Source organism: Enterobacter cloacae complex sp. IR5458 (genome assembly GCF_049238025.1).
GTDB lineage: Bacteria > Pseudomonadota > Gammaproteobacteria > Enterobacterales > Enterobacteriaceae > Enterobacter > Enterobacter kobei.
The window spans coordinates 1-93,451 of the sequence record NZ_JBMKIF010000023.1 but is presented as its reverse complement, the minus strand read 5'-3'; the positions used below and the strand labels follow the sequence as shown (position 1 = coordinate 93,451).

General features: G+C 53.5%; 93 protein-coding genes, 2 tRNA genes and 2 pseudogenes. 47 read left to right on the top strand and 50 right to left on the bottom strand.

The genetic code is table 11. The features are described from left to right. Positions 1-708 (top strand): RHS repeat-associated core domain-containing protein (locus tag ACOTYN_RS18355; protein ID WP_421634769.1); only part of this gene is annotated, 708 nt, incomplete at its 5' end. Positions 709-721: 13 nt separating this feature from the next. Continuing rightward, positions 722-1,168 carry an SMI1/KNR4 family protein gene (locus tag ACOTYN_RS18350; protein WP_023330592.1) on the top strand — a complete coding sequence of 149 codons (447 nt, stop codon included), beginning with the start codon at positions 722-724 and terminating at the stop codon, positions 1,166-1,168. A 302-nt stretch (positions 1,169-1,470) separates the two neighbouring features. Here the strand turns inward: ACOTYN_RS18350 and ychF are convergent, their stop codons facing one another. Together ychF and pth are read right to left on the bottom strand one after the other, a co-directional pair. Beyond that, positions 1,471-2,565, bottom strand: coding sequence for a redox-regulated ATPase YchF (ychF, locus tag ACOTYN_RS18345; protein ID WP_010432886.1), 1,095 nt, complete (start codon positions 2,563-2,565; stop codon positions 1,471-1,473). Between the two features lie 126 nt (positions 2,566-2,691). Then, positions 2,692-3,276: an aminoacyl-tRNA hydrolase gene (gene pth, locus ACOTYN_RS18340; protein WP_014884200.1), complete on the bottom strand. Its 585-nt coding sequence runs from the start codon at positions 3,274-3,276 to the stop codon at positions 2,692-2,694. Positions 3,277-3,550: 274 nt separating this feature from the next. Here pth and ychH point away from each other — a divergent pair, with 274 nt between their 5' ends. Continuing rightward, entirely contained in the window at positions 3,551-3,826 is a 276-nt protein-coding gene (gene ychH, locus ACOTYN_RS18335; RefSeq protein WP_008499505.1) for a stress-induced protein YchH, read from the top strand. A 120-nt stretch (positions 3,827-3,946) separates the two neighbouring features. After that, entirely contained in the window at positions 3,947-5,005 is a 1,059-nt protein-coding gene (locus tag ACOTYN_RS18330) for a MerR family transcriptional regulator (RefSeq protein ID WP_332958395.1), read from the top strand. On the opposite strand, the gene dauA is transcribed toward ACOTYN_RS18330, so the two are convergent. From dauA to lolB, 4 genes are all read right to left on the bottom strand, one after another. Beyond that, positions 4,991-6,670, bottom strand: a complete 1,680-nt coding sequence (gene dauA / locus ACOTYN_RS18325) for a C4-dicarboxylic acid transporter DauA (RefSeq protein WP_014884198.1) — start codon at positions 6,668-6,670, stop codon at positions 4,991-4,993. The genes ACOTYN_RS18330 and dauA overlap by 15 nt on opposite strands. A 124-nt stretch (positions 6,671-6,794) precedes the next feature. Then, complete coding sequence (prs, locus tag ACOTYN_RS18320) at positions 6,795-7,742, bottom strand: ribose-phosphate diphosphokinase (protein ID WP_003856663.1); 948 nt, start codon at positions 7,740-7,742, stop codon at positions 6,795-6,797. Positions 7,743-7,867: 125 nt separating this feature from the next. Then, positions 7,868-8,737 carry a 4-(cytidine 5'-diphospho)-2-C-methyl-D-erythritol kinase gene (gene ispE, locus ACOTYN_RS18315; protein WP_117580392.1) on the bottom strand — a complete coding sequence of 290 codons (870 nt, stop codon included), beginning with the start codon at positions 8,735-8,737 and terminating at the stop codon, positions 7,868-7,870. After that, positions 8,734-9,345 (bottom strand): lipoprotein insertase outer membrane protein LolB, encoded by a 612-nt coding sequence (gene lolB / locus ACOTYN_RS18310; protein WP_023330589.1) that lies wholly within the window; start codon positions 9,343-9,345, stop codon positions 8,734-8,736. Before lolB ends, ispE begins: the two co-directional genes overlap by 4 nt. A 201-nt stretch (positions 9,346-9,546) precedes the next feature. On the opposite strand from lolB, the gene hemA reads away from it, so the two are divergent. From hemA to kdsA, 6 genes and pseudogenes are all read left to right on the top strand, one after another. Beyond that, on the top strand, positions 9,547-10,803 hold the full coding sequence (gene hemA / locus ACOTYN_RS18305) for a glutamyl-tRNA reductase (RefSeq protein WP_008499512.1): 1,257 nt from the start codon (positions 9,547-9,549) through the stop codon (positions 10,801-10,803). Positions 10,804-10,844: 41 nt separating this feature from the next. After that, positions 10,845-11,927, top strand: coding sequence for a peptide chain release factor 1 (gene prfA / locus ACOTYN_RS18300; protein WP_071922150.1), 1,083 nt, complete (start codon positions 10,845-10,847; stop codon positions 11,925-11,927). Further along, complete coding sequence (gene prmC, locus ACOTYN_RS18295; protein WP_014884194.1) at positions 11,927-12,757, top strand: peptide chain release factor N(5)-glutamine methyltransferase; 831 nt, start codon at positions 11,927-11,929, stop codon at positions 12,755-12,757. Before prfA ends, prmC begins: the two co-directional genes overlap by 1 nt. Positions 12,758-12,765: 8 nt before the next feature. Continuing rightward, positions 12,766-12,855: pseudogene (locus ACOTYN_RS18290) on the top strand (siroheme synthase); the annotation flags it as partial. Between the two features lie 35 nt (positions 12,856-12,890). Further along, the gene (sirB1, locus tag ACOTYN_RS18285) at positions 12,891-13,700 is read left to right on the top strand and encodes an invasion regulator SirB1 (protein ID WP_008499515.1); all 810 of its coding nucleotides are present in this window, start codon (positions 12,891-12,893) and stop codon (positions 13,698-13,700) included. Positions 13,701-13,736: 36 nt separating this feature from the next. Next, positions 13,737-14,591 carry a 3-deoxy-8-phosphooctulonate synthase gene (kdsA, locus tag ACOTYN_RS18280; protein ID WP_014884193.1) on the top strand — a complete coding sequence of 285 codons (855 nt, stop codon included), beginning with the start codon at positions 13,737-13,739 and terminating at the stop codon, positions 14,589-14,591. 113 nt (positions 14,592-14,704) lie between these two features. On the opposite strand, the gene chaA is transcribed toward kdsA, so the two are convergent. Next, positions 14,705-15,805, bottom strand: a complete 1,101-nt coding sequence (gene chaA / locus ACOTYN_RS18275; protein ID WP_201405219.1) for a sodium-potassium/proton antiporter ChaA — start codon at positions 15,803-15,805, stop codon at positions 14,705-14,707. A 269-nt stretch (positions 15,806-16,074) separates the two neighbouring features. Between chaA and chaB the strand changes: the two genes are divergently transcribed. Both chaB and ACOTYN_RS18265 read left to right on the top strand, forming a co-directional pair. Beyond that, positions 16,075-16,305 carry a putative cation transport regulator ChaB gene (gene chaB, locus ACOTYN_RS18270; protein WP_014884191.1) on the top strand — a complete coding sequence of 77 codons (231 nt, stop codon included), beginning with the start codon at positions 16,075-16,077 and terminating at the stop codon, positions 16,303-16,305. Positions 16,306-16,482: 177 nt separating this feature from the next. Further along, positions 16,483-17,178 (top strand): gamma-glutamylcyclotransferase, encoded by a 696-nt coding sequence (locus ACOTYN_RS18265; RefSeq protein ID WP_023330588.1) that lies wholly within the window; start codon positions 16,483-16,485, stop codon positions 17,176-17,178. A 30-nt stretch (positions 17,179-17,208) separates the two neighbouring features. Here the strand turns inward: ACOTYN_RS18265 and ACOTYN_RS18260 are convergent, their stop codons facing one another. The 3 genes from ACOTYN_RS18260 to ACOTYN_RS18250 all read right to left on the bottom strand — a co-directional run bounded on the left by ACOTYN_RS18260 (position 17,209) and on the right by ACOTYN_RS18250 (position 19,904). Then, entirely contained in the window at positions 17,209-17,448 is a 240-nt protein-coding gene (locus tag ACOTYN_RS18260; protein ID WP_010432930.1) for a DUF1883 domain-containing protein, read from the bottom strand. Between the two features lie 211 nt (positions 17,449-17,659). Beyond that, positions 17,660-19,444 carry a methyl-accepting chemotaxis protein gene (locus tag ACOTYN_RS18255; RefSeq protein ID WP_332958388.1) on the bottom strand — a complete coding sequence of 595 codons (1,785 nt, stop codon included), beginning with the start codon at positions 19,442-19,444 and terminating at the stop codon, positions 17,660-17,662. A gap of 106 nt (positions 19,445-19,550) precedes the next feature. Then, a complete protein-coding gene (locus ACOTYN_RS18250; protein WP_014884187.1) occupies positions 19,551-19,904 on the bottom strand; it encodes a DsrE/DsrF/TusD sulfur relay family protein in 354 nt (117 codons plus the stop codon). A gap of 72 nt (positions 19,905-19,976) precedes the next feature. Between ACOTYN_RS18250 and nasR the strand changes: the two genes are divergently transcribed. Next, positions 19,977-21,161 (top strand): nitrate regulatory protein NasR, encoded by a 1,185-nt coding sequence (gene nasR / locus ACOTYN_RS18245; protein WP_063861449.1) that lies wholly within the window; start codon positions 19,977-19,979, stop codon positions 21,159-21,161. Between the two features lie 105 nt (positions 21,162-21,266). Here the strand turns inward: nasR and ACOTYN_RS18240 are convergent, their stop codons facing one another. After that, entirely contained in the window at positions 21,267-21,389 is a 123-nt protein-coding gene (locus ACOTYN_RS18240; protein ID WP_332958387.1) for a hypothetical protein, read from the bottom strand. Here ACOTYN_RS18240 and ACOTYN_RS18235 point away from each other — a divergent pair. From ACOTYN_RS18235 to ACOTYN_RS18210, 6 genes are all read left to right on the top strand, one after another. Further along, positions 21,388-22,635 (top strand): CmpA/NrtA family ABC transporter substrate-binding protein, encoded by a 1,248-nt coding sequence (locus ACOTYN_RS18235; RefSeq protein WP_059373518.1) that lies wholly within the window; start codon positions 21,388-21,390, stop codon positions 22,633-22,635. The genes ACOTYN_RS18240 and ACOTYN_RS18235 overlap by 2 nt on opposite strands. A 2-nt stretch (positions 22,636-22,637) precedes the next feature. Next, entirely contained in the window at positions 22,638-23,516 is an 879-nt protein-coding gene (ntrB, locus tag ACOTYN_RS18230; RefSeq protein ID WP_014884183.1) for a nitrate ABC transporter permease, read from the top strand. A gap of 9 nt (positions 23,517-23,525) precedes the next feature. Continuing rightward, entirely contained in the window at positions 23,526-24,314 is a 789-nt protein-coding gene (locus ACOTYN_RS18225; RefSeq protein WP_045135483.1) for an ABC transporter ATP-binding protein, read from the top strand. A 13-nt stretch (positions 24,315-24,327) separates the two neighbouring features. Continuing rightward, positions 24,328-28,314 carry a nitrite reductase large subunit NirB gene (nirB, locus tag ACOTYN_RS18220; RefSeq protein ID WP_332958383.1) on the top strand — a complete coding sequence of 1,329 codons (3,987 nt, stop codon included), beginning with the start codon at positions 24,328-24,330 and terminating at the stop codon, positions 28,312-28,314. Then, on the top strand, positions 28,311-30,788 hold the full coding sequence (locus ACOTYN_RS18215) for a nitrate reductase (protein ID WP_071922154.1): 2,478 nt from the start codon (positions 28,311-28,313) through the stop codon (positions 30,786-30,788). Before nirB ends, ACOTYN_RS18215 begins: the two co-directional genes overlap by 4 nt. Before the next feature lie 148 nt (positions 30,789-30,936). After that, positions 30,937-32,343, top strand: coding sequence for a YchO/YchP family invasin (locus ACOTYN_RS18210; RefSeq protein WP_071922155.1), 1,407 nt, complete (start codon positions 30,937-30,939; stop codon positions 32,341-32,343). 3 nt (positions 32,344-32,346) lie between these two features. Here the strand turns inward: ACOTYN_RS18210 and narL are convergent, their stop codons facing one another. Together narL and narX are read right to left on the bottom strand one after the other, a co-directional pair. Further along, positions 32,347-32,997 carry a two-component system response regulator NarL gene (gene narL / locus ACOTYN_RS18205; RefSeq protein WP_071922156.1) on the bottom strand — a complete coding sequence of 217 codons (651 nt, stop codon included), beginning with the start codon at positions 32,995-32,997 and terminating at the stop codon, positions 32,347-32,349. Next, positions 32,990-34,786: a nitrate/nitrite two-component system sensor histidine kinase NarX gene (gene narX / locus ACOTYN_RS18200; RefSeq protein WP_047345104.1), complete on the bottom strand. Its 1,797-nt coding sequence runs from the start codon at positions 34,784-34,786 to the stop codon at positions 32,990-32,992. The genes narL and narX overlap by 8 nt, the downstream gene beginning before the upstream one ends. Positions 34,787-35,095: 309 nt before the next feature. On the opposite strand from narX, the gene ACOTYN_RS18195 reads away from it, so the two are divergent. The 5 genes from ACOTYN_RS18195 (at position 35,096) to narI (ending at position 43,532) form a co-directional block, all read left to right on the top strand. Continuing rightward, entirely contained in the window at positions 35,096-36,493 is a 1,398-nt protein-coding gene (locus ACOTYN_RS18195; RefSeq protein WP_071922157.1) for a NarK family nitrate/nitrite MFS transporter, read from the top strand. 379 nt (positions 36,494-36,872) lie between these two features. After that, complete coding sequence (locus ACOTYN_RS18190) at positions 36,873-40,616, top strand: nitrate reductase subunit alpha (RefSeq protein ID WP_045135481.1); 3,744 nt, start codon at positions 36,873-36,875, stop codon at positions 40,614-40,616. Continuing rightward, on the top strand, positions 40,613-42,148 hold the full coding sequence (gene narH, locus ACOTYN_RS18185) for a nitrate reductase subunit beta (RefSeq protein ID WP_332958377.1): 1,536 nt from the start codon (positions 40,613-40,615) through the stop codon (positions 42,146-42,148). The genes ACOTYN_RS18190 and narH overlap by 4 nt, the downstream gene beginning before the upstream one ends. Beyond that, the gene (gene narJ, locus ACOTYN_RS18180; RefSeq protein ID WP_023338399.1) at positions 42,145-42,855 is read left to right on the top strand and encodes a nitrate reductase molybdenum cofactor assembly chaperone; all 711 of its coding nucleotides are present in this window, start codon (positions 42,145-42,147) and stop codon (positions 42,853-42,855) included. Before narH ends, narJ begins: the two co-directional genes overlap by 4 nt. After that, entirely contained in the window at positions 42,855-43,532 is a 678-nt protein-coding gene (gene narI, locus ACOTYN_RS18175; protein WP_023330579.1) for a respiratory nitrate reductase subunit gamma, read from the top strand. Before narJ ends, narI begins: the two co-directional genes overlap by 1 nt. Here narI and ACOTYN_RS18170 read toward each other — a convergent pair. Next, complete coding sequence (locus tag ACOTYN_RS18170) at positions 43,529-44,425, bottom strand: DMT family transporter (RefSeq protein WP_063433948.1); 897 nt, start codon at positions 44,423-44,425, stop codon at positions 43,529-43,531. The genes narI and ACOTYN_RS18170 overlap by 4 nt on opposite strands. A gap of 108 nt (positions 44,426-44,533) precedes the next feature. Here ACOTYN_RS18170 and ACOTYN_RS18165 point away from each other — a divergent pair, with 108 nt between their 5' ends. After that, on the top strand, positions 44,534-44,977 hold the full coding sequence (locus ACOTYN_RS18165) for an Lrp/AsnC family transcriptional regulator (protein ID WP_032636269.1): 444 nt from the start codon (positions 44,534-44,536) through the stop codon (positions 44,975-44,977). Between the two features lie 131 nt (positions 44,978-45,108). Here ACOTYN_RS18165 and ACOTYN_RS18160 read toward each other — a convergent pair. From ACOTYN_RS18160 to ACOTYN_RS18145, 4 genes are all read right to left on the bottom strand, one after another. Further along, positions 45,109-45,193: transfer RNA gene (locus tag ACOTYN_RS18160), tRNA-Tyr, on the bottom strand. Positions 45,194-45,228: 35 nt separating this feature from the next. Further along, a tRNA-Tyr gene (locus ACOTYN_RS18155) sits at positions 45,229-45,313 on the bottom strand. Positions 45,314-45,470: 157 nt separating this feature from the next. Next, complete coding sequence (gene purU / locus ACOTYN_RS18150; RefSeq protein WP_014884171.1) at positions 45,471-46,313, bottom strand: formyltetrahydrofolate deformylase; 843 nt, start codon at positions 46,311-46,313, stop codon at positions 45,471-45,473. Positions 46,314-46,359: 46 nt separating this feature from the next. Further along, positions 46,360-46,818 (bottom strand): YchJ family protein, encoded by a 459-nt coding sequence (locus ACOTYN_RS18145; RefSeq protein WP_023330576.1) that lies wholly within the window; start codon positions 46,816-46,818, stop codon positions 46,360-46,362. 114 nt (positions 46,819-46,932) lie between these two features. Between ACOTYN_RS18145 and rssA the strand changes: the two genes are divergently transcribed. From rssA to galU, 3 genes are all read left to right on the top strand, one after another. Next, the gene (gene rssA / locus ACOTYN_RS18140; protein WP_318586926.1) at positions 46,933-47,835 is read left to right on the top strand and encodes a patatin-like phospholipase RssA; all 903 of its coding nucleotides are present in this window, start codon (positions 46,933-46,935) and stop codon (positions 47,833-47,835) included. A gap of 91 nt (positions 47,836-47,926) precedes the next feature. Beyond that, on the top strand, positions 47,927-48,940 hold the full coding sequence (gene rssB / locus ACOTYN_RS18135; protein ID WP_332958370.1) for a two-component system response regulator RssB: 1,014 nt from the start codon (positions 47,927-47,929) through the stop codon (positions 48,938-48,940). A 200-nt stretch (positions 48,941-49,140) separates the two neighbouring features. Next, positions 49,141-50,049, top strand: coding sequence for a UTP--glucose-1-phosphate uridylyltransferase GalU (gene galU / locus ACOTYN_RS18130; RefSeq protein WP_014884167.1), 909 nt, complete (start codon positions 49,141-49,143; stop codon positions 50,047-50,049). A gap of 200 nt (positions 50,050-50,249) precedes the next feature. On the opposite strand, the gene hns is transcribed toward galU, so the two are convergent. Continuing rightward, positions 50,250-50,663: a histone-like nucleoid-structuring protein H-NS gene (gene hns, locus ACOTYN_RS18125; protein ID WP_008502781.1), complete on the bottom strand. Its 414-nt coding sequence runs from the start codon at positions 50,661-50,663 to the stop codon at positions 50,250-50,252. 550 nt (positions 50,664-51,213) lie between these two features. On the opposite strand from hns, the gene tdk reads away from it, so the two are divergent. Then, on the top strand, positions 51,214-51,828 hold the full coding sequence (gene tdk, locus ACOTYN_RS18120; RefSeq protein WP_023330574.1) for a thymidine kinase: 615 nt from the start codon (positions 51,214-51,216) through the stop codon (positions 51,826-51,828). 65 nt (positions 51,829-51,893) lie between these two features. On the opposite strand, the gene adhE is transcribed toward tdk, so the two are convergent. Beyond that, the gene (adhE, locus tag ACOTYN_RS18115; protein WP_023330573.1) at positions 51,894-54,572 is read right to left on the bottom strand and encodes a bifunctional acetaldehyde-CoA/alcohol dehydrogenase; all 2,679 of its coding nucleotides are present in this window, start codon (positions 54,570-54,572) and stop codon (positions 51,894-51,896) included. Positions 54,573-55,052: 480 nt separating this feature from the next. Between adhE and ACOTYN_RS18110 the strand changes: the two genes are divergently transcribed. From ACOTYN_RS18110 to ACOTYN_RS18080, 7 genes are all read left to right on the top strand, one after another. Continuing rightward, positions 55,053-55,700 carry a YchE family NAAT transporter gene (locus tag ACOTYN_RS18110; protein ID WP_014884164.1) on the top strand — a complete coding sequence of 216 codons (648 nt, stop codon included), beginning with the start codon at positions 55,053-55,055 and terminating at the stop codon, positions 55,698-55,700. Between the two features lie 771 nt (positions 55,701-56,471). Continuing rightward, a complete protein-coding gene (oppA, locus tag ACOTYN_RS18105) occupies positions 56,472-58,103 on the top strand; it encodes an oligopeptide ABC transporter substrate-binding protein OppA (protein ID WP_332958367.1) in 1,632 nt (543 codons plus the stop codon). An 83-nt stretch (positions 58,104-58,186) separates the two neighbouring features. Continuing rightward, positions 58,187-59,107, top strand: coding sequence for an oligopeptide ABC transporter permease OppB (gene oppB, locus ACOTYN_RS18100; RefSeq protein ID WP_014884162.1), 921 nt, complete (start codon positions 58,187-58,189; stop codon positions 59,105-59,107). A gap of 12 nt (positions 59,108-59,119) precedes the next feature. Next, entirely contained in the window at positions 59,120-60,028 is a 909-nt protein-coding gene (oppC, locus tag ACOTYN_RS18095) for an oligopeptide ABC transporter permease OppC (RefSeq protein WP_014884161.1), read from the top strand. A gap of 11 nt (positions 60,029-60,039) precedes the next feature. Continuing rightward, positions 60,040-61,053 carry an ABC transporter ATP-binding protein gene (locus tag ACOTYN_RS18090; protein WP_014884160.1) on the top strand — a complete coding sequence of 338 codons (1,014 nt, stop codon included), beginning with the start codon at positions 60,040-60,042 and terminating at the stop codon, positions 61,051-61,053. After that, complete coding sequence (gene oppF, locus ACOTYN_RS18085) at positions 61,050-62,054, top strand: murein tripeptide/oligopeptide ABC transporter ATP-binding protein OppF (protein WP_014884159.1); 1,005 nt, start codon at positions 61,050-61,052, stop codon at positions 62,052-62,054. Before ACOTYN_RS18090 ends, oppF begins: the two co-directional genes overlap by 4 nt. Positions 62,055-62,068: 14 nt before the next feature. After that, on the top strand, positions 62,069-62,938 hold the full coding sequence (locus ACOTYN_RS18080) for an ion transporter (protein WP_416173946.1): 870 nt from the start codon (positions 62,069-62,071) through the stop codon (positions 62,936-62,938). Between the two features lie 31 nt (positions 62,939-62,969). On the opposite strand, the gene ACOTYN_RS18075 is transcribed toward ACOTYN_RS18080, so the two are convergent. Both ACOTYN_RS18075 and cls read right to left on the bottom strand, forming a co-directional pair. Beyond that, on the bottom strand, positions 62,970-63,299 hold the full coding sequence (locus ACOTYN_RS18075) for an HI1450 family dsDNA-mimic protein (protein ID WP_003856748.1): 330 nt from the start codon (positions 63,297-63,299) through the stop codon (positions 62,970-62,972). A gap of 33 nt (positions 63,300-63,332) precedes the next feature. After that, positions 63,333-64,793, bottom strand: coding sequence for a cardiolipin synthase (cls, locus tag ACOTYN_RS18070; RefSeq protein WP_008502791.1), 1,461 nt, complete (start codon positions 64,791-64,793; stop codon positions 63,333-63,335). A gap of 143 nt (positions 64,794-64,936) precedes the next feature. Between cls and ACOTYN_RS18065 the strand changes: the two genes are divergently transcribed. Beyond that, positions 64,937-65,110: a YciY family protein gene (locus ACOTYN_RS18065; protein ID WP_017384232.1), complete on the top strand. Its 174-nt coding sequence runs from the start codon at positions 64,937-64,939 to the stop codon at positions 65,108-65,110. A gap of 106 nt (positions 65,111-65,216) precedes the next feature. Beyond that, the gene (gene leuE, locus ACOTYN_RS18060; RefSeq protein WP_014884157.1) at positions 65,217-65,852 is read left to right on the top strand and encodes a leucine efflux protein LeuE; all 636 of its coding nucleotides are present in this window, start codon (positions 65,217-65,219) and stop codon (positions 65,850-65,852) included. Positions 65,853-65,887: 35 nt separating this feature from the next. Here the strand turns inward: leuE and ACOTYN_RS18055 are convergent, their stop codons facing one another. Further along, positions 65,888-66,184: a YciI family protein gene (locus tag ACOTYN_RS18055; protein WP_045281228.1), complete on the bottom strand. Its 297-nt coding sequence runs from the start codon at positions 66,182-66,184 to the stop codon at positions 65,888-65,890. A gap of 222 nt (positions 66,185-66,406) precedes the next feature. On the opposite strand from ACOTYN_RS18055, the gene tonB reads away from it, so the two are divergent. After that, positions 66,407-67,135 carry a TonB system transport protein TonB gene (tonB, locus tag ACOTYN_RS18050; protein ID WP_014884119.1) on the top strand — a complete coding sequence of 243 codons (729 nt, stop codon included), beginning with the start codon at positions 66,407-66,409 and terminating at the stop codon, positions 67,133-67,135. A 36-nt stretch (positions 67,136-67,171) separates the two neighbouring features. Here the strand turns inward: tonB and yciA are convergent, their stop codons facing one another. From yciA to ACOTYN_RS18030, 4 genes are all read right to left on the bottom strand, one after another. Beyond that, positions 67,172-67,567 carry an acyl-CoA thioester hydrolase YciA gene (gene yciA, locus ACOTYN_RS18045; RefSeq protein WP_008502796.1) on the bottom strand — a complete coding sequence of 132 codons (396 nt, stop codon included), beginning with the start codon at positions 67,565-67,567 and terminating at the stop codon, positions 67,172-67,174. A 104-nt stretch (positions 67,568-67,671) separates the two neighbouring features. Further along, positions 67,672-68,211 (bottom strand): septation protein A, encoded by a 540-nt coding sequence (locus ACOTYN_RS18040; RefSeq protein ID WP_014884118.1) that lies wholly within the window; start codon positions 68,209-68,211, stop codon positions 67,672-67,674. A 58-nt stretch (positions 68,212-68,269) separates the two neighbouring features. Further along, entirely contained in the window at positions 68,270-69,013 is a 744-nt protein-coding gene (locus tag ACOTYN_RS18035) for a YciC family protein (protein ID WP_045269024.1), read from the bottom strand. A gap of 25 nt (positions 69,014-69,038) precedes the next feature. After that, positions 69,039-69,443, bottom strand: a complete 405-nt coding sequence (locus ACOTYN_RS18030) for a YkgJ family cysteine cluster protein (protein WP_032636276.1) — start codon at positions 69,441-69,443, stop codon at positions 69,039-69,041. Between the two features lie 281 nt (positions 69,444-69,724). Here ACOTYN_RS18030 and ompW point away from each other — a divergent pair, with 281 nt between their 5' ends. Both ompW and ACOTYN_RS18020 read left to right on the top strand, forming a co-directional pair. Further along, positions 69,725-70,357, top strand: coding sequence for an outer membrane protein OmpW (ompW, locus tag ACOTYN_RS18025; protein WP_045269025.1), 633 nt, complete (start codon positions 69,725-69,727; stop codon positions 70,355-70,357). A gap of 146 nt (positions 70,358-70,503) precedes the next feature. Further along, a complete protein-coding gene (locus ACOTYN_RS18020; RefSeq protein ID WP_165766462.1) occupies positions 70,504-70,674 on the top strand; it encodes a hypothetical protein in 171 nt (56 codons plus the stop codon). 194 nt (positions 70,675-70,868) lie between these two features. On the opposite strand, the gene yedF is transcribed toward ACOTYN_RS18020, so the two are convergent. The 3 genes from yedF to ACOTYN_RS18005 all read right to left on the bottom strand — a co-directional run bounded on the left by yedF (position 70,869) and on the right by ACOTYN_RS18005 (position 73,036). Continuing rightward, on the bottom strand, positions 70,869-71,102 hold the full coding sequence (yedF, locus tag ACOTYN_RS18015) for a sulfurtransferase-like selenium metabolism protein YedF (protein WP_014884113.1): 234 nt from the start codon (positions 71,100-71,102) through the stop codon (positions 70,869-70,871). Beyond that, positions 71,099-72,310, bottom strand: a complete 1,212-nt coding sequence (gene yedE / locus ACOTYN_RS18010; RefSeq protein WP_023338394.1) for a selenium metabolism membrane protein YedE/FdhT — start codon at positions 72,308-72,310, stop codon at positions 71,099-71,101. The genes yedF and yedE overlap by 4 nt, the downstream gene beginning before the upstream one ends. Before the next feature lie 177 nt (positions 72,311-72,487). After that, a complete protein-coding gene (locus ACOTYN_RS18005; protein WP_071922164.1) occupies positions 72,488-73,036 on the bottom strand; it encodes a TetR/AcrR family transcriptional regulator in 549 nt (182 codons plus the stop codon). Between the two features lie 237 nt (positions 73,037-73,273). Between ACOTYN_RS18005 and ACOTYN_RS18000 the strand changes: the two genes are divergently transcribed. Continuing rightward, on the top strand, positions 73,274-74,053 hold the full coding sequence (locus tag ACOTYN_RS18000) for an SDR family NAD(P)-dependent oxidoreductase (RefSeq protein WP_023330562.1): 780 nt from the start codon (positions 73,274-73,276) through the stop codon (positions 74,051-74,053). A 99-nt stretch (positions 74,054-74,152) separates the two neighbouring features. After that, positions 74,153-75,172: an NADP-dependent oxidoreductase gene (locus ACOTYN_RS17995; RefSeq protein ID WP_071922165.1), complete on the top strand. Its 1,020-nt coding sequence runs from the start codon at positions 74,153-74,155 to the stop codon at positions 75,170-75,172. Positions 75,173-75,427: 255 nt separating this feature from the next. Here ACOTYN_RS17995 and ACOTYN_RS17990 read toward each other — a convergent pair whose 3' ends face one another. Next, entirely contained in the window at positions 75,428-76,195 is a 768-nt protein-coding gene (locus tag ACOTYN_RS17990; RefSeq protein WP_071922166.1) for an alpha/beta fold hydrolase, read from the bottom strand. 76 nt (positions 76,196-76,271) lie between these two features. Continuing rightward, positions 76,272-77,093 (bottom strand): alpha/beta fold hydrolase, encoded by an 822-nt coding sequence (locus ACOTYN_RS17985; protein WP_047625822.1) that lies wholly within the window; start codon positions 77,091-77,093, stop codon positions 76,272-76,274. 140 nt (positions 77,094-77,233) lie between these two features. On the opposite strand from ACOTYN_RS17985, the gene ACOTYN_RS17980 reads away from it, so the two are divergent. Then, on the top strand, positions 77,234-77,713 hold the full coding sequence (locus tag ACOTYN_RS17980; RefSeq protein ID WP_014884107.1) for a MarR family winged helix-turn-helix transcriptional regulator: 480 nt from the start codon (positions 77,234-77,236) through the stop codon (positions 77,711-77,713). Positions 77,714-77,842: 129 nt separating this feature from the next. Continuing rightward, positions 77,843-78,502: a DsbA family protein gene (locus tag ACOTYN_RS17975; protein WP_047625823.1), complete on the top strand. Its 660-nt coding sequence runs from the start codon at positions 77,843-77,845 to the stop codon at positions 78,500-78,502. A 63-nt stretch (positions 78,503-78,565) separates the two neighbouring features. On the opposite strand, the gene ACOTYN_RS17970 is transcribed toward ACOTYN_RS17975, so the two are convergent. From ACOTYN_RS17970 to ACOTYN_RS17885, 18 genes and pseudogenes are all read right to left on the bottom strand, one after another. Continuing rightward, entirely contained in the window at positions 78,566-79,171 is a 606-nt protein-coding gene (locus ACOTYN_RS17970; protein WP_047625825.1) for a hypothetical protein, read from the bottom strand. Between the two features lie 321 nt (positions 79,172-79,492). Further along, positions 79,493-79,861, bottom strand: coding sequence for a TA system toxin CbtA family protein (locus ACOTYN_RS17965; RefSeq protein WP_071996064.1), 369 nt, complete (start codon positions 79,859-79,861; stop codon positions 79,493-79,495). Between the two features lie 20 nt (positions 79,862-79,881). Beyond that, positions 79,882-80,199 (bottom strand): type IV toxin-antitoxin system YeeU family antitoxin, encoded by a 318-nt coding sequence (locus ACOTYN_RS17960; RefSeq protein ID WP_054622944.1) that lies wholly within the window; start codon positions 80,197-80,199, stop codon positions 79,882-79,884. Between the two features lie 18 nt (positions 80,200-80,217). Beyond that, the gene (locus tag ACOTYN_RS17955; protein ID WP_054622945.1) at positions 80,218-80,439 is read right to left on the bottom strand and encodes a DUF987 domain-containing protein; all 222 of its coding nucleotides are present in this window, start codon (positions 80,437-80,439) and stop codon (positions 80,218-80,220) included. An 8-nt stretch (positions 80,440-80,447) separates the two neighbouring features. Further along, complete coding sequence (locus tag ACOTYN_RS17950) at positions 80,448-80,924, bottom strand: JAB domain-containing protein (RefSeq protein WP_001548163.1); 477 nt, start codon at positions 80,922-80,924, stop codon at positions 80,448-80,450. Positions 80,925-80,939: 15 nt separating this feature from the next. Continuing rightward, on the bottom strand, positions 80,940-81,401 hold the full coding sequence (locus ACOTYN_RS17945; protein ID WP_054622946.1) for an antirestriction protein: 462 nt from the start codon (positions 81,399-81,401) through the stop codon (positions 80,940-80,942). A gap of 112 nt (positions 81,402-81,513) precedes the next feature. Next, positions 81,514-81,606: pseudogene (locus ACOTYN_RS17940) on the bottom strand (DUF905 family protein); the annotation flags it as partial. Positions 81,607-81,908: 302 nt separating this feature from the next. After that, complete coding sequence (locus ACOTYN_RS17935; RefSeq protein WP_054622947.1) at positions 81,909-82,790, bottom strand: LysR family transcriptional regulator; 882 nt, start codon at positions 82,788-82,790, stop codon at positions 81,909-81,911. Further along, a complete protein-coding gene (locus ACOTYN_RS17930; protein ID WP_032230813.1) occupies positions 82,787-83,479 on the bottom strand; it encodes a gamma-glutamylcyclotransferase in 693 nt (230 codons plus the stop codon). Before ACOTYN_RS17930 ends, ACOTYN_RS17935 begins: the two co-directional genes overlap by 4 nt. 26 nt (positions 83,480-83,505) lie before the next feature. After that, positions 83,506-84,690 carry an MFS transporter gene (locus ACOTYN_RS17925; RefSeq protein WP_032230812.1) on the bottom strand — a complete coding sequence of 395 codons (1,185 nt, stop codon included), beginning with the start codon at positions 84,688-84,690 and terminating at the stop codon, positions 83,506-83,508. A gap of 318 nt (positions 84,691-85,008) precedes the next feature. Continuing rightward, positions 85,009-85,953, bottom strand: a complete 945-nt coding sequence (locus ACOTYN_RS17920; protein WP_332958343.1) for a GIY-YIG nuclease family protein — start codon at positions 85,951-85,953, stop codon at positions 85,009-85,011. Between the two features lie 723 nt (positions 85,954-86,676). Continuing rightward, positions 86,677-87,144 carry a protein YfjT gene (yfjT, locus tag ACOTYN_RS17915; protein ID WP_032230809.1) on the bottom strand — a complete coding sequence of 156 codons (468 nt, stop codon included), beginning with the start codon at positions 87,142-87,144 and terminating at the stop codon, positions 86,677-86,679. Between the two features lie 23 nt (positions 87,145-87,167). Beyond that, positions 87,168-87,608, bottom strand: a complete 441-nt coding sequence (locus ACOTYN_RS17910) for a YfjS/YafY family lipoprotein (RefSeq protein WP_032230808.1) — start codon at positions 87,606-87,608, stop codon at positions 87,168-87,170. Continuing rightward, positions 87,608-87,844, bottom strand: coding sequence for a protein YpjK (ypjK, locus tag ACOTYN_RS17905; protein WP_032230807.1), 237 nt, complete (start codon positions 87,842-87,844; stop codon positions 87,608-87,610). Before ypjK ends, ACOTYN_RS17910 begins: the two co-directional genes overlap by 1 nt. 40 nt (positions 87,845-87,884) lie before the next feature. After that, positions 87,885-88,586: a WYL domain-containing protein gene (locus tag ACOTYN_RS17900; protein WP_032230805.1), complete on the bottom strand. Its 702-nt coding sequence runs from the start codon at positions 88,584-88,586 to the stop codon at positions 87,885-87,887. Between the two features lie 216 nt (positions 88,587-88,802). Beyond that, positions 88,803-89,624, bottom strand: coding sequence for a DUF932 domain-containing protein (locus ACOTYN_RS17895; protein ID WP_032230804.1), 822 nt, complete (start codon positions 89,622-89,624; stop codon positions 88,803-88,805). A 91-nt stretch (positions 89,625-89,715) separates the two neighbouring features. After that, complete coding sequence (locus ACOTYN_RS17890) at positions 89,716-90,579, bottom strand: GTPase family protein (protein WP_032230803.1); 864 nt, start codon at positions 90,577-90,579, stop codon at positions 89,716-89,718. A 97-nt stretch (positions 90,580-90,676) separates the two neighbouring features. Next, complete coding sequence (locus tag ACOTYN_RS17885; RefSeq protein ID WP_332958333.1) at positions 90,677-91,843, bottom strand: hypothetical protein; 1,167 nt, start codon at positions 91,841-91,843, stop codon at positions 90,677-90,679. A 494-nt stretch (positions 91,844-92,337) separates the two neighbouring features. Between ACOTYN_RS17885 and ACOTYN_RS17880 the strand changes: the two genes are divergently transcribed. Continuing rightward, positions 92,338-92,913 (top strand): rolling circle replication-associated protein, encoded by a 576-nt coding sequence (locus ACOTYN_RS17880; protein WP_032230800.1) that lies wholly within the window; start codon positions 92,338-92,340, stop codon positions 92,911-92,913. 142 nt (positions 92,914-93,055) lie between these two features. Further along, positions 93,056-93,262: a helix-turn-helix transcriptional regulator gene (locus ACOTYN_RS17875; RefSeq protein WP_000288254.1), complete on the top strand. Its 207-nt coding sequence runs from the start codon at positions 93,056-93,058 to the stop codon at positions 93,260-93,262. Positions 93,263-93,451 lie beyond the last annotated feature (189 nt).

Genomic DNA, 93,451 nt, shown 5'->3' with positions numbered 1-93,451 from the left:
TGTCAGCCCAACGGCACGCCGGAGCGGATGACGGATATCGAAGGGCAGGTGCGCTGGGACGCGGTGAACAGCGCCTGGGGCAAGCTGCTGCGGGAAAGCGAAACGCAGGTATCAGGATATTCTCAGAACCTGCGCATGCAGGGTCAATACCTGGATCGTGAGACAGGGCTGCACTACAATCTGTTCCGGTATTACGACCCGGACTGCGGACGGTTTACGCAGCAGGACCCGATAGGGCTGGCGGGGGGGATAAACCTTTACCAGTATGCGCCGAATGCGCTGGGGTGGGTGGATCCGTGGGGGTTGAGTAGGTGTTCATCCTCAGGTAAATATAAGCCTGGAACCATTCTGGGACGTACAGTCTATAAAAATACTGTTGATATACATCCAGGTGTCCCTAAGTCGGTTCATCCGTCAGTTCATCCTTCAATCAAAGCGAAAGTTAAGGATGGTTGGACAAATGTTGATTTGATGAAGAATGGCTATGCTCCGATTGGCACGGATGGAAAACAAGTTAACCTCCATCATGTTCTTGGACAAGAGCCTGGACCGATGGTGGAAATTCTTTCATCAACGCATAAGCTGTATCATAAGCAATTGCATGGATTAATTGAGAATGGTGGGAGTTTTAGAAATACTCCTGAACTTGATAGGCAGTACAACAGATTTAGAAGCGCGTATTGGAAGTTGAGATCATTGGATTTTTAATAGGGTGTAAAAGATGACTATCAAAACTGCAATTGAGCATTTAGATAAGAATGCTACAGACGAGGTGTTTTGGTTAGGCCCGGTTGATCTAGAGCAGATTGACATACTTGAAAATAATCTGGGTATTAAACTCCCACTTGATTTTAAAGAGTTCTTACATTTGGTTGGCGGCGGCGGTGTAATTGGAGAGGAGATCTCAGGAGTAGTTGATAACAATGCACTCGAAGAATCCGGAGGTGCTGTTTTTTATGATACAAATTATTGCCGGACTGAGTTCTCCCTTCCTGAAAACTATGCAGTTATCTATTTCAAAGATGACGAAGTTTGTTGGTGTATAGACTGTGGCGGCAAAACTTTTGGTCGAGTTATTAATTATGATCTGTTTTCCAGAAAAGAAACAAACACTTTAAACGCTTCGTTTTCTGAGTTTTTTGATAATTATGTGAAATTACGGACATGATTTTTTTTAAGTAAATTTTGATCTTTTCAATCAAGAGCTAACATTATAAGGTCTATGATGGAACTTGGGCCTTATAATGTAAATGGATCCCAAGAAACGGTGGCGTCATTCTTGCTAAATCTGAGTGTCTTGCCTCTCTTGAGGAGCGACTACGCGAGGATCCTTTTCAGAGGTTAAAGCTTGCGACTGTTGAGATCATTCCATTTGAACCCAGCATGAAAACAGAACTCCTGGAAAATGTGTTTTAACCCTCGAATAAAAAAATCCACGCCAAAGCGTGGATTTTCTTCATTCAAAACCAATCAAACGTTAAACAGGAAGTTCATCACATCGCCATCTTTAACAATGTAATCTTTCCCTTCCGCACGCATCTTGCCTGCTTCTTTCGCGCCTTGCTCACCCTTGTAGGTGATGAAGTCTTCAAACGCGATAGTCTGCGCGCGAATAAAACCTTTCTCGAAGTCGGTGTGGATCTTACCGGCTGCCTGAGGCGCAGTTGCACCCACAGGAATCGTCCAGGCACGGACTTCTTTCACGCCAGCGGTGAAGTAGGTCTGCAGGTTCAGCAGCTCATAACCCGCGCGAATTACGCGGTTCAGACCCGGCTCTTCCAGACCCAGCTCGGCCATGAACTCTTCACGGTCAGCGTCGTCCAGCTCGGCGATATCAGATTCAACGGCAGCGCATACAGCCACAACGACAGAACCTTCCGCCGCGGCGATTTCACGCACTTTGTCCAGATACGGGTTGTTCTCAAAACCGTCTTCGTTAACGTTGGCGATGTACATGGTTGGCTTCAGGGTCAGGAAGCTCAGGTATTTGATCGCCGCCTTGTCTTCTTCCGTCAGGTTTTTCAGCGCGCGCAGCATGCCCGCGTTTTCCAGCTGTGGCAGACATTTTTCCAGCGCAGCCAGTTCCGCTTTCGCGTCTTTATCGCCGCCTTTGGCTTTCTTCTGCACGCGGTGAATCGCGCGTTCGCAGGTGTCGAGGTCAGAGAGCGCCAGCTCGGTGTTGATGACGTCGATGTCGTCAGCCGGATCCACTTTGTTGTTGACGTGGATGATGTTGTCGTTCTCGAAGCAGCGCACAACGTGGCCGATCGCTTCGGTTTCACGAATGTTGGTCAGGAACTGGTTACCCAGACCTTCACCTTTGGAGGCGCCTTTTACCAGGCCCGCGATGTCAACGAACTCCATGGTGGTAGGCAGAATGCGCTGTGGCTTCACGATCTCCGCGAGCTGGTCCAGACGCGGGTCGGGCATTGGCACAACCCCGGTGTTCGGTTCGATGGTACAGAACGGGAAGTTCGCCGCTTCGATACCCGCTTTGGTAAGCGCGTTAAACAGGGTGGATTTGCCCACGTTTGGCAGACCGACGATACCGCATTTGAATCCCATTTCTAAATCACCTTAATATCTTGATAATCAATCCGTTAACGATAACCGATTGATGAAAAGTAAATAACTCTGCCTATTATACACGTAACCCGCATCACGCGCGGTAAAAAAGCCGTATCGGGCGGATTATTGCGCTTTGAAAGCGTGCAGGCGGTTTGTCGCTTTGGTTAAGCCATCTTTCAGCCAGATTTCAGTGCAGCGCACCGCTTCGTCTACCGCCTCGTCAATCAGTTTCTGCTCAGAAACCGGGGGTTTACCTAACACAAAACCAACAACTTTGTTTTTATCGCCCGGATGGCCGATTCCTACGCGCAAACGGTGGAAATTCGGGTTATTGCCCAGCTTGCTGATAATATCTTTCAGACCGTTATGGCCCCCGTGCCCGCCGCCCAGTTTGAATTTTGCCACGCCGGGTGGGAGGTCCAGTTCATCGTGAGCCACCAGAATTTCATCCGGATTGATGCGATAAAACGTTGCCATTGCCGCCACGGCTTTACCGCTCAGGTTCATAAAGGTGGTGGGTACCAGCAGGCGCACATCTGCGCCAGCAAGGTTGATACGTGAGGTATAGCCGAAGAATTTAGGTTCTTCGCGCAGGGGAGCACGCAACCGCTCGGCCAGAAGATCAACATACCATGCCCCGGCATTGTGGCGAGTGGCCGCATATTCTGCGCCCGGGTTGGCGAGGCCGACAATCAGTTTAATCGTCACGATTCAATTCCTAATGGATTCCAGATCTGGCGCGTAGTTTACTGTCTGGCGCGCCGCTTGACAAAATTCTGCAATCGTCACGGCGAAAGTCGAATAATTACTCATCTGAACAATTAGAATTTCAAGCTGTTCAACGCCTTATTTGTAAACTTTTGTTTGGGAGTTATCCGTAAATGTGATCATTCACGCAACTCATAAAAGGGGCGTTGTCTATACTTTACACACAAGGATTAGGGGCTTTTCCCCTGACAACCCAAAGTTCCGGAGGTGACACATGAAACGCAAAAACGCTTCGTTACTCGGTAACGTGCTGATGGGGTTGGGGCTGTTTGTGATGGTTGTCGGCGTAGGTTATTCAATTTTAAACCAATTGCCGCAGCTTGATCTCCCGCAATACTTCGCGCATGGCGCGGTACTGAGCATTTTCCTCGGTGCAGTATTGTGGCTTGCCGGGGCGCGCGTGAGCGGACATGAGGAAGTCTGCGATAAATACTGGTGGGTGCGCCATTATGATAAACGTTGTCGCAGGGATCAGCACAAGCACAGCTAGTACCTGATAAAGAACACCGAACGACTCCCGAGGGGGTCGTTTTTTTTTGCATGTAGTATTGACCCTCACGTAACGTAAGGCTCCAGAGTGTGTGCACTGGCAAAGTAAAAAGGAGCAATTATGTTGATTCAGGTGGGTGAGCTTGCGAAACGGGCCGGGATCACCGTGCGGACATTGCATCACTATGAGCAAACAGGGTTGTTGCTGCCTTCTGCCAGAAGTGCGGCAGGTTACCGGCTTTACAACCTGGCAGATGTCCAGCGTCTGCACATGATCCAGACGCTGGCAAAAGCGGGGCTGGAATTTGCTGAAATCAGGGATTTTCTGGAACAGGCGTCGCTGTCGTTAACCGAGTTACTCGATGCGCAAATCACGCTGTTGGATAAACAGCTTTGCAGCATACATACGCTGCGCGACCGGCTGGTGGAACTGCGCACCGGGCTTCGCGACGATGCGACGCCGGATCTGGAATCCTGGCTACAGACGCTGGAGTTAATGAATATGTACGATCGCTGGTTTAGCAAAGAGGAGTTACAGCAGCTGCCGTTTGCGGTGCAGAAGGAGGCACTGACGGCTATCTGGTCAGGGCTGGTTACAGAGGCCAACATACTTCTGGAGCAACATATCCCCGTTACGGATGCGCGAGCCATGGAGCTGGCGACGCGCTGGATGGAACGCCTGGAGCAGGACACGGCGGGCAAGCCGGAGTTTCTTACCCGGCTGAACGAAATGCACAGCGTTGAGCCGCAAATGCAGGCGCAGACTGGCATCACGCCGGAGATGACGGATTACATTACCCGGGCGTTTGCTGAATCTAAGCTCAACATATGGGAGAAGTATCTCACCGCCGAAGAGATGGCCTTTACCAGGGCACACTACTTTGACCGCATGATGGAGTGGCCGCCACTGGTGGCGAAACTGCATCAGGCGCAGCGGAAAAATATCGATCCTGCCTGTGAGGAGGCGCAAAAGCTGGCTGAAAACTGGCTGGCGTTATTCCAGTCGTATGCGGGAACAAACCCGGAAACCCAGCAAAAGTTTCGCGCGGCCATGCAGCAGGAGCCGCAGCTGATGAAAGGAACATGGATGTCGCCTGCTGTGCTTGCATGGCTCCAGCAGGCCATCGGGATAATGATGCAGAGACGTTTCTCCGCATCAGGTGAATCACAGATCCGCTAACGCCGCTTCCCGGTTAGGGTAGAAAGAGAGTCGGCCAGGGATCGGCTGTACGCCCGCGCGCGCCATGGTGCGCAGCGGCTGGAATTCCAGGTTACTCACCCGCAGCTCGCAGCCTTCCGGCAGACGTTGTACGAAGCGCTGGAAGGCGTCCAGGCCACCGGCATCCAGCACCGGTACGGCATCCCATTTCAATACCACAATCCGTTTGCCCGCGATGCGGGTTTCCAGTTCGCTGAACAGGCCTTCCGCTGCGGCGAAGAACAGCGGGCCAATTACGCGCAGCACCAGCACATCATCAGGCACCTCTACGTTGACCGGCGAAAGGCGCGTCATCTGCGCAATGCGGCGCATAAACAGCAGGGAAGCCAGCACGATCCCGACGCTGATGGCGATAACCATATCGAACAGCACCGTCAGCGACATACAGATCAACATTACGATGATGTCGTCTTTTGGTGCACGACGCAGCAGGTTGACCACCTTATGCGCCTCACTCATGTTCCAGGCCACCATCAGCAGCAGCGCGGCCATAGCGGAAAGCGGCAGCCAGGAGAGCAGCGGGGCAAGGATCAGCAGAGCGAGGATCACCAGCACGGAGTGGATAACCGCCGAAACGGGGGAGGTTGCTCCCGCGCGCACGTTCGCCGCTGAACGGGCGATGGCTGCCGTTGCGGTAATACCGCCAAAGAACGGGGCGATGAGATTGCCTAACCCCTGACCGACCAGTTCGCTGTTGGCTTTATGTTTGGTGCCGGTCATGCCGTCGAGCACGACGGCGCAGAGCAGCGATTCAATGGCCCCCAGCATTGCCATAGAGAATGCGGCGGGAAGCAAGGCGCGCAGGGAATCCCAGCTTAAGGTAAAGCTGGAGCCAGGCATGTCCCACGGCAGTACCAGTTGCGGTAATAGTTGCGGAATGCCGCTACCCTGAGAACCGTCCGCCAGCACATAGTGGAACTGCGAGCCGATTGTCGCGACATGACCACCGAACATATTGACGATAGCCATTACTGCGCAACCCAGCAGCAACGCGGGAAGGTGACCCGGCAGACGAATCCCTAAACGAGGCCAGACGATCAGCGTACCCAGCGTCACAATCCCGATGGCGGCGTCGCCCAGGTTGGCCGTAGGCAGTGCCATAAACAGCGCGCCCACTTTTTGCAGATAATGTTCCGGTACGTGAGGCATCTGCAGACCGAGAAAATCTTTGATCTGCATGGTTCCGATGGTGATCCCGATCCCTGAGGTGAACCCGAGCGTGACGGAAAGGGGAATGTACTCAATCAGGCGGCCAAAGCGGGCCAGGCCAAAGAGAATCAAAAACAGGCCTGACATCAGGGTGGCAACCAGCAGGCCTGCAAGACCAAACTGTTGCGAAACCGGGTAGAGGATCACCACAAAAGCGGCGGTCGGGCCGGAGACGCTGAAGCGTGAACCACCGGTCAGGGCGATGACAATCCCGGCAACGGCCGAGGTGTAGAGGCCGTACTGTGGTGCAACGCCGCTACCAATCGCCAGCGCCATCGCCAGCGGTATGGCGATAATGCCGACGGTGATCCCGGCAATCAGGTCACGGACAAAACGTGACGAGGTGTACTTCTCTTTCCAGCAAGCGTCGATGAGGGCGCGAAAGGGCAGAACATGTGAGGAGGCTACATTTTTCACAATTATCTATCATCCGAGTGCGCATCATCTGTCATATGAATGGCAGGTGAAGGAGGCATTAATCATACAAATAAAACCTAAAGACAAAAAAACCCGCCGCAGCGGGTTTTTCGGCCGTGTTCGATTAGTGTTCGAACATTGCAGAGATGGATTCTTCGTTGCTGATACGACGAATCGCTTCGGCCAGCATCCCGGACAGGGTCAAGGTACGCACGTTTGGCAGTGCCTTGATCTCGTCGCTCAGTGGAATGGTATCGCATACCACAACTTCGTCAATGACGGAGTTACGCAGGTTGTTTACCGCATTACCGGAGAAGATCGGGTGAGTTGCGTAAGCAAATACGCGTTTCGCACCACGTTCTTTCAGCGCTTCAGCGGCTTTACACAGCGTGCCACCGGTATCGATCATATCGTCAACCAGCACGCAGTCGCGGCCAGCAACGTCACCGATGATGTGCATCACCTGAGAAACGTTAGCGCGTGGACGACGTTTGTCGATGATCGCCATGTCGGTATCGTTCAGCAGCTTAGCGATAGCACGGGCACGTACCACGCCGCCGATGTCCGGAGAAACCACGATCGGGTTGTCCAGGTTCAGCTGCAGCATGTCTTCCAGCAGGATTGGGCTGCCGAATACGTTATCAACCGGGACGTCGAAGAAGCCCTGGATCTGCTCTGCGTGCAGGTCAACGGTCAGTACGCGGTCAACGCCGACGCTGGAGAGGAAATCAGCAACGACTTTAGCGGTAATTGGCACACGCGCGGAACGGACGCGACGGTCCTGACGGGCATAGCCGAAGTAAGGGATTACAGCAGTGATACGGCCTGCGGAAGCGCGACGCAGCGCGTCGACCATAACAACCAGTTCCATCAGGTTGTCATTCGTTGGAGCACAGGTGGACTGGATGATGAAAATATCACCACCGCGTACATTTTCGTTAATTTGTACGCTGACTTCGCCGTCGCTAAAGCGACCTACAGCGGCGTCGCCGAGGGAAGTGTACAGGCGGTTGGCAATACGTTGTGCTAGTTCCGGGGTGGCGTTACCAGCAAAAAGCTTCATATCAGGCACGAGAAGAACCTCAGGCATGCGTCCAGTGGTGGATAGCGTTCGCCGCAAACTGTGCGGGCCAGGCGAAGGCTATCCAGGCGGTGTATTAAAGAGCGCGATGCAACGTCTGGAACAGGGTGACGTTGTCACCGAAACTCAGTCTGCGCCAGAATGGCCTGCTGTAGAGGGGAGATGTTCATCCCACGCGCTACAAAACCATGCAGCCAATCCGGCGCTTGCTCAAGCACCTGACGAGCGGCGGATTCGGTGTCAAATTCAGCAAAGACACAGGCCCCTGTACCAGTCAGGCGCGACGGCGCGTATTCTAACAGCCAGGAAAGCACCGCATCAACCTCGCGAAAACGTTTTCTTGCGATATCCTCGCAATCGTTGCTGAATTCACAATTTAATAACGTTTCTATTGACCGAATCGGGGTATTTCTTTTCAGGTCAGGATCTTTAAAGATGACCGGGGTCGGAATGCTCACGCCGGGGTGAGCAACCAGATACCATTTTTCCGGCGGGTTGACCGGGGAGAGGATTTCCCCCACGCCCTCGGCAAAGGCCGCATGACCGCGAACAAACACCGGAACATCCGCGCCCAGTGTCAAGCCCAGGGCGGCCAGTTCGTCCTGCGACAGCCCGCTGCCCCAGAGGTGATTCAGGGCAACCAGCACCGTGGCGGCGTTAGATGAGCCGCCGCCCAGACCGCCGCCCATCGGCAGGCGCTTCTCTATACTGATGTCCGCACCGCTTCCCGCGGGCAGCCGCCCCGACTCCGCTGCCGCTTTCATCAGCAGGCGCGCGGCACGCACGATCAGGTTGTCTTCTTGCGCCACGCCTTCGACCGGTGTCAGGAGGCAAATCTGCCCGTCCTGACGCGGCTCAATGGCGATCGTGTCGCCATAGTCAATAAACTGAAACAGCGTTTGCAGAGTATGGTAGCCGTCAGCACGCTGACCGGTGATATATAAAAACAGGTTCAGTTTTGCCGGAGAAGGCCAGTGGGTCATCATTTAACGATCCAGTTATCCATTTTGAGCTTGATGCGCTGGCTGCCCTGTGTCAGCTCCATATTTGATGGCAGCGATGGTTTACTCTTGCTGTCATAGTCGTTGTATACCACTTTCCAGGTTTTGCCATTCTGGGTGTAGTTGGCCTGGCTCAGACGGTATTGATCGTCCAGGGTGTAGTCGGTGGCGTCACCCGGCAGGCCGAGGATCCACTGGCGCAGGCTGTTCAGCGGGATCGGCATCCCGGTCAGCTTGCCAATCATCTCTTCGGCATCGGTCGCGGTGTAGTGCTGGCCTTTATTGTCGGTGATCTGCGCTTCGCCCGGTTTGGCGATAAGCTCCAGTTCGGTGCTGCCGAGCGGGTTCAGCAGCAGCAGGCGATAGTTGTCCTGCCCGGTTTGCTGCCAGAAGAAACGCGCATACACTTTTTGTTCATCAGAGAGATAGGCGAAGGCGCCGCGGGTCTGATACTGGCTCAAATTGCGGACGTCCTGCTGGTGCTGACGCCACTGCGGTGAATCAGGGCTTTTGCCCGGGCCTTTTGGTTGGGTGACAGTACATGCGGTCAGAACCAGTGCCGCCAGAGGCAGCAGGCGAATCAGTCGGGTCATAATGAGGACAAATCCTTGAGATACGTTGCAGTTATAACTGTTAATGCTAGCGTCCCGCAGTCCCACCGTCTACGTTCAAATTATCTCAAAGCAATGCGTAAGCTATTACTCCGAAAGGAGGCGGTCTCTTTTATTGATCTCGCGCATCCTGTATGATGCGTCCTGCTAACCTTATTAACGCTGGTACTACTCCCGCTCAACATGACCCTATTAGCACTCGGTATTAACCACAAAACGGCCCCGGTTTCGCTGCGAGAACGCGTTACGTTTTCGCCGGATACGCTTGACCTGGCGCTGGACAGCCTGCTTGCCCAACCCATGGTGCAAGGGGGCGTGGTGCTCTCGACGTGCAACCGTACCGAGCTGTATTTAAGCGTGGAAGAACAGGATAACCTGCATGAAGCGCTGATCCGCTGGTTATGTGACTACCACAATCTCAACGAAGACGAGCTGCGTAACAGCCTGTACTGGCATCAGGACAATGATGCGGTCAGCCATCTGATGCGCGTCGCCAGCGGTCTGGATTCACTGGTTCTGGGCGAGCCGCAGATTCTCGGTCAGGTGAAAAAAGCCTTTGCGGATTCGCAAAAAGGGCATTTGAAGGCCAGTGAACTGGAGCGTATGTTCCAGAAGTCGTTCTCCGTGGCGAAGCGTGTGCGAACCGAAACCGACATTGGTGCCAGTGCGGTTTCTGTTGCTTTCGCAGCCTGCACCCTTGCACGTCAAATCTTTGAGTCCCTTTCCACCGTCACCGTGATGCTGGTGGGCGCGGGCGAAACCATCGAACTTGTGGCGCGCCATCTGCGCGAGCATAAAGTGAAAAAGATGATTATCGCGAACCGCACCCGCGAACGTGCGCAGGTTCTGGCGGATGAGGTGGGCGCAGAAGTGGTTGCGCTGAGCGACATCGATGAACGTCTGAAAGAGGCGGACATTATTATCAGTTCTACCGCCAGCCCCCTGCCAATCATCGGTAAAGGGATGGTGGAACGCGCGCTGAAGTCGCGTCGAAATCAGCCGATGCTGCTGGTGGATATCGCCGTCCCGCGTGATGTTGAACCGGAAGTCGGTAAACTGGCGAACGCCTATCTTTACAGCGTTGACGACCTGCAAAGCATCATTTCGCACAACCTCGCTCAGCGTAAAGCGGCGGCGGTACAGGCGGAAACCATTGTTGAGCAGGAAACCAGCGAGTTTATGGCCTGGCTGCGCGCGCAAAGCGTCAGCGAGACCATCCGCGAGTATCGCGGGCAGGCGGAGCAGGTGCGTGATGACCTGACTGCCAAAGCGTTAGCGGCCCTTGAACAGGGCGGCGACGCACAGGCCATTATGCAGGATCTGGCGTGGAAACTGACCAACCGCCTGATCCATGCACCAACCAAATCTCTTCAACAGGCAGCCCGTGACGGGGATGATGAACGCCTGACTATTCTGCGCAACAGCCTCGGGCTGGAATAGCGCCCTATACCCATTTTCTAAGACAAGGTGCACTTACGCCTATGAAGCCTTCTATCGTCGCTAAACTGGAAGCTCTGCACGAGCGCCATGAAGAAGTCCAGGCGCTGCTCGGGGATGCCGGGACCATTGCGGACCAGGAACGTTTTCGCGCACTCTCGCGTGAGTACGCGCAGTTAAGTGATGTTTCTAAATGCTTTACCGACTGGCGACAGGTTCAGGAAGACATCGAAACCGCGCAGATGATGCTCGACGATCCTGAAATGCGCGAGATGGCGCAGGAAGAGTTACAGGATGCGAAAGCGCGTTCTGAAGAGATGGAGCAACAGCTTCAGGTGCTGCTGCTGCCAAAAGATCCGGACGACGAGCGTAACGCGTTTGTGGAAGTCCGCGCCGGTACCGGCGGTGATGAAGCGGCGCTGTTTGTCGGGGATCTGTTCCGCATGTACAGCCGCTACGCTGAATCGCGTCGCTGGCGCGTGGAAATCATGAGCGCTAACGACGGCGAGCATGGTGGCTATAAAGAGGTTATCGCCAAGATCAGCGGCGACGGCGTGTATGGTCGTCTGAAGTTTGAATCTGGCGGTCATCGCGTGCAGCGCGTGCCTGCTACGGAATCTCAGGGGCGTATTCATACCTCTGCCTGTACAGTGGCGGTGATGCCAGAGCTGCCGGAAGCGGAATTGCCGGACATCAACCCGGCGGACCTGCGCATCGACACCTTCCGCTCCTCTGGTGCGGGCGGCCAGCACGTTAACACCACCGATTCCGCTATCCGTATTACTCACCTGCCAACAGGTATTGTGGTGGAGTGTCAGGACGAGCGTTCGCAGCATAAAAACAAAGCCAAAGCCTTGTCCGTGCTGGGTGCGCGTATCCACGCGGCCGAAATGGCGAAACGCCAGCAGGCGGAAGCATCGACGCGTCGTAACCTGCTGGGCAGCGGCGATCGCAGCGACCGTAACCGTACCTACAACTTCCCACAGGGCCGCGTGACCGACCACCGCATTAACCTGACGCTTTACCGTCTGGACGAGGTGATGGAAGGGAAGCTGGATATGCTGATTGAGCCTATCGTGCAGGAATACCAGGCCGACCAGCTGGCGGCGCTGTCCGAGCAGGAATAATGGATTTTCAGCGCTGGTTACGTGAGGCCGCCGGTGAGCTTTCCGCAAGCGAAAGCCCAAAACGCGACGCCGAAATTTTGCTGGAGCATGTAACGGGTAAAGCCCGTACGTATCTGCTGGCATTCGGTGAGACGCCACTGACCGCTGAGCAGCAAGCGCAGCTTGCTACGCTGCTTGCCCGCCGTAAAAACGGTGAGCCGGTGGCGCATCTTGTCGGTGAACGTGAGTTCTGGTCGCTCCCGCTTTATGTCTCAGCGGCAACGCTGATTCCACGCCCGGATACCGAATGTCTGGTGGAGCAGGCGCTGGCGCGTTTGCCGGCTGCGGCCAGCCGGATTCTCGATCTCGGAACAGGAACGGGTGCTATCGCGCTGGCGCTTGCCAGCGAGCGTCCGGATTGCGATGTGACGGCAGTGGATGTGATGCCTGACGCGGTGACCCTGGCGCAGCGTAACGTGGCGCGTCTTGGGCTGACTAACGTGACCGTGCTGCAAAGCAGCTGGTTTAGCGCGCTGGAGACTCGCTCGTTCGAGATGATCGTCAGTAACCCGCCGTATATTGACGAGCACGACCCGCACCTTGCGCAGGGCGATGTTCGTTTCGAACCGTTGACGGCGCTGGTTGCGGCTAACGCAGGGTTAGCCGATCTTGATCACATAGTGACAACGTCACGGCAACATTTACTTCCCGGCGGCTGGCTGCTGGTGGAACATGGCTGGACGCAGGGGGAAGCCGTACGTGCGCTGTTTACGCAAGCGGGTTATACCGCAGTGGAAACCTGCCGCGACTACGGCGGTAATGAACGGTTGACGCTAGGCCAGTGGGCGTGAAGCAAGGCTATCTGCCATTTACTGATAAAGGCGTAAGGCTGACTGAAAGGCGGTTTGGCGTTATCATCTACATTGTTTTGAGTTTTATCGCGCCCGGGGGTAGCTGTACGTTCGGGCGTTACTGGGGTAAGTCATGAAGTCCTTAGCCGATTTCGAATTTAATAAAGTGCCGCTTTGCGATGGCATGATCCTGATTTCGGAGATGATACGCGACGATTTTACGTCGCAGTACGTTTACGATGAACTGGAGAATCTGGTCAGCCTGGCGCGTGAAGAGATCAATCAGGCGCGCCCGCAGGACTGGCAATTAGAGAAGCTGCTTGAGCTTTTCTACGGCGAATGGGGTTTCTGCGACACGCGTGGCGTGTATCGCCTGTCTGACGCATTATGGCTGGACCAGGTCTTAAAAAACCGTCAGGGCAGCGCCGTTGCGCTGGGCTCTATTTTGCTGTGGGTCGCACACCGTCTGGATATTCCACTGGTGCCGGTCATTTTCCCGACGCAGATGATCCTGCGGGCGGAGTGGCTTGACGGCGAGATGTGGCTCATTAATCCGTTTAACGGCGATACGCTGGATGAGCATACGCTGGACGTCTGGCTGAAAGGCAACATCAGCCCGGTCGCCGAGCTCTTTAACGAAGATCTCGACGAGGCCGATAACGCCGAAGTGATCCGCAAGCTGCTGGATACGCTGAAATCAGCGCTGATGGAAGAGCGTCAGATGGAGCTTGCCTTGCGTGCCAGCGAAGTGCTGCTGCAGTTTAATCCGGAAGATCCCTACGAAATTCGCGACCGCGGGCTTATCTATGCCCAGCTCGACTGCGAACACGTTGCGCTGAACGATCTGAGCTATTTCGTTGAGCAGTGCCCGGAAGATCCGATTAGCGAAATGATTCGCGCGCAGATCAACGCGATCTCGCACAAACAAATTACACTGCATTAATCTTAATTCCGATTCACACCTGAATAAGGCGATCCTATGAAACAAAAAGTGGTTAGCATTGGTGATATCAAGGTAGCAAACGACCTGCCGTTCGTGCTGTTTGGCGGTATGAACGTGCTGGAATCCCGCGATCTCGCCATGCGTATCTGCGAGCACTACGTGACCGTGACCCAGAAGCTGGGCATCCCGTACGTGTTTAAGGCCTCTTTTGACAAAGCCAACCGCTCCTCCATTCACTCTTACCGTGGCCCGGGCCTGGAAGAGGGCATGAAGATTTTCCAGGAGCTGAAACAGACGTTTGGCGTGAAAGTGATCACCGACGTGCATGAGTCCTGGCAGGCACAGCCTGTAGCGGACGTGGTAGACGTGATCCAGCTTCCGGCATTCCTGGCCCGTCAGACGGACCTGGTGGAAGCGATGGCGAAAACCGGCGCGGTCATCAACGTGAAAAAACCACAGTTCGTGAGCCCTGGCCAGATGGGGAACATTGTCGACAAGTTTATCGAAGGCGGCAATGACAAGGTTATCCTGTGCGACCGTGGTGCAAACTTCGGTTATGACAACCTGGTCGTGGATATGCTGGGCTTCAGCGTGATGAAGAACGTCTCTAACCAGTCTCCGGTGATCTTCGACGTGACTCACGCCCTGCAGTGCCGTGACCCGTTTGGTGCCGCGTCTGGCGGTCGTCGTGCGCAGGTAACCGAGCTGGCGCGCGCCGGTATGGCAACGGGTCTGGCGGGTCTGTTCATTGAAGCGCATCCGGATCCGGCTAACGCGAAATGCGATGGTCCTTCCGCACTGCCGCTGGATAAGCTGGAGCCGTTCCTGAAGCAGATCAAAGCGATTGACGATCTGGTGAAGAACTTCGACGAGCTGGATACCAGCAACTAATAAAAAACCCGCTTCGGCGGGTTTTTTTATAGGACATATTGCCGGGTGGCGCTGCGCTTACCCGACCTACAAACCTGTAGGCACTGCAAGCGAAGCGCCGCTGGGCAAAGAGGCTAGGCAAATATCGTCATCAGGTACGCCACAAACAGCGCCATATGTGCCGCGCCGTTCAGCACGTTGGTGCGTCCGGTGGAGAAGGAGATCTGGCACAGCAGCAGCGAGGCCACCATCACAATCATCTCCGGCGCGCCCAGCGCAAACTGCAGTTCGTTCCCCGTCATAAAGGCAATCAGCGTCACCACCGGTACGGTGAGTGATATGGTCGCCAGCACGGAGCCGAAGAACAGGTTCATTGCACGCTGCACCTGATTGTTCAACACCGCTTTCAGCGCCCCCAGTCCTTCAGGGGACAGGATCAGCAGCGCCACCAGGAAACCGGTAAAGGCCACCGGGGCGTTCAGCTCGGTCAACAGCGTCTCCAGCGGGTTGGCATTCATTTTGGTGACCGCAATGACCGCAATCAGATGCACGATCAGCCAAACCGTGTGCCACACACTGCTGTGTGCTGACGGCTTACCGTGGTGCGGGTCATCGTCGTCGCCGTCATCTTCATGTTCGTATACAAACAGGCTCTGGTGCGTTTTGGTCTGAATCAGCAGGAACACGCCGTACATGGCTGCGGAAATCAGCGCGACCAGCAGCGCCTGACCGGTGGAGAAGTTTGCATCTGGCAGCGCCATCGGGAAGACCAGCACGATAATTGCCAGCGGGAAGAGGGCAATCAGGTACTGTTTAATGCCAAACAGGTTCATGTACTGGGTCGCAAATTTACGCCCGCCCAGTAACAGCGAGAAGCCCACCAGGCCGCCTGTCACAATCATAATGATGGAGTAGAGGGTATCGCGCATCAGCGTCGGGGCAGCATCGCCGGTCGCCATAAGCGCGGAAATCAGGCTGACTTCGAGAATAACAACGGAAAGACTCAGAATTAACGAACCGTACGGCTCGCCCAGACGGTGGGCTAATACGTCCGCATGGCGAACGACGCTAAATGCGCTGGTTAAAATACCGACCAGGGCAAGAATATTGATACCAACCACCACTGGCAGTGACTGACTGCTTCCCCAGAAGAGCAGCACAGCCAGTGCCAGAACCGGGAAAATGAGTGACGTCTCCTTGTGGCGGGTCTTTACCGCCTCGTGTGTTGCTGTCATGTGCTTCTCCATCAATGCAGGTGCTTGTAATTATAGATAGATTTTAAGGAGATTAAATTAACAGAAATCTGTTAAATACCTTATATTTTTTACTTAATTTTACCCTTTGTGATGTTTTTCTTCTTTGAAGTCTATAATGCCATATATCTCATAAATAAATATTAAATAACAAAGAATTATAATTTTAATTTACTCATTAATTATTGTTGGGTGGCACCATGGCATATCGTCGTCCACACTTATCTCTTTACCGAAAAGAGAGGTTAGTGATGCCCTACAAAACGAAACGCGAATTACCTGATAACGTGAAAAATGTCCTGCCTGAACACGCGCAGGATATCTACAAGGAAGCGTTTAACAGCGCCTGGGATCAGTACAAAGATAAAGACGATCGCCGGGATGATGCCAGCCGGGAAGAGACGGCGCATAAGGTCGCCTGGGCCGCAGTTAAACATGACTACGAGAAAGGAGACGATGATAAATGGCATAAAAAGAAATAGCCGTGAAATAATTCGCTGCCTTCATTTTGACTTTTCAGGCGGTTGAACTTCCGTTGTATTGCAACTGGTCCGCTAATTGCTTATCGTTATTTCACTGCTGGCGAAATGACCAGAAAAAAATGCCGGGAAGGCGCATTACAGATGTCGCAAGGAAGCATGCAGTGGCGGAGGTGTAAAGTGTTAACGCGTGATTTCTTAATGAAGGCAGATTGTAAGACGGCATTTGGTGCTATTGAGGAATCGCTTCTCTGGTCAGCTGAACAACGTGCGGCGTCGCTTGCTGCCACGCTTGCCTGCCGCCCGGATGATGGCCCGGTATGGATTTTTGGCTACGGTTCGCTGATGTGGAACCCGGCTCTGGAATTTGTCGAATCGGCAACGGGAACGCTGCCTGGCTGGCACCGCGCATTTTGTCTGCGCCTGACGGCCGGACGCGGCAGTGCGTGTCAGCCTGGTCGCATGCTTGCACTGAAAGAGGGCGGACGCACCACGGGCGTGGCGTATCGCCTCCCGGATGCCACGCTCGAAGAGGAGCTGACGCTGCTCTGGAAGCGCGAGATGATCACCGGCTGCTATATGCCGAGCTGGTGCAAGCTGGAGCTTGACGATGGACGTACCGTCAATGCGCTGGTGTTTATTATGGATCCACGCCATCCGCTGTATGAAGCGGATACCCGCACGCAGGTCATCGCCCCGTTGATTGCCGCCGCCAGCGGGCCGCTGGGCACCAACGCGCAGTATCTCTTCTCCCTCGATCAGGAGCTGACCCGCCTCGGCATGAAGGACGATTGTCTGAATGAGCTGGTGGTAAAGGTGAGGGCGCTGCTGGAAGGGAACCCTGTCAACAGCACGCTGCGACCGGGTTTTGCCTGATAATACGCCCGGCTGGCCGGGCGTTTACTCTTATGCTGCCACGTAGCTGACGGAATGCTCCAGCGACTGACTGTGGCTGTCGATCAGCACATCCCATGTGCCGGTATACGGCACGGTAAGCCACGCTTTATCATCCTGCACGGTCAGAATATCCGCCTGGGATTGCTTTTGCGCTTTTGAACTCATGAGATGTATGCGGCAGCGTTCTGAGCAACGCACCACTACCGTATCCCCGCCGAACAGTTTCAAACTTGTTTTTACCAGTGCCATTTTTTACCCCGTAGTCTTAAACAACGCTCTCCCTGCAGCCATATCCGAGCGTGATGTAGTTCACAATTCACTCGTTGCATAACACCAAAGGGGGAGAGTCGGGATGCTGATTTTGATCAAAAAATGGCATAACGATTAAACAAAAATGACAAAATTCCTCAAAAGTTAGGCTGGCGCGCGTTTTACCCGCGAAACGCGCGCCGGAGGAACATTAAATGCGGAAATGGCCGGCCGTTTCAGCAAGGTCGCCCGCCTGGCTCTGCAGGGCTCCTGCGGCGGCGGCGGACTGCACCACCAGCTCGGCGTTCTGCTGCACCATTCTGTCGAGATGGGTCACCGCATGGTTAATCTCATGGATGCCTTTCATCTGTTCGCTGGTGGCGATGGAGATTTCGCGCATGATGCCGGAGACGCTGCCGATGCTGGAGCGGATCTCATCCATGCTTTCACCGGCCAGATGCACATAGCGCGAACCGGTCGCCACGCTATCGGTGGTGGAATCAATCAGGGATTTGATCTCTTTCGCCGCCTGGGCGCTACGACTGGCGAGGTTACGCACTTCCCCGGCTACCACGGCAAATCCGCGGCCCTGCTCACCGGCACGCGCCGCCTCGACGGAGGCGTTCAGCGCCAGAATGTTGGTCTGGAAGGCGATACCGTCGATGACGCTGGTGATATCACCAATTTTTGCGGACGCCACTTCGATGGACTGCATCGTGCTGATGGCCTGAGAAACCACTTCACCACCGCGCGCGGCAGTCGCAGACGCTTTGCTTGCCTGATCGTTCGCTTCCGCTGCCGATTCATTCGATTGCGTGACGGAGGCGGTGATCTGCTCCACCGCGCTGGCGGTCTCGCGAAGGCTGGACGCCGCCTGCTCGGTACGCCCGGAAAGATCCTGGTTGCCAGCCGCAATTTCCTGCGCGGCATTTTTCACCGACGCGCTGGCGTCACGGAGTTGTACCATTACGACGGAAAGCTTATCGCTGAAGGCATTAAAGGCCTGCGCAATTTGCGCCACTTCATCATTGCCGCTGTCCGGCAAACGCTGGGACAGATCGTTGGTCCCGTTGGCAATGTTATGCATCGCATCACGAATGTCAGACAGGCGCTTCAGCAGACGGGCAATCAGGACGTGAACAATGGCGCCGCTCAGGAGTGCCAGGATCACCAGCGAAATCGCCGACGCTTTCAGCAGGGAACGCATGCCGGAGGTGGCATCGCTGTTGTCGAGCGCGACGACCAGCAGCCAGTTTGTGCCCGGCACGGCTGAGGCAATGAAGGTTTTGTCTACATCATTCAGGGTTCCGTCGACCGGATTACCGCGTTTCAGCGCCGCAAAGTCGATCCCTTTGATCGTCTCGGCAAACGGCTTCAGGGTCAAAGCCGGATCGTTGGTGGCAATCACGGTACCGTCACTGTTCAGGAGCAGCCCGCTGCTGGCGGGTGTTGGGTGGATGCCGCGCACGTTTGCCACGACGCTATCCATGGCGACATCGCCCGCCACCACCGCTTTCAGGACGCCATTTTCTTTCACCGGTACAGCAAACGTCACCACCAGCTTTCCGGTACCGGCATCAACATAGGGTGCGGTCACTACCGGGCCGTCCGTGCTCACCACCTGCTGATACCAGGGACGAATGGTCGGATCATAATCCGCCGGGACACCCGCAGGTTCAGAAAACTTCGCCGTCTTGCTCGCATAACCCACATAGACGTTAGTGAATCCCCCCGCCTGCGCCAGTTGTTTAAACACCGGAACCGGGTCGTCAGCCAGCGCGACGCTTTGTGCGGAGGTAATCACCGTCATTTTGCTTTTGGCCCAGTCGGCAATCGCCATGTTGTGGCTGGCGCTGGTACTGGTCAATATATCGCGCTGTGACTGCTGGTTATCCTGGCGCGTGACCTGGAAGTTAATAACGGTATTGAGAAGAAGGGCGACGACAAGGCAACCTGTCGTCGTAGCGATAATACGTGCGCGAATCGATCTGAACATAAGTGAAATACCTGCTGTGTTGTTTCCATGCCTATCGGCAACCCCGCAGGTAAACTTGATGCTGAAACCGCGTCCATAAGAAAATAATATTTTTACGGGATTATTATTAAAAAGTTAATACTTTATCTGCGGTCAGCGTCCATTCGGCCAGCTCAACCAGCGTCCCGATTTCTACGCCCTCTATCAGCGGCAGAGTGGTAATCCCGCGTCCGTCGGTACAGGTCTTGCACAGTTTCACCGGCACATTTTGCGCGGTCAGGATCTCCAGCATCTGCTGAATGTTATAGCCTTCTGCCGGCTTTTGGCCCTTCAGCCCGGCGGTGACGGCATCCGACATTAAAAAAATCTGTAATGCCAGGTCGCTCTCTTTTTCACGTAACGCAATGGCCAGACGCAGGCTGTTAAAAAGAGATTCGCTGCCGTAGGCCGCCCCGTTGGCGACGATCACAATCTTCTGCATGTTGACTCCTGTTCTTATAAAGGCACGAATATTGCTTAATTCTCCGGAGTTTCGCTGTCCGGGAGAGTAAGCATGACATTAATGGCTGGCATTTCGCCAGGTGCAACCGAATGGCTTCAGCGCGCGAGGCTGATGCGCCGGGAGCAGCTCAGCAAGCTGGCAGAGCTGAACGTGCTGGTGCACGGCATTAGCCAACTGGTACATATGCTACAGTGCGAGCGCGGGGCATCCAACGTCTGGCTCTGTTCACAGGGTAAGCTCTACGCGCCTGAATGCAAAGCCAGCCGGGCGCTGGTAGACGAAAATCTTGCTGCGCTGAATACGATACTTGGCAAGCAGTCCCTCCTCCCGGGGAGCGCCGTCTGCGAACGTATCGGTAATGCACTGCATACGCTGGACACACTTCCCGCGCTGCGTGACGGGGTGAGTCAACAAACCCTGACGGCCCCGCAGGCCATGGAACATTACTCCCGCATGCTTCGCCATCTGCTCAGTATCGTGCCGCAACTCAATGACAGCATTGACGATCCGCAAATCGCGGGCCGGTTTGTCGCCCTTTACAGCCTGATGCAGGGCAAAGAACTGGCGGGACAAGAGCGGGCCCTGGGGGCGATAGGCTTCACGCAGGGTTTTTTTGATGACGTTACCCGCCAGAGACTGGTAGATCGCATTGACGGGCAGCAAGCCTGCTTTGAGATCTTCCTCTCCCACAGTCAGGCTGACGTTCAGACCACTTTCTCCCTTAACTGCCAGCCCGACCGTGAGACGGAGCAACTCCGGCGCGTGGCCTGTACCCGCCAGCCTGCCGCGGATAATGGCCATACCGCGCTGGCGTGGTTTGCGCTGCAAACGGCGCGGCTGGAGCATCTGCGCGCGCTGGAGGAGACAATCATCGCCGATCTGATGGTCGCGGTGGATGAGCGGATTCAGCGTGACGAGGTTTATCCGCATTCCGCAGATGAACTGGAGGACCCGCTGGCGCATTACCCGGATAAACCCCTGCTGCCTCTGGTTCGCCAGCAGGCGCGCGAGATTGAGCAACTCTCCCGTCAGCTTGCGTCGCTGCGCGATACGCTTGAGGAGCGAAAAACCATTGATAAAGCAAAAAGCGTGCTGATGACCCACCAGAATATGAGTGAGGAGCAGGCCTGGACAACGCTGCGCAAAATGGCGATGGACAAGAATCAGCGCATGGTGGATATCGCCCGGGCGCTGCTTACGGTGAAAAGCGTGTGGCAGATAACCCCAAAGGAGTAGCTGCACAATCAGTGGGCATGTTGTGCCTGATTGGGGTGCGTAATGGCGAGCAAATCCGGCTTCCGGCCCTGAAACAGGGTGTTCAAACCTGGCATTGACTTTGCATTATTGAATTAACCATTTTTGACGGTGCGCCAACGACGGTGCATCAGTCTTCGGGATAAAGGCGTCCAGCGGTGCTTCGGCACTGTGGGCGCTTTTTTTTGGCTTTTTTTCAGGAGTGGTCATGGCGGATTTGTCGAGACGACGGTTTTTGCAGGCCAGCATGCTGGCGAGTGGCGCAGTGTTATTACCGGGTGTCATGCAGGCTGCCTGGGCGGCAGGCTCGGATAAACCGGAGCAGGAGACGGTACGTATCGGGTTTATCCCGCTGACCGACTGTGCGCCGGTGGTTATCGCAGCCCTGAAAGGCTTTGATAAAAAATACGGTATCACCATCGTCCCCACCAAAGAGGCGAGCTGGGCAGCGGTACGCGACAAGCTGGTGGCGGGGGAGCTGGACGCCGCGCACATTCTTTACGGTCTGCTGTACGGGCTTGAACTGGGTATTGCAGGCAAGCCGCAGCAGATGGCAAACCTGATGACGCTTAACCAGAACGGTCAGGCCATTACGCTCTCCAGCGATCTGGCGGAGAAGGGGGTTCGCGATCTTGACGGGCTGAAAACGCTGGTCGGGCAGCAGGCGCCTGGCACTTACACTTTCGCGCACACCTTCCCGACTGGAACGCACGCCATGTGGCTTTACTACTGGCTGGCGAGCGCAGGCATTAACCCCTTCGATGACGTGCGCACAGTGGTGGTGCCGCCGCCGCAGATGGTGATGAACATGCGCATTGGCAACATGGTGGGCTTTTGCGTCGGTGAGCCGTGGAACGCGAGGGCGATTAACGACCGCATTGGCTTCACCGCTGCCACGTCGCAGTCCATCTGGGCGGATCATCCTGAAAAAATTCTCGGCACGCGTCGCGACTGGGTGGAGAAAAATCCGCACACCGCCCGGGCGCTGGTGAGTGCCGTGATGGAAGCCGCGCGCTGGATTGAGGCGTCCCCGGAAAACAAACGTGAAACCGCGCAGATCCTCTCGCGCCGGGCGTGGCTCAACTGCAAAGAACAGTATCTCACCGGGCGAATGCTCGGGGAATACGACAACGGCCTGGGGCAGCGCTGGCAGGACGCACACCCGATCCGTTTCTTCAACGAGGGTGCCGTCAGTTATCCGTATCTCTCTGACGGCATGTGGTTCTTAACCCAGTTCCGCCGCTGGGGCTTGCTTAAAACCGCGCCGGATTACGTGGGTATTGCGCAGCGCATTAACCAGACCGCGGTCTGGCAGGATGCTGCCACCGCCGTCGGCGGACTCTCCACTCCCTCATCACCGTATCGCAGCAGCACGCTGATGGACGGTACCGTCTGGAGCGGAACCGATCCGGAAGGGTACGCCAACCGTTTTGCCATTCACCGTAAAGGGGCCTGATTATGCCGCATCTGCAAAACACAAAACCACAAGAGAAGCCTGAGAGCGGGGAGGTGATTGTCCTGCCACCGTTACAGGTTCGTCGTCGTACGCCTGCGTTGGCGCGTCGAATGAATGATGTTTTACAGCGCGTCATTCCGGCGTTTCTGGGGCTGGGGCTGCTGGTGGTGCTCTGGCAACTGGCGGCGATAAACAGCAAAGGCTTCCCGACGCCGCTCAGCACGCTCGACTCGGCCATAACCCTGTTCGCCGATCCGTTTTATCGCGACGGGCCAAACGATATGGGCATAGGCTGGAACGTGCTTGCGTCACTGCAGCGCGTCGCCATCGGCTTTGGTCTGGCAGCGCTGGCGGGGATTCCGCTGGGCTTTCTGATTGGCCGCTTCACCTTTTTCTCGCGCATGTTCAACCCGCTAATTGCCCTCCTGCGGCCGGTTAGCCCGCTGGCCTGGCTGCCCATCGGCCTGCTGCTGTTCCAGAAAGCGGAGCCAGCATCAAGCTGGACCATATTTATCTGCTCCATCTGGCCGATGGTCATCAACACCGCGGAAGGGGTGCGCCGTATTCCACAGGACTACCTCAACGTCGCCCGGGTACTGCAACTCTCTGAGTGGACCATTATGCGCCGCATTCTCTTTCCTGCCGTGCTGCCTGCGGTGCTGACCGGGGTACGCCTCTCCATCGGTATTGCCTGGCTGGTGATTGTCGCCGCCGAGATGCTCACCGGAGGCTTAGGCATCGGCTTCTGGATCTGGAACGAGTGGAACAACCTCAACGTCGAAAACATTCTCATCGCCATCGTCATTATTGGCGTGGTCGGGTTGCTGCTGGAGCAGGGGCTGATGCTGATTGCCCGTCGCTTTAGCTGGCAGGAAAAATAAGGAGCGAAGATGAAACCATTAATTCAGGTCCAGGGCGTGAGCCAGCGCTTTTCTACTGCCAGCGGCGAGTTTCTGGCGCTGCAAAACGTTTCGTTTGATATTCACGAGGGCGAAACCGTCAGTTTGATCGGCCACTCCGGCTGCGGCAAATCGACGCTGCTAAACCTTATTGCCGGCATTACGCTGCCGACGGAAGGTGGGCTTATCTGCGACAACCGCGAAATTGCCGGGCCGGGCCCCGAGCGCGCGGTGGTGTTTCAGAACCATTCCCTGCTGCCATGGCTCACCTGCTTTGACAACGTCGCCCTGGCGGTGGATCAGGTGTTCCGTCACACCATGAGCAAGGCTGAGCGTAAAGCGTGGATCGAGCACAACCTCGACCGCGTGCAGATGGGGCATGCCTTGCATAAGCGCCCGGGGGAGATCTCCGGCGGCATGAAGCAGCGCGTGGGCATCGCCCGCGCGCTGGCGATGAAGCCAAAAGTGCTGCTGATGGATGAACCGTTCGGCGCGCTGGATGCGCTGACGCGAGCCCATCTGCAGGACTCGGTGATGCAGATCCAGCAGGCATTGAACACCACTATCGTGCTGATTACCCACGACGTGGATGAGGCAGTGCTGCTTTCCGATCGCGTGCTGATGATGACCAACGGCCCGGCGGCGACCGTCGGAGAGATCCTGCGCGTTGATCTGCCGCGTCCGCGCAACCGGGTTCAGCTGGCGGACGACAGCCGCTACCACCACATGCGTCAGCAGATCCTCCATTTCCTCTACGAAAAACAGCCGAAAGCGGCGTAACGAGGGGGCTTTGATGCGACTGGTCATTATCGGGAATGGAATGGCGGCCACCCGGCTGATTGACGGGCTAACCGGGCGGGCCTCGGGTCGTTTTGCTATCACCGTAGTCGGTGATGAGCCTGAGCATGCCTATAACCGCATTCAGCTTTCGCCTGTGCTGGGGGGCGAGAAAGCGGCAGCGGATATCTGTCTTCAGGATGAGGACTGGTACCGGGAACGTGGCGTTACGGTGCTGCGGGGCGAAAGGGCGCTTGCCGTGGACGTGGCCTCACGAGAAGTGCGAACCGCCACCCGCACGCTGGGCTGGGATGCCCTGGTATTTGCCACCGGTTCAACGCCTTTTGTTCCGCCGATCCCCGGCGGTGATGCGCCGCAGGTGTTCACGTTCCGCACCCTGGAGGATACCTGCGCCATTCAGGCAATTTCCGGTCCGGCGGTGGTGCTGGGGGGCGGCGTGCTTGGGGTTGAGACTGCGGCAGCACTGGCACGCTCAGGTGACAACGTCACGCTCGTTCATCGCGGTCCGTGGCTGATGGAACAACAGCTGGATCAACAGGCTGGCGCGCTGCTGGAGGAGGCGCTGGCGGAACGGGGCGTGCGCTGTGAGCTTGCCTCCGGCATCTCGGCGATTAACGACAACACCGTGACGTTGCTCAATGGACGCAGTATTGCTGCGGCGCGCGTGGTGCTGGCGACCGGCGTGCAGCCCAACATTGACCTGGCAAAGGCCAGCGGCCTTCATTGCGCGCGCGGGATTGTGGTGAATCACCAGATGCAGACCTCCGCGCCGGACATCTATGCCATTGGCGAGTGCTGCGAAATTGATGGCCAGACGTTTGGCCTGGTCGCCCCCTGTCTGGCGCAGGCCGATATCCTCACCGCACGGCTGGCGGGCGACACCACTGCGCCGTTTACCCTCACCGACAACGGTGTGCGCCTCAAGGTGACCGGCGTGGAGCTGTTCAGCCTGGGTCGCGCGGCGGAGCAGGAGGGCGACGTGGTCTGGCGTTCATGGGATCCGCTGACGCGTCACTATCGTCGCTTACTGATCCATCAGGGGACGCTGGCTGGCGTGCTGCTGATGGGAGATTGCCGCAACGCGGCGACATTTACCGATTTACTGGCAACGGCTGCGCCCGCACACGCGGACTGGCTGTTCGATCGATTCACTACGCAACCGCAGGTTGCAGGACAGAACGCTATGACAAAACCTACTCTGGTGGTGGTTGGGCACGGTATGGTCGGCCATCATTTTCTCGAAGATTGCGTTAACCGCAACTTACATCAGCAGTATCAGATCGTGGTCTTTGGTGAAGAGCGCTATGCCGCCTATGACCGGGTGCATCTGTCCGAGTATTTTGGCGGCCGCAGTGCGGATTCGCTCTCGCTGGTGGCAGGGGATTTTTTTGCTGATAACGGCATTGAGCTGCGCCTGTCGCAGCAGATTGTCGCCATTGACCGCGACGCGCGCGTGGTGCGTACCGCCAGTGGGCATGAAACGCACTGGGATAAACTGGTGCTGGCGACCGGCTCATACCCGTTTGTCCCGCCGGTACCGGGTAACGATCTGCCGGGCTGTTTTGTCTACCGCACGCTCGACGATCTCGACAACATTGCGGCCCATGCGGCGGGTGCGCGTCGCGGGGTCGTCATCGGCGGCGGGCTGCTGGGGCTGGAGGCAGCAAACGCCCTGAAACAACTCGGGCTCGAGACTCACGTGGTGGAGTTTGCGCCCAATCTGATGGCGGTTCAGCTCGATAACGACGGCGCGTCGATGCTGCGCAAGAAAATCGAGGCGCTGGGCGTGGGCGTTCACACCGCTAAAGCCACCACGGAAATTGCGTCGACGGATGACGGGCTGGTGCTGCGCTTTGCCGATGGCGAAGCGCTGGAAACGGACCTGGTGGTCTTTTCTGCCGGTATCCGTCCGCAGGACGCGCTGGCGCGCAGCAGCGGGCTGGCTATCGGCGAGCGCGGCGGGATCTGCATTGACGATGGCTGCCAGACTTCCGACCGTGACGTGTTTGCCATTGGCGAATGCGCGTTGTGGGAAGGGAAAATCTTTGGACTGGTTGCCCCGGGCTACCAGATGGCACGCGTGGCCGCCGCCGTGCTGGCAGGGGAGGATAAAACCTTCACCGGCGCGGATATGAGCACCAAACTCAAGCTGCTGGGCGTGGATGTGGCGTCGTTTGGCGACGCTCACGGGCGCACGCCGGGGGCGCTGAGCTACCAGTGGACGCACGGCCCGCAGCAAATCTACAAGAAAATCGTGGTCAGCCACGACAGCAAAACGCTGCTCGGCGGCGTGCTGGTGGGTGATGCCAGCGAATACGCCACGCTGGTGCAGATGATGCTCAATGGAATCAGCCTGCCGAAAGCGCCGGAAACCCTGATATTACCCGCATCCTCAGGCAGCGCGCCAAAAGCGCTGGGCGTGGCGGCGCTGCTGGAAAGTGCGCAGATCTGTTCGTGTCATAACGTCAGCAAGGGCGATATTTGCCAGGCCGTGAGCGCGGGCGCAACGGATATCGGTGCCATCAAACAGTGCACCAAAGCGGCGACCGGTTGCGGGGGCTGTAGTGCGCTGGTGAAGCAGGTGATGGAGTTTCAGCTTGCTGAACAGGGCGTGGAGGTGAAAAAGGATATCTGTGAACACTTCCCCTGGTCACGCCAGGAAATTTATCACCTGGTGCGCGTCAACCATATCCGCACCTTTGACCAGCTCATCAGCCGCTACGGTCAGGGACACGGGTGCGAAATCTGTAAGCCGCTGGTCGGGTCCGTGCTGGCTTCCTGCTGGAACGAGTATCTGCTTAAACCGGCCCATCTGCCGCTGCAGGACACCAACGACCGTTACTTTGCCAATATTCAGAAGGACGGAACCTATTCCATCGTGCCGCGTATGCCCGCCGGGGAAGTGACCGCCGACGGGCTGATCGCCATCGGCCAGATTGCAAAGCGCTATAGCCTTTACAGCAAAATCACTGGCGGGCAGCGTATTGACCTCTTTGGCGCCACTCTGGAACAGCTACCGGAGATCTGGCAGGCGCTGGTGGAAGCCGGATTTGAGACCGGCCACGCTTACGGGAAATCTCTGCGCACGGTGAAATCCTGCGTTGGGTCGACCTGGTGCCGCTATGGCGTGCAGGACTCCACCGGCCTCGCGGTCAAACTGGAGCACCGTTACAAAGGCCTGCGCGCGCCGCACAAAATCAAAATGGCTGTTTCCGGCTGTACCCGCGAGTGTGCCGAGGCGCAGAGCAAAGACGTGGGCGTCATTGCCACCGATAAAGGCTGGAACCTCTACCTGTGCGGCAACGGCGGCATGAAGCCTCGCCATGCGGATCTTTTCGCCAGCGATCTGGACGATGAAACGCTGATCCGTACCGTTGACCGGTTCCTGATGTTCTACATCCGCACGGCGGATCGCCTGCAGCGCACCAGCACCTGGATGGACAACCTGGAAGGCGGCCTCGACTATCTGCGCGAGGTGATCCTCGAGGACAGTCTGGGCATTGCCGACGAACTGGAGCAGGAGATGGCCCGGGTGGTAGAAACCTACCAGTGCGAATGGCAGACCACGCTCAACGATCCCAATCGTCTGGCGCTGTTCCGCACCGCTGTGAACGACACTGCCGCAGAGCAAGACAAACGCTGGCAGGAAATCTGCGGTATCGAGGATATCCCCGAACAGGCGGGCATTGGCGCGCGTCTTGGTCACAACGCGATTGCGCTGTTCCGCTTTGGCAAAACCGTTTATGCCCTCGATGACCTGGAGCCAGGAAGCCGTGCGAACGTGCTTTCTCGCGGCATTCTTGGCGATGCGGCGGGGGAGCCGGTGGTGATCTCTCCGCTTTATAAACAGCGCATTCGTCTGCGCGATGGCTGTCAGGTTGAAAATGGTGAGCCTGCGGTACGCGCCTGGCCGGTGAAAATTGAAAACGGCAAAGTGTGGGTCGGTAACGATGCCCTGGTCATGCGTGCGGAGGCTTCATGACAGAAACCCGGACAACATGCCCCTACTGCGGGGTGGGCTGCGGTGTGGTCGCCCGCGTGGAAGGCGGTGTGGTCAGCGTTCGGGGAGATGAAACCCATCCGGCGAATTTTGGTCGCCTGTGCGTGAAAGGGGCCGCCCTGGGGGAGACAACCGATTTACAGGGGCGGCTTTTGCGCCCGGTCCTCGACGGTCATGAGGTGGACTGGACGCAGGCACTGGAGGCGGCAGGTGAACGGCTCCAGCACATTATCGACACATGGGGGCCGCAGGCGGTTGCGTTCTACGCGTCCGGCCAGCTGTTAACCGAGGATTACTACGCCGCTAACAAGCTGATGAAGGGGTTTATCGGGGCGGCGAACATTGATACCAACTCCCGGCTCTGCATGTCGTCAGCGGTGGTGGGTTATAAACGTGCCTTCGGTGAGGACGTGGTGCCGTGCAGTTACGAGGACGTGGAGAACAGCGATCTGGTGGTACTGGTGGGCTCGAATGCCGCCTGGACGCACCCTGTTCTGTACCAGCGGCTGGTGCAGGCAAAGCAAACTAATCCGCAGATGAAGGTGGTGGTGATTGACCCGCGTGAAACGGCTACCTGTGATATCGCTGACCTGCATCTGGCGCTAAAACCCGGCAGCGATGCGGGGCTGTTTGTAGGGTTGCTCAATGTGATCCAGGGAACCGACGCGTGGCCGATGGCCCGCGTGGCGGCGTTTTGCGACCTTCCTGTGCAGGATATTGGTGTGTTTTATGACTGGTTTGTCACCGCGCCACGCGCGATCACGCTCTACACCATGGGGATCAACCAGTCATCGAGCGGTAGCGACAAGTGTAACGCCATCATCAACGTCCATCTTGCCAGCGGAAAATTCAACCGCCCGGGCTGCGGTCCGTTTTCGCTGACCGGACAGCCAAACGCCATGGGCGGACGGGAAGTGGGCGGGCTGGCAAATCAGCTGGCGGCGCACATGAACTTTGAGCCGGACGATCTTTCGCGGGTGGCGCGTTTCTGGGGAACGGAAAGGCTGGCGCAGACGCCAGGCCTGATGGCGGTTGAACTGTTTGATGCCATTGCCCGTGGCGAAGTGAAGGCGGTGTGGATCATGGGCACCAACCCAGCGGTCTCGCTGCCGGACAGTCACGCCGTATGTCAGGCGCTGGCAGGCTGCCCGCTGGTGATTGTTTCTGAGGTCATGAACGATACCGACACCAGCCGGTTCGCCCATATCCGTTTTCCGGCGCTGGCCTGGGGGGAGAAGGACGGCACTGTGACCAATTCCGAGCGGCGTATTTCGCGCCAGCGCGCCTTTCTGCCTGCCCCGGGAGAGGCAAAACCGGACTGGTGGATCGTCGCGCAGATTGCAAAACGGCTGGGGCACGGCGACGCCTTTGCCTGGCAACATCCGCACGAGATTTTTTGCGAGCACGCGGCGCTGACGGCCTTTGAAAATGACGGCACGCGGGCATTGAACCTGCATGACCTGGCTGAACTTACCCGCGAAGCGTGGGAGCGGCTGGAGCCGTATCAGTGGTCAACGGGGGATTTTCCGCGCCGAAACCTGGTGCCGGTCGATCCGGTCCAGCACGGTGCGGCGGTCAGCACGCTGTACCCGGTGATCCTCAATACCGGACGCATCCGCGATCAATGGCACACCATGACCCGGACGGGGTATGTGTCCCGGTTGATGCAGCATATCGCGGAGCCGTTTGTTGAGGTCTGCGCCAGCGATGCCGTGCGGTTCTCGTTGTGTGATGGCCAGCTGGCGCGGATCAGTTCGCCGCGCGGCGTGATGGTCGCCAGAGTGCGAGTCAACCGCGGCATCCGGCAAGGCGAGGCGTTTGCCCCGATGCACTGGAACGCCGTGTTTGCCCGTCAGGGAAAGGTGAATGCGCTGGTGGAAGGGCGCTGCGATCCGGCGTCGGGCCAGCCGGAGAGCAAACAAACCGCCGTTCGGATCATGCCCTGGCTGCCCGCCTGGCAAGGGGTGCTCTATACCCACGAACAGCCGGCGTTACCATCCTGGGTTCACTGGTGGCGTAAAGCCTCGCATCTGACGGTATCAGGAGATAAACCGTTGCTTTCGTGGGTCATGAACTACGCCAGCAGCCGGGGCTGGCAGTTACAGGTTGCTCAAACCGGCGAACGCAGTAGCGTGCTGGCCTGGCATGAAGGTCAGCTGATGCTCGGCTTCTGGGAAGGCACCACGTTACCGGAGCTGGTACACCCGATCATTAACGCTGCTTTTCGCTCGCCCCCCACGACGCCTGCAGAGCGTCATGCGCTACTGAACGGGCAGGGTGTGGAGGAGACGGTGGATCCGGGACGCATTATCTGTAGCTGCTTCAGCGTCGGAGAAAATGCGATTCGGGAGGCGATAGCCGGAGGGTGCGAAAGCGTCGCCGCGCTGGGGGCAACGTTACGGTGCGGCACGAACTGTGGCTCCTGCGTTTCGGAGTTGAAAGGACTGTTTGGATGATGGTGTAAGGGCGTCGGGTGGCGGAGCCGCCACCCGACGATCAGTTTCAGGATAATCCTGAAATTTCCGCCAGAACTGCATTTCCAGGCTTATCGCGTTAACATAATAAGAGTTTATCCATAAACACAGGTTCTTTTTTACGACGTTGATGGTTGTATCGTCCCGCATTCGTTTTCTGCTCTTACTCCCCTTTCTTACGGTCGGAGCCGTTCACGGTGCGCCGCGTTCCTTTATCCAGCAGGCACAAAATCCCTTTGATAATAACGGGGATAATCTGCCCGACCTGGGTATGGCTGCTCCCTCAGGGGAAGGGGAAAAGCACCTGGCCGAAATGGCGAAAGCCTTTGGTGAAGCCAGTATGACCGACAACGGCCTGACAACGGGCGAGCAGGCGCGTCAGTTTGCCTTTGGTCAGGTGCGCGACGCGGTGAGCGGCGAAGTGAACCAGCAGATTGAGTCCTGGCTGTCGCCCTGGGGGAACGCCAGCGTCAATTTACTGGTGGATAACGAGGGCAAATTTAACGGCAGCAGCGGGAGCTGGTTTATCCCCTGGAACGATAACAACCGTTACCTGAGCTGGAGCCAGCTTGGCCTGACGCAGCAGACGGATGGCCTGGTCAGTAACGCCGGAATCGGCCAGCGCTGGGTCGCCGGAAAATGGCTGCTGGGCTATAACACCTTCTACGATAATCTGCTGGACGAAAACCTGCAGCGTGCCGGACTGGGCGCCGAGGTGTGGGGGGAGAATCTGCGCCTGTCAGCGAACTATTACCAGCCGTTTGCCGGATGGCGCGACAGATCTGATGTTCAGGAACAGCGAATGGCGCGGGGATATGATGTTACCGCCAAAGCCTGGCTGCCGTGGTTTCATCACCTGAACACCAGCGTCAGCGTCGAGCAGTATTTTGGCGACAACGTTGATCTCTTCAACAGCGGAACCGGCTATCACAACCCGGTGGCGGTCAATCTTGGGCTTAACTATACCCCGGTTCCGCTGGTCACGTTGACCGCCGCGCATAAGCAGGGTGAAAGCGGCGAAAGCCAGAATAACCTCGGCCTGAAGCTTAACTACCGCTTTGGCGTGCCGCTGGTAAAGCAACTCTCCGCCAGTGAAGTTGCGGCCACGCGTTCTCTGCGTGGCAGCCGCTATGATTCCCCCGAGCGCAACAGCCTTCCGATTATGGAGTTCCGCCAGCGTAAAACGCTGTCCGTCTGGCTGGCAACGCCGCCGTGGGATCTGAAAGGGGGTGAAACCGTCATGCTGAAGCTACAGATTCGTAGCACGCACGGCATCCGTCAGATCCACTGGCAGGGCGATACCCAGGCACTGAGCCTGACGTCGCCCGGGAAGGGTAACAGCAGCGACGGCTGGAGCGTGATTATGCCTGCCTGGAATGAGGCAGAAGGCGCGACAAACCGCTGGCATCTTTCGGCGGTAGTGGAAGATGAGAAGGGCCAGCGCGTCTCGTCCAATGAGATCACGCTTGCGGTGGTGCAGCCGCTGATCGCTATACCTGACGACGACCCGCGCTGGAAGCTGCTGCCGGATGAGTAATCCTTAAAAAATGCGTTCCTGATGTACCCACACGGCGGCCTCAACGCGGGATTTTAACTTCATTTTCTTCAGCATATGCTTCACATGCACTTTGACCGTGCTTTCGGTGATATCCAGACGGCGGGCGATCATTTTATTCGGCAGCCCCTGGGCGATTAGTTTGAGAATATCGCGTTCGCGCGGTGTTAACTGGCTGACGTCACGGTCAGACGTGGCGCGGTTGGCCCGCAGGCTGGCGGCCAGCACCGGCGTCAGGGCTTCACTCAGCACCATCTCGCCGGCCGCAGCCTGCTGCAGTGCTTTAAGCAGATCTTCCGGCTCCATATCTTTCAGCAGATAACCATCCGCGCCGCGCTTCAGCGCCGTGACTACATCTTCTTCATGGTTCGAGACGCTAAAGACGACGATGCGTCCGGAAAGCGATTTTTCCCGCAGGTTGTCGAGGGTCTCCAGGCCGTTCATCCCGGGCATGTTCAGATCGAGCAGGATCAGATCGGGATCGAGGGACTCGGCGAGCTCAATGCCCTGTTCCCCGTTGCTGGCTTCGCCAACCACGGTAATATCGGGTGCCATGCTGACCAGCTGTTTTACGCCAGTACGCAGCATCGGATGGTCGTCGATCAACAGGATGGATGCCGGTTCCTGATTAGTCATGGGTTTCTCCTTGAGAAGTTGTAAGCGGTTTTTCGGGAATAAAGGTGACCACGACTTCCGTGCCACCCGTCTCTCTCCGGCGAACCTGACAATCACCGCGCAGGCTTTGGGCGCGGTCTCGCATAATGATTAAACCATAGTGGTTCGTGCGCTCGGCATTTTCCGGCACGCCGCGGCCGTTGTCGTGAACCGTGAGTCTGACCTGGTTAGCGTGCTGGCTGACGGTGACCGTGACCGCTGTCGCTTCCGCGTGTTTAAGCACGTTGCTGAGTGCTTCACGGGCGATCTGCAGTAGATGAATAGCCTGATGTGACGGGACAAACCGCGGCGGCAGCTGGTAATCCAGCTTCACCGGGAACCCCAGCCGGGCGCTAAACTCCTGACAGCTGGCTTCCAGCGCCGGACGCAGGCCCGGCTCGGTCAGCTGCAGGCGGAAGGTGGTCAGCAGCTCACGCAGCTGTACCCAGGACGTATTCAGCTCGTTGCGTATCTGGCTGAGCAGCTGTTTATTACTGTCCGGCATCTGCGCATCCTGCATCTGCAGACAGCTTACCTGCATTTTCATACAGGAGAGCGATTGGGCGATTGAGTCATGCAGCTCGCGGGCGATGGTGGCGCGTTCTTCCATAACGATCAGCTGCTGCTGTTTTTCCTGATGCCTGTCGAGCGCCAGCGTGGCCGTTAGCTGTTCAACCAGCGTATCAACCAGCTGTTGCTGATCGTGGCTCAGGTGACGCCCGGCGGGCAGGGTCGCCAGCAGAATACCGTACTGGGTATGGCTGTCCGTTAGCCGCCATTTCAGCGTCGTGCCGCCAGTGGTCGACGGCGGCAGGCCGCGAGGGCATAAATGACAGCCTTTATCATCACAGGACATGTCGGACTGACAGGTAAACTCCTGATGATTATCTTCATCTTCCACGTCGTAAACGCGCAGTTCCAGGTCATGCAGCAGGGTCAGATTTTGCAGGCCATTCAGCACCGGGGAGAGGCGTTCACAGAGCGGCACCTGCATGTGCAGCCGGCGGTTGGCCTGCCACAGGAAAGAGAGGATTTCGTTTTTCTGCTCCAGCCCGGCCGTTTTTTCCTGTACGCGCTGCTCAAGCACCGCGTAGCTTTCGGACAGCTCTGCCGACATGGTGTTGAGCGCCTGGCCGAGCATCGCCATTTCGTTGCGTCCGCTGATGTGCGTGCGCTGGGTAAAATCCCGGGCGGTAACCGCCCGGGCCATGGCCAGCAGCTGTTTCCACGGATTCAGCAGCCGCGCGCGAAGCCAGATAATGGTGAAGATCAGCAGCAGGCCCATAAACAGCGCCATGGCACGGTGTACCATCACCACCCGATCGATGCGTAATTCAGTGGTTTGGTCAAAAGAGGAGACCAGGGCATCAATGCGTGAGACAAAACCCGCCACGTCCTGCGCGACCGTCTCCGGGCTTTGCGCCTGTTTCAGTCCGGGTTCCAGTTGGGTGTGCCAGTAGCCCTGAAGGGCTTTAAGCTGGGATTGCTGACCGGCGCGGATGGCTGCATTTTCCAGTTCAGGGCTGAAAGCCGTGCGCTCCATTTCATCAATGAGAGGCTGGTCGTCCTGCGTCAGAGGCACCGACGCCAGCAGACGGTAACTCTGCATGCGTAGCGAGCCTGCCCCATTGATGGCATGCGCATTACCCTGTACCCCTTGTACCAGCCAGCCGGAAATCGCCATGCCGGTTACGCCGAGTGCGGTGGACAGCAAAACGATCAGGGCTAACTGATTGACGAGTGTCAGCGGTGATAAACATCTTTTTAACATAGAGTTGCCGGGCTCCTGACGTGGCCTGCTTGCAGGAATGGCGCTATTCTGGTGCATACCCTGGAGTATACCCATACCTATAAATGATTACTCCTAAATTGCCAGTGGAGTATGCATCTGAGGGTAGGGGGAGCAGGGACGCGTCAGCGCCGTGAAAAACAACGTCTTTTTGACCTGATTTGCCTACTCACTAAGGATAAGACCTTTTTTCGTGCCGCAAATCCTCGCACTTTTCCTTTGATTTATATCAACTTACCGCCGCCCTAAAACCCTAATGTTTGCAGCATCATTCGAGAATCAGAGGTGTCTATGAGTCACTCATCCGCTCCCGAAAGGGAAAATGGTGCCGTTATTACAGACTGGCGTCCAGAGGACCCGGCGTTCTGGCAACAGCGCGGCCATCGTGTAGCAAGCCGGAATCTGTGGATTTCCGTTCCGTGTCTGTTATTAGCGTTTTGCGTATGGATGTTGTTTAGTGCAGTGGCGGTAAATCTGCCAAAAGTTGGGTTTACGTTCACAACCGATCAGCTGTTTATGCTGACCGCGTTGCCGTCACTGTCTGGCGCGCTGCTGCGCGTTCCTTACGCCTTTATGGTGCCGGTCTTTGGTGGCCGTCGCTGGACGGCATTCAGTACCGGGATCATGATCGTGCCTTGCGTGTGGCTCGGCTTCGCGGTGCAGGATACGTCCACGCCGTTTAGCGTGTTCGTGATCATCTCCCTGCTGTGCGGTTTTGCGGGTGCGAACTTCGCCTCCAGTATGGCGAACATCAGCTTCTTCTTCCCGAAAGCGAAACAGGGTGGCGCGCTGGGCATTAACGGTGGTCTGGGCAACATGGGCGTGAGCGTGATGCAGCTGATCGCGCCGCTGGCGATCTCGGTTTCCATTTTTGCTGCCTTTGGTGGCGGTGGCGTTGAACAGGCGGATGGTTCTTCCCTCTACCTGCAGAACGCCGCCTGGATTTGGGTGCCGCTCCTGGTGGTCTTCACCCTGGCAGCGTGGTTCTTTATGAACGATCTGTCTGCGTCGAAGGCGTCACTGAGTGAACAGCTGCCGGTGCTGAAACGTGGACACCTTTGGGTGATGGCGCTGCTGTATCTGGCCACCTTCGGGTCGTTTATCGGTTTCTCTGCCGGTTTCGCCATGCTGTCGAAAACCCAGTTCCCGGACGTGCAGATCCTGCAATTCGCCTTCTTTGGTCCATTTATTGGCGCGCTGGCTCGCTCACTGGGCGGCATGGTTTCTGACCGTCTGGGCGGTACCCGCGTGACGCTGGTGAACTTTGTCGTGATGGCGGTCTTCTGTGCGTTGCTGTTCCTGACGCTGCCAGCGGACGGACAGGGCGGAAACTTCATCGCCTTCTTCGCCGTGTTTATGGTGCTGTTCCTGACGGCCGGTTTGGGGAGTGCGTCCACCTTCCAGATGATCTCCGTGATCTTCCGTAAGCTGACGATGGATCGGGTGAAAGCGCAGGGTGGAAGCGAAGAGCAGGCGATGCGTGAAGCGGCGACGGATACCGCTGCTGCGCTGGGCTTTATCTCTGCCATCGGTGCCATTGGCGGCTTCTTTATCCCGAAAGCGTTCGGTATTTCGCTTGACCTGACCGGTTCCCCGGCGGGTGCGATGAAAGTGTTCCTTGTGTTCTATATCGCCTGCGTTGTGATTACGTGGCTGGTATATGGCCGTAATACCAAGAAAAATAAGTAAGTGTGATTATCCGTTTGCGCGGCCTTGGGGCCGCGTTTTTTTTGATCTGGAAGTAGTTACAACATACTGGTGGGTTTGCACAGAAGCGCGCCGGTAACACTGTGATCGCCGTCGCCTTGCAGGGAGGTCTACCCCTTAATACCTGAGATGTTAAATTTTGCCGGGGTTATTGTACGATGAAATGAAAATATCATTAAAAATCATATTATTATGAATTTTTAAAATCTACCGCTTTGGTGGTATTTGGCCTAACCCCACCCCTGAAAGTCCCTCGTCGCCTTGATCGTTATCAATTCTCCTCCTCTTTCAGAGCGTTACCTTCGCTGCAAATCAGCAATGTCGATTTAGAGAGCCACAGGCTCCACACAGGAGATACCCGATGAGCAAATTTTTGGACCGGTTTCGCTACTTCAAACAGAAGGGTGAAACTTTTGCCGATGGGCACGGCCAGGTTCTGGATACCAACCGGGACTGGGAGGACGGTTACCGTCAACGCTGGCAGCATGACAAAGTTGTCCGTTCTACCCACGGCGTAAACTGCACTGGCTCATGTAGCTGGAAGATTTTCGTTAAAAACGGTCTGGTGACCTGGGAAATGCAGCAGACCGACTATCCGCGCACCCGCCCGGATATGCCGAACCACGAACCGCGCGGCTGCCCGCGTGGCGCCAGCTACTCCTGGTATCTCTATAGCGCTAACCGTCTGAAATACCCGCTGATGCGTAAGCGTCTGATGAAAATGTGGCGTGAAGCGAAAGTGCAGCACAGCGATCCGGTTGATGCCTGGGCGTCCATCATCGAAGATGCGGATAAAGCGAAAAGCTTTAAGCAGGCTCGCGGCCGCGGTGGCTTTGTTCGTTCCTCCTGGAAAGAGGTAAACGAGCTGATTGCCGCCTCTAACGTCTACACTGTCAAAACCTACGGCCCTGACCGCGTGGCAGGCTTCTCGCCGATCCCGGCGATGTCGATGGTCTCTTACGCCTCCGGTGCGCGCTATCTGTCACTGATCGGCGGCACCTGTCTGAGCTTCTACGACTGGTACTGCGACCTGCCGCCTGCGTCTCCGCAGACATGGGGCGAGCAAACCGACGTGCCGGAATCTGCTGACTGGTACAACTCAAGCTACCTCATCGCCTGGGGCTCTAACGTTCCGCAGACCCGTACCCCGGACGCGCACTTCTTTACCGAAGTCCGCTACAAAGGGACCAAAACCGTTGCGATCACCCCGGACTACGCGGAAATTGCTAAACTGTGTGACCTGTGGCTGGCACCGAAACAGGGTACCGACGCCGCGATGGCGATGGCGATGGGCCACGTTATGCTGCGCGAATTCCACCTCGATAAACCAAGCCAGTATTTCACCGACTATGTACGTCGCTACACCGACATGCCGATGCTGGTGATGCTGGAAGAGCGTGACGGTTACTACGCCGCTGGCCGTACGCTGCGCGCCGCCGATCTGGTGGACGCGCTGGGCCAGGAAAATAACCCTGAATGGAAAACCGTTGCGTATAACAGCAACGGCGAGCTGGTGGCACCTAACGGCTCTATCGGCTTCCGCTGGGGTGAGAAGGGCAAGTGGAACCTCGAACAGCGTAACGGTACCACCGGTGAAGAGACGGAACTGCGTCTCAGCATGCTGGGCAGCCAGGACGAGATCGCCGAGGTCGGCTTCCCGTACTTTGGAGGCGAAGGATCAGAGCACTTCAACAAGGTTGAACTGAAAAATGTTCTGATGCATAAACTGCCGGTTAAACGCCTGCAGCTGGCTGATGGCTCAACGGCGCTCGTCACTACCGTTTACGATTTGACCATGGCGAACTACGGTCTGGAACGGGGTCTGAATGATGAAAACTGCGCAACCAGCTATGACGACGTAAAAGCCTACACCCCGGCATGGGCGGAGCAGATCACCGGCGTTCCTCGCGCACAGATTACCCGTATCGCCCGCGAATTTGCAGAAAACGCGGATAAGACGCACGGTCGCTCAATGATCATCGTCGGCGCGGGTCTGAACCACTGGTATCACCTCGATATGAACTATCGTGGCCTGATCAACATGCTGATCTTCTGCGGCTGTGTCGGTCAGAGCGGCGGCGGTTGGGCCCACTATGTAGGTCAGGAAAAATTGCGTCCGCAGACCGGCTGGCAGCCGCTGGCGTTTGCCCTTGACTGGCAGCGTCCTGCACGTCACATGAACAGTACCTCGTACTTCTATAACCACTCCAGCCAGTGGCGCTACGAGACGGTTACCGCGCAGGAATTGCTGTCGCCAATGGCGGATAAATCCCGCTACAGCGGCCACCTGATTGACTTCAACGTCCGTGCTGAGCGCATGGGCTGGCTGCCGTCTGCGCCGCAGCTGGGTACTAACCCGCTGCGCATCGCGGAAGAGGCGAAAAAAGCGGGAATGTCACCGGTGGATTACACCGTTAAGTCCCTGAAAGACGGCTCAATCCGTTTCGCGGCTGAACAGCCAGAGAACGGCAAAAACCATCCGCGTAACCTGTTCATCTGGCGCTCCAACCTGCTGGGCTCGTCCGGTAAAGGTCATGAGTACATGCTGAAATACCTGCTCGGTACCGAGAACGGTATCCAGGGGAAAGATCTCGGCAAGCAGGGCGGCGTGAAGCCGGAAGAGGTGGAATGGAAAGACAACGGTCTGGACGGCAAGCTGGATCTGGTGGTGACCCTCGACTTCCGTCTGTCCAGTACCTGCCTGTATTCCGATATCGTGCTGCCAACCGCGACCTGGTACGAAAAAGACGACATGAATACCTCGGATATGCATCCGTTTATTCATCCACTGTCTGCCGCGGTTGACCCGGCGTGGGAGTCGAAAAGCGACTGGGATATCTACAAAGATATCGCGAAGAAATTCTCTGAAGTGTGCGTCGGGCATCTGGGCAAAGAGACCGACGTGGTGACGCTGCCAATCCAGCACGACTCTGCGGCCGAGCTGGCGCAGCCGCTGGACGTCAAAGACTGGAAAAAAGGCGAATGTGACCTGATCCCGGGCGTGACCGCGCCGCACATCATTCCGGTGGAGCGTGATTACCCGGCGACGTACGAGCGATTTACCTCTATCGGTCCGCTGATGGAGAAAATCGGTAACGGCGGGAAAGGGATTGCCTGGAATACCCAGAGCGAAATGGATCTGCTGCGTAAGCTCAATTACACCAAAGCGGACGGCCCGGCGAAAGGCCAGCCAATGCTGAACACGGCGATTGATGCCGCAGAGATGATCCTGACCCTGGCGCCGGAAACCAACGGCCACGTGGCGGTGAAGGCGTGGGCAGCGCTGAGCGAGTTTACCGGTCGTGACCACACGCATCTGGCAACGAATAAAGAGGAAGAGAAAATCCGCTTCCGCGATATTCAGGCCCAGCCGCGCAAGATTATCTCCAGCCCGACCTGGTCAGGACTTGAAGATGAGCATGTCTCCTATAACGCCGGTTACACCAACGTTCACGAGCTGATCCCATGGCGCACGCTGTCCGGTCGTCAGTCCCTGTATCAGGATCACCAGTGGATGCGTGACTTCGGTGAAAGCCTGCTGGTGTACCGTCCGCCAATCGACACCCGCTCCGTAACCGCAGTTATGGGCGCGAAATCCAACGGTAACCCTGAAAAGGCGCTGAACTTCCTGACGCCGCACCAGAAGTGGGGGATCCACTCGACCTATAGCGACAACCTGCTGATGCTGACGCTTTCGCGCGGCGGTCCGATTGTCTGGATGAGCGAGACGGATGCCAAAGATCTGGGTATTGAAGATAACGACTGGATCGAGGTGTTTAACAGCAACGGTGCCCTGACGGCGCGTGCGGTGGTGAGCCAGCGCGTACCGGCCGGGATGACCATGATGTACCACGCGCAGGAACGTATCGTTAACCTGCCGGGGTCAGAAATCACCGAACAGCGCGGCGGGATCCACAACTCCGTGACCCGTATTACGCCGAAGCCGACCCATATGATCGGGGGCTATGCGCAGCTGGCCTACGGCTTTAACTACTACGGCACCGTAGGATCGAACCGCGATGAGTTCGTGGTGGTACGTAAGATGAAGAACATTAACTGGTTAGACGGCGAAGGTAATGACCAGGTACAGGAGAGCGTAAAATGAAAATTCGTTCACAAGTCGGCATGGTGCTGAATCTGGATAAATGCATCGGCTGTCACACCTGCTCGGTCACCTGTAAAAACGTCTGGACCAGCCGTGAAGGTATGGAGTACGCCTGGTTCAACAACGTGGAAAGCAAGCCGGGTACCGGCTTCCCGACCGACTGGGAAAACCAGGAGAAGTGGAAGGGCGGTTGGATCCGTAAAATCAACGGCAAGCTGCAGCCGCGCATGGGTAACCGCGCGATGCTTCTGGGGAAAATCTTCGCTAACCCGCATCTGCCGGGCATTGAGGATTACTACGAGCCGTTTGACTATGACTACCAGAACCTGCACAACGCGCCGGAAAGCAAACACCAGCCGATCGCGCGTCCTCGCTCGCTGATCACCGGCAAGCGCATGGACAAAATTACCAGCGGTCCAAACTGGGAGGAGATTCTGGGCGGCGAGTTCGAAAAACGCGCCAAAGACCAGAACTTCGAGAACATGCAGAAGGCGATGTACGGCCAGTTCGAAAACACCTTCATGATGTATCTGCCGCGCCTTTGCGAGCACTGCCTGAACCCGGCATGCGTGGCGACCTGCCCAAGCGGCGCCATCTACAAGCGTGAAGAGGACGGCATCGTCCTGATCGACCAGGACAAATGCCGCGGCTGGCGTATGTGCATCACCGGCTGCCCGTACAAAAAAATCTACTTCAACTGGAAGAGCGGGAAATCAGAGAAGTGCATCTTCTGCTACCCGCGTATCGAAGCAGGTCAGCCAACCGTCTGCTCCGAAAGCTGCGTAGGCCGTATCCGCTACCTCGGCGTGCTGCTGTATGACGCAGACGCGATTGAAAATGCCGCGAGTACCGAGAACGAGAAAGATCTGTATCAGCGTCAGCTTGACGTGTTCCTTGACCCGAACGATCCGAAAGTCATTGAGCAGGCGCTGAAGGACGGTATTCCACAGAGCGTTATCGACGCGGCGCAACAGTCGCCGGTGTATAAAATGGCGATGGACTGGAAGCTGGCTCTGCCGCTTCATCCGGAATACCGCACGCTGCCGATGGTCTGGTACGTGCCGCCGCTGTCGCCAATCCAGTCTGCTGCCGATGCAGGCGAGCTGGGCAGCAACGGCATTCTGCCGGACGTCGAGAGCCTGCGTATCCCGGTTCAGTATCTGGCAAACCTGCTGACCGCAGGGGATACCCAGCCGGTACTGCTGGCGCTGAAACGTATGCTGGCGATGCGTCACTTTAAGCGTGCGGAAACCGTTGATGGCGTTAACGATACCCGCGCGCTGGACGAGGTCGGTCTGACTGAAGCACAGGCCCAGGAGATGTACCGCTACCTGGCAATTGCCAACTATGAAGACCGTTTCGTGGTGCCGAGCAGCCACCGTGAACTGGCTCGCGAGGCCTTCCCGGAGAAAAATGGCTGTGGCTTTAGTTTTGGCGACGGTTGCCATGGGGCAGACAGCAAATTCAACCTGTTTAACAGCCGCCGCATCGACGCCATGGATGTGACCAGCAAAACGGAGCCGCACCAATGATTGAACTCGTCATTGTTTCGCGTCTGCTCGAGTATCCGGATGCTGCGCTTGCGCAGCATCAGCAGGAGCTTTTTGATGCACTCGCGTCATCTGAAAACCTGGATAAAGAGGATGCCCAGACGCTGGGCGTTTTCCTCCGCGACCTGTTAGCGCGCGATCTGCTCGACGCGCAGGCGGACTACAGCCAGCTGTTTGACCGTGGCCGTGCAACGTCGTTACTGCTGTTCGAACACGTTCATGGTGAATCCCGCGACCGGGGTCAGGCGATGGTGGACCTGATGGCTCAGTACGAGCAGCACGGCCTGATGCTCGACAGCCGCGAGCTGCCGGACCATCTGCCGCTGTACCTGGAGTATCTGGCTCAACTGCCGAAAGACGAGGCGCTGGGCGGTCTGCAGGACATCGCGCCGATCCTGGCGTTGCTCAGCGCGCGTCTTCAGCAGCGTGAGAGCCGCTATGCGGTGCTGTTCGACCTGCTGATGAAGCTGGCAAACGCCGCTGTCGACAGTGAAAAAGTGGCGGAGAAAATCGCGGATGAAGCCCGCGATGATACCCCGCAAGCGCTGGATGCGGTCTGGGAGGAAGAGCAGGTGAAATTCTTTGCTGACCAGAGCTGCGGCGAGTCTGAAATCTCCGCTCACCAGCGTCGTTTTGCCGGGGCGGTCGCTCCGCAATATTTGGATATCTCTAACGGAGGACGGCACTAATGCACTTCCTGAATATGTTCTTCTTTGACATTTACCCGTATATCGCGGGCACCGTGTTCCTGGTGGGAAGCTGGCTGCGTTATGACTACGGCCAGTACACCTGGCGTGCTGCCTCCAGCCAGATGCTGGATCGTAAGGGGATGCACGTCGCGTCTAACCTGTTTCATATCGGGATCCTCGGGATTTTTGCCGGGCACTTCCTCGGGATGCTGACCCCGCACTGGATGTACGAAGCGTGGCTGCCGATTGAGGTGAAACAGAAGATGGCGATGATCGCGGGCGGTGCCTGCGGCGTGATGACCCTCGTCGGGGGCCTGCTGTTGCTGAAACGTCGTCTGTTCAGCCCGCGTGTGCGGGCAACGACCACCGCGGCGGACATCCTGATCCTTTCCCTGCTGGTGGTGCAATGCGCGCTGGGTCTGCTGACCATTCCGTTCTCGGCGCAGCATATGGACGGCAGTGAAATGATGAAGCTGGTCGGCTGGGCGCAGTCCGTGGTGACTTTCCACGGTGGCGCGTCCGAACACCTGGATGGCGTGGCGTTTATCTTCCGCGTTCACCTGGTGCTGGGGATGACGCTGTTTGTGCTTTTCCCGTTCTCCCGTCTGGTACACATCTGGAGCGCGCCGGTGGAGTACCTGACGCGCAAGTATCAGATTGTGCGTGCCCGTCGCTAATTCACCGTTTTAATACCAACCCCGCACTCGCGGGGTTTTTTTTCGCCCCAGCCCAGGTTGTTGCCCGCTGCGGCAAACAGGATTAACGCGCCACCCGCCAGCTGCGTCAGGTTCAATGCGTGTCCGAACACCAGATTATCTACAATAATTGCCACCACCGGATAGATAAACGACAGGGAGCCGGTCACCGGCGTTGGCAGTTTCTGGATCGCGCTATACAGCAGTTGATACATAATACCGGTATGGACGATGCCCAGCGTCAGCAAGATCGGCCAGGGAAAATCACCGGAGAGCGACGGCTGGCTGGCAAAAGGCAGCAGCATCACCACGCCGGTCAGCACCTGGATAAAAGCGATATGCTGTGGGGCGATTGTTTTGAGTTTGCGCGCAATGATTGCCGTCAGCGCATAGAAGAAGGCCGCGGCCATGGCCAGACCAACCCCTGCGAGCCATTTACTGTTATGGGCTCCGGTCAGCTCGCTGGAGAGCAATATCACCACTCCGCCAAAGGCGAGGAACAGCCAGCCCCATTTTACCAGGCTGACGCGCTCACCTAAAAACATCCCCATCAATACCAGCATAAACGGCTGGGTGTTATATACCACGGTAGACAGGCCAATAGAGATACGTTCGTAAGCGGCGAAAAGCAGTAGCCAGTTCACAACTAATGCCACACCCCCGAGAATCGCCAGCATCAGCGTGGTGCGGCTGAGGGGACTAAAGGGCTTTTGACTGACCCGGATAAAAATAAAAAGTGTTATGGCCCCAATAAGACAGCGCCAGAAGACCACTTCCGTGACGGGCAGACCGGAGAGTAAAACAAACGCACCGATAGAGCCGGAAATTAACATCGCCAGGCTCATTTGCCAGACGCCTTTATGGAAATCACGCATTATCCACCTCCTGATTTAATGACCTTATTGTCGAAAATCGCTGTCGGGTTTTACAGGGGTGATATAAGGTGAAAGAGAGTGATGACTTTTTAAAATGAGGCAAAATCGATGGAAAACCTTCTCGATGAGATCGACAGACACATATTAACCTGCCTGGTTGAAGATGCGCGCATGTCGCTGAAGGTGCTCAGTGGCCGTATCGGTTTGACCTCACCCAGCACGGCGGAACGGCTGAAAAGGCTGGAAGAACGCGGTGTGATTCAGGGATATCGTGCGCGGGTGAATCTGGCGGCGTTGGGATATACGCTGCAGGCGCTGGTGCGCGTGCGGCCGCTGCCTGGGTTGCTGCATAAAGTGGATAAGTACATTCAGGCGATGCCGGAGTGTATTGAGAGCGACAAAGTGACCGGGGAAGATTGCTTCGTGATCAGGCTGGTGGTGCGCTCGATAGAGCAACTGGATGTGTTGCTGGACGGGCTGGCGGAACATGCGCAGTGTAATACGTCGATTGTGAAGAGTTCGCCGGTGAAGCGACGATTACCACCGATGTAGCTGCCTGTCGCCGGGTGGCGGCTGCGCCTTACCCGGCCTACAACGGCTTAGTCGAAGCTTCTCATCCTTCCCCATAACGGAAATGCATGAGGTCGAGTGCGAGCAGATAATTCAGAGGTGTTTGGAAATGATGGTGGTGGGGGAAGGATTCGAACCTTCGAAGTCGATGACGGCAGATTTACAGTCTGCTCCCTTTGGCCGCTCGGGAACCCCACCAGGGGTAATTCACATTTTGAGGTAATGCTGAGAGATGGTGGTGGGGGAAGGATTCGAACCTTCGAAGTCGATGACGGCAGATTTACAGTCTGCTCCCTTTGGCCGCTCGGGAACCCCACCACGGGGTAATGCTATTTACTGGCCCGCTTCCTGCTGGAAGCGGGGCGCATCATATCAAATGACACGCCCCTGTAAAGCGTTACCACAATAAAAATAAACTGGTTGCCTGATTTTTACGCGCAAAGCTGGAAAGCTAACCAGTTCATTTCATTGTCGATTAAAGAATAATCGTTCTGTTACCGTAGACAAAGACACGCTGTGCCAGCACCTGATACAGCGCACGGCTTAACACATTCTTCTCAACGTCGCGGCCTGCGCGCATCATGTCTTCAGCCGTGTAGGTGTGATCCACGTGAATGACGTCCTGCATGATGATTGGGCCTTCGTCCAGATTGTCATTCACGTAGTGCGCGGTCGCGCCGATGATCTTCACGCCGCGCTCGTACGCCTGATGGTAAGGGCGGGCACCAATGAAGGCTGGCAGGAATGAGTGGTGAATGTTGATGATCTTGTTCGGGAAACGCGCCACGAAAGAGGGCGTCAGCACGCGCATATATTTCGCCAGCACCACGTAGTCCGGATTATGCGCTTCAATGGCTTCAGCCATCAGGTTGTCATGCTCTTCACGGGTATGGCCTTCATGGCTCACCAGTTCAAACGGAATATCAAACCGTTCAACCAGCGTACGCAGGGTCTCGTGGTTGCCGATAACCGCGGCGATTTCAACATCCAGACCGCCGTAATTGGCTTTCATTAACAGATCGCCCAGGCAGTGAGCTTCTTTCGTCACCAGAATTACAACGCGGCGACGGCCCGCTGGATTCAGCTCACGCACTGAACCTTCCGGCAGCGCGCTGTCCAGATCGGCAAGCAGGGTGGTGTCGTTGAAAATACCTTCCAGTTCGGTTCGCATGAAGAAACGACCGGTACGGTGGTCAACGAACTCGTTGTTCTGCACGATATTCAGTTCATGTTTGTAGCAAATGTTGGTAATTCGTGCGATCAGCCCTTTTTGATCGGGACAGATAGTGCGCAGAACTTTACGTTGTAATGATTGCATCGCCGGGAAATCCTGTTTGTATTTGCGAAGTCTGGGTTGTCAGGCGTTACTGCCCGCAACACTTTTTAAATTTTTTACCTGAACCACAAGGGCAGGGATCGTTACGACCAAACTGTGGGCGCGTACCGTCAATATAATACCATTGCCCGCTTTCCTTTAAGAACCGGGAACGCTCGATAATGGCGCCAGGTTTATTGTTCTCGGTAAAGCGGGCGACAAAGCTGACAAAGCCTTCGTCGTCGTGACTGCCGGGTGACGATTCAAAGACGGTAAGTCCTAGCCATTGGGTATGCGTAAACCCGGCTTCGATCTCTTGTCTGAAGTCGGCGGCGTGGCAGGATGGGTGCCAGGTTTTTATCAGGTAGTCTGCGTCTTTGATCACAAAAGCAGTATACCGTGAACGCATGAGGTGTGACGGGTCCGGTGCAACCTGATTGCCAGAAAGATATCGCTGGCAACATAGGCTATACTCCAGAGCGCTACCACAGGGGCAGAGTTGAGACACGATTCTCTTCCTGGAATAAAAAATAAGGGCGTTAAACGCCTCGGGTAGCACTATGTTAACTGAGCTGTTGCGTTGACGCTATGTCAGGAATCCAGGGGAAGTAAAACAGGGCTAATGAGAAAGGTTAAAATTGGACTGGCGCTGGGCTCAGGTGCAGCCCGGGGATGGTCCCACATCGGCGTGATTAATGCCTTAAACAAGATGGGCGTTGACGTCGATATCGTTGCGGGATGTTCCATAGGATCGCTTGTCGGCTCCGCGTATGCGTGCGGCAAACTCCCGGAACTCGAAACCTGGGTACGTTCCTTCAGCTACTGGGACGTGCTTCGCCTGATGGATCTCTCCTGGCAACGCGGTGGACTGTTGCGCGGCGAACGCGTCTTTAACCAGTTCCGCCAGGTTATGCCTCTTCAGGACTTCACGGATTGTCAGATGCCTTTCGGTGCCGTCGCGACGAATCTCAGCACCGGACGCGAACTCTGGCTGACCGAAGGAGATATTCACCTTGCGGTGCGTGCCTCATGCAGCATTCCCGGGCTTATGGCACCTGTCCCCCATAACGGTTATTGGCTTGTCGACGGTGGCGTCGTTAATCCTGTTCCCATCTCTCTGACGCGTGCCATGGGGGCCGATATCGTTATTGCCGTGGATTTGCAGCACGATGCTCACCTGATGCAGCAAGACCTTTTGCCGGTCAATCTCCAGAGCGAAGATGCCGAAGGCGAAAAGCTTGCCTGGCACGCGCGTTTGCGTGGAAGGATTGGGCGTCTGGCCGCACGACGCTCGGTCGCCGCACCGACGGCGATGGAAATCATGACCACCTCTATTCAGGTTCTTGAGAATCGCCTTAAACGTAACCGTATGGCTGGCGATCCTCCGGATATTCTTATTCAGCCATACTGTCCACAAATCTCTACCCTTGATTTCCATCGGGCTGAGGCCGCCATCGCAGCGGGCTCATTAGCCGTCGAAAAGAAAATAGACGAGTTGCTGCCTTTTGTGCGAACAGCACGTTAAGCACCTTTTTTTGACTACTTCAGCAAAATCTGACAGGCGATAGTACCGATAGCATGCCACTATTTAGTAACTATCAGCCAGGGGAGGAACCATGACGCAGCCATTGGCCGGAAAACACATTTTGATTGTTGAAGACGAGCCCGTTTTCCGATCGCTACTGGATTCATGGTTATCCTCACTGGGCGCAAACACGTTACTGGCTGAAGATGGCATCGACGCGCTGGAAAAAATGACCAGCATTGCGCCCGATCTGATGATTTGCGATATCGCGATGCCGCGCATGAACGGACTGAAACTGGTTGAACATCTGCGTAACGAGGGTGACCAGATGCCCATTCTGGTGATCTCTGCGACAGAAAATATGGCGGATATCGCCAAAGCATTGCGCCTTGGCGTCCAGGATATCCTGCTTAAACCCGTTAAAGATCTGAACCGGTTACGTGAAACGGTATTAGCGTGCCTCTATCCGAATATGTTTAATTCCCGCGTTGAGGAAGAGGAACGTCTTTTCCAGGACTGGGACGCGCTGGTAAGTGATCCGCCTGCGGCAGCCAAACTGTTGCAAGAACTTCAGCCACCCGTTCAGCAGACTATTTCACACTGCCGCGTAAATTATCGCCAGCTGGTGGCGGCTGACCAGCCTGGGCTGGTGCTGGATATTGCGCCACTGTCTGACTCTGATCTCGCGTTTTATTCTCTGGACGTAACCCGTGCAGGGGATAATGGCGTATTAGCCGCGTTGTTACTTCGTGCGCTATTTAACTGTTTATTGCAGGAACAGTTATCGCATCAGGGACAACGGCTTCCTGAGTTAGGCAGTTTACTCAAACAGGTAAACCAGCTTTTTCGTCAGGCCAATTTACCGGGACAGTTCCCGCTGCTGGTGGGTTATTACCATAGCGGTTTAAAAAATCTTATCCTCGTTTCAGCAGGTCTGAATGCGTCACTGAATACGGGCGAACACCATATTCAGGTGAGTAACGGTGTACCGCTTGGAACACTGGGTACGGCGTATCTTAATCAAATTAGCCACCGTTGTTCCTCATGGCAGTGTCAAATTTGGGGGGCTGGGGGAAGACTACGCTTAATGTTGTCCACGGAATAAGCAACTGGAGCGTAATTTTAAGATTGCTTTACCTGTGTTTTCTTGGGAGTGCTACTATCGCAGCCCAGAATCATGCGTATTTGTCCTAATTGATCGGCAACGCGTTCTTTTCAGACCCGGACTGCAGGGCGAGGCTGATATACTCAACGCGTTATTTATTGCATAAAAGTTCAAAACTTGAACAGCTCAGGAGAATTTGAATGGCTGCCCTAAATTCGAAAGTCAGAAAGGCCGTCATCCCGGTAGCGGGATTGGGGACCAGGATGTTACCAGCAACTAAGGCGATTCCTAAAGAGATGTTGCCTCTGGTTGATAAGCCATTAATTCAGTATGTCGTCAATGAGTGTATCGCAGCCGGCATCACTGAAATTGTGCTGGTTACGCATTCATCAAAAAACTCTATCGAAAACCACTTCGATACAAGTTTTGAACTCGAAGCCATGCTGGAAAAACGTGTTAAGCGCCAGCTGTTAGAAGAAGTTCAGTCTATTTGCCCTCCGCACGTCACTATTATGCAGGTGCGTCAGGGGCTGGCTAAAGGCCTGGGTCACGCGGTGATGTGTGCACACCCGGTTGTCGGTGACGAGCCGGTAGCGGTTATTCTGCCTGACGTTATTCTGGATGAATACGAATCCGATCTTTCCCAGGACAACCTGGCAGAGATGATCAAGCGTTTCGATGAAACGGGTAGCAGCCAGATCATGGTTGAGCCTGTTGATGACGTGACGGCTTACGGCGTGGTTGACTGCAAAGGCGTTAACCTTGAACCAGGCGAAAGCGTACCCATGGTTGGCGTTGTAGAGAAGCCTAAAGCCGACGTAGCGCCTTCTAATCTGGCGGTTGTGGGTCGCTATGTCCTGAGTGCTGAAATCTGGCCTCTGCTGGCGAAAACGCCTCCAGGCGCAGGGGATGAAATCCAGCTGACCGATGCTATCGATATGCTGATCGAGAAAGAGACCGTTGAGGCTTACCATATGAAAGGTAAGAGCCATGACTGCGGTAATAAGCTCGGTTATATGCAGGCTTTCGTTGAATATGGCATTCGCCACAATTCACTGGGTGAAGAATTTAAAGCCTGGCTCAATGAGAGTATGGGTATTAAGAAATAACCCCCCGGTGTAAATGTCTGAAACCGGTGTGGCGTTGCCCACCGGTTTTTTTATGCCCATAAAACGCCCCGGGGTGCCTGATTGTAAGCATAGCTATATCGATGAATAACGCTTTATGACGTTGTGTAAGAGGATGTTTGCAATAAATTGCGGCCAAAAAAAATCCCGCCAGAAGCGGGATTTTTCTGAATTCGGCGTGATTAATCCTTGATCAGGAAGTCATCAAGCTGTTTACCTTGCTCATCCATAGCTTTCTTGATTACAGCAGGAGTGCGGCCCTGGCCAGTCCAGGTTTTAGTTTCGCCGTTCTCATCAACGTAGCTATATTTAGCAGGACGCGCAGCGCGTTTTGCTTTGGTACCGGTTTTAGCTGCAGCCATGCTGTTCAGCAATTCATTTGGATCGATACCATCAGCAATCAGCATTTCACGATATTGCTGCAGTTTACGAGTACGCTCTTCGATTTCAGCAGCAGCAGCGCTTTCTTCTTCGCGACGTTCATTAACTACAACTTCTAATTTTTCCAGCATTTCTTCGAGCGTTTCAAGGGTACATTCTCTTGCCTGCGCACGAAGAGTACGGATGTTGTTCAGAATTTTAAGTGCTTCGCTCATTGTAGTAATCTCAAACTTATAATGGGGGGTGGTTTGTTGTCCTAATAATAGAGCCATAAATTCAGTTGTGCAATAGCCAGGAATGTAAGGAATTCAAAAAATACTAAATAAAGCCGCTATTATTAATTACGCTAACTTAAATTTCCTCTTCGACTGTGTGTCGCTTGTTATCACGTTAACCTGCTTAACCCCGCCGATTGCATCTTTTTTTTGTGACATTTACCGCAGGAATTATAGTTTCGGCGGATAAATATCAGCCTTTTGTATTAGTTCCAGGCTGGGGTGTTAAGGCAGGAATAGTTAATAAATAGTGAATTTTAATGAACGCTGATGCCACTATAAAAAGAAGTGTTATGTTTGGCTCACCCTATAACATATTCACAAATGAGCTTATCTTTACTCTCTGTTTTAACGGATTATTTTCGCCAGAAGTAGCTGTTTTACACCTTTCAGCAAGGCATCTTCTGTGCGGCCTGTCGCGGAAGACCAGACAAAATATGGTACAATGAATCATCGGTAATATTACACATTGATTAGGGTTTTACGGCCAATGGCACAGCTTTATTTCTACTATTCGGCAATGAATGCCGGCAAATCTACCGCACTGCTGCAATCCTCATACAATTACCAGGAACGAGGGATGCGTACCGTTGTTTATACCGCTGAAATCGACGACCGCTTCGGTGCCGGAAAGGTGAGTTCAAGAATAGGCCTGTCTTCACCAGCCAGATTGTTTAACCCGCAAACTGACCTGCTGAATGACATCCGCGCTGCGCATGCGTCAGAGCCTATTCATTGCGTTCTGGTTGATGAGAGCCAGTTCCTGACGCGTGAACAGGTTCATGCGCTCTCCGAAGTGGTGGATGAGCTGGATATTCCCGTTCTGTGCTACGGACTGCGTACGGACTTTCGCGGGGAGCTGTTTGCCGGGAGCCAGTATCTGCTCGCCTGGTCAGATAAGCTCGTGGAACTGAAAACCATCTGCTTCTGCGGACGTAAAGCCAGCATGGTGCTTCGACTCGATCAGGCCGGAAAACCTTATGCAGATGGGGAGCAGGTGGTGATAGGCGGCAATGAACGCTATGTCTCGGTCTGTCGTAAGCATTATAAAGAAGCGCTGTCAGTCGGCTCTCTGACGGCGATTCAGCACGACAACAGAAAATAACCTCTTTGGTATTCAGACATAAAAAAACCCGCCTGGAAGGCGGGTTTTTTTCATCAGGCTGTCAGTTAAGCGCTTTTCTTCGCTTTCTTGTCAGCTTTAATGACAGGTGCTTCTGTTTTCACAGCAGCAACGTCACCTTCTTTGAACTCACGACCGTAGTAGGTATCCAGCAGAATCTGTTTCAGCTCGGAGATCAGTGGGTAGCGCGGGTTAGCACCAGTACACTGGTCATCGAATGCATCTTCAGACAGCTTGTCTACGTGAGCGAGGAAGTCAGCTTCCTGAACGCCTGCTTCACGGATAGATTTAGGAATACCCAGTTCAGCTTTCAAGCTTTCCAGCCATGCCAGCAGTTTCTCAATCTTCGCAGCAGTGCGGTCGCCCGGTGCGCTCAGACCAAGGTGGTCAGCGATTTCAGCATAACGACGGCGCGCTTGCGGACGGTCGTACTGGCTGAAAGCCGTCTGCTTGGTTGGGTTGTCGTTGGCGTTATAACGGATAACGTTGCTGATCAACAGGGCGTTCGCCAGACCGTGAGGAATGTGGAACTGTGAACCCAGTTTGTGCGCCATAGAGTGGCAAACACCCAGGAAGGCGTTCGCAAACGCGATACCGGCGATAGTGGCTGCACTGTGGACACGTTCGCGCGCTACAGGGTTCTTAGAACCTTCGTTGTAAGACGCTGGCAGGTTTTCTTTCAGCAGTTTCAGTGCCTGCAGAGCCTGACCGTCAGAGAACTCAGATGCCAGAACAGAAACGTAAGCTTCCAGAGCGTGAGTCACGGCATCCAGACCACCGAAGGCACACAGTGATTTCGGCATTTCCATAACCAGGTTGGCATCAACGATAGCCATATCTGGGGTCAGGGCGTAGTCAGCCAGTGGGTATTTCTGACCGGTTGCATCGTCAGTTACTACTGCAAATGGCGTAACTTCTGAACCCGTACCGGAAGTGGTGGTGACGGCGATCATTTTCGCTTTCACGCCCATTTTCGGGAACTTGTAGATACGTTTACGGATGTCCATAAAGCGCAGCGCCAGTTCTTCGAAGTGGGTTTCTGGATGTTCGTACATAACCCACATAATTTTCGCGGCATCCATTGGGGAACCACCACCCAGAGCGATAATCACATCTGGTTTGAAGGAGTTCGCCAGTTCAGCACCTTTACGCACCACGCTCAGTGTTGGGTCAGCTTCAACTTCAAAGAACACTTCAGTTTCAACGCCAGACGCTTTCAGAACAGAGGTGATCTGGTCAGCGTAGCCGTTGTTGAACAGGAAACGGTCAGTCACGATGAGCGCACGCTTGTGGCCATCAGTAATCACTTCATCCAGCGCGATTGGCAGAGAGCCACGGCGGAAGTAGATAGATTTCGGAAGTTTGTGCCACAACATGTTTTCAGCTCGCTTAGCAACGGTTTTCTTGTTGATCAGGTGTTTCGGACCAACGTTTTCAGAGATGGAGTTACCACCCCAGGAACCACAACCCAGAGTCAGGGAAGGTGCGAGTTTGAAGTTGTACAGGTCACCGATACCACCCTGAGAAGCAGGGGTGTTAATCAGGATACGGGCAGTTTTCATCATCTGACCGAAATGAGCAACACGCTCAGGCTGGTTATCCTGGTCGGTGTACAGGCAAGAGGTGTGACCGATACCGCCCATGGCAACCAATTTCTCAGCTTTCTCTACCGCGTCTTCGAAATCTTTCGCACGGTACATGGCAAGCGTAGGAGACAGTTTTTCGTGAGCAAACGGCTCGCTTTCGTCGACAACTTTTACTTCACCGATCAGGATCTTGGTGGTTGCCGGAACGGTAAAGCCTGCGAGTTCAGCAATTTTATAGGCGGGTTGACCTACGATAGCGGCGTTCAGCGCGCCATTTTTCAGAATGATGTCCTGAACCGCTTTCAGCTCTTTACCCTGCAGCAGGTAGCCGCCGTGGCTGGCGAAACGCTCGCGTACTGCGTCGTATACGGAATCAACCACAACAACAGACTGTTCAGATGCACAGATAACGCCGTTATCGAAGGTTTTAGACATCAGTACGGAAGCAACGGCACGTTTGATATCAGCAGTTTCGTCGATAACAACAGGGGTGTTACCCGCGCCCACACCGATGGCAGGTTTACCGGAGCTGTATGCAGCTTTAACCATGCCAGGACCACCGGTCGCCAGGATCAGGTTAATGTCAGGATGGTGCATCAGTGCGTTGGACAGCTCAACGGAAGGTTGGTCGATCCAGCCAATCAGATCTTTTGGTGCGCCTGCGGCAATCGCAGCCTGCAGAACGATATCTGCTGCCTTGTTGGTCGCATCTTTTGCACGTGGATGTGGAGAGAAGATAATTGCGTTACGCGTCTTCAGGCTGATCAGAGATTTGAAGATAGCCGTTGAAGTTGGGTTAGTCGTTGGAACAATACCGCAGATAATACCGATAGGTTCAGCGATGGTGATCGTGCCGAAGGTGTCGTCTTCAGACAGCACGCCACAGGTTTTCTCATCTTTATAGGCGTTGTAGATATACTCTGAAGCAAAGTGGTTTTTGATCACTTTATCTTCAACGATACCCATGCCAGATTCGGCAACGGCCATTTTAGCGAGAGGGATTCGAGCATCTGCAGCAGCCAGAGCGGCAGCGCGGAAGATTTTATCAACCTGTTCTTGGGTGAAATTGGCATATTCACGCTGGGCTTTTTTAACGCGCTCGACGAGGGCGTTCAGTTCAGCGATATTAGTAACAGCCATAATGCTCTCCTGATAATGTTTAAACTCTTTTAGTAAACCAGCGCTCGATACGTCAGACAGTATAGACAGTGCCAATACGACTTGCGTTACATAAAGTAAAACAATGGGTTACTTTATGCTCCAGCACACTAATTTACTAAAAGAGCCTTACCTTAGCATCATCCCTTTTTGACAGGTGACCTTCCTGGGGGGCGTAATCAAGATTACTCACTTCTGAGTACGGAAATCATGATCTGCGTCAATTTCTCCCCAAGCTGATACCTTTCAGCAGGGTTATTTCATGGATATTTTTCCACTGTTAATTAATTAAGTAACTATTGGAAGTGGCGACATCAATGATTCAACATATGTTTAACATTCTGAAATGCTAACGTTTTGGCACAGATTTCTGGTGAAGTATGCTAATAAAAAGCGTATCTTCAGCGCGATTTTTCATGACAACGTTGTCAGTCCCGGGCATGTGCAAAGGCGGAGCAAAACGTGATCCAAACGCTCTTTGATTTTCCAACGTATTTCAAATTTTTTATCGGTTTGTTTGCCCTGGTTAACCCGGTGGGTATCATTCCTGTCTTTATTAGTATGACCAGTTACCAGACGGCGGCGGCCCGGAACAAAACCAATCTCACCGCTAACCTGTCTGTGGCGATCATCTTGCTCACCTCGCTTTTCCTGGGGGATGCCATTCTCCAGGTCTTCGGTATCTCCATCGACTCCTTCCGCATTGCGGGTGGGATCCTGGTGGTGACCATCGCCATGTCGATGATCAGCGGTAAGCTGGGCGAGGACAAACAGAACAAGCAGGAGAAGTCAGAAACCGCGATACGCGAAAGTATCGGCGTGGTTCCGCTGGCGTTACCCTTGATGGCAGGGCCTGGTGCCATCAGTTCAACCATTGTCTGGGGTACGCGTTACCATAGCCTCATGCACCTGATTGGTTTTTCTGTCGCCATTGCTGTTTTCGCGCTCTGCTGCTGGGGGGTATTTCGTATGGCGCCCTGGCTGGTTCGCTTGCTGGGACAGACGGGGATTAACGTCATCACCCGTATCATGGGGTTGTTGTTGATGGCGTTAGGGATCGAATTCATTGTCACCGGTATTAAAAGCATTTTCCCCGGCTTGCTACACTAATATTTCGAATGAAAGAACGGAGCTACGGCTCCGTTTTTTTTACGTGAATATCAGCAAATCATATAACTAAAGTTGAAATGCTCACATATCATAATAAATTCTACTAATAATGTTCATTTCTTTTATTTCAAAGGGTTATGAATTTCGCACAATCCCGCCTGCACAGAAAATCTTCGAACGCTCTGTTATTTTACTCACACGATACTCTGGGGCTTGCTGAGAGATAACCGAAATGTTATTAGTAATTTCAACTTTCCCTTAGAGGAATGTGCTAAATAATGATCAGTTGTTAAATTTTTGTACAAAATCACTCAAAAGTAGCGCAGCGACGCGCGAGTAGAGGAAGTTTTCTCTACCTTATTGAATACCCGGTGTTTTTACCGGCTTTCGATGTCTGGCAGGGCTGCCCCCAACGACACGACGTACTTCGTAAAAGAGAATTGCTTAACAAATTTGCAAAATGTATTGGCGCGCGTTTACGCCATTTGATACTTTCCGGCCTATTATTTTGCAGCATAAAACAATCAGATGAGAATTATTTTCATATAGCTCTCTTCTCAGATATCCAGCTCAGGTCTCAAACAGGGGAGGCCTGTGAAGAATCGACGCAAGACGGCCATACGAGCAGTCAGTAATAAAAAAGTCGGTGATAGCAAGCAGTAAAAGAAGAACCTGACAGCAGCAAAAAAAACTCCTGCGCTGTACAGGCCCCAACAGGGGAATAGACAGCTGGCGAAAGCCAGTAATTATAATGAGTGGAGTACCAACACAATGTCCATCATCACAAAAAAAAATCTGGTAGCGGCGGGGATGTTAACTGCGCTAATCGCGGGCAATGCTGCAATGGCTGCGGACGTTCCTGCAGGAGTACAACTGGCGGAAAAACAGACGCTGGTGCGTAACAACGGTGCGGAAGTTCAGTCTCTTGACCCGCACAAAATTGAAGGTGTTCCTGAGTCAAACGTTAACCGTGACCTGTTCGAAGGTCTACTGGTGACTGACGTTGACGGCCACCCGGCACCGGGTGTGGCAGAAAAGTGGGAAAATAAAGATTTTAAAGTCTGGACCTTCCATCTGCGTAAAGATGCCAAATGGTCCGACGGTACGCCGGTTACCGCCGAAGATTTCGTGTATAGCTGGCAGCGCCTGGCGAATCCAAATACCGCCTCTCCGTATGCGAGCTATCTGCAATATGGCCACATCGCCAATATCGATGACATCATCGCCGGTAAAAAGCCGGTCACCGACCTGGGCGTGAAAGCGATCGATGCCAATACCTTTGAAGTGACGTTGAGCGAACCTGTTCCGTACTTCTATAAGTTGCTGGTTCACCCATCCGTTTCCCCGGTACCAAAATCCGCTGTGGAAAAATTTGGTGAAAAATGGACGCAACCTGCCAATATCGTGACCAACGGTGCCTATAAGCTGAAAGACTGGGTGGTCAACGAACGTATGGTCCTGGAGCGTAACCCGCAATACTGGGATAACGCGAAGACCGTGATTAATCAGGTCACCTACCTGCCAATCTCTTCTGAAGTAACGGATGTTAACCGCTACCGTAGCGGTGAAATCGACATGACCTATAACAACATGCCGATTGAACTGTTCCAGAAGCTGAAAAAAGAGATCCCGAAAGAAGTTCACGTCGACCCATACCTGTGCACCTATTACTACGAAATCAACAACCAGAAAGCACCGTTCACCGACGTACGCGTTCGTACTGCGCTGAAGCTGGCACTGGATCGCGATATTATCGTGAACAAAGTGAAAAACCAGGGCGATCTCCCGGCGTACAGCTACACCCCTCCTTATACCGATGGAATGAAACTGGTTGAGCCTGAATGGTTCAAGTGGTCACAGGAAAAACGTAACGAAGAAGCGAAAAAGCTGCTGGCTGAAGCGGGCTACACTGCCGATAAGCCATTAACGTTTAACCTGCTTTACAACACGTCAGATCTGCATAAAAAACTGGCTATCGCCGTCGCGTCTATCTGGAAGAAAAACCTGGGCGTCAACGTTAAGCTGGAAAACCAGGAGTGGAAAACCTTCCTCGATACGCGTCATCAGGGGACCTTCGACGTGGCGCGTGCAGGCTGGTGTGCGGACTATAACGAACCGACCTCATTCCTGAACACGATGCTCAGCGACAGTTCAAACAACACTGCGCACTATAAGAGCCCGGCGTTCGACAAGATCATCGCTGATACGCTGAAAGTGTCTGACGATGCGCAACGCGCAGAATTGTACGCGAAATCTGAAGAGCAGCTCGATAAAGACTCTGCAATCGTACCGGTTTACTACTACGTTAACGCCCGTCTGGTGAAACCGTGGGTAGGGGGTTATACCGGTAAAGACCCGTTGGATAATATTTCCGTTAAGAATCTTTATATTATCAAGCATTAATGGCAATACGTGGGGTGAGCCTGGCTTGCCCCACTGTGTCTACTTTGTAACATTCATCAGGCACACGCCAGAAGGTACGGGCAATGTTGAAATTTATCCTGCGTCGCTGTCTAGAAGCGATACCAACGTTATTTATTCTAATTACGATTTCCTTCTTTATGATGCGTCTCGCACCGGGAAGTCCATTTACCGGTGAACGTACGCTGCCGCCGGAAGTTATGGCGAATATCGAGGCGAAGTATCACTTAAACGATCCCATCACTACCCAATACTTCAATTATTTGAAGCAGCTGGCGCACGGTGATTTTGGACCGTCATTTAAATATAAAGACTATTCCGTAAACGACCTGGTGGCCTCCAGCTTTCCGGTTTCGGCAAAACTGGGTGCTGCGGCATTCATTCTGGCCGTCGTTCTCGGGGTCACCGCAGGCGTTATCGCCGCGCTCAGACAAAATACCAAATGGGATTATGCCGTAATGGGGGTGGCAATGACCGGGGTAGTGATACCCAGCTTCGTTGTCGCGCCATTACTGGTGATGATATTTGCCATTACGCTGAAGTGGCTGCCTGGCGGCGGCTGGAACGGCGGGGCTCTGAAGTTCATGATTTTGCCAATGGTGGCATTATCTCTGGCCTATATCGCCAGTATCGCGCGTATCACCCGTGGTTCTATGATCGAAGTGCTGCATTCGAACTTCATCCGCACCGCGCGCGCGAAAGGGCTGCCGATGCGCCGGATTATCTTCCGCCACGCGCTCAAACCGGCGCTGCTGCCGGTGCTCTCCTATATGGGGCCTGCATTCGTTGGGATCATCACGGGCTCGATGGTTATCGAAACCATCTACGGCCTGCCGGGCATTGGTCAGCTGTTCGTTAACGGCGCGCTCAACCGCGACTATTCGCTGGTACTGAGCCTGACGATCCTCGTTGGTGCGCTCACCATTCTCTTTAACGCGATCGTTGATGTGCTGTATGCCGTCATCGACCCGAAAATCCGTTACTAACTGGAGCACGCCATGATGTTGAGTAAGAAAAACAGCGAGGCGCTGGAAAACTTCAGTGAAAAACTGGAAGTGGAAGGTCGTAGTCTCTGGCAGGATGCACGCCGTCGCTTTATGCACAACCGTGCCGCCGTCGCCAGTCTGGTGGTTCTGGTGATCATCGCGCTGTTTGTGACCCTGGCACCGATGCTGTCGCAATTTACCTATTTCGATACGGACTGGGGCATGATGTCCAGCGCGCCGGATATGGAATCCGGTCACTATTTCGGGACCGACTCATCCGGCCGTGATCTGCTGGTGCGCGTCGCGATTGGGGGGCGTATCTCGTTGATGGTCGGTATCGCCGCCGCGCTGGTGGCGGTAATTCTGGGTACGCTCTACGGCTCACTTTCCGGCTACCTTGGCGGCAAAGTGGACTCAGTGATGATGCGTTTGCTGGAAATCCTGAACTCCTTCCCGTTTATGTTCTTCGTCATTCTGCTGGTGACCTTCTTCGGCCAGAACATTCTGTTGATTTTCGTGGCCATCGGGATGGTTTCCTGGCTGGATATGGCGCGTATCGTACGCGGCCAGACGCTAAGCCTGAAACGTAAAGAATTTATCGAAGCCGCGCAGGTTGGTGGCGTATCTACCCGAAATATCGTGGTTCGCCATATTGTTCCTAACGTGCTGGGGGTGGTTGTGGTCTATGCCTCACTGCTGGTGCCAAGCATGATCCTGTTTGAATCCTTCCTCAGCTTCCTGGGGCTGGGTACGCAGGAACCACTGAGCAGCTGGGGCGCACTGTTGAGCGATGGTGCAAACTCGATGGAAGTATCACCGTGGCTGTTGCTCTACCCGGCGGGTTTCCTGGTGGTCACACTGTTTTGTTTCAACTTTATCGGCGATGGCCTGCGTGATGCCCTCGACCCGAAAGACCGTTAAGGAGCGCCGTCATGACAATTATTGAAACGGCCACTGCGCCACAGGCGCAACAGCAGAGCAATCTTCTGCTGGACGTAAAAGACCTCCGTGTGACCTTTAAAACCCCTGACGGGGATGTTACCGCCGTCAACGATCTCAACTTCAACCTGAGCGCGGGTGAAACGCTGGGGATTGTCGGTGAATCCGGCTCCGGAAAATCCCAGACCGCCTTTGCGTTGATGGGCCTGCTGGCATCTAACGGTGTGATTGGCGGTTCCGCAAAATTCAATGGTCGCGAAATCCTCAACCTGCCGGAGCACGAGCTGAACAAGCTGCGTGCCGAGCAGATCTCGATGATTTTCCAGGACCCGATGACCTCGCTGAACCCGTATATGCGCGTCGGTGAGCAGCTGATGGAAGTTCTGATGCTGCATAAAGGTCTGGGGAAAGCGGAAGCGTTTGAGGAATCCGTCAAAATGCTGGATGCGGTAAAAATGCCGGAAGCGCGTAAGCGCATGCGCATGTTCCCGCACGAATTCTCCGGCGGTATGCGTCAGCGCGTGATGATTGCTATGGCGCTGCTGTGCCGGCCAAAACTGCTGATTGCCGATGAACCGACTACCGCACTGGACGTTACCGTTCAGGCGCAAATCATGACTCTGCTGAACGAGCTTAAGCGTGAGTTCAACACGGCGATTATCATGATTACCCACGATCTGGGTGTTGTTGCCGGTATCTGTGACAAAGTACTGGTGATGTATGCCGGTCGTACGATGGAATACGGCAAAGCGCGTGACGTGTTCTATCAGCCTGCCCATCCATACTCCATTGGCCTGCTGAACGCGGTGCCGCGGCTTGATGCGGAAGGGGAATCCCTGCTCACCATTCCGGGCAACCCGCCAAACCTGCTGCGTCTGCCAAAAGGCTGTCCGTTCCAGCCGCGCTGTCCGCATGCGATGGAAATCTGCAACAGCGCGCCGCCGCTGGAAGCATTTGCACCAGGCCGTCTGCGCGCCTGCTTTAAGCCGCAGGAGGAACTGGTATGAACGCATTAGATGAAAAACGCAATGTGCTGCTCGAAATCGCTGACCTTAAGGTGCATTTCGACATTAAGGACGGTAAACAGTGGTTCTGGCAGCCGCCGAAAACCCTGAAAGCGGTGGATGGCGTCACCCTGCGTCTGTACGAGGGGGAGACCCTGGGGGTCGTGGGCGAGTCCGGCTGTGGGAAATCCACTTTCGCACGTGCCATAATAGGCCTGGTCAAAGCTACCGACGGAAAAGTGGCGTGGCTGGGTAAAGACCTTCTGGGGATGAAGCCCGACGAGTGGCGCGACGTGCGAAGCGACATCCAGATGATTTTCCAGGATCCGCTGGCATCACTTAACCCGCGTATGACCATCGGAGAGATTATTGCCGAGCCGCTGCGCACCTATCATCCTAAGATGCCGCGTCAGGAAGTCCGTGACCGCGTAAAGGCGATGATGCTGAAAGTGGGGCTGTTGCCTAACCTCATTAACCGTTATCCGCACGAATTCTCCGGCGGTCAGTGTCAGCGAATTGGTATTGCGCGTGCGCTGATCCTTGAGCCGAAGCTGATTATCTGTGATGAACCGGTTTCCGCGCTGGACGTTTCCATTCAGGCGCAGGTGGTTAACCTGCTGCAGAAGCTGCAGCGCGAGATGGGGCTGTCGCTGATCTTCATTGCGCACGATCTGGCCGTCGTAAAACACATTTCTGACCGCGTGCTGGTGATGTATCTGGGTCATGCCGTGGAGCTGGGCACGTATGATGAGGTGTACCACAATCCGCTGCACCCTTACACCAAAGCACTGATGTCTGCAGTACCCATCCCCGATCCCGATCTGGAGAAAAATAAAACGATCCAGCTTCTGGAAGGAGAATTGCCTTCACCGATTAATCCGCCGTCAGGTTGCGTGTTCCGTACGCGCTGCCCGATGGCCGGGCCGGAATGTGCGAAAACACGACCGGTTCTGGAAGGCAGTTTCCGACATGCGGTTTCCTGCCTTAAAGTAGACCCGTTATAATCGCAAGGGCTGACATGATGTCAGCCCTTATTTATTGCGAGGTTACCGTGTCGCGTTTATTCACTTCAGCCCGTCGACGGCTCTATCATCTTTTATTCGATCCAGAAACGGTATCGGGACGCCGTTTTGAGGGACTCTGCGCGCTGTTTGCGTTACTTAGCGTCATTGTCATCTTTATTGAATCCGGTGTCGGGACACAATATCACCTGACTTTTGATGAATGGCATGCCTTTGTCTGGCTTGAACTGGCGATCACCCTGGTCTTTACCGCTGAGTATATTCTGCGGGTCGTTTGCTGGCCCAATCCGGCAAAGTACGAATTCAGCTTCTGGGGTTTTATCGATTTAGCGACTATCCTGCCGCTCTATGTCATGTGGCTATGGCCAGAAATCAGTCTCAACTATGTTTTCGCCTGGCGCGCCATGCGCGTGATTCGCGTATTGCGAATTCTTAAATTGCTGCGTTTTATGCCGTCGCTGCGCGTATTCTGGAGTGCCATCGTTAGCGCACGACATCAGCTTATTCTGTTTTACTCATTTATTGCCATTGTGATGATTGTTTTCGGCGCGCTGATGTATTTGATAGAAGGGCCCAAATACGGCTTCACAACGCTCAACGCCTCCGTCTACTGGGCCATCGTGACCGTGACGACCGTGGGGTACGGTGATATCACACCCCATACGCCGCTGGGGCGCATAGTGGCATCCGTGCTCATTCTGATTGGGTATTCGGTGATTGCTATCCCGACGGGGTTAATTACCACGCACATGAGCAGTGCATTTCAAAGCCATAAAGCGCAGCGTAAATGTCCGCGCTGTCATCAGGGTGAGCATGAGCAGAGCGCGCGGTTTTGCAACCGATGTGGGAGCGAGTTACCGAAGTAAATAAAAAAGGCTGCCATCGCAGCCTTTTTTATTATTCGCGCCAGAGAATGTGGCACAGCTTGTGGTCTTTCTCCCGGCAGAGCAGAACGCGAGCGAAAATGTCGTTAATTTCCCCACCATCTTCGTCAGCCAGCCCAATCACCACTTCGGCAAAGAAGTCAGGATTCAGGTCGAAATCCACATGTTCAGCCCAGTCTTCTGCAGGGTCGAACAATTCGGCACCGCCGCGCTCTTCGAACTGCAGATTAAAGAGGATCACGTCCGCGGGATCGAGGTTATCAACCGCCAGTTCGAGAAAAATGTCATAGGCCTGCTCGAGCGTTTCGTCTTCGGTCAGGCGATTGTTCAGATCCATTTCCATGATGACTACCTGTTTAACATCGTTGGGCACGTTTTACAGCAACGGACTAAAGAAGTAAAACAGTCGTTCAGCTATTCTCTGCCACAGCGGTCGTTTTACCCACAGCCTGGCATCCAGCAGCCGCGAGCGGGAGATATAATCATCCTGCACCGCCGCCAGGTCACCGCCAAATCCGGCGTCATCAATCACCAGGGTGATTTCAAAGTTCAGCCACAGGCTGCGCATATCGAGGTTTACCGTGCCCACCAGGCTTAACTCACCGTCGACAAGCACGCTCTTGGTGTGCAGCAGCCCGCCTTCAAACTGGTATATTTTCACCCCGGCGGCCAGCAGTTCGCTAAAGAAGGCGCGGCTGGCCCAGCCCACCAGAAGCGAGTCATTTTTGCGGGGCAAAATGATACTCACATCGACACCGCGCTGCGCTGCGGTACAGATCGCGTGCAGCAGGTCATCGCTGGGGACGAAGTAGGGCGTCGTCATGATCAAATATTCACGCGCTGAGTAGGTAGCCGTCAGCAGCGCCTGATGAATTAAGTCCTCCGGGAATCCCGGCCCGGAGGCAATGGTATGAATAGTATGACCGCTGGCCTCTTCAAACGGCATGATGTTGCCATCTGGCGGTGGGGGCAGAATACGCTTGCCGGTCTCTATCTCCCAGTCGCATGAGTACACGATTCCCATCGAGGTGGCAATCGGCCCCTCCATTCGTGCCATCAGATCCACCCATTGCCCGACGCCGGAGTCCTGTTTAAAGAAGCGCGGGTCAACCATGTTCATACTGCCGGTGTAGGCAATATAATTATCAATCATGATCATTTTACGGTGCTGGCGTAGGTCCATCCGGCGCAGAAAGACGCGCAGGAGATTTACCTTCAGCGCCTCAACCACTTCGATACCGGCATTACGCATCATGCCTGCCCAGGGGCTGCGGAAAAACGCCACGCTGCCTGCGGAGTCCAGCATCAGACGGCAGTGGATCCCCCGACGCGCGGCCGCCATCAGGGATTCAGCGACCTGGTCGGCCATGCCGCCGGGCTGCCAGATATAGAACACCATCTCAATGTTATGGCGAGCAAGCTGGATATCGCGGATCAACGCCTGCATCACGTCATCGGAGGAGGTCAGAAGCTGGAGCTGGTTCCCCTTAACGCCGCCAATCCCCTGACGCCGTTCGCAGAGCTTAAACAGCGAGGAGGCTACGCTGCTGTTCTCCTCGGCAAAGATATGTTTGCAGGCTTTAAGATCGTTAAGCCACTTCGCGGTGGAAGGCCACATGGCACGCGCCCGCTCGGCCCGGCGTTTACCCAGATGAAGCTCACCGAAAGAGAGATAGGCAATAATTCCCACCAGCGGGAGGATGTAAATGATCAGAAGCCAGGCCATGGCAGAGGGTACGGCTCTGCGCTTCATCAGGATGCGTAATGTCACACCCGCGATTAACAGCCAGTATCCCAAAATGACCAGCCAACTCACCACGGTGTAGAAGGTTGTCATGGTTAAAAAATCCTTTTGAAAGCGTATTGTTATGAGTGTACGCATCAGGATTCATCTGGCAAATAAAAACGCCAGGTAAAAGCGCTGGTTTGCTGCCGGGTTGGGTTTATAATGGCGGCTCTGTTTGAGAAAGAGTTGTAGACATGAAGCGCAGTAGAACAGAAGTAGGGCGCTGGCGCATGTTGCGACAGGTGAGTCGTCGTAAGGCTCGTTGGCTGGAAGCACAATCCCGCCGCAATATGCGTATCCACGCCATCAGAAAATGTGGATTGAACAGGCACCGCAACGCGTTGCTGTTCGCCGTCCAGGATATCTGAAAACCCTGAGGGCACCGCAAGGTGCCCGCTGATTTTATAGTGTCTTATTTAGAGAATATCGTTATTGCTGCGATATTCCGGTGATGTTTAGCAAAAGGAGGGAGAGGTGTTTGCGGAGTTTGGCGTACTGAATTTCTGGACGTATGTTGTTGGCGCATTTTTTATTGTGCTGGTGCCGGGCCCGAATACCCTGTTTGTGTTGAAGACCGGGATCGGTCACGGCGTTAAAAAAGGATATCTTGCCGCCACAGGTGTGTTTATCGGCGATGCGGTTCTGATGTTTCTCGCCTGGGCCGGTGTCGCGGCTTTAATCCAGACCACGCCTGTACTGTTTAATATCGTACGTTATCTGGGTGCTTTCTATTTACTCTGGCTGGGCGGCAAAATGCTCTGGTCGGTGATTAACCGTCAGAATCATGCTCATGAGAGCGGAACTGAACCTGCCAGTATGATCATGAAACGCGCCCTGGTACTGAGCCTGACGAATCCAAAAGCGATTTTGTTCTACGTTTCGTTCTTTGTGCAGTTTATTGACGTGAATGCACAAAATACCGGGACCTCTTTTCTGATCCTCGCCACCACGCTTGAGTTGATTAGCTTTATGTACATGAGCTTCCTGATCTTCTCCGGTGCGTTTGTCACGCGTTATCTGAAAACCAAAAAGAAACTGGCAAAGCTGGGGAACGGGCTGATAGGGCTGCTGTTTGTCGGGTTTGCGGCGCGGTTAGCGTCACTGCATTGATGTGAAGAAAGGCTCCTGAGGGAGCCTTAGTTATATCAGAACACTTTCTTATACGGTCGCACCGTCACCTTCGCATACACGCCCGCCGCAACGTACGGGTCTGCGTCAGCCCAGGCCTGCGCCGCTTCCAGAGATTCAAACTCTGCAATAACCGTGGAGCCAGAAAAACCGGCTGCACCCGGGTCGTTGCTGTCGACAGCAGGCATTGGGCCAGCGGTCACCAAACGACCTTCATCCTGTAGCAGCTGTAAGCGTGCCAGGTGAGCAGGGCGGACAGACTGGCGTTTCTCAAGTGAATCAGCGACATCTTCAGAGTAAATCACGTAAAGCACGGTGAAGCTCCTTAAGCGTTTTAAAGTGTCAGTTACGTTATGTGAAAGGGCAACTGACTGCAATGTAAAGATAAAAACAATGTTAATACCCTGATCTGAATGCCCCTTTTTTGGCCACATTGACGCTTAAATTGCGCCAGAACAAAGTGTCTTATTGAATATGATTGCTATTTGCATTTAAAATCAGGGTTCGATTTTTTAACGTTGATGACTATGACTTCGATGACCCTTGATTTACCTCGCCGCTTTCCCTGGCCGACGCTGCTCTCCGTCGTGATTCACGGTGCTGTCGTGGCGGGTTTGCTCTATACCTCGGTTCATCAGGTTATTGAAATGCCCGCACCCGCGCAGCCGATTTCGGTGACCATGGTATCGCCTGCGGATCTCGAGCCGCCGCAGGTCGCACCGCCACCGCCACCGCCACAGCCGGTTGCTGAACCGGAGCCAGAGCCCGAGCCTGTTCCGGCGCCACCGAAGGAAGCCCCGGTGGTGATCCATAAACCTGAACCGAAGCCCAAACCTAAGCCGAAGCCAAAGCCGGTGAAGAAGGTCGAGGAGCGTCCGAAACGCGAAGAACGTCCGGTTGAGCCACGCGCGACCCAGACGGTTGAGAATGCCGCACCTTCACGTCCGGTAATGAACAACTCCGCACCGGCGCCAAAACCAACGGTTGCCGCGCCAGCGGGCCCGCGAGCACTGAGCCGAAACCAGCCTCAGTATCCGGCGCGAGCGCAGGCTTTACGTATTGAAGGCCGCGTGCGGGTGAAATTTGACGTTACCGCAGATGGCCGCGTTGATAACGTGCAAATCTTGTCCGCTCAGCCTTCTAATATGTTTGAACGCGAAGTGAAATCGGCGATGCGCAGATGGCGCTACGAAGCCGGTAAACCGGGTAGCGGACTGATCGTGAACATTGTCTTCCGCCTGAACGGCGGGGCGCAGATGGAATAAAAAAAGCCTCCGGATGGAGGCTTTTTTGTCAGATAATCAGGCCTGCGGAAGCTGACGAGGTTTACCCTCGCTATCCACTGCCACATAAATAAACAGTGCTTCAGTAGCTTTATAGCGCTGTCCAATCGGTTCTGAAGAGACCTTCTTCACCCAGACTTCAATGTTGATAGAGATGGAGGTATTGCCGCGTTTGACGCAGCGCGCGTAACAGCACACCACGTCACCTACCGCCACCGGGCGCAGGAAGGTCATCCCATCGACCCTCACTGTTACCACGCGTCCGTGAGCTATCTCTTTTGCCAGAATTGCGCCGCCCATATCCATTTGCGACATCAGCCAGCCGCCAAAAATATCGCCATTGGCATTAGTGTCAGCGGGCATTGCCAGTGTGCGTAAAACCAGTTCGCCCTGAGGGGCGTTAGTTGTTGTCATTGTTTTAACTCGTAACGGAAGACTTCAGGCGGGATGCTACTATGATTTCACAGCGGAGAGAATAGACCAGAACGCCTGTCGAACACGTTCTGGTCAACCAGCAGTTAGTGCTTATCGTCCTGCGGCATATGGCGATAGATGTAAACGCCGCTGAGCAGGGTGAAAATCAGCGTCAGGGCGGTCAGGCCGAAGACCTTAAAGTTGACCCAAATATTTTGCGGCAACCAGAAGGCAATGTAGATATTGGCAAGACCGCAAAGAATAAAGAACACCGCCCAGGCAATATTCAGTCGGGACCAGACCTGCTGCGGCAGCGTCAGCTCTTTACCCAGCATGCGCTGGATAAGCGGTTTTTTCATAACCCACTGGCTGATTAACAATGCGCCTGCAAACAGCGCGTATATCACCGTGACTTTCCACTTGATGAATTCATCATTGTGGAAGAACAGGGTCAGCCCGCCGAAAACAGCGACCAGCACGAACGTGACCAGCGCCATTTTTTCGACTTTACGGTAACGTACCCAGCTGTAGATCAGCACAACCGCGGTCGCGATAATCAGCGCAGTGGTCGCAGCATAGATGTCATACAGCTTATAAAACGCGAAAAAGACCACGAGCGGTAAAAAATCAAGAAACTGCTTCATTCTGTGATTCCATCTTCTCTGTTGAGCCGGGAAGCGGGTCATGCTCCCGGCATCAGGATTACTGACGAATTAACATATACAGGCGGAACAGATAGACCAGCAGTACCGCTGAAATCAGGTTGCTCAGCGTATTCGCGACTACCGCGCCAACATTAGGCGTTAAAACCGCAAAATTCGGCGCAAACAGGAGCAGAAGCGTTTTCGCCAGCAGCCAGCCGATCACGGCAGGGGCTACCAGACGCATATTCGCCCATGCGAGCCTGATACTGCTGCGCATTGCGGTAAAAATACCCATTTTGTCCTGCACGATTATGATCGGGGCAAAAGAGAGCACGATAGCCAGCAACACGCCCGGCACCACGACCAGCATAATCCCCATCTGAACCAGCAGGGTGGTTAAGAAGATCAGGATAAACAGCTTCGGCAAAACGGGGGCACTGGCACCAATCGCCCGTAAGGCACTGACCCGATGGCCCGCTGACACCAGCTGAATCATCAGGAGAACGCCGCCCGCCAGAATCGCATTACCAATGAGACCAGAGAACGTCGATGCGGCTGAAGCCCGCAGCAGGATTTGCTGCTGCTCTGGCGTCATGTTTTGCACCAGTTCAAACAACCCGACGCTTCCTGCCAGATTGTCACCCTGGCTCAGGCTGGCAATCTGTTCATCACTCGGTGAGAAGGCATGGCCCAGCACCACAGTGATAAAGGCGCAAAGCAACGCGATCAGTAAAAAAGTTATGAACTGATTGCGGAAAAAGTTTCCCGTGTCACGGTAGACAGACTTCGCCGTGATAGACATGCACTCTCCTTGAGTATTGCAGGTGTTAATTAGCCGGCAATTGTACACCGGATGCACCTGCTGTGGCAGCATCAAGGCTTGTATGGAAAAGCATATCTTTGTAAAGCGGCGGTAATCCGACCCGTGCGCGGGCGCGATTACAGGCGTCGTTGACCTGCCCGTCTTCCCCTGACATAGCAAATTCCCGGCAGGGGCTGGGGCGATCCTCATAGATGGAACACCGGGTTGAGACCCCGGGTTCACCCTGAAGCGCGACGCAGCGAGCCTGTTTTTGGTTCGTGCCGCGCATACAGCGCAGAAAAGGGGTTAACGGCTCAGTGAGATGAACCGGAACGGTACCGCCGCCATCGATGGCCTCGGCCCAGTAGAAAGAGACTCGAAAATACGCACAACAGGCTCCGCACGTCATGCACGGGTTAACTTCACTCATGGCACACCTGCAAAAAAGAACGCATCAAATCAATTTGTGAGAGCGATAAATTAGCCAGCCGCCTGAGGAAGAGCAAGAGGGGGAAAAGAGAAAATTTTGTAACTGTGAAATGCCAAAAATTGACATGGAAACAACTTAATGTTTTTCAAAGTGCCACAAAAAATTAACCCAGATCAATGAATGTTAACTTACTGGTTTTAATGTGATCTGTGGCAGATCACTTATTACTCTTTTGTGAGTATATTCTCACCCGCTATTAAAACCACAACGATGGAGCGGATATGAAAAAATTAGCGGTGGCAGCCCTTGTATTAAGCAGTCTCTCTGGCGGCGCGTATGCGCACGAAGCAGGTGAATTCTTTATTCGTGCCGGTTCGGCCACGGTTCGCCCAACAGAGGGCTCTGATAACGTGCTGGGTATGGGCGGTTTTAACGTCAGTAATAACACCCAGTTAGGCTTAACGTTTACTTATATGGCGACGGATAACATTGGTGTCGAGCTTCTGGCGGCAACGCCGTTCCGCCATCGCGTGGGTCTCGGCCCGACCGGTGATATCGCCACCGTTCACCATTTACCGCCAACGCTGATGGCGCAATGGTACTTTGGCGATGCCAGCAGCAAGGTGCGTCCGTATATTGGCGCCGGTGTAAACTACACCACCTTCTTTGATGAGAAGTTTAACGATACCGGTAAAGCGGCCGGTCTGACGGACCTCAGCCTTAAAGATTCATGGGGTATGGCGGGGCAGGTCGGTCTGGATTATCTGATTAACCGCGACTGGCTGATCAACGCCTCAGTCTGGTACATGGACATTGATACAGACGTACGCTTTAAAGCGGGCGGTGAGCAGCAAAGTATCAATACTCGCCTCGATCCGTGGGTGTTTATGTTCTCTGCAGGTTATCGCTTCTAATCCCCCCTCAAACTGGCCACCAGGTGGCCAGTTTGTTTTTGCAGCCTTCAAAACGATGGATAAACCGGCCGCTCGTCAAGTTTTACGCAGTGCCTGAGTTTCGTTTCCCCATCATATAAATAGCTAAATGCGTCGCTGGACACCGAATGAAAAAGAATATCGCCATTAGCAAACGGGATCATTTCGGTGTCACCCGCGCGCTTGTGCCCTGCGCCAGTTTCAAACTGGCCGCGCCACCGTTCCTGCGTATGGTCGTAAACGTGCAGAATAACCTCGACAAGTCCTCTTTCCGGACAGTCAAGGCGGAGGAAGGTTGAAGAGAAATTCAGGGATAGCACGTGAAAGGGAATCAATAAGGCGAAAACCACTAAAGCTCGTAAATACATCAAACTGCGAAAACCTCCTTCAAAATGGATATGAGATTTTACTTAAGTCAGATGCGGCGGCTTTGCCCTCGATCAAGAGGTCTTATAATTCAATGCGATAAAGGCCTCTGACGAGGCCTGAACGTTCATTTTTGAATCAAATAGCGGATTGTTGGCCCGTCCTGCTGAATATCCAGCACTGTGTAGCCATGGTTTTTAGCATCCAGAGGAATGTTGTTAATGGATTGCGGGCAGTCGCTCACCACCTCCAGAATTTCCCCTTTTTTGAGCTGCGGTAGCGCTTCAAGGGTAGCCACTGCCGGATAAGGGCAGGGTTCGCCGATCATATCCAGTCGATAGTCAGGCACGATCTCTTTCATGCAGCGTTCTCCTGCGTTTCAGGTTTAGCGGTGGTGCGACGGAAGAAACGTTTCTCCTGCGCGACAACCAGTAAAAAAGCGACCAGCAGCAAGGCATAGGTTACCAGCAGGCCGCCGAGCGGACCGAAGGTGCTCAACAGATTGACCTTATCCCAGTTTGTTGCGAGTACAGGTGAGACATCATCCCAGTAGTACGCCAGAATGGTTGAACCAATGACATTACCAAGGCCGACCCACCAGTAATGCACCTGGCCTTCGACGGCGCGATACATCCAGCCGGTTTCACACCCGCCCGCCAGCACAATTCCGAAGCCAAACAGCAGGCCACCAATCACCGCGTTAGGACCGGCCCACATGATTTTCGGTTCAACACCGAGTTGTACATAGCTGAAAATGCCGATGGCGCTCACCGCCATACCGGCAATGATCGCTTTTGCCATCATGGTTCGTCCGGTGATCCACATATCGCGAAACGCGGAGGTAAAGCAGATCTGCGCGCGTTCGATCAGCAGACCGAACCCTACGCCGAACAACATCGCCAGGCCGAGTTTCGGTTGATTCAGCGCTGTGCAGATTGCCCACGCGATCATGGCAAAAAAGACCAGCATACCGAGGCGAAAACGGCGTTTCGCCTGGTCCGGCTTCTGGGTCAGCGGCGACGCCGCGCTAACTTTGGTCATTTTTACCGGAATACGGAACAGCGGCAGCAGGGTGAATTTTGCACCGAAGTAAGAGCCAATCGCGGTGGCGACGGCAAAGAACCAGGCATGCAGTGAAAATTGCGGAATACCCGTGAAGAACGCGGCAAGGTTACAGCCCATCGCCAGGCGAGCACCAAATCCGGCAATAATCCCGCCGACGACCGCCTGCATAATGCGGATGCGGCTTTTGGGCATGCGCAACTTGACGTTATTTGCCCACAGCGCCGCTGCGAAACAGCCGCCGAACATCCCGATGATCATCATTCCGTCGATGCGGGTAAGCGGAGTACCGTCAAGGTGAATGAGTTTAAAGTAGCCCCACTCTTCGGCATGCACGCCAGCGAGTTGCAGAAGTTGACCACCCCAGCGGGTAAACTCGCCGGTCACGGCCCAGAAGGTACCGGTAATGCCGAAATAATAAGTAGAGAGAATGCCTGCCGCGATAACGGCCGGAACAGGTGACCAGAACTTAACTAAATAAGTCTGTTTGAAGTATTGCCATGACATGAGTAAGCCTCTGAACTCAGAAGGTGTATTTGGATTTAACGGGCCGGAATATATAACTTTTTGGCTTACTGTAAAACCTCTCCAAACCTACTCTCCGGGATAGCGTCTTTTTTTATGACCTCCGTCATTAAATCTTCCGGTTATTTCCCGGCAATCACACCCCCGGCTGCAAAATATTCATTCCTTTCGCGGAGCCTTACTCAGAATGCGAGAGCGGCAGACATCCAGAATTTCGTCAGCCAGCGCGGAATTATCCGGGCAGGCACGGGACAACACCAGAGCCCCGACAAGATGTGCAAAGGTGTTTATCAGGTCAGCACGTGAGACATTTTCGTCGCTTAACATTGCCAGCTGACGTTCAACCCCGGCTGCAAATATCTCTTTGATGGACTCGGACTGGCGTGCGGTGTCCGTGCCCAGGGCAGACATCACGCAACCTCCGGCCATATCATCGCGATGCTGCCGGGAGAGGTAATATTCAATGAACTTTTCTCGATCTACACCCGCCAGGTTTTCCGCGGCATGCACAAACCCGCAATTCATGGCCTCTGACATCAGGTCGGCCTTCGAACCAAAGTGCTTATAAAACCCGCCGTGGGTTAAACCCGCAGCAGACATCAGCTCCGCCACGCCCACGCCGTCATAGCCGCGTTCACGAAAAAGTTCGGATGCCGTTTCAACTATGCGCATCCGGTTCTCCCGGACCTGCTCTTTTGACACTTTCATGCTGCCCACCCCCTATAAAACAAGGCTCAATTATACATTGATGATGATCATAATCAAAGCAGTTGACTTTATAGATTATGATCATCATCATTAAATTCGTGTCTCCGACAGCGCTTCGCAGAGAAAGGCACGCTCTGTCAGTCTGGCTGAGATCAGCAAAGAGAGCCGGATATCTCCCGGATTTTTCTGCATCGAACGGTGCAGATTCTGTTTAACATTTGATAAAGAAGATCACACATGACGAAAACTTCAGTTCTCATTACAGGCGCATCGACGGGTATTGGTGCTGTTTATGCGGAAAGGTTTGCAAGCCGTGGACATGACCTGATTCTGGTTGCCCGGGATAAAACAAAATTAGACGCACTTGCCGAACGTCTGAGACAGGAGAAGGGCGTTTCTGTAGATGTCCTGCCTGCCGATCTCACTCAGGCAGCGGAGTTAGCGACGGTGGAAACGCGTCTTCGTGAAGACGAAAAAATAGGGGTGCTGATCAATAACGCCGGCATCGCACAGTCGGGCCATTTTATCGGCCAGACGTCCGAGGCAATTGAGCGTCTTATCGCCCTGAATGTCACCGCGCTGACGAGACTTGCCAGTGCCGCGGCACCAAGGTTTGTCAACGCCGGAGAAGGTGCGATCGTCAATATCAGTTCAGTCGTTGGGCTCGCCCCGGAATTTGGCATGTCGATTTACGGTGCAACCAAAGCCTTTGTGCTTTTCTTGTCACAGGGATTGCATCTTGAGCTGTCCTCCGCAGGCGTTTACGTCCAGGCGGTACTTCCGGCCGGCACTTACACCGAAATCTGGGAACGTGCCGGTATTGATATCAGTAAGGCGCCCGAGATGATGGAAGTGGATCAGTTAGTTGACGCAGCCCTGGCGGGCTTTGACCGTCGCGAACTCGTCACCATCCCTCCTTTACAACACGCTGCCCACTGGGATGACCTGGAGAGGACGCGTCAGGCTCTGCTTGCGGACATCAACCAGGCTAACGTGGCAGAGCGCTACAAAGTGTAGTCACGGGGGATTCGGCATAGGACTGAGTATCGTTTTTTCACTCAGCAACAGCGTTGTTAAGAAACATGCCACAGGCAAACCCGGCAGAGTAAAAGACAAATGAATAAGAAGACGATGAAAGCGTTTACGTTTAAACGCTATGGTAAATCCCCGGGACTGGGGATCGATGACGTCGATTTTCCGTCCCCCGGTGATGATGAAATTCTGGTCAAAGTGTATGCAGTAGGTCTGAACCCAATCGATAACATGATCCCGACCGGCATGTTCAAACGCGTTCTGCATTTCAGTCTCCCCGCGACCTTGGGCAGTGATGTGTCCGGCGTTGTCGTTGCCACAGGACGTCGCGTGACGCGATTCAAGGCAGGCGACGAGATTTTCGCCAGTATTTTTGACAGGGGAACGGGGTCGCTGGCCGAATTTGTCCGGGTGCCAGAAAGCCTTGCGGCGTTAAAACCCGCCAGTCTGGATTTCGTACAGGCCGCGTCACTTCCTATGGTCAGTCTCACCTCCTGGCAAGCGCTGACAGAACGCGCGATGCTGCGAGCGGGGCAGAAAGTATTTATCCCTGCCGGATCCGGTGGAATCGGCAGTTTTGCTATTCAGCTGGCGAAACACTTTGGCGCAACGGTTGGGACGACCACCAGCGCAGCCAACATTGACTGGGTGAGCCGCCTTGGTGCAGATGACGTCGTTGACTATAGAAAGCAGGAATTCGAAAAAGTGCTGAGCGGCTACGATATTGTCCTCGGTACTGTCAGAGGTGACGCGATTGAGAAATCCACGCAAATCCTTAAGCCGGGAGGGAAAATTATTTCCCTGATCGGGCCGTTAGATGCTGCTTTCGCGCGGGAACGACACCTTAATGTTTTCCTGCGTTTCGTATTAGGGCTGATGAGCCGCAAAATCATGCGGCTGTCAAAAAAGCGAGGTTTGACCTATTCGTTTCTCTTTGTTCGCCCTGATGGCAGCCAGCTCAGCCAAATCGGTGAACTGATGGACGCTGAACTCATCAAGCCCGTAATCGACAAGGTTTACCCCTTTGCCGAAACGAGCGACGCCTTCACCTATCTGGCTCGCGGGCATGCAAAGGGGAAAGTCGTCGTTAAAGTTCATGGGTAATAGCCACGAAGGCTTGAGCGCCGTTGCAGCGGCGGACTGCAGATAATGGTGATGCGCTGAGTGGAACCCTGCGCATTGCCGCCCCCTATGCTGCGGACCTTGTCACTGAAGGCGTGGATATTTCGCTACGTTTTAGTGAGTCGGGGGAAGGATAAACTCAATATACGTTGTACTCTGCGCGGGATTAAAACCAGGGCATTACGGATATGGCCACCCCTCAGGCGAGGGGTGGCTTTCGGGGCGGGAGAGTGATGTTTACTTCGCCGCTTCCTCGATAAGTGTGGCGACATCCTGGGGATGTGAAACCATCACGACATGGGATGCGCCTTTAATCACAACGGTGTGTTTTGATCCCGCGCGTTCAGCCATGAATCGCAAACCCTGGGCGGGGATATTCTTGTCGCCGTCACCGTAAATGAAGTAAGAGGGCAGTTTTTTCCAGGCTGGCGCACCCGATTTTTCAGTTAAAGCCGCTTCGGTAATCGGTCTTTGCCCTGCGGCCATCAGCGCCGCCTCTTCAGCTGAAACGTCATGCGCGAATTGCTGGTGGAACTTCGTCCGATCGATGGAGAGATCGACGCTACCATCAGCCAGCTTCACCGGTGTGGCAAGCGCCTGGCCAAGCGTGCCGCCAGGGAATTTCCCTGCCAGGTCGGCCGCGGCTTCACCCGCGTCCGGAGCAAATGCGGCGACATAAACCAGCGATTTGACATTGTTTGTATCACGGGCCGCGTTCGTAATAACCTGGCCACCATAGGAATGCCCGACAACGACGACCGGCCCCTTAATGTTGTTCACCACAGAAGAGACGTAAGCCGCATCACCCGAAACACTACGCAGCGGATTCGCGGCAGCAACGACATTGTATCCATCCTTTTGCAGGATCCGGGTAACGCCATTCCAGCTAGAAGAGTCGGCAAAGGCACCATGAACCAGGACAACGGTCGGCTTAGCGGTTTCGGCGATTGCGCTGGCAGACAGCAGAACGGCGGCAACGGCAAGGGAGGCAGCAAATTTGGACATGATCATTCCTCTTTTCAATACAGTTTAAAGGGTATGCGTAGGGGGGATTGTGGCCTGTCTGAAACAGGCCACCTGGCTAGCCGCGAATAAAGGCCAGTACGTCAGCGTTAAAGCGCTCGGCCTCTGTCTCCGCCAGTCCATGTGAACCGCCGGCATATATCGTCAGCGTCGCATTCGCAACGATCTCAGCGGCGCGGTGTGCGGATGCCTTAATGGGTACAATCTGGTCATCGTCGCCATGAATAATCAGCGTAGGGCGATCAATCTGCTGCAGGTCGCGTGTGTAATCGACTTCAGAGAACTCATGGATGCAGTCATATTGCCCTTTAATGCCGCCCTGCAGGCCAATTCTGCGGAAGTTTTCCCGTAACCCGTCATTGGTGGGGACATGGTCACGGTTAAAGCCATAGAACGGAATTGTCAGGTCAAAGTAAAACTGTGAGCGGTTTTTGGCCGTGCCTTCGCGGATAGCATCAAACACCTCAATCGAAGTACCGTCTGGATTGGCATCCGTCCGGAGCATAAGAGGAGGGACTGCGCCGACCAGAACGACTTTAGCCACGCGTGAGGTACCATGACGGCCGATATAATGTGCAACTTCGCCGCCCCCTGTGGAGTGACCCACTAAAATCAGATCCTTCAGATCCAGCGACTCAATCAGCTCAGCGAGATCGTCCGCATACTGATCCATATTGTTGCCGTGGAAAGTCTGGTCTGAACGCCCATGGCTGCGACGGTCATGCGCGATGACCCGGAAACCATTCTGGCTGAAAAACAGCATTTGCTGGTCCCAGGCATCAGACGATAACGGCCATCCGTGAGCGAAGAGGATAGGCTGACCTGAACCCCAGTCTTTGTAAAAAATGCCTGTTCCGTCTTTGGTGATAAAAGTTGTCATTTTGTACTCCTGTTATGTGTTGCGTTATTTGTTTGTGTGCGATTTGTTTGTGTGCAAATGAATATGGCAGCCCTTTTTGCCTTTGTCAATCGCTTGCAATTAAATCGTATGCAAATTATTTTAAGGGGACTGGAGGACATATGACTAAACACACTAATTCCGAGGATTCCCTGCCAGATGTGCACGGTATGCTCTGTTTCTCTCTTTACTCTGCGGGACATGCTTTTACTCAGCTCTATCGTCCCATGCTTGATAAGCTTGGCCTGACCTATCCCCAGTATCTGGTGATGGTTACCTTGTGGAATCAGGATGGGCGAACAGTGAAGGAACTGAGTGGAATTCTTTTTCTTGAGTCCAGCACGTTGACCCCTTTACTGAAGCGGCTGGAGACTGCGGGGTTGATCACCCGGACACGTAATCCGAAGGATGAGCGCGAAGTGCTTATCCACCTGACGGAGAAGGGGGAGGCGCTGAAAAGTGAGACCAGCACTATCACGCGCTGTATTGTGGATACCCTGGGGATGGACGCCGACATCATTGCTGACATCAAAGCATCAGTCGATAAGATCCGTGACAAGATCCACCGCGCGCAGAAACCGGACGCCAATGACCTGGCCTGATGGGGTCATTCGGGCAGAGACATACTGTCCATTCGTACGCTCTATGAAACACTGAATTTACTGGAGGGCTGTTTTTCGCATTGAGGAATCTCATTATGATGAGGGCTAATCATTCCCAGGGGATACCACATGCGCATTGACAATCTACAGTATTTTTTTGACCCACTTTGCGGCTGGTGTTATGCCAGCTCGCCCGCCCTGAATTATCTGGCACAGCATTACATCGAAAAACTCACGTTAATGCCCAGCGGTCTTTTTTGTGATGAGGGTGCCCGGCACATCACCGCCCAATGGGCAGAATATGCGTGGACAAACGATCGGCGTATCGCTTCGCTGACCGGTCAGCCATTCAGTGAGAGCTATCACCAGCTCCTGAACTCAGGTGCACGCTTTGATTCGACGTTTATGAACCGGGCACTTACGGCTTTTCATGAAATCAGCCCGGCGGCAGAGGCAGGGCTGCTTCGTGCACTGCAACATGCCCGCTATCTACTGGGGCGTGATACCGCGCAAAGTGATGTGGTGGAAGAGATCGGTATCGCCTGGGCTCGGGAAAATAACGTTGACCTCAACCCTAATGACTTTGCCGGCCGGCTTGATGCCGATAACGCGCTTCGCAGCCTGACGGACGACAGGATCGCTGACGTAAAGCGTCTTATGAATCAAAAAGGTTTCAGCGGGGTTCCGCTGCTGTTGGTTACGGTTGACAGCACTGAGCACATTATCAGCGGCCACGATCTCTACGGTGGAGCAAAAAGCATCGGCGAGGCGCTGGCAAAGCTTGCGTAGCCAAAACGAGGCTTCCGGTTTTACACACCGGAGCTTCGTTTATCACCTGTTCGAATGCCCGAATCATTTCTGGCGGGAGAGGGAACGGAAAGAGCAGTAGTACCCTGCAGATGCGATAAGGCAGAGCATATACCCGAATGATTCGCTGCCTTCCTCCACGACATTCTTGACCACCCTGACGTAGCTTTGATCGAGTATCGCGTACCATAATTCGTGCATTCCAAACAGCCGGGAGAAAACCAGGACTGCCAGCAGACCACTGAGCATCATGCCGTACCACGGGGTACGGGTATAGTGGGTCAGTTGCGTAAGAGTAAGTCGGAAATGGATAACGGGATAAAGCAAAGCGCAAAGGGCGGAAAGTAGTGCAAACCACACCCAACTTCCATGAGCCAGAAGATCAAAAAATGCATCCAGTTCGCGAATCAGCATGGAGAGGAAAAAGCCGCCGATCAGGATGTTGCAATAGCGCATGAATTCCCATTTCTTCGCCAGGAGGAAGTGAATAAATACGATGCTCACTAAAACCGATTCCTGCACAATTTCGGTCAGCGATATCTCCGGTATATCCAGATTAAATAAAGAGATATCCGCCCACAGACAAAGTACGGGCAAGGAGCAGGCTGCTGACGCGAAAAGAAAGAAGAAAAAGCTTTTGAGCACAGACATTAACACCACCACTTTCATTCAAAACACCTATGATAAGTGGCTTCGAACGAAAATCTATTTCACTTTGTGCGCTATAGGCATGAATTTTAAGCATATTGAGCTACTTAGCGAGGGTGCGTTCACTCTGTGCGATAATAGGAACATAACACAACCTATATAACCATTGATAAATATATATATTTTCTTGTTTCATCTTTATAAATGCCCCCTTTTGTGCCCCCACCTTGTTTTTCATAGGACTCGATGAGCCTTTCATCGAGTCGCCAATATCACCAATTTCGTTACAGACCGTGCAAATCTTCTCGACTCCTGGAGCTCTCCTCACTGCCGTGATCGGCTAAGAACAATATTACTTACTTCCCGATACGAACAACTGTTCATTAATCCGCATGCTCTCCTGGCATGAAGGATATCTGTCACAGTCAAATATGGCGCTTGTTCCTGTGAGGTAAATCCTGTGCGATCGATACGTACTAATTCATGCTTTTCTACAAGAAAGTTAACGGCATTAGCCAGAGTGATACCGGCATCGATATGTTCCTGTATAACGGTTTGATCCCAGAACGGCGTATCGTTCAGGGTCAGACCATAGTGTTTTTCCAGTAGCCGTGTAAGAAGCATTTGCCAGACTGCAACGGGCGACAGACAAGGCTTCGCCGCCCGCGAAATTGTAGCAGGTAGAGTTTTCATGTTTGCTCTCGTGAAATTCGTTAGCGTTGAGTGGGATAAATGGCGATATATACGTAGCCGCAACTACCAAGGGTATCGGCTTCGCAGGTAAAACCGTTGTGGTACAGAGTGACACAGTGGGCATGGCGAGGATTCATTTCACCAGTAGTCAGCATTGATTCCATCTGACTGATAAAATGCGGGAATGCGACATCCAACTTCAGGCATTCGGCATCACTAAACTTACCGGTGATGCTGGCCCGGTCAGCCAGATAATGCAGCCGGTTCCCCTCCTGCACCAGACGGGCTCCCAGGCGTGGCGTAATATCCCGCTGCAGGCCCCATGTGATGTTGCTCATTGATAACCTTCTTTATTGTCAGTTCAGGGTGATACTCATCAGGCAGGCATACGGTCCGTTGCGGTCCTGACGGCGTTCGGCGTATACCGCCAGAACTCCTGTGATATCCGGAACGTCCCTGCCGGTGTAATGACAGACGCTGCCATGCCACAGGTATTTGCCGGTGCAGTAGCGAAAGATTCGGGACTCAGGATGCTGGCGGTATATCGTCATTGCCTTGCGTTTACTAATAATTTTCATGTCATACCTCACAACAGACCGTGTTCTGCGAACGAATAGATTTGCCTGCCGCCGACAATCAGGTGGTCAGGGACACGGATATCCACCAGCTGAAGTACCTGAACCAGTCGCTGCGTGAGGGTTTTGTCAGCCTGGCTGGGCGTCGTCTCTCCGGAAGGATGGTTATGGGCCAGTATCACCGCTGCGGCATTGAAGTGCAGTGCACGTTTGACCACTTCCCGGGGATGGACCTCGGTGCGGTTAATCGTGCCGGTGAAAAGCGTCTCATGGGCAATCAACTGATTCTGGTTGTCCAGATACAGCACCCGGAACTCTTCCCGCTCAAGCGCGGCCATATGCAGTCCCAGCCATTCACGTACGGCGTGGGTGGAGGTGAAGGCTACCCCGGGCTCACGCAGGTGCCGGTCCAGAGCCCTGAGTGCCCGCTGGATAAGACGCCGGTCCTGTGGCGTCATTTCGCCGGGTAAAAAGGAAAGCTGTTTCATTCGTTGTTCCTCCGGTCAGTCAATGATGCGCAGAATGGCGTGGGCTTCTGGATGCTGCAGGGCGTAGTCCCGCAGACGGTAATAGTGCGCGGTCATCGCGTCACACTCTGTACGGCAGGCGTGATGGCTGTATTCAATCAGGCAGACGGCAATACCTGCGGCTTCTGCGCTCATTTGCGCACCATTGCCGTTCATGCCGTTGAACAGATGCCATTTATCGTCAACGTCAGCATCAGGGGCCATAAACGCGCCGCCATTGCTGAGTGTGTAAAAGGACCAGATACCACTGTTGTACTCGTCACAGAAGCGGTCCATCCAGGCGAAAATGCGGGGTTCCAGCGTTATCCATTGTGGGATAGAGCCAAAGTACTGCGGCCAGAAGCAGATACGCTGTTCGTCGGGTATCTGCGTTACGGTCAGTTCAAATTCGGATTCGTTAGCAGCAGATGCGAGGTTGTTTTTTGTCGCTGTTGTCATGGGTATGTCTCCGTCAATAAAAAAACGCCAGCGGCGATGGCTGGCGTATGCGGTAATAATGAGTGTTCGGGAAGATTAAATGTTGCTGGTAAATCATGCGGAACCAGCAGATGGATACGTCCGTACAGATGCCTGGCTTGCGGGTATAGCGGTTAAGACCTTCACCGGCATCCGGTTCAAAGTTCCATGCCTGCCTTAGTCGTCTTCAATGTTAACGCCGGTGATACTGGCAGGAACCAATGGCCCTGCTGCGCAATCAGCCGAAACCCACTACGGTAGGTCATAAAGCGATTAGTGAAACGACTTCAAACCTTCAGAATTATTCATTACTACCCCCCCCTGAAAAATAATAAAAAAGCGGCAGAATCGTGAGATTCTGCCGTTAGTTGTGTATGTTCAGAGGAATGATATATATCTGAATATTTTTATAATGCTGATAGGCCATTTTGTGCCAGGAGCGGACATACGTAACTTATGATATTCGTAGTCAATCATTCGCCTCATACATCAACGCGGAAACGCTTTAAGAATGTAATCCCGAACGTAGGCGGTCCGGCTGTTATTAGCCGTCCTTTTGTTCCAGACCAGATAAAGATGGTTAGTCGGGGCGATATCTGCAGGGGTCACTGAAATCAGGCGGCCACTTTTCAGGTCATCATTACAGTGATAATCCGGCAGAACCGTCCATCCGTGACCATCGCAGACCAGGTCGCGGATAATACGTAAATCCGGAATGGTAAACGCAGCCTGCATCTCAGGAGCCCTCTGAAACATTGTGGCCCAGAGCGCTCTAATCAGCGGCAACTCTTCGTCATAAGCAATCAGCGGTAATGAGGCAAGTGTTTCAGCACCAGGTTTTGATCCGATGACCTTTGACATGGCGGGAGCATGAACAAGAAGCATCCGTTCAGTCAGGAGATGTGCATAGCCGTACAGACGGTCATCAGGCATGGATGCGGTAACAGCGAGGTCGGCGCTTCCGTCATGCAAAAGGGAATAAATACGTTGCTTATTGCCGGTATGAAAGCGCAGGCGATACCCCTCCTTCATCAACGGAGCCATTACTGCCCCAAGCCGGGAATGAATAAAATCCGGAGGTCCTGCCAGATTAATTGTTCCCCCGCGCACAGAGCCTGACCGGAAAGACGATAGCTTTTCTTCCAGACCGTCAATGAAGGGTGAAACGGAGCGGGCAAGCTCATCCGCAGCTTCGGTCGCCGTCACGCCTCTGGCCTGCCTGATGAACAGACGCTTACCAACCAGAGTCTCAAGAGACTGGATATGTTGTGACGCTGCGGGCTGAGTGATGCCCAGTAGCTCTGCCGCCTTTGAAAAGGAGCCAGAGCGATAGGCCTCAAGAAATGTTCGCAGGTGGCTTAGATGGCTCATAGTGAAGCGCCTCGCTGATGGAGTTTATTGTTACAGGGAGACTCATGCAGAGCAAGGGCCAGTTCACTCACGTAATCATCCCGTATTCCCAGCGCACCCAGAGTGGCCTGCAGTTTCCATACATAATCTGCATTCGTGCCAATGTCTCCGCGGGCAGATGCGATGCTCGATGCTACGGTCGCTGTAAGATTGTCCTTTTCATAATGCGGATGCAATCTGTCTGATACGAAAGCCAGCGCCTGAATTTCCTCACCGTTTCCGAGCGAAATTTCTGCCCAGACCGGACGGTACAGACCGGTAATCATCTCTCGCGTCCAGACCATCTCCAGCTCATGTATCAGAGTCGATTCCGGCAGTCTGAACGCCATACCTTCGGTTATTCCACCCTCGTCAAGAGATAACATTCTGCCGGGGATATCAGGGGTGGCTCGTCCGGATATCAGCCGGATACAGAAACTGCGCTGCCATCCTTTCAGACGGGCCCGTTGCATTTCTTCAATCGCCAACGCGGGATTCCACATCAATGACCCGTAGGCAAATATCCACACAGGAGCGCCCATCGGGCGCTCCTCCAGAGTGGAGTACATTGATGCCCGTATTTTTTCAGCGTCCCAGCGCATGTGTGCCGGGAGCAGCGTTTCATGCGCTCTGACAAATGCGCCATTGAGCATATCTTCACGGGTAAGCATACTATCTCCCTTTCCTGGCACAGGATTTAAGCCTGCTGAAATTTACTGCTGTGACAGCGGCGGATTTGCGCAAGCAGCAACAGTAGGCCGAGCAGAGAAACAATCGCACCGCTTATACCGGTATACACAATACCGGCGTGTGTGATGGTAAGACCGCCCAGTACCGAACCTAGCGCGATACCAGAGTTGAAACCCGCGATATTCAGGCCGGCAGCAACGCCATGGGCATGAGGAGCATGTTGCTCAGCGACACCAATCAGACGGGCCTGCAGTGCCGGCACTGCGGCAAATGTCAGCATACCCAGCAGCGCAACCAGAATACCCATGCTCGCTGGTGAGGAAGCCAGCAGCCACATACCCAGCACGACAATAACAATGCCGCTTATAATGAGTATATTGGCACGATTCACCCCCATGCTGTCGGTAAGTTTTCCACCCAGAATGTTGCCTACCGCAGCGGTAATACCATAAACCAGCATAAACAGACTCACCGTTGCTCCGGTTACGCCTGTCACCTGCATCAGAATAGGTGCGATAAAGGTGTAAGCCGTAAACGAGCCTGCATACGCCAGCACCGTAACCAGTGCGCCGGCCAGTAACTTACGGTTAAACAGCATGCTAATATTCTGCATTGCTGAACCACTATGTTCACCGGGGACGCTGCGTACGGGGTCTTTCATACCGAACAACAGTCCAAGGAATCCGAGCGCGCCGAAAGCGGCAATAGCGCCGAGAACAGGACGCCATGAGACCATGCCTCCCAGCCATGTACTCAGCGGCACGCCGATTGCCATCGCCAGAGTAAAGCCACCAAATACCACAGCCACCGCTCTGCCTGCTTTACCTGGTCCAGCCAGACGAGCAGCGGTACTGGATGCCGCAGCCAGAAACAGGCCGTGTCCCAGACCGGCAATGAACCGCGCCAACAGTAGCTGAGGTAATGTGGCGGCAAACGCGGCCGCCAGGCTACCGGCGGTAAATACAACGGCAGTGGTAAGCATCACATTCTTCCGGTTCCAGCTTGCGGTCAGCGCAGACAGTACGGGGGCCGCGAACGTTGCCCCCAGTGCATAGGTCGTAACCGCTGCACCGGTCTGCTCCACACCCACTCCTAACCCCTGAGCCATGACGTCGGTCAGCCCAATGGGGACAAATTCCGCGAGTCCGAGCGCAAAGGCACTGATAGTGAAAACATAAATAACAAATGGCATGACTGCCTCCTGATTTAAGTAAGGAGTGCAGTCTGATTTAGAAAAGCAGATAAATAAAATAATGTAAATTTCATGTGGGATAAAATTATTTATACCTAAGGCAAAGATATAATATCTCCACAGCACACAAAAATTTTCAGTCTTCAGGGGAGGGGCTTCGAAAGCTCAGATGCAAAATTTCTGCGGCCCCGTTAAGAGTCAGTTGGCCGGGTTTAGTCTGCTCTTCGCTCACAGCGGACCTTAAGCTCAGTTACCTAGTCCGCTTCGTGCCAAGAGCGGACTTTGCAAAATGGGGGTTATTTCAATCAAAACGTAACGTCACAACCAGCCGACGCTCTCTCGCCATTTATAATTAGTAACTTTATCATTTTCGCTTATTTTTTTAGATATAGAGCGCGGCTCTCTTCCTAGATACTCAGATATTTCTGTCGGGGACAAATCAAAATCGACAAGCATGACTCTAAGTTTTCCCATTTCCTTTAAAGTCCAAGGCTTGCCATAATTTTCATAAAGAGATACCTTATGCTCCCTGATAGTTCGCTTTCTCTGAGTTTCACTTTCCCTCTGAAAAATCTCGCTTTTAAATTGTGAACGGAACTCTTTACAGAAGTTGTTATCAGTTTTTTTGTTATATAGATTGCTAAAAATAAGCTGGGATGCCGGGTCTAAATCAGGTGTGTTAATAATGAAAGCTTTGACCTTTTCCATATAGGGATATTCAATTTTACCCAATATGCTTAATTGCTTTATATTAAAAAAACCTCTCAAATCAAAAGATTTAATGAGCTTTGATTGGATTACACTTTCAATCCTGCTTGCATTTGAATAACAGTACTTTGCCATTGGAAGGGCCCATACTACCAGTTGAGGAATATATTTTTCTAATGCAATGCTCTGCCAATCAGTATCAAAGGTTTGGCTTTTTGCTAGCATGTTTTTCGGCAAATCAGAATACATTGTGGTAGATGCCCATATCTTATAATCATTCGCCAAGGCTTGATAGTATTTTGTGTGGTTATGAATTTTATAAGCTGACATGAAGCGATAAACGTCTTCGTCGTGACCAGCGTCGTAAATTGTTCGATTTCCTCTAAGATAACCGTCGTAATGTTCGGTTATCCTTCTACCTACATTACAACTTACCCCAACGTAAACCACACGACTGAAAAGTCCTTTATGGACAATAAGATAAACTCCGCTACAGCCAGATTTCCTGGCCTCTGATAGAGAACCTAAAAATCTCCATTCCATAATTAAATCCATTATTATTGCTACTTTTTTTGTTTATCATTATTTTCGTGAAACTTCAACAATTTTATCCAAAAGCTAAGGGCAAAGACTTATATAATTATACTTGTCATCGTTAGCGATTATATAGAGTAGTGGCGCTGACCTGCTCCCTGGTGATTCACACAGAATGCTGTTAGTAATGTCCGTTCCTCGCTCACAGCGGACCTTCAATCCAGTAAGTATGTCCGCTTCGTGCTGTGGGTCCAGCGATTATTGCAAGAATCGAAATACGCTAACCAACTGGGATCGGGGGACGTCGGCAATCGAAGCTGCAGGCAGGCAGCTCCTGCAGCCAGTATTGTTAACATTTTAACAGCAGCACTCTGCTTCTTTTTCACTACATTCTTCACAAATTCTGCAAGAGCAGAAGTCCTCAAGGTTATTGCACTGGCTACATTTTTTGCAGGTACAGTCCGACTCTTTCTCGTCACAGTTCTCACAAGTTCCACAAGTACATGCACTCATCATGTGTGCACACTTATCACAAATTTTACCCATAGCTTCTCTCAACCGTTAAATAAACAATCTCAACATAACACGTGATTATTTTATCATTTCTATATGGTCAACTAAAACTGGCCACTGCGCTCATTTTTCCGAAGTGCCTGGACTAATCGGTGGAAATAAAAAGGAAAAAAATAAGCCCTGGCTGCCTCTGGCAGCCAGGTATGTTGTTATGGATGGAAAGCACAACAGTCACTCGTTCGTGCAGTCTGCTAATGTTGGCAGTGCCTTCGTAGCGTTTGTCAGGTCAACGCTGAAGGTCCCTGCTTTGCGGTCATTGACGTAGACTTCGAACTGCCTGGCCTTACGGATATCCATGATAAAGCTGAACCAGGCATTATCCCCGTTACGCCAGCCAAGGGTTGAGGGAATGGCATATTGCTTATGGTCCATCACCACTGTGATGTCGGTACTGTTATCATGCGAGCTGATCGTTTTATCTCCTGCGAGGGTCAGAAAAACCGAGTGCTGGTAAATACCGTTCTGGTCCGGATTATCCGTGCAGTTGATGGTGAACATCTTTCCGCTGCTATTCGTCACACTGTATTCCGCATTGCCCTGACCGTACCCCTGTTGCCAGAGTCCCGGGACCGCAGAGGCATTAAAGCTCATGAGCAGTACACCAGCCAGCACAAACCGGCTTATTGAACGTATTTTCATTTCTGTCTCCTTTGTCTTTGTATTTATTCCCGGTTATCAGGGTTTGAGGGGATCAGCAGCCGTCCCATCAGTTTGCCGTCATGGGAATATTCAAGGAAACGCTCCCGGGTGCGCGGGTCAGTTTTCTCGTGATATTGCAGGCTGATGTTGTCGGCAATACACAGCGCATTCATCAGCGGCTGGACGGTTTTCTCCTCCATATCCACCAGATAGTAGTAACTGCCACCCTCGCAACCATCGGGCGACTGGCGGGTGCGTAAGACCTGCAGAGTGGGGCCAGAAAGAGCAATCTGCGACCACTCTTCCCTGACATCATCCTGACGGCTGACCACATCGCTGAAGCGCGGAGGCGTGAGGTCCTTGAATTTGCTGATGGCCTTCAGGTCATCACTCCTGTCATCGCAGGCGCTCAGAAACAGAGAGGTGGCAACCAGCGCCAGCAGAGGTAGTGTTTTACGTTTCATTATTTTTTCCCTGAAATCAGACGAACCACTTTGGCAAAGACATAAATCCCCACAAAAATACCCACCGGCACGCCGACGAACGGCGTCAGTGCAACACTGGCAGCACCGGCTGCCCCTCCACCTGTTAGCAACGCAGCAACGGTGGCAAGCGTCAGGGCTATGAGGCTGTCGGACACCCCGGTTTTGTTCAGAATGATGACGATGACAACAATGGCGATAATGGCAATAACGGGCACTGGGCTCCTCCCTGTTGCCGGGTTGATAACAATGCCTGCGCTATTCCGGTGGGCTGTCAGCCGGAACAAACGTAAGCAGTGACTGCTGGATAAAGCGAAAATGGGGTAAGGCCTGAATGAAGACCGGGTCTTCAACCAGGCGACACAGACTGTCATTGCGGCGAAAAGTCTCCTGCAAAGGCTGAATCAGATGGATTTCATCAAGTGTGAATACGGCGATATGCCCTTCGTGTTCAGCCACCAGATACCAGGTCTGCTGGTGGATGAGTAACCGGCAGGGAGCCAGGCGCTCACAGCGTCGCCCCTCCGCAATCAGCGTCACCCGCCTGCGCCCGGTAATGGCCTGAATCAGTCTCCAGAAAGACAATGCTACTGAAGGCGAAGGAACCGGATTGGCTGGTGCTATCACGCAGGGAGACTCATCGCACATCAGCAGTGCATTCACCAGACGGCGGTCAAGGCCGGGAAAAAGCCCGGCCAGCCCGCTGCGGTGGGCAAAGATAAGCACGTCGGGCACCATCTGCATCTCACTGCCAGCAGTGCGTAAGCGGCAGTATCCGGACTGATACTCCAGGTCCAGATACATCAGTCGTTCACGAAAATCTCGCCGCAGCGTGCGCACTGACACGCCAAACTCAGCCGCCAGTTTGCGCACGCTCAACGTTTCACCCGCAACCAGACGGCTGATTATCAGTGACAGCCTGACAGCCAGCCGGTCATGGCGGCGTTCTGCCTGTGTCATGAGAGGTTCTCCAGGAAAGTTAACTGACTGAAAATGATGTGATTACTTTAAAGAGGGGGGCGGACAGGGTATGGACAACGCAGAAACTATTTTTTATTTCTGCAAAAGCCAGATATAACGGGGGTTACAGGCTATAACCGGGAGATTGAGGCACACAAGCACATAGCGATGCGGACAGGTGGTGTCCGATATTAACAACGTGGCAACATAAGACGTCTACTGCAGTTGCGTGAGCAGTGTTTCTGCCATCACCCACAGAGCACGGTTAAGCTTCACGTCCCCGTCAATGCCACGTACGGCACGGGTATGCATTCGTCCGCCTTTAGCATTACGCCCGCTGAGTCCGCCCTTAATCAGGTTTTCCTGAATCCGCTGATAGGTGGTCCAAAGGTCATTGCTCTCATCCTGCCAGCGGCGCGGGGAGAGTATCTGTGATTCAGTAACCGGCTGGTGATCCTCACCAAAGCGATACGTTAGCGCAGCTTTTGCCAGTGCCTGCTGCGCAGGTGGGGGCAACAGCAATGACTGCATGGCATCCCGCTTTTCTTCCACACGGTCAAAAATCCCCAGCACTTCATACGCCCCCTCAATAACCTGACTCACCACGTCCCCCTTGTGTGGCACCCGTACCTCGCCAAACGACTCACCACAGACGAGGCCGTTCTGACACACAGCCCTGAACAAGCCCGGTAACATCTGGTACGAGCTGGTGCCATCATGGGAGTTGAGCAGGATAATTTCCGGCACCTGCTTACCGGTAATCTGCCCCTCCCTACGCAGACGCAGCATATGCTTCGTATGTTCACGACGGCCAGGATCACGTACCCGGGTCTGACAGGCAAAGAATGGCTGGAAGCCTTCCCGCTGCAGGCTGTCCAGCAGGGAGATGGTTGGAATATAGGTATAACGTTCGCTGCGGGATTTGTGTTTGTCCTCGCTGAATACGCTGGGGACCACTCGAAACAACTCTTCACGGGTTAACGGACGGTCACGGCGGATAAGATTTGCTGCACCAAAGCGCGAGGCCAGACGGGTCATAAGCAGACTCCTCATAATGGAAAAACAAATAAAAGAAATCCCCGTCGCACAGGAGACAGGGTTAGGGAAATAACAGGGATGGGTTAAATACTTAGAAGAAGAAATCCCACACAGTACGGGCAACGGATACCACGGTGTTACGGACAGCCTGTATTACGGCACGTACCGGAGCCGGTATGAGTGGGAAAGCACTTACCGTGTCCAGTACCGCGCCGACCGTTTCACCAAAATCGTCACGCGCTTTCTCCTGGACTGCTGTTGTGCGAAAGGGAGACTGCAGTTGCGCCACCACGGGGCTGCTGGCCTCACGTGGCAGGCACTTTATCATCCGCTCGGCCATCACCTTCAGTCCCCACTGCAGTCGGACCGACACCGCACATACCGGATGCACGGGTTGGAACAGTTCATGCAGCAGACAGATTTTGCGGCTGATATTCTGCTTCTGCTCCGTGGACAATTGACCACTACCGCTGGTGGGTTCAGTCTTATCTGACTGGCTGATAATAAACAGTACCTTATGCCGGTAAGCCTCCCCAATCACCTGATGATAAAAGTGCTCATCCACTGCTAGCGCCCGGTCATCAGCCTTAAGCAGCCACAACACGAGGTCAAGTCGGGGAAGTTGTTCACGGTACAGCGCAGCATACTCGCTATCGCGAGCGCCGCTTTCGCCCACGCCGGGCAGGTCCACGATTGTCATAAACCGCTCACCGACTTGCAGACGAAATCGCAAAGGTTCACGGGTACAGGCTGCCACATCGCTGACCGGCGATACGTCGCCGACAAACAAGGCATTGCAAAGACTACTCTTTCCCGCCCCTGTTTTACCCATAATGCCGATCACTGGCTCGTAATGGGTTAACTGATTTATCTGCTGCAATATACGTTCAGACACCCATTGCGGTAGGCCGGAAAGCGAATGGTTTAGTGGCTGTAAGCCCTGTGCATTATTCATGACTACTCCTGCAATAAATAAAACTAAAACGGCAGAACTGTGAAGTTCTGCCGTTATGCTGGTATATTCATGAAAATGATATATATCGGAAATATTTTTAATCTTCGTTTTTTTCCTTCATTCTTTTATAAGCATCATCAATGAGGCTTTTTAGTATGGCATTTGGCTCAACACCTGATAACTGCTGTATAACCAAAAGTTTCTTTCTGGATTGTGCTGTAAGCTTTATCCCGGTTGTATCTTTTTTTACTTTCTGACGATGTCGTCTCTGCACCCAGGCATTACGTGCATAGTCCAGGAAAACTTTTCTGCAATCATCGGGGGTAGTGGGATTTAATAGCTTCTTTAGCGAAGACGGCTCTTCGGGGTTAGCCCTCACTTTACGGGCATTTTCTTTTTGTTTACTAAACTGTTCATTCGTCCACCCGGCCCAGTTATCAAACGTTGCCAGCAAAAAATATTTTCTTTGCTTAGACGATGATGGAAGCACATCGCATCCAATATGATTTTTCCGCATATAGTCCCACAACCAGAGAACATTATCTTCTTCGTTTAAATCAATCCACTTAAATGGGCGAGGGAATCGACTAAAATGCTCGCACCACGCTTGGTGTGCCTTATCTATTAAAGAAATTTTTTTATCAATTGTAGTGTTTATCTGATCAATCAGTAGCATCACATTAAAAATGTAACCATCAACCGTATCGCTTACAGTGTTAATACACTGAAAGTTAATTCCATTAGCATGATCATCAACAAAAACGTCGAAATTATTCCTTTCAAAAAAAGGATTTTTCAGATTTTGATCACCTTTAAAAACAGTCGTTAACTCCTGGACCGAATGTATATATGAAGCATCAGCAGTACGTTCTAACTTATCATTAACAAAAGGACTGAAATTACTTTTAACAGATGAGATAGAGAATCCTTTTAAGCTATTTAAAACAGGAAGAGAAATCTCACTATGGCTTGCTAGCCAAAACATTGTATAACATGCAACCCTGTCACTATCTTTCATCCAAATAAAATAAACCTCAGGAACAATAGCCGCAGAGGCATATGCCTTCATATCACGAACGATTATTTTCCTTCGTTCTCTTAACGAGTCATTATCAGCAATAAGTTTATTGATCAAATAAGCATATTGAGTCGCAGAGTGAAAAAGTCTCACTTCTTCCCAGTTCACCTTTTCTTTGTAGAGCGTCTCAAGGCATCTCAGATACTGATAGTACTTCCTACAACGACCATAATCCATCTGCGCCATCCAGATCCCCCACGAAAATCAGCACAAAAAACGCACAATGAAGCGTAATTATGTCATAAAAATAGAATAATAAAAAACTAATTTATTAGTAATTTTTTAGTAATGTTATTTTAATATTTCCTTTGATATTCATTGCAATAGAGCCACTATATTGAAGTTAAAACCCATCAAAAGATGTGTGCAATCAAGCGACGCGTAATTTTTTACATTACTAGGTTATGGTATAAGCCGCTCCCTCCTCCATACATAGCCAATTTTTGTTCGTATGAGTTGCCAAGGTTTCCAGTTTGCACAACTGCTTCAAATGCAGCACAGATACTTCAACATCAAACAGCATCGTAGAATCAGTGCTAGTGACGACTGTTACTTCGTAACAACGATCATTTAGGTTAATTAATTTAATTAATATTCCTTCCACCTCTTGCCATCAAACCACCTGACAAAAAAATACAACACATCCCTTTCCTCTGGACCATAACCTCAGAGGAAATAACATGAACGATAACTATCCATACATTGCCAAATATAAAATGGACTGGTTTTTACATAGCCTGATAAATCACCACCTGAATAGCGTCATTGAACGCTATTCAAAGGTGCTCGGTATCCGACTGGACTTTTCGTACAACCAGAACTCAGAACGTTACAAAAAGGACTACAGTTGCCTTCAGCAGGATCTTCGGAAACTATTTAAGCAAGTCGAACAGGAACATGGTATAGCTGGATTTTTCTGGGTAATTGAATATGGTGAGGACAATAGGTTTCATTCTCATACAGTGGTGTATCTGGACGGACAAAAAATACGTAAAACATTTCCGGTAGCAGAACGTATTGGTAATTTATGGAGGGAGATAACTCAGGGAGACGGTAAGTATCATCGATGTGAACACAAGGAGAACTATAAAGCTGATATAAATAAGATCATTAACCATCGGGATACTGACTATATCCAAGGATTAAGATATATCATCAGCTATCTTGCTAAGCAGGAACAGAAGTATGACATGAATATCTACGGGAGTAGTGAAGTGCCACCACCAAGTGGATTAGGCCGCCCAAGGAACTTATAAGCGAAGTATTTTATATAGGCAAGGTTTACCCTTGCCTATGTTCCAAACTTTTTTACAACAGAAGCCATTGATGTGGAGGAGCTGGCAGTAAATAATTTTACTAACGGCTCCGGTTATTTATCCTTAACCGGAACACATCACCATGTATACAAAACCTGCTCTACTTGAAGATCAATTCATTGATATGAAATTCATTACCCAGCTTACTGGCCTGAGCGATAAATGGTTCTATAAGCTGATACAGGATGGATTATTCCCGAAGCCTATTAAGTTGGGAAGAACTTCACGATGGTTAAAAAGTGATCTGGAAGAATGGTTATATTATCGTATTTACGAATCGAGGAATTAATCTTTTCTTATTAAAACCTGCGTTGAAAATTCAATATTAGATGGTAATACACTGGGTATCGCCTCTTCAGGGGAAGGCTTATCCCTGCATGCCTTGATCTGGCCATCTCAGCAAAACTCTTTATCGCTCTCTGATCCTACCCACGTAATATGGACACAGGCCTAAGCGAGGTTCTGGTTTTCAAATTGT

Excerpts from the sequence above, each read along its gene's own strand:
- ACOTYN_RS18350 (WP_023330592.1), top strand. The coding sequence starts at position 722 with ATGACTATCAAAACTGCAATTGAGCATTTAGATAAGAATGCTACAGAC.
- ychF (WP_010432886.1), bottom strand. The coding sequence starts at position 2,565 with ATGGGATTCAAATGCGGTATCGTCGGTCTGCCAAACGTGGGCAAATCC.
- ychH (WP_008499505.1), top strand. The coding sequence starts at position 3,551 with ATGAAACGCAAAAACGCTTCGTTACTCGGTAACGTGCTGATGGGGTTG.
- ACOTYN_RS18330 (WP_332958395.1), top strand. The coding sequence starts at position 3,947 with ATGTTGATTCAGGTGGGTGAGCTTGCGAAACGGGCCGGGATCACCGTG.
- ispE (WP_117580392.1), bottom strand. The coding sequence starts at position 8,737 with ATGATGACCCACTGGCCTTCTCCGGCAAAACTGAACCTGTTTTTATAT.
- lolB (WP_023330589.1), bottom strand. The coding sequence starts at position 9,345 with ATGACCCGACTGATTCGCCTGCTGCCTCTGGCGGCACTGGTTCTGACC.
- hemA (WP_008499512.1), top strand. The coding sequence starts at position 9,547 with ATGACCCTATTAGCACTCGGTATTAACCACAAAACGGCCCCGGTTTCG.
- prfA (WP_071922150.1), top strand. The coding sequence starts at position 10,845 with ATGAAGCCTTCTATCGTCGCTAAACTGGAAGCTCTGCACGAGCGCCAT.
- prmC (WP_014884194.1), top strand. The coding sequence starts at position 11,927 with ATGGATTTTCAGCGCTGGTTACGTGAGGCCGCCGGTGAGCTTTCCGCA.
- sirB1 (WP_008499515.1), top strand. The coding sequence starts at position 12,891 with ATGAAGTCCTTAGCCGATTTCGAATTTAATAAAGTGCCGCTTTGCGAT.
- kdsA (WP_014884193.1), top strand. The coding sequence starts at position 13,737 with ATGAAACAAAAAGTGGTTAGCATTGGTGATATCAAGGTAGCAAACGAC.
- chaA (WP_201405219.1), bottom strand. The coding sequence starts at position 15,805 with ATGACAGCAACACACGAGGCGGTAAAGACCCGCCACAAGGAGACGTCA.
- chaB (WP_014884191.1), top strand. The coding sequence starts at position 16,075 with ATGCCCTACAAAACGAAACGCGAATTACCTGATAACGTGAAAAATGTC.
- ACOTYN_RS18260 (WP_010432930.1), bottom strand. The coding sequence starts at position 17,448 with ATGGCACTGGTAAAAACAAGTTTGAAACTGTTCGGCGGGGATACGGTA.
- ACOTYN_RS18255 (WP_332958388.1), bottom strand. The coding sequence starts at position 19,444 with ATGTTCAGATCGATTCGCGCACGTATTATCGCTACGACGACAGGTTGC.
- ACOTYN_RS18250 (WP_014884187.1), bottom strand. The coding sequence starts at position 19,904 with ATGCAGAAGATTGTGATCGTCGCCAACGGGGCGGCCTACGGCAGCGAA.
- nasR (WP_063861449.1), top strand. The coding sequence starts at position 19,977 with ATGACATTAATGGCTGGCATTTCGCCAGGTGCAACCGAATGGCTTCAG.
- ACOTYN_RS18235 (WP_059373518.1), top strand. The coding sequence starts at position 21,388 with ATGGCGGATTTGTCGAGACGACGGTTTTTGCAGGCCAGCATGCTGGCG.
- ACOTYN_RS18240 (WP_332958387.1), bottom strand. The coding sequence starts at position 21,389 with ATGACCACTCCTGAAAAAAAGCCAAAAAAAAGCGCCCACAGTGCCGAA.
- ntrB (WP_014884183.1), top strand. The coding sequence starts at position 22,638 with ATGCCGCATCTGCAAAACACAAAACCACAAGAGAAGCCTGAGAGCGGG.
- ACOTYN_RS18225 (WP_045135483.1), top strand. The coding sequence starts at position 23,526 with ATGAAACCATTAATTCAGGTCCAGGGCGTGAGCCAGCGCTTTTCTACT.
- nirB (WP_332958383.1), top strand. The coding sequence starts at position 24,328 with ATGCGACTGGTCATTATCGGGAATGGAATGGCGGCCACCCGGCTGATT.
- ACOTYN_RS18215 (WP_071922154.1), top strand. The coding sequence starts at position 28,311 with ATGACAGAAACCCGGACAACATGCCCCTACTGCGGGGTGGGCTGCGGT.
- ACOTYN_RS18210 (WP_071922155.1), top strand. The coding sequence starts at position 30,937 with ATGGTTGTATCGTCCCGCATTCGTTTTCTGCTCTTACTCCCCTTTCTT.
- narL (WP_071922156.1), bottom strand. The coding sequence starts at position 32,997 with ATGACTAATCAGGAACCGGCATCCATCCTGTTGATCGACGACCATCCG.
- narX (WP_047345104.1), bottom strand. The coding sequence starts at position 34,786 with ATGTTAAAAAGATGTTTATCACCGCTGACACTCGTCAATCAGTTAGCC.
- ACOTYN_RS18195 (WP_071922157.1), top strand. The coding sequence starts at position 35,096 with ATGAGTCACTCATCCGCTCCCGAAAGGGAAAATGGTGCCGTTATTACA.
- ACOTYN_RS18190 (WP_045135481.1), top strand. The coding sequence starts at position 36,873 with ATGAGCAAATTTTTGGACCGGTTTCGCTACTTCAAACAGAAGGGTGAA.
- narH (WP_332958377.1), top strand. The coding sequence starts at position 40,613 with ATGAAAATTCGTTCACAAGTCGGCATGGTGCTGAATCTGGATAAATGC.
- narJ (WP_023338399.1), top strand. The coding sequence starts at position 42,145 with ATGATTGAACTCGTCATTGTTTCGCGTCTGCTCGAGTATCCGGATGCT.
- narI (WP_023330579.1), top strand. The coding sequence starts at position 42,855 with ATGCACTTCCTGAATATGTTCTTCTTTGACATTTACCCGTATATCGCG.
- ACOTYN_RS18170 (WP_063433948.1), bottom strand. The coding sequence starts at position 44,425 with ATGCGTGATTTCCATAAAGGCGTCTGGCAAATGAGCCTGGCGATGTTA.
- ACOTYN_RS18165 (WP_032636269.1), top strand. The coding sequence starts at position 44,534 with ATGGAAAACCTTCTCGATGAGATCGACAGACACATATTAACCTGCCTG.
- purU (WP_014884171.1), bottom strand. The coding sequence starts at position 46,313 with ATGCAATCATTACAACGTAAAGTTCTGCGCACTATCTGTCCCGATCAA.
- rssA (WP_318586926.1), top strand. The coding sequence starts at position 46,933 with ATGAGAAAGGTTAAAATTGGACTGGCGCTGGGCTCAGGTGCAGCCCGG.
- rssB (WP_332958370.1), top strand. The coding sequence starts at position 47,927 with ATGACGCAGCCATTGGCCGGAAAACACATTTTGATTGTTGAAGACGAG.
- galU (WP_014884167.1), top strand. The coding sequence starts at position 49,141 with ATGGCTGCCCTAAATTCGAAAGTCAGAAAGGCCGTCATCCCGGTAGCG.
- hns (WP_008502781.1), bottom strand. The coding sequence starts at position 50,663 with ATGAGCGAAGCACTTAAAATTCTGAACAACATCCGTACTCTTCGTGCG.
- tdk (WP_023330574.1), top strand. The coding sequence starts at position 51,214 with ATGGCACAGCTTTATTTCTACTATTCGGCAATGAATGCCGGCAAATCT.
- adhE (WP_023330573.1), bottom strand. The coding sequence starts at position 54,572 with ATGGCTGTTACTAATATCGCTGAACTGAACGCCCTCGTCGAGCGCGTT.
- oppA (WP_332958367.1), top strand. The coding sequence starts at position 56,472 with ATGTCCATCATCACAAAAAAAAATCTGGTAGCGGCGGGGATGTTAACT.
- oppB (WP_014884162.1), top strand. The coding sequence starts at position 58,187 with ATGTTGAAATTTATCCTGCGTCGCTGTCTAGAAGCGATACCAACGTTA.
- oppC (WP_014884161.1), top strand. The coding sequence starts at position 59,120 with ATGATGTTGAGTAAGAAAAACAGCGAGGCGCTGGAAAACTTCAGTGAA.
- ACOTYN_RS18090 (WP_014884160.1), top strand. The coding sequence starts at position 60,040 with ATGACAATTATTGAAACGGCCACTGCGCCACAGGCGCAACAGCAGAGC.
- oppF (WP_014884159.1), top strand. The coding sequence starts at position 61,050 with ATGAACGCATTAGATGAAAAACGCAATGTGCTGCTCGAAATCGCTGAC.
- ACOTYN_RS18080 (WP_416173946.1), top strand. The coding sequence starts at position 62,069 with ATGATGTCAGCCCTTATTTATTGCGAGGTTACCGTGTCGCGTTTATTC.
- ACOTYN_RS18075 (WP_003856748.1), bottom strand. The coding sequence starts at position 63,299 with ATGGAAATGGATCTGAACAATCGCCTGACCGAAGACGAAACGCTCGAG.
- cls (WP_008502791.1), bottom strand. The coding sequence starts at position 64,793 with ATGACAACCTTCTACACCGTGGTGAGTTGGCTGGTCATTTTGGGATAC.
- ACOTYN_RS18065 (WP_017384232.1), top strand. The coding sequence starts at position 64,937 with ATGAAGCGCAGTAGAACAGAAGTAGGGCGCTGGCGCATGTTGCGACAG.
- tonB (WP_014884119.1), top strand. The coding sequence starts at position 66,407 with ATGACCCTTGATTTACCTCGCCGCTTTCCCTGGCCGACGCTGCTCTCC.
- yciA (WP_008502796.1), bottom strand. The coding sequence starts at position 67,567 with ATGACAACAACTAACGCCCCTCAGGGCGAACTGGTTTTACGCACACTG.
- ACOTYN_RS18040 (WP_014884118.1), bottom strand. The coding sequence starts at position 68,211 with ATGAAGCAGTTTCTTGATTTTTTACCGCTCGTGGTCTTTTTCGCGTTT.
- ACOTYN_RS18035 (WP_045269024.1), bottom strand. The coding sequence starts at position 69,013 with ATGTCTATCACGGCGAAGTCTGTCTACCGTGACACGGGAAACTTTTTC.
- ACOTYN_RS18030 (WP_032636276.1), bottom strand. The coding sequence starts at position 69,443 with ATGAGTGAAGTTAACCCGTGCATGACGTGCGGAGCCTGTTGTGCGTAT.
- ompW (WP_045269025.1), top strand. The coding sequence starts at position 69,725 with ATGAAAAAATTAGCGGTGGCAGCCCTTGTATTAAGCAGTCTCTCTGGC.
- ACOTYN_RS18020 (WP_165766462.1), top strand. The coding sequence starts at position 70,504 with ATGAAAAAGAATATCGCCATTAGCAAACGGGATCATTTCGGTGTCACC.
- yedF (WP_014884113.1), bottom strand. The coding sequence starts at position 71,102 with ATGAAAGAGATCGTGCCTGACTATCGACTGGATATGATCGGCGAACCC.
- yedE (WP_023338394.1), bottom strand. The coding sequence starts at position 72,310 with ATGTCATGGCAATACTTCAAACAGACTTATTTAGTTAAGTTCTGGTCA.
- ACOTYN_RS18005 (WP_071922164.1), bottom strand. The coding sequence starts at position 73,036 with ATGAAAGTGTCAAAAGAGCAGGTCCGGGAGAACCGGATGCGCATAGTT.
- ACOTYN_RS18000 (WP_023330562.1), top strand. The coding sequence starts at position 73,274 with ATGACGAAAACTTCAGTTCTCATTACAGGCGCATCGACGGGTATTGGT.
- ACOTYN_RS17995 (WP_071922165.1), top strand. The coding sequence starts at position 74,153 with ATGAATAAGAAGACGATGAAAGCGTTTACGTTTAAACGCTATGGTAAA.
- ACOTYN_RS17990 (WP_071922166.1), bottom strand. The coding sequence starts at position 76,195 with ATGTCCAAATTTGCTGCCTCCCTTGCCGTTGCCGCCGTTCTGCTGTCT.
- ACOTYN_RS17985 (WP_047625822.1), bottom strand. The coding sequence starts at position 77,093 with ATGACAACTTTTATCACCAAAGACGGAACAGGCATTTTTTACAAAGAC.
- ACOTYN_RS17980 (WP_014884107.1), top strand. The coding sequence starts at position 77,234 with ATGACTAAACACACTAATTCCGAGGATTCCCTGCCAGATGTGCACGGT.
- ACOTYN_RS17975 (WP_047625823.1), top strand. The coding sequence starts at position 77,843 with ATGCGCATTGACAATCTACAGTATTTTTTTGACCCACTTTGCGGCTGG.
- ACOTYN_RS17970 (WP_047625825.1), bottom strand. The coding sequence starts at position 79,171 with ATGTCTGTGCTCAAAAGCTTTTTCTTCTTTCTTTTCGCGTCAGCAGCC.
- ACOTYN_RS17965 (WP_071996064.1), bottom strand. The coding sequence starts at position 79,861 with ATGAAAACTCTACCTGCTACAATTTCGCGGGCGGCGAAGCCTTGTCTG.
- ACOTYN_RS17960 (WP_054622944.1), bottom strand. The coding sequence starts at position 80,199 with ATGAGCAACATCACATGGGGCCTGCAGCGGGATATTACGCCACGCCTG.
- ACOTYN_RS17955 (WP_054622945.1), bottom strand. The coding sequence starts at position 80,439 with ATGAAAATTATTAGTAAACGCAAGGCAATGACGATATACCGCCAGCAT.
- ACOTYN_RS17950 (WP_001548163.1), bottom strand. The coding sequence starts at position 80,924 with ATGAAACAGCTTTCCTTTTTACCCGGCGAAATGACGCCACAGGACCGG.
- ACOTYN_RS17945 (WP_054622946.1), bottom strand. The coding sequence starts at position 81,401 with ATGACAACAGCGACAAAAAACAACCTCGCATCTGCTGCTAACGAATCC.
- ACOTYN_RS17935 (WP_054622947.1), bottom strand. The coding sequence starts at position 82,790 with ATGAGCCATCTAAGCCACCTGCGAACATTTCTTGAGGCCTATCGCTCT.
- ACOTYN_RS17930 (WP_032230813.1), bottom strand. The coding sequence starts at position 83,479 with ATGCTTACCCGTGAAGATATGCTCAATGGCGCATTTGTCAGAGCGCAT.
- ACOTYN_RS17925 (WP_032230812.1), bottom strand. The coding sequence starts at position 84,690 with ATGCCATTTGTTATTTATGTTTTCACTATCAGTGCCTTTGCGCTCGGA.
- ACOTYN_RS17920 (WP_332958343.1), bottom strand. The coding sequence starts at position 85,953 with ATGGATTTAATTATGGAATGGAGATTTTTAGGTTCTCTATCAGAGGCC.
- yfjT (WP_032230809.1), bottom strand. The coding sequence starts at position 87,144 with ATGAAAATACGTTCAATAAGCCGGTTTGTGCTGGCTGGTGTACTGCTC.
- ACOTYN_RS17910 (WP_032230808.1), bottom strand. The coding sequence starts at position 87,608 with ATGAAACGTAAAACACTACCTCTGCTGGCGCTGGTTGCCACCTCTCTG.
- ACOTYN_RS17900 (WP_032230805.1), bottom strand. The coding sequence starts at position 88,586 with ATGACACAGGCAGAACGCCGCCATGACCGGCTGGCTGTCAGGCTGTCA.
- ACOTYN_RS17895 (WP_032230804.1), bottom strand. The coding sequence starts at position 89,624 with ATGACCCGTCTGGCCTCGCGCTTTGGTGCAGCAAATCTTATCCGCCGT.
- ACOTYN_RS17890 (WP_032230803.1), bottom strand. The coding sequence starts at position 90,579 with ATGAATAATGCACAGGGCTTACAGCCACTAAACCATTCGCTTTCCGGC.
- ACOTYN_RS17885 (WP_332958333.1), bottom strand. The coding sequence starts at position 91,843 with ATGGCGCAGATGGATTATGGTCGTTGTAGGAAGTACTATCAGTATCTG.
- ACOTYN_RS17880 (WP_032230800.1), top strand. The coding sequence starts at position 92,338 with ATGAACGATAACTATCCATACATTGCCAAATATAAAATGGACTGGTTT.
- ACOTYN_RS17875 (WP_000288254.1), top strand. The coding sequence starts at position 93,056 with ATGTATACAAAACCTGCTCTACTTGAAGATCAATTCATTGATATGAAA.